120 protein-coding genes, 1 tRNA gene, 1 pseudogene and 1 riboswitch (2 of these 123 cut by a window edge) are annotated in these 115343 nt (G+C 42.4%); of the genes and pseudogenes, 85 read left to right on the forward strand and 37 right to left on the reverse strand.

Annotated features, from left to right (window positions below; all coding sequences use genetic code 11):
* From Q8G36_RS10035 to Q8G36_RS10085, 11 genes are all read left to right on the forward strand, one after another.
* On the forward strand, positions 1-349 hold the 3' end of the coding sequence (locus Q8G36_RS10035) for an IucA/IucC family protein (RefSeq protein WP_305159956.1). It extends 1454 nt beyond the left edge of the window; only the last 349 of its 1803 coding nucleotides appear in the window; the start codon falls outside the window, past its left edge; the stop codon is at positions 347-349.
* Entirely contained in the window at positions 339-923 is a 585-nt protein-coding gene (locus Q8G36_RS10040; protein ID WP_305159955.1) for a GNAT family N-acetyltransferase, read from the forward strand. The genes Q8G36_RS10035 and Q8G36_RS10040 overlap by 11 nt, the downstream gene beginning before the upstream one ends.
* Positions 898-2226, forward strand: coding sequence for a lysine N(6)-hydroxylase/L-ornithine N(5)-oxygenase family protein (locus Q8G36_RS10045; protein WP_305159954.1), 1329 nt, complete (start codon positions 898-900; stop codon positions 2224-2226). The genes Q8G36_RS10040 and Q8G36_RS10045 overlap by 26 nt, the downstream gene beginning before the upstream one ends.
* A 22-nt stretch (positions 2227-2248) precedes the next feature.
* On the forward strand, positions 2249-4060 hold the full coding sequence (locus Q8G36_RS10050; RefSeq protein ID WP_305159953.1) for an IucA/IucC family protein: 1812 nt from the start codon (positions 2249-2251) through the stop codon (positions 4058-4060).
* 453 nt (positions 4061-4513) lie between these two features.
* Positions 4514-5500 carry a LacI family DNA-binding transcriptional regulator gene (locus Q8G36_RS10055; RefSeq protein WP_305159952.1) on the forward strand — a complete coding sequence of 329 codons (987 nt, stop codon included), beginning with the start codon at positions 4514-4516 and terminating at the stop codon, positions 5498-5500.
* Positions 5497-6381, forward strand: coding sequence for a ribokinase (gene rbsK, locus Q8G36_RS10060; protein ID WP_305159951.1), 885 nt, complete (start codon positions 5497-5499; stop codon positions 6379-6381). Before Q8G36_RS10055 ends, rbsK begins: the two co-directional genes overlap by 4 nt.
* The gene (rbsD, locus tag Q8G36_RS10065) at positions 6378-6770 is read left to right on the forward strand and encodes a D-ribose pyranase (protein ID WP_305159950.1); all 393 of its coding nucleotides are present in this window, start codon (positions 6378-6380) and stop codon (positions 6768-6770) included. The genes rbsK and rbsD overlap by 4 nt, the downstream gene beginning before the upstream one ends.
* An 18-nt stretch (positions 6771-6788) precedes the next feature.
* Positions 6789-8270: a sugar ABC transporter ATP-binding protein gene (locus Q8G36_RS10070; protein ID WP_305159949.1), complete on the forward strand. Its 1482-nt coding sequence runs from the start codon at positions 6789-6791 to the stop codon at positions 8268-8270.
* A gap of 1 nt (position 8271) precedes the next feature.
* Positions 8272-9216 carry an ABC transporter permease gene (locus Q8G36_RS10075; protein ID WP_101223945.1) on the forward strand — a complete coding sequence of 315 codons (945 nt, stop codon included), beginning with the start codon at positions 8272-8274 and terminating at the stop codon, positions 9214-9216.
* 15 nt (positions 9217-9231) lie between these two features.
* Positions 9232-10152: a ribose ABC transporter substrate-binding protein RbsB gene (gene rbsB, locus Q8G36_RS10080; protein WP_305159948.1), complete on the forward strand. Its 921-nt coding sequence runs from the start codon at positions 9232-9234 to the stop codon at positions 10150-10152.
* Positions 10153-10314: 162 nt separating this feature from the next.
* Positions 10315-10485 (forward strand): hypothetical protein, encoded by a 171-nt coding sequence (locus Q8G36_RS10085; RefSeq protein ID WP_305159947.1) that lies wholly within the window; start codon positions 10315-10317, stop codon positions 10483-10485.
* 328 nt (positions 10486-10813) lie between these two features.
* Here the strand turns inward: Q8G36_RS10085 and Q8G36_RS10090 are convergent, their stop codons facing one another.
* Entirely contained in the window at positions 10814-11572 is a 759-nt protein-coding gene (locus Q8G36_RS10090; protein ID WP_305159946.1) for a hypothetical protein, read from the reverse strand.
* A 297-nt stretch (positions 11573-11869) separates the two neighbouring features.
* Between Q8G36_RS10090 and Q8G36_RS29215 the strand changes: the two genes are divergently transcribed.
* A complete protein-coding gene (locus Q8G36_RS29215) occupies positions 11870-12019 on the forward strand; it encodes a hypothetical protein (protein WP_370694038.1) in 150 nt (49 codons plus the stop codon).
* A 344-nt stretch (positions 12020-12363) separates the two neighbouring features.
* Here the strand turns inward: Q8G36_RS29215 and gdhA are convergent, their stop codons facing one another.
* Positions 12364-13746, reverse strand: a complete 1383-nt coding sequence (gdhA, locus tag Q8G36_RS10095) for an NADP-specific glutamate dehydrogenase (RefSeq protein WP_305159945.1) — start codon at positions 13744-13746, stop codon at positions 12364-12366.
* Positions 13747-13900: 154 nt separating this feature from the next.
* On the opposite strand from gdhA, the gene Q8G36_RS10100 reads away from it, so the two are divergent.
* The 3 genes from Q8G36_RS10100 (at position 13901) to Q8G36_RS10110 (ending at position 17515) form a co-directional block, all read left to right on the forward strand.
* Positions 13901-14803 (forward strand): LysR family transcriptional regulator, encoded by a 903-nt coding sequence (locus tag Q8G36_RS10100; protein WP_305159944.1) that lies wholly within the window; start codon positions 13901-13903, stop codon positions 14801-14803.
* 411 nt (positions 14804-15214) lie between these two features.
* A complete protein-coding gene (locus tag Q8G36_RS10105; protein ID WP_251427394.1) occupies positions 15215-16207 on the forward strand; it encodes a PTS transporter subunit IIC in 993 nt (330 codons plus the stop codon).
* A gap of 108 nt (positions 16208-16315) precedes the next feature.
* Entirely contained in the window at positions 16316-17515 is a 1200-nt protein-coding gene (locus tag Q8G36_RS10110; RefSeq protein WP_305159943.1) for a class I SAM-dependent rRNA methyltransferase, read from the forward strand.
* Between the two features lie 85 nt (positions 17516-17600).
* On the opposite strand, the gene Q8G36_RS10115 is transcribed toward Q8G36_RS10110, so the two are convergent.
* A complete protein-coding gene (locus Q8G36_RS10115; RefSeq protein WP_305159942.1) occupies positions 17601-18272 on the reverse strand; it encodes a lysoplasmalogenase in 672 nt (223 codons plus the stop codon).
* Positions 18273-18404: 132 nt separating this feature from the next.
* Positions 18405-19673, reverse strand: coding sequence for a dicarboxylate/amino acid:cation symporter (locus Q8G36_RS10120; RefSeq protein WP_305159941.1), 1269 nt, complete (start codon positions 19671-19673; stop codon positions 18405-18407).
* A gap of 166 nt (positions 19674-19839) precedes the next feature.
* On the opposite strand from Q8G36_RS10120, the gene Q8G36_RS10125 reads away from it, so the two are divergent.
* The 3 genes from Q8G36_RS10125 (at position 19840) to Q8G36_RS10135 (ending at position 22158) form a co-directional block, all read left to right on the forward strand.
* On the forward strand, positions 19840-20646 hold the full coding sequence (locus Q8G36_RS10125; protein ID WP_305159940.1) for an alpha/beta fold hydrolase: 807 nt from the start codon (positions 19840-19842) through the stop codon (positions 20644-20646).
* Positions 20647-20937: 291 nt separating this feature from the next.
* Positions 20938-21693 (forward strand): threonine/serine exporter family protein, encoded by a 756-nt coding sequence (locus Q8G36_RS10130; RefSeq protein ID WP_305159939.1) that lies wholly within the window; start codon positions 20938-20940, stop codon positions 21691-21693.
* 15 nt (positions 21694-21708) lie between these two features.
* A complete protein-coding gene (locus Q8G36_RS10135) occupies positions 21709-22158 on the forward strand; it encodes a threonine/serine exporter family protein (RefSeq protein WP_305159938.1) in 450 nt (149 codons plus the stop codon).
* Between the two features lie 114 nt (positions 22159-22272).
* Here the strand turns inward: Q8G36_RS10135 and Q8G36_RS10140 are convergent, their stop codons facing one another.
* Both Q8G36_RS10140 and Q8G36_RS10145 read right to left on the reverse strand, forming a co-directional pair.
* Entirely contained in the window at positions 22273-23811 is a 1539-nt protein-coding gene (locus Q8G36_RS10140) for a solute symporter family protein (RefSeq protein WP_305159937.1), read from the reverse strand.
* A 13-nt stretch (positions 23812-23824) separates the two neighbouring features.
* Complete coding sequence (locus tag Q8G36_RS10145) at positions 23825-24145, reverse strand: DUF485 domain-containing protein (protein WP_370694037.1); 321 nt, start codon at positions 24143-24145, stop codon at positions 23825-23827.
* Between the two features lie 305 nt (positions 24146-24450).
* On the opposite strand from Q8G36_RS10145, the gene Q8G36_RS10150 reads away from it, so the two are divergent.
* The 9 genes from Q8G36_RS10150 (at position 24451) to Q8G36_RS10190 (ending at position 33287) form a co-directional block, all read left to right on the forward strand.
* Complete coding sequence (locus tag Q8G36_RS10150) at positions 24451-25368, forward strand: efflux RND transporter periplasmic adaptor subunit (RefSeq protein WP_305159935.1); 918 nt, start codon at positions 24451-24453, stop codon at positions 25366-25368.
* 1 nt (position 25369) lies between these two features.
* Positions 25370-26110 (forward strand): ABC transporter ATP-binding protein, encoded by a 741-nt coding sequence (locus tag Q8G36_RS10155; protein ID WP_305159934.1) that lies wholly within the window; start codon positions 25370-25372, stop codon positions 26108-26110.
* A complete protein-coding gene (locus Q8G36_RS10160) occupies positions 26037-27227 on the forward strand; it encodes an ABC transporter permease (RefSeq protein WP_336622957.1) in 1191 nt (396 codons plus the stop codon). The genes Q8G36_RS10155 and Q8G36_RS10160 overlap by 74 nt, the downstream gene beginning before the upstream one ends.
* A 108-nt stretch (positions 27228-27335) precedes the next feature.
* Positions 27336-28007: a response regulator transcription factor gene (locus Q8G36_RS10165; RefSeq protein ID WP_305159933.1), complete on the forward strand. Its 672-nt coding sequence runs from the start codon at positions 27336-27338 to the stop codon at positions 28005-28007.
* Positions 28008-28017: 10 nt separating this feature from the next.
* Entirely contained in the window at positions 28018-29256 is a 1239-nt protein-coding gene (locus Q8G36_RS10170; protein WP_305159932.1) for a sensor histidine kinase, read from the forward strand.
* Positions 29257-29380: 124 nt separating this feature from the next.
* Positions 29381-29845 carry a hypothetical protein gene (locus Q8G36_RS10175; protein WP_305159931.1) on the forward strand — a complete coding sequence of 155 codons (465 nt, stop codon included), beginning with the start codon at positions 29381-29383 and terminating at the stop codon, positions 29843-29845.
* A gap of 266 nt (positions 29846-30111) precedes the next feature.
* Positions 30112-31296 carry a NupC/NupG family nucleoside CNT transporter gene (locus Q8G36_RS10180; RefSeq protein ID WP_305159930.1) on the forward strand — a complete coding sequence of 395 codons (1185 nt, stop codon included), beginning with the start codon at positions 30112-30114 and terminating at the stop codon, positions 31294-31296.
* A 154-nt stretch (positions 31297-31450) separates the two neighbouring features.
* A complete protein-coding gene (gene msrB / locus Q8G36_RS10185; RefSeq protein ID WP_305159929.1) occupies positions 31451-32410 on the forward strand; it encodes a peptide-methionine (R)-S-oxide reductase MsrB in 960 nt (319 codons plus the stop codon).
* A gap of 22 nt (positions 32411-32432) precedes the next feature.
* On the forward strand, positions 32433-33287 hold the full coding sequence (locus Q8G36_RS10190) for an STAS domain-containing protein (RefSeq protein ID WP_305159927.1): 855 nt from the start codon (positions 32433-32435) through the stop codon (positions 33285-33287).
* 63 nt (positions 33288-33350) lie between these two features.
* Here the strand turns inward: Q8G36_RS10190 and Q8G36_RS10195 are convergent, their stop codons facing one another.
* The 4 genes from Q8G36_RS10195 to Q8G36_RS10210 form a co-directional block, all read right to left on the reverse strand.
* On the reverse strand, positions 33351-35003 hold the full coding sequence (locus tag Q8G36_RS10195) for a glutamine--tRNA ligase/YqeY domain fusion protein (RefSeq protein WP_305159926.1): 1653 nt from the start codon (positions 35001-35003) through the stop codon (positions 33351-33353).
* Positions 35004-35348: 345 nt separating this feature from the next.
* Positions 35349-36089 (reverse strand): amino acid ABC transporter ATP-binding protein, encoded by a 741-nt coding sequence (locus Q8G36_RS10200; RefSeq protein ID WP_305159925.1) that lies wholly within the window; start codon positions 36087-36089, stop codon positions 35349-35351.
* Between the two features lie 11 nt (positions 36090-36100).
* On the reverse strand, positions 36101-36766 hold the full coding sequence (locus tag Q8G36_RS10205) for an amino acid ABC transporter permease (protein ID WP_054398512.1): 666 nt from the start codon (positions 36764-36766) through the stop codon (positions 36101-36103).
* Positions 36767-36792: 26 nt separating this feature from the next.
* Positions 36793-37572 (reverse strand): transporter substrate-binding domain-containing protein, encoded by a 780-nt coding sequence (locus Q8G36_RS10210; protein WP_305159924.1) that lies wholly within the window; start codon positions 37570-37572, stop codon positions 36793-36795.
* A 493-nt stretch (positions 37573-38065) separates the two neighbouring features.
* On the opposite strand from Q8G36_RS10210, the gene purU reads away from it, so the two are divergent.
* The gene (gene purU, locus Q8G36_RS10215; RefSeq protein WP_305159994.1) at positions 38066-38965 is read left to right on the forward strand and encodes a formyltetrahydrofolate deformylase; all 900 of its coding nucleotides are present in this window, start codon (positions 38066-38068) and stop codon (positions 38963-38965) included.
* Positions 38966-39025: 60 nt separating this feature from the next.
* Here purU and Q8G36_RS10220 read toward each other — a convergent pair whose 3' ends face one another.
* From Q8G36_RS10220 to Q8G36_RS10235, 4 genes are all read right to left on the reverse strand, one after another.
* Positions 39026-39685: an SIMPL domain-containing protein gene (locus tag Q8G36_RS10220; protein ID WP_305159923.1), complete on the reverse strand. Its 660-nt coding sequence runs from the start codon at positions 39683-39685 to the stop codon at positions 39026-39028.
* A 138-nt stretch (positions 39686-39823) separates the two neighbouring features.
* Complete coding sequence (locus tag Q8G36_RS10225) at positions 39824-40018, reverse strand: YwbE family protein (protein WP_063234246.1); 195 nt, start codon at positions 40016-40018, stop codon at positions 39824-39826.
* A 111-nt stretch (positions 40019-40129) separates the two neighbouring features.
* Entirely contained in the window at positions 40130-41650 is a 1521-nt protein-coding gene (locus tag Q8G36_RS10230) for an FAD-dependent oxidoreductase (protein ID WP_305159922.1), read from the reverse strand.
* Positions 41651-42242: 592 nt separating this feature from the next.
* Positions 42243-42482, reverse strand: a complete 240-nt coding sequence (locus tag Q8G36_RS10235; protein ID WP_305159921.1) for a hypothetical protein — start codon at positions 42480-42482, stop codon at positions 42243-42245.
* 367 nt (positions 42483-42849) lie between these two features.
* On the opposite strand from Q8G36_RS10235, the gene Q8G36_RS10240 reads away from it, so the two are divergent.
* Both Q8G36_RS10240 and Q8G36_RS10245 read left to right on the forward strand, forming a co-directional pair.
* A complete protein-coding gene (locus Q8G36_RS10240) occupies positions 42850-44043 on the forward strand; it encodes a ParM/StbA family protein (protein ID WP_251427147.1) in 1194 nt (397 codons plus the stop codon).
* Positions 44044-44051: 8 nt separating this feature from the next.
* The gene (locus Q8G36_RS10245; protein ID WP_305159920.1) at positions 44052-44591 is read left to right on the forward strand and encodes a hypothetical protein; all 540 of its coding nucleotides are present in this window, start codon (positions 44052-44054) and stop codon (positions 44589-44591) included.
* Between the two features lie 99 nt (positions 44592-44690).
* Here Q8G36_RS10245 and Q8G36_RS10250 read toward each other — a convergent pair whose 3' ends face one another.
* A complete protein-coding gene (locus tag Q8G36_RS10250) occupies positions 44691-45983 on the reverse strand; it encodes an NCS2 family permease (RefSeq protein WP_305159919.1) in 1293 nt (430 codons plus the stop codon).
* A gap of 299 nt (positions 45984-46282) precedes the next feature.
* Between Q8G36_RS10250 and Q8G36_RS10255 the strand changes: the two genes are divergently transcribed.
* From Q8G36_RS10255 to Q8G36_RS10265, 3 genes are read left to right on the forward strand one after another with little or no spacing between them, the layout of a single operon-like run.
* Positions 46283-47788, forward strand: coding sequence for a DEAD/DEAH box helicase (locus tag Q8G36_RS10255; RefSeq protein ID WP_305159918.1), 1506 nt, complete (start codon positions 46283-46285; stop codon positions 47786-47788).
* 15 nt (positions 47789-47803) lie between these two features.
* A complete protein-coding gene (locus Q8G36_RS10260) occupies positions 47804-48712 on the forward strand; it encodes a phosphotransferase (protein ID WP_305159917.1) in 909 nt (302 codons plus the stop codon).
* A gap of 33 nt (positions 48713-48745) precedes the next feature.
* On the forward strand, positions 48746-49933 hold the full coding sequence (locus Q8G36_RS10265; protein WP_305159916.1) for a class I SAM-dependent methyltransferase: 1188 nt from the start codon (positions 48746-48748) through the stop codon (positions 49931-49933).
* A gap of 104 nt (positions 49934-50037) precedes the next feature.
* Here the strand turns inward: Q8G36_RS10265 and Q8G36_RS10270 are convergent, their stop codons facing one another.
* The gene (locus Q8G36_RS10270; RefSeq protein WP_230134496.1) at positions 50038-51588 is read right to left on the reverse strand and encodes an ABC-F family ATP-binding cassette domain-containing protein; all 1551 of its coding nucleotides are present in this window, start codon (positions 51586-51588) and stop codon (positions 50038-50040) included.
* 234 nt (positions 51589-51822) lie between these two features.
* On the opposite strand from Q8G36_RS10270, the gene Q8G36_RS10275 reads away from it, so the two are divergent.
* Positions 51823-54015: a DNA topoisomerase III gene (locus tag Q8G36_RS10275; RefSeq protein WP_305159915.1), complete on the forward strand. Its 2193-nt coding sequence runs from the start codon at positions 51823-51825 to the stop codon at positions 54013-54015.
* A gap of 1017 nt (positions 54016-55032) precedes the next feature.
* A complete protein-coding gene (locus Q8G36_RS10280) occupies positions 55033-57021 on the forward strand; it encodes an acyltransferase family protein (protein WP_305159914.1) in 1989 nt (662 codons plus the stop codon).
* Positions 57022-57977: 956 nt separating this feature from the next.
* On the opposite strand, the gene Q8G36_RS10285 is transcribed toward Q8G36_RS10280, so the two are convergent.
* From Q8G36_RS10285 to Q8G36_RS10310, 6 genes and pseudogenes are all read right to left on the reverse strand, one after another.
* Positions 57978-58142, reverse strand: a complete 165-nt coding sequence (locus Q8G36_RS10285; RefSeq protein ID WP_305159913.1) for a hypothetical protein — start codon at positions 58140-58142, stop codon at positions 57978-57980.
* Between the two features lie 30 nt (positions 58143-58172).
* On the reverse strand, positions 58173-58685 hold the full coding sequence (locus tag Q8G36_RS10290; protein ID WP_305159912.1) for a restriction endonuclease: 513 nt from the start codon (positions 58683-58685) through the stop codon (positions 58173-58175).
* A gap of 71 nt (positions 58686-58756) precedes the next feature.
* On the reverse strand, positions 58757-59368 hold the full coding sequence (locus tag Q8G36_RS10295) for a DUF4352 domain-containing protein (protein ID WP_305159911.1): 612 nt from the start codon (positions 59366-59368) through the stop codon (positions 58757-58759).
* A 749-nt stretch (positions 59369-60117) separates the two neighbouring features.
* A pseudogene (locus tag Q8G36_RS10300) lies at positions 60118-60738 on the reverse strand (transposase); the annotation flags it as partial.
* 852 nt (positions 60739-61590) lie between these two features.
* Positions 61591-62052, reverse strand: coding sequence for a phage integrase SAM-like domain-containing protein (locus tag Q8G36_RS10305; RefSeq protein WP_305159910.1), 462 nt, complete (start codon positions 62050-62052; stop codon positions 61591-61593).
* Positions 62053-62228: 176 nt separating this feature from the next.
* Positions 62229-62302 (reverse strand) — tRNA-Arg (locus Q8G36_RS10310).
* 203 nt (positions 62303-62505) lie between these two features.
* Between Q8G36_RS10310 and Q8G36_RS29220 the strand changes: the two genes are divergently transcribed.
* The 16 genes from Q8G36_RS29220 to Q8G36_RS29235 all read left to right on the forward strand — a co-directional run bounded on the left by Q8G36_RS29220 (position 62506) and on the right by Q8G36_RS29235 (position 73667).
* The gene (locus Q8G36_RS29220; protein WP_305159909.1) at positions 62506-62754 is read left to right on the forward strand and encodes a hypothetical protein; all 249 of its coding nucleotides are present in this window, start codon (positions 62506-62508) and stop codon (positions 62752-62754) included.
* Entirely contained in the window at positions 62735-63049 is a 315-nt protein-coding gene (locus tag Q8G36_RS29225) for a polysaccharide deacetylase family protein (RefSeq protein ID WP_305275020.1), read from the forward strand. Before Q8G36_RS29220 ends, Q8G36_RS29225 begins: the two co-directional genes overlap by 20 nt.
* A gap of 83 nt (positions 63050-63132) precedes the next feature.
* Positions 63133-63333 carry a hypothetical protein gene (locus Q8G36_RS29230; protein ID WP_305159908.1) on the forward strand — a complete coding sequence of 67 codons (201 nt, stop codon included), beginning with the start codon at positions 63133-63135 and terminating at the stop codon, positions 63331-63333.
* An 86-nt stretch (positions 63334-63419) separates the two neighbouring features.
* A riboswitch (cobalamin riboswitch) is annotated at positions 63420-63594 on the forward strand.
* Positions 63595-63767: 173 nt separating this feature from the next.
* Positions 63768-64739 carry an ABC transporter substrate-binding protein gene (locus Q8G36_RS10330; RefSeq protein WP_370694036.1) on the forward strand — a complete coding sequence of 324 codons (972 nt, stop codon included), beginning with the start codon at positions 63768-63770 and terminating at the stop codon, positions 64737-64739.
* A complete protein-coding gene (locus Q8G36_RS10335) occupies positions 64702-65757 on the forward strand; it encodes a FecCD family ABC transporter permease (RefSeq protein ID WP_305159906.1) in 1056 nt (351 codons plus the stop codon). The genes Q8G36_RS10330 and Q8G36_RS10335 overlap by 38 nt, the downstream gene beginning before the upstream one ends.
* Before the next feature lie 6 nt (positions 65758-65763).
* Positions 65764-67236 (forward strand): heme ABC transporter ATP-binding protein, encoded by a 1473-nt coding sequence (locus Q8G36_RS10340; RefSeq protein WP_305159905.1) that lies wholly within the window; start codon positions 65764-65766, stop codon positions 67234-67236.
* On the forward strand, positions 67233-68198 hold the full coding sequence (cbiB, locus tag Q8G36_RS10345; RefSeq protein WP_305159904.1) for an adenosylcobinamide-phosphate synthase CbiB: 966 nt from the start codon (positions 67233-67235) through the stop codon (positions 68196-68198). Before Q8G36_RS10340 ends, cbiB begins: the two co-directional genes overlap by 4 nt.
* Entirely contained in the window at positions 68173-69246 is a 1074-nt protein-coding gene (gene cobD / locus Q8G36_RS10350; RefSeq protein WP_305159903.1) for a threonine-phosphate decarboxylase CobD, read from the forward strand. Before cbiB ends, cobD begins: the two co-directional genes overlap by 26 nt.
* Positions 69219-69794 (forward strand): bifunctional adenosylcobinamide kinase/adenosylcobinamide-phosphate guanylyltransferase, encoded by a 576-nt coding sequence (locus Q8G36_RS10355; protein WP_305159902.1) that lies wholly within the window; start codon positions 69219-69221, stop codon positions 69792-69794. Before cobD ends, Q8G36_RS10355 begins: the two co-directional genes overlap by 28 nt.
* Positions 69791-70582 (forward strand): adenosylcobinamide-GDP ribazoletransferase, encoded by a 792-nt coding sequence (gene cobS / locus Q8G36_RS10360; RefSeq protein WP_305159901.1) that lies wholly within the window; start codon positions 69791-69793, stop codon positions 70580-70582. The genes Q8G36_RS10355 and cobS overlap by 4 nt, the downstream gene beginning before the upstream one ends.
* Positions 70540-71157: a histidine phosphatase family protein gene (locus tag Q8G36_RS10365; RefSeq protein ID WP_305159900.1), complete on the forward strand. Its 618-nt coding sequence runs from the start codon at positions 70540-70542 to the stop codon at positions 71155-71157. Before cobS ends, Q8G36_RS10365 begins: the two co-directional genes overlap by 43 nt.
* 5 nt (positions 71158-71162) lie before the next feature.
* Positions 71163-71537 carry a bifunctional adenosylcobinamide kinase/adenosylcobinamide-phosphate guanylyltransferase gene (locus Q8G36_RS10370; protein WP_305275023.1) on the forward strand — a complete coding sequence of 125 codons (375 nt, stop codon included), beginning with the start codon at positions 71163-71165 and terminating at the stop codon, positions 71535-71537.
* Between the two features lie 14 nt (positions 71538-71551).
* Positions 71552-72136 carry a cob(I)yrinic acid a,c-diamide adenosyltransferase gene (locus Q8G36_RS10375; RefSeq protein ID WP_305159898.1) on the forward strand — a complete coding sequence of 195 codons (585 nt, stop codon included), beginning with the start codon at positions 71552-71554 and terminating at the stop codon, positions 72134-72136.
* Between the two features lie 2 nt (positions 72137-72138).
* The gene (locus tag Q8G36_RS10380) at positions 72139-72633 is read left to right on the forward strand and encodes an ECF transporter S component (RefSeq protein WP_305159897.1); all 495 of its coding nucleotides are present in this window, start codon (positions 72139-72141) and stop codon (positions 72631-72633) included.
* Positions 72630-73328 (forward strand): ATP-binding protein, encoded by a 699-nt coding sequence (locus tag Q8G36_RS10385; RefSeq protein ID WP_305159896.1) that lies wholly within the window; start codon positions 72630-72632, stop codon positions 73326-73328. The genes Q8G36_RS10380 and Q8G36_RS10385 overlap by 4 nt, the downstream gene beginning before the upstream one ends.
* Positions 73329-73490: 162 nt before the next feature.
* Positions 73491-73667 carry a hypothetical protein gene (locus Q8G36_RS29235; protein ID WP_423806847.1) on the forward strand — a complete coding sequence of 59 codons (177 nt, stop codon included), beginning with the start codon at positions 73491-73493 and terminating at the stop codon, positions 73665-73667.
* Here the strand turns inward: Q8G36_RS29235 and Q8G36_RS29240 are convergent.
* On the reverse strand, positions 73664-73807 hold the full coding sequence (locus tag Q8G36_RS29240) for a hypothetical protein (RefSeq protein ID WP_423806848.1): 144 nt from the start codon (positions 73805-73807) through the stop codon (positions 73664-73666). The two genes, Q8G36_RS29235 and Q8G36_RS29240, sit on opposite strands and share 4 nt — an antisense overlap.
* Positions 73808-73822: 15 nt before the next feature.
* On the opposite strand from Q8G36_RS29240, the gene Q8G36_RS29245 reads away from it, so the two are divergent.
* From Q8G36_RS29245 to Q8G36_RS10415, 8 genes are all read left to right on the forward strand, one after another.
* Positions 73823-73957, forward strand: a complete 135-nt coding sequence (locus Q8G36_RS29245; RefSeq protein WP_370694035.1) for a hypothetical protein — start codon at positions 73823-73825, stop codon at positions 73955-73957.
* Positions 73958-74157: 200 nt separating this feature from the next.
* Entirely contained in the window at positions 74158-74298 is a 141-nt protein-coding gene (locus Q8G36_RS29250) for a hypothetical protein (protein WP_423806849.1), read from the forward strand.
* A 49-nt stretch (positions 74299-74347) separates the two neighbouring features.
* On the forward strand, positions 74348-74632 hold the full coding sequence (locus Q8G36_RS29255; RefSeq protein WP_370694033.1) for a hypothetical protein: 285 nt from the start codon (positions 74348-74350) through the stop codon (positions 74630-74632).
* Between the two features lie 22 nt (positions 74633-74654).
* The gene (gene gntK, locus Q8G36_RS10395; RefSeq protein ID WP_305159895.1) at positions 74655-76199 is read left to right on the forward strand and encodes a gluconokinase; all 1545 of its coding nucleotides are present in this window, start codon (positions 74655-74657) and stop codon (positions 76197-76199) included.
* Between the two features lie 96 nt (positions 76200-76295).
* Positions 76296-76772 (forward strand): Cys-tRNA(Pro) deacylase, encoded by a 477-nt coding sequence (ybaK, locus tag Q8G36_RS10400; RefSeq protein ID WP_305159894.1) that lies wholly within the window; start codon positions 76296-76298, stop codon positions 76770-76772.
* A gap of 90 nt (positions 76773-76862) precedes the next feature.
* Complete coding sequence (locus Q8G36_RS10405) at positions 76863-77981, forward strand: PRK06851 family protein (protein WP_305159893.1); 1119 nt, start codon at positions 76863-76865, stop codon at positions 77979-77981.
* A gap of 166 nt (positions 77982-78147) precedes the next feature.
* A complete protein-coding gene (locus tag Q8G36_RS10410) occupies positions 78148-79014 on the forward strand; it encodes a Cof-type HAD-IIB family hydrolase (RefSeq protein ID WP_305159892.1) in 867 nt (288 codons plus the stop codon).
* A gap of 26 nt (positions 79015-79040) precedes the next feature.
* Positions 79041-80135: a PQQ-dependent sugar dehydrogenase gene (locus Q8G36_RS10415; protein WP_305159891.1), complete on the forward strand. Its 1095-nt coding sequence runs from the start codon at positions 79041-79043 to the stop codon at positions 80133-80135.
* A gap of 63 nt (positions 80136-80198) precedes the next feature.
* On the opposite strand, the gene Q8G36_RS10420 is transcribed toward Q8G36_RS10415, so the two are convergent.
* On the reverse strand, positions 80199-80429 hold the full coding sequence (locus Q8G36_RS10420; RefSeq protein ID WP_305159890.1) for a hypothetical protein: 231 nt from the start codon (positions 80427-80429) through the stop codon (positions 80199-80201).
* Positions 80426-80749, reverse strand: coding sequence for a hypothetical protein (locus tag Q8G36_RS10425; RefSeq protein ID WP_305159889.1), 324 nt, complete (start codon positions 80747-80749; stop codon positions 80426-80428). Before Q8G36_RS10425 ends, Q8G36_RS10420 begins: the two co-directional genes overlap by 4 nt.
* Positions 80750-80823: 74 nt before the next feature.
* Here Q8G36_RS10425 and Q8G36_RS10430 point away from each other — a divergent pair, with 74 nt between their 5' ends.
* Positions 80824-81243, forward strand: coding sequence for a MarR family winged helix-turn-helix transcriptional regulator (locus Q8G36_RS10430; RefSeq protein ID WP_305159888.1), 420 nt, complete (start codon positions 80824-80826; stop codon positions 81241-81243).
* An 18-nt stretch (positions 81244-81261) separates the two neighbouring features.
* A complete protein-coding gene (locus Q8G36_RS10435; RefSeq protein ID WP_305159887.1) occupies positions 81262-82467 on the forward strand; it encodes an MFS transporter in 1206 nt (401 codons plus the stop codon).
* Between the two features lie 359 nt (positions 82468-82826).
* Here Q8G36_RS10435 and bshB2 read toward each other — a convergent pair whose 3' ends face one another.
* From bshB2 to pdxK, 3 genes are all read right to left on the reverse strand, one after another.
* On the reverse strand, positions 82827-83492 hold the full coding sequence (bshB2, locus tag Q8G36_RS10440) for a bacillithiol biosynthesis deacetylase BshB2 (protein WP_214744304.1): 666 nt from the start codon (positions 83490-83492) through the stop codon (positions 82827-82829).
* A gap of 97 nt (positions 83493-83589) precedes the next feature.
* On the reverse strand, positions 83590-83937 hold the full coding sequence (locus tag Q8G36_RS10445) for a YojF family protein (RefSeq protein WP_305159886.1): 348 nt from the start codon (positions 83935-83937) through the stop codon (positions 83590-83592).
* A gap of 124 nt (positions 83938-84061) precedes the next feature.
* Positions 84062-84889 (reverse strand): pyridoxine/pyridoxal/pyridoxamine kinase, encoded by an 828-nt coding sequence (gene pdxK / locus Q8G36_RS10450; protein ID WP_305159885.1) that lies wholly within the window; start codon positions 84887-84889, stop codon positions 84062-84064.
* A 139-nt stretch (positions 84890-85028) separates the two neighbouring features.
* On the opposite strand from pdxK, the gene Q8G36_RS10455 reads away from it, so the two are divergent.
* From Q8G36_RS10455 to Q8G36_RS10475, 5 genes are read left to right on the forward strand one after another with little or no spacing between them, the layout of a single operon-like run.
* Entirely contained in the window at positions 85029-85253 is a 225-nt protein-coding gene (locus tag Q8G36_RS10455; RefSeq protein WP_305159884.1) for a hypothetical protein, read from the forward strand.
* Positions 85254-85258: 5 nt separating this feature from the next.
* The gene (mobA, locus tag Q8G36_RS10460) at positions 85259-85894 is read left to right on the forward strand and encodes a molybdenum cofactor guanylyltransferase (protein ID WP_305159883.1); all 636 of its coding nucleotides are present in this window, start codon (positions 85259-85261) and stop codon (positions 85892-85894) included.
* On the forward strand, positions 85884-86348 hold the full coding sequence (locus Q8G36_RS10465; RefSeq protein ID WP_305159882.1) for a molybdenum cofactor biosynthesis protein MoaE: 465 nt from the start codon (positions 85884-85886) through the stop codon (positions 86346-86348). The genes mobA and Q8G36_RS10465 overlap by 11 nt, the downstream gene beginning before the upstream one ends.
* Positions 86341-86574 (forward strand): molybdopterin converting factor subunit 1, encoded by a 234-nt coding sequence (moaD, locus tag Q8G36_RS10470; protein ID WP_305159881.1) that lies wholly within the window; start codon positions 86341-86343, stop codon positions 86572-86574. The genes Q8G36_RS10465 and moaD overlap by 8 nt, the downstream gene beginning before the upstream one ends.
* A 24-nt stretch (positions 86575-86598) precedes the next feature.
* Positions 86599-87618 carry a MoeB/ThiF family adenylyltransferase gene (locus tag Q8G36_RS10475; RefSeq protein WP_305159880.1) on the forward strand — a complete coding sequence of 340 codons (1020 nt, stop codon included), beginning with the start codon at positions 86599-86601 and terminating at the stop codon, positions 87616-87618.
* Between the two features lie 79 nt (positions 87619-87697).
* On the opposite strand, the gene Q8G36_RS10480 is transcribed toward Q8G36_RS10475, so the two are convergent.
* Both Q8G36_RS10480 and Q8G36_RS10485 read right to left on the reverse strand, forming a co-directional pair.
* Positions 87698-88045, reverse strand: a complete 348-nt coding sequence (locus Q8G36_RS10480; RefSeq protein WP_305159879.1) for a general stress protein — start codon at positions 88043-88045, stop codon at positions 87698-87700.
* A gap of 135 nt (positions 88046-88180) precedes the next feature.
* Positions 88181-89611 (reverse strand): phospholipase D family protein, encoded by a 1431-nt coding sequence (locus tag Q8G36_RS10485; RefSeq protein ID WP_305159878.1) that lies wholly within the window; start codon positions 89609-89611, stop codon positions 88181-88183.
* 151 nt (positions 89612-89762) lie between these two features.
* Here Q8G36_RS10485 and Q8G36_RS10490 point away from each other — a divergent pair, with 151 nt between their 5' ends.
* The 3 genes from Q8G36_RS10490 to Q8G36_RS10505 all read left to right on the forward strand — a co-directional run bounded on the left by Q8G36_RS10490 (position 89763) and on the right by Q8G36_RS10505 (position 91363).
* Entirely contained in the window at positions 89763-90443 is a 681-nt protein-coding gene (locus Q8G36_RS10490; protein WP_305159877.1) for a uracil-DNA glycosylase, read from the forward strand.
* Between the two features lie 270 nt (positions 90444-90713).
* On the forward strand, positions 90714-90971 hold the full coding sequence (locus Q8G36_RS10500) for a YwdI family protein (RefSeq protein WP_305159876.1): 258 nt from the start codon (positions 90714-90716) through the stop codon (positions 90969-90971).
* Positions 90972-90994: 23 nt separating this feature from the next.
* Complete coding sequence (locus Q8G36_RS10505; RefSeq protein WP_054398573.1) at positions 90995-91363, forward strand: DUF423 domain-containing protein; 369 nt, start codon at positions 90995-90997, stop codon at positions 91361-91363.
* 114 nt (positions 91364-91477) lie between these two features.
* On the opposite strand, the gene gerQ is transcribed toward Q8G36_RS10505, so the two are convergent.
* A complete protein-coding gene (gene gerQ / locus Q8G36_RS10510) occupies positions 91478-91999 on the reverse strand; it encodes a spore coat protein GerQ (protein ID WP_305159875.1) in 522 nt (173 codons plus the stop codon).
* A 414-nt stretch (positions 92000-92413) separates the two neighbouring features.
* Entirely contained in the window at positions 92414-93163 is a 750-nt protein-coding gene (gene hemQ, locus Q8G36_RS10515; RefSeq protein ID WP_251427029.1) for a hydrogen peroxide-dependent heme synthase, read from the reverse strand.
* 253 nt (positions 93164-93416) lie between these two features.
* Between hemQ and pta the strand changes: the two genes are divergently transcribed.
* Complete coding sequence (gene pta, locus Q8G36_RS10520) at positions 93417-94403, forward strand: phosphate acetyltransferase (protein WP_305159874.1); 987 nt, start codon at positions 93417-93419, stop codon at positions 94401-94403.
* Between the two features lie 34 nt (positions 94404-94437).
* Positions 94438-95286 (forward strand): lipoate--protein ligase family protein, encoded by an 849-nt coding sequence (locus tag Q8G36_RS10525; RefSeq protein ID WP_305159873.1) that lies wholly within the window; start codon positions 94438-94440, stop codon positions 95284-95286.
* 235 nt (positions 95287-95521) lie between these two features.
* On the opposite strand, the gene Q8G36_RS10530 is transcribed toward Q8G36_RS10525, so the two are convergent.
* Positions 95522-96268: an RsfA family transcriptional regulator gene (locus Q8G36_RS10530; RefSeq protein ID WP_305159872.1), complete on the reverse strand. Its 747-nt coding sequence runs from the start codon at positions 96266-96268 to the stop codon at positions 95522-95524.
* A gap of 291 nt (positions 96269-96559) precedes the next feature.
* On the opposite strand from Q8G36_RS10530, the gene Q8G36_RS10535 reads away from it, so the two are divergent.
* The 3 genes from Q8G36_RS10535 (at position 96560) to Q8G36_RS10545 (ending at position 98867) form a co-directional block, all read left to right on the forward strand.
* Positions 96560-96781, forward strand: coding sequence for a DUF1450 domain-containing protein (locus tag Q8G36_RS10535; RefSeq protein ID WP_048683566.1), 222 nt, complete (start codon positions 96560-96562; stop codon positions 96779-96781).
* A 236-nt stretch (positions 96782-97017) separates the two neighbouring features.
* Positions 97018-98325 carry an HD domain-containing protein gene (locus Q8G36_RS10540; protein WP_305159871.1) on the forward strand — a complete coding sequence of 436 codons (1308 nt, stop codon included), beginning with the start codon at positions 97018-97020 and terminating at the stop codon, positions 98323-98325.
* A gap of 32 nt (positions 98326-98357) precedes the next feature.
* Positions 98358-98867 carry a YwgA family protein gene (locus Q8G36_RS10545; protein WP_076368383.1) on the forward strand — a complete coding sequence of 170 codons (510 nt, stop codon included), beginning with the start codon at positions 98358-98360 and terminating at the stop codon, positions 98865-98867.
* Positions 98868-98896: 29 nt separating this feature from the next.
* On the opposite strand, the gene Q8G36_RS10550 is transcribed toward Q8G36_RS10545, so the two are convergent.
* Positions 98897-99082, reverse strand: coding sequence for a 2-hydroxymuconate tautomerase (locus tag Q8G36_RS10550; RefSeq protein WP_034315897.1), 186 nt, complete (start codon positions 99080-99082; stop codon positions 98897-98899).
* A gap of 139 nt (positions 99083-99221) precedes the next feature.
* Here Q8G36_RS10550 and Q8G36_RS10555 point away from each other — a divergent pair, with 139 nt between their 5' ends.
* Together Q8G36_RS10555 and Q8G36_RS10560 are read left to right on the forward strand one after the other, a co-directional pair.
* Positions 99222-99896, forward strand: coding sequence for a site-2 protease family protein (locus Q8G36_RS10555; RefSeq protein ID WP_370694032.1), 675 nt, complete (start codon positions 99222-99224; stop codon positions 99894-99896).
* A gap of 41 nt (positions 99897-99937) precedes the next feature.
* Entirely contained in the window at positions 99938-100447 is a 510-nt protein-coding gene (locus Q8G36_RS10560; protein WP_305159870.1) for a YwhD family protein, read from the forward strand.
* 150 nt (positions 100448-100597) lie between these two features.
* Here Q8G36_RS10560 and Q8G36_RS10565 read toward each other — a convergent pair whose 3' ends face one another.
* Positions 100598-102667: a transglycosylase domain-containing protein gene (locus Q8G36_RS10565; protein ID WP_305159869.1), complete on the reverse strand. Its 2070-nt coding sequence runs from the start codon at positions 102665-102667 to the stop codon at positions 100598-100600.
* Between the two features lie 207 nt (positions 102668-102874).
* Between Q8G36_RS10565 and speE the strand changes: the two genes are divergently transcribed.
* The 4 genes from speE to argS all read left to right on the forward strand — a co-directional run bounded on the left by speE (position 102875) and on the right by argS (position 106985).
* Positions 102875-103702, forward strand: a complete 828-nt coding sequence (speE, locus tag Q8G36_RS10570; RefSeq protein ID WP_305159868.1) for a spermidine synthase — start codon at positions 102875-102877, stop codon at positions 103700-103702.
* A gap of 14 nt (positions 103703-103716) precedes the next feature.
* Positions 103717-104595, forward strand: a complete 879-nt coding sequence (speB, locus tag Q8G36_RS10575; RefSeq protein ID WP_305159867.1) for an agmatinase — start codon at positions 103717-103719, stop codon at positions 104593-104595.
* Positions 104596-104870: 275 nt separating this feature from the next.
* Positions 104871-105311, forward strand: coding sequence for a DUF1934 domain-containing protein (locus tag Q8G36_RS10580; protein ID WP_305159866.1), 441 nt, complete (start codon positions 104871-104873; stop codon positions 105309-105311).
* Positions 105312-105314: 3 nt separating this feature from the next.
* A complete protein-coding gene (gene argS, locus Q8G36_RS10585) occupies positions 105315-106985 on the forward strand; it encodes an arginine--tRNA ligase (protein ID WP_305159865.1) in 1671 nt (556 codons plus the stop codon).
* A 50-nt stretch (positions 106986-107035) separates the two neighbouring features.
* Here argS and uvsE read toward each other — a convergent pair whose 3' ends face one another.
* Complete coding sequence (gene uvsE / locus Q8G36_RS10590; protein WP_305159864.1) at positions 107036-107989, reverse strand: UV DNA damage repair endonuclease UvsE; 954 nt, start codon at positions 107987-107989, stop codon at positions 107036-107038.
* Between the two features lie 26 nt (positions 107990-108015).
* On the reverse strand, positions 108016-109218 hold the full coding sequence (gene cls, locus Q8G36_RS10595) for a cardiolipin synthase (RefSeq protein ID WP_305159863.1): 1203 nt from the start codon (positions 109216-109218) through the stop codon (positions 108016-108018).
* Positions 109219-109480: 262 nt separating this feature from the next.
* Between cls and Q8G36_RS10600 the strand changes: the two genes are divergently transcribed.
* The 5 genes from Q8G36_RS10600 to Q8G36_RS10620 all read left to right on the forward strand — a co-directional run.
* A complete protein-coding gene (locus Q8G36_RS10600; RefSeq protein ID WP_305159990.1) occupies positions 109481-111610 on the forward strand; it encodes a heterodisulfide reductase-related iron-sulfur binding cluster in 2130 nt (709 codons plus the stop codon).
* 194 nt (positions 111611-111804) lie between these two features.
* A complete protein-coding gene (locus tag Q8G36_RS10605; protein WP_305159862.1) occupies positions 111805-112995 on the forward strand; it encodes an acetyl-CoA C-acetyltransferase in 1191 nt (396 codons plus the stop codon).
* Between the two features lie 31 nt (positions 112996-113026).
* Entirely contained in the window at positions 113027-113878 is an 852-nt protein-coding gene (locus Q8G36_RS10610; RefSeq protein ID WP_305159861.1) for a 3-hydroxybutyryl-CoA dehydrogenase, read from the forward strand.
* 35 nt (positions 113879-113913) lie between these two features.
* Positions 113914-115050, forward strand: a complete 1137-nt coding sequence (locus tag Q8G36_RS10615) for an acyl-CoA dehydrogenase (protein ID WP_305159860.1) — start codon at positions 113914-113916, stop codon at positions 115048-115050.
* A gap of 27 nt (positions 115051-115077) precedes the next feature.
* A protein-coding gene (locus tag Q8G36_RS10620; RefSeq protein WP_251426986.1) for an acyl-CoA dehydrogenase crosses the window boundary here: on the forward strand, positions 115078-115343 show its 5' end (the start). The gene runs 874 nt beyond the window's last position; only the first 266 of its 1140 coding nucleotides appear in the window; the start codon lies at positions 115078-115080; its stop codon lies beyond the right edge, outside the window.

Consider the following 115343-nt stretch of genomic DNA (forward strand, 5'->3'; position numbering starts at 1 on the left):
CACGATTTGTTCTGATGAAGTCGCTGAAGAAAGACTTCAATACTACTTCTTTTTTAATCACTTATTAGGCTTAATCAATAATTTTGGGACGGAAGGATTAGTATCGGAGAAAACCCTGTTACAGCTTGTTCAGGGACAACTGGAAACAAGCAGCAGGAAAAGCGAGGATGAAGGGTTGAATCGAGTTGTTTCAAAGTTGCTTCATGCACGGGAATTATCTTGTAAGGCTAATTTACTGACACGATTTCATGATATGGATGAGCTCGTTGGTTCACTTGAGACACAATCCGTTTATACAACGATTGATAATCCGTTCGCGCAGGGGGTTATGGCCGTCCATGAAAAATAGTTATGAAGAAATGCTGAAGGACTGTAATCAACAGCTTTCATTTGTCAAAGTTGAATTTGAGAGGGATTTAGATACACTGCATAAATGGATGCATGAAGATCATGTGATACCCTACTGGAATTTGAATTTCACAAAAGAAAAATTCGCTGTTCATTTAAAAAAGGCATTGGCTGATACACATCAAACACTCTATTTAGGCTGCCTGGACTCAATTCCCATGAGCTATTGGGAATCGTATTGGGTAAAAGGCGATATCATCGAAGATTATTATGAATCCGAAGAGGGAGATCAAGGCATTCATTTACTCATTGGTGATCCGGATTATCTAGGAAAGGGACTGGCTTTGCCGTTTTTACGTGCAATGGTTAAATTCCAACTACTGACTTCGACCACAAAAAAAGTGATGGCTGAACCGGATATTCGAAATGCGAAGATGATTTACTTATTTGAAAAGTGCGGGTTTACCCCAATTAAAGAAATTGAGCTCCCTGATAAAACAGCATTGCTTATGTCTTGTACACGGGGGAATTTCGAGAGGACGTGGAAGTATGGAGAAGCAACAATCTATCTATGACCTGATAGGGATAGGAATAGGTCCCTTTAACCTTGGACTTGCGGCCCTTTTGGAGAAAACCCCGGAGTTGAATGCCGTCTTTTTTGAGAAAAAGCGGGAATTTAATTGGCATGAAGGGATGCTGTTGGAAGGGACAACTCTGCAGGTGCCGTTCTTTGCCGATCTAGTTAGCATGGCAGATGTGACAAGCCCATATAGTTACCTGAATTATTTACAGCAGCATGATCGGCTTTATCATTTCTATTTCCTTGAAAAATTCTTGATTCCACGAAAAGAATATAACGACTATTGCCGCTGGACTGCCCATCAACTTGATAGCTGCCGTTTTGGAAAAGCGGTGGAGGCGGTTGAATATATAGGGGATCAAGGTGAACCCTTCTATCAAATCAGTGTAAGGGATGCACAAACACAAAAGATCGAAGTCTATTATAGCCGTCATGTAGTCATGGGAATTGGCAGCGCCCCGGCTGTTCCATCGGCCTTTCATCCATATATGGGAGAGAGCATCCTGCATTCGGCCGATTATTTACGGAATAAAGAAAATGTCTTAAAGAAAAAATCCGTAACGGTTGTCGGATCTGGACAGAGTGCAGCCGAGGTCTTTCTGGATCTGCTTAATGAGCAGGAGGAAAATGGCTATCAGCTAAACTGGTATACAAGATCCAAGGGATTTTTCCCTATGGAATATTCAAAACTAGGGTTGGAATACTTCACTCCAGACTACCTTGATTTCTTTTATCGGCTGCCACAGGAAAAGAAGGATGAAATCCTGCCGAAACAGGATTTATTGTATAAAGGGATCAGTGCTACGACAATTGCAGCAATTTTTGACAAGATGTACGAAAAGTCGATTGGAAATGCCGAACTTTCCATTGAACTTCGGGCCATGACGGAAGTTGCGGCGGTTACCCCGGCTGAAAATGGCTGGAGTTTGAAATGCCGACAGTGGGTAGAAGATAGCGAATTTGATGTGGACACAGAGGCGATTGTTTTTGGAACGGGCTATAAATCAACCCTTCCGGCATTCCTTGAAACCATGGAGGACCATTTAGTCCGCGATGACTTGGGGCGTCTTGCAATAACGAAAGATTATCGGGTAGGAACGGCCATCTCAACACCGAATCACCTTTTTATTCAAAATGGAGAGATGCATACACATGGTGTGGGTGCTCCGGATCTAGGCTTAGGGGCATTCCGAAATTCGATAATCATCAATCAATTGGCAGGTAAAGAAGTTTATCCATCCGAGCCAAAGGGTGCATTTCAGTCATTCCGTGTAAAAAAAACCGTCATGGCTTACTAAGAAAAGGGAAGGGGAGAATTATATGCAGTTCATAAATGAAGTGGAACAGGCGGTTTCAGAAAATAACTGGTCGATAGTAAACCAAAACCTGCTGGCCAAGATGATTTCTGAGTATATGTATGAAGATATGATCCATCCAGCTGTTCTGAACGAAAATGCAGCAGGAAACCTATATGAGTTAAAGATAAATGAGGGGAAATCTTATCGATTTTTGGCGTCGCCCCGTCTTTTTGACAGCTATGAAGTACAGGCCGAATCGATCCAGGTATGTGAAACGGAAGGTTTTACACAGGCCAATGATGCTATTCAGTTCATTTTAGACATTCAGCCGTTAATTGGGATGACTGCAGAAACAACAGGACATTTAATCAAAGAATTTCATCATACACTGCTTGCGGATCTCCAATTGTTATCCAAACCTGAACAAGATGCGGATGATTTAGTCGAACTGGATTATGCATTAATTGAAGGAGAAATGAGCGGTCACCCTTGGATTGCTTATAACAAGGGAAGAATCGGATTCGGTTATGATGATTATTTGAAGTTCGCTCCAGAAAACCAGAAGGAAGTTCAGTTATCTTGGATTGCCGTCCATAAAACGAGGGGTGAGTTCAATTCAGTCGAAACGTTATCCTATAAGCAATTGATGGAGAATGAACTGGATGGGGAAACCCAAAAATCATTTGCAAAAAGATTGACGGAAAAAGGGCTGAACGCAGAAAACTATTACTACCTCCCAGTCCATGAATGGCAGTGGAAGAATGTAATCATCCAGAACTTTACCGATGACTTGGCTAAAGGGCTGATCGTAGCTTTGGGAAATGGTCCTGATGAGTATTTGCCGCAACAATCCATTCGGACATTTGTTAATGTATCGAATAAGGATAAACATCACGTCAAGCTGCCGATGAGCATTTTAAATACGCTAGTCTACCGTGGATTACCAGCGGAGCGCACGGTCATTGCCCCAAAAATCACAACGTATATAAAGAACATTTATGAAAATGATTCATTCTTGAAAGAACAATGCAAAGTAGTGCTTCCTGGTGAAGTGGCCAGTTTAAATGTTGATCACCCGTATTATGCCAAGCTAGAGAATGTACCCTATCAATATTTAGAGATGCTGGGCGGTATTTGGAGAGAAAGCATTTACAGTTATATGGAAGAAGATGAAAAGCCCATTACGCTTGCGTCCCTTTTACATGTGGACAGCAAAGGGAAACCATATGTGGAAAGCCTTATTGAAAAATCGGGATTGACTGCAGAAGCCTGGACAGCTCAATTATTCGACGTCATTCTATCACCATTACTACATTTTATCTATCAATATGGATTGGTCTTCTCGCCGCATGGTCAAAATACCATTTTAGTTTTGAAGGATTACAGGCCTCACCGTTTGGCCATCAAGGATTTTGTAGATGATGTTAACGTCAGTGATCAGCCGCTTCCTGAATTAAGTAGCCTTCCTGATGATTTAAGGAAAGTACTAAGAAGTGAGACTCCCGAGGGGCTGGTTCAATTCATTTTCACAGGACTATTCATCTGTCATTTCCGATACTTGTCAACACTTCTGATGAAGAGGTCCCTTTTGGATGAGAATGCTTTTTGGGAAGGCGTCGCTCAAACAATCCTAACGCATCAGAAAAAATTCCCTGTGTTACAGGATCGTTTCGATACATTCAATTTCTTTGCGCCAAAATTAACAAAACTCTGCCTGAATAGAAATCGGATGCTTCAATATGGTTATAGCGATGGTGAAGACCGTCCGCATGCATCTGAATTTGGGTATGTGAATAATGCCCTTTATGAAAAGTTACCTGCAAAAACTTTATAAAGTTGAACTGGCTCAGACTTTTGAGCCAGTTTCAGACTGTAGACAAACTCGATAAGAATTGAGTTCGTCTACAGTTTTTTTGATTTTTAAAATTTGACCGTTGATTTCAGCTCCAGGCACTCGCTTTCCGCGGGCGGTCCGCCCTCGGCGGCGGGGTTTCCCTTGGACGCGTATTCCCGCAGGAGTCTCGAACACCCGCTCCAATCCACTTTGTTTTTTAACAGTTAGGCAGAACTCCTGTTGCCTACAGTAATGAGGAAGTAAACCTATATATGCGAAACCAAAGAGACGATAGAGTGCGATAATTATTAAATGTACGCATAAAAAGGATTATGTTATCCTCTTTGGTTCAAATTCCCTGAAAAATAATCTTTGGAATGGGGCTTGCCGTTCATATAAATTGGTGATAAGCTATTGTGTAAACGGTTACACAAAATTATTGAGGGTGATATATTGGCAACTATTCGGGATGTGGCAAAGGAAGCTGGGGTTTCTGTGGCAACGGTTTCCAGAGTTATGAATGGCAGTGGTTATGCACATGAGGATACAAAAAAGGTGGTCATGGCAGCTGTTGAAAAATTAAATTATAAACCGAATGAAGTGGCAAGGTCCCTCTACAAACGTAAATCCAAATTGGTTGGTTTGATCTTGCCGGACATTACGAATCCCTTCTTCCCAGAAATGGCAAGAGGTGTCGAGGATTATCTGCAGCAATTTGGATATCGGTTAATTTTTGGAAATAGTGATGAAAAGAGAGATAAAGAAATAGAATATATTGACACTTTTCTGCAAAATAATGTAGTGGGCATGATTGCTTCAACTAGTGAAGAAGCCAATGGAAATTTCGATAATCTGGATATTCCAGTTGTCCTTCTCGACCGTACAGCAGAGAAATTACCAGCTGTTTATTCCGATCAAAAGACAGGCGGTAAGCTGGCAGCACGCGTATTGCTGGATAGAGGCAGTACGAATATCGTCCTCATTAGGGGGCCAGTCGAAATAAAACCTGTATATGAACGGTACATGGCAGCATTGGAAGAATTGAAACAAGCAAAAGTGAACGTGCAAGTCATGGATTCATCCCTAACTCTTCAGGGCGGCCAAACTTGCGTGAAGCAGCTGTTCGAGCAATATCCGGAAACGGATGGAATCATTGCTTGTAATGATATTGTTGCTGCCGCAGCACTTCAAGAGATTTTAAAACGGGGAATACGGATACCGGAAGACATACAATTAATTGGCTATGATGATATCTCCTTCACAGCGTTATTGCACCCGCCGTTATCGACAATTCGGCAGCCAGCCTATGAGATGGGGGCACAAGCGGCGGAAATGCTAATTAAAAGGATCAATCAAGAAAAAATGGATGTAACACATAAAAAGCTCCCTGTTTCTTTTGTGGAGAGACAAACAACGAGAAGGAAGGCGGAGAAGACATGATTAGAATTGCAGTAGTGGGAAGTTCTTCAATGGACTTAGTGGTGACATCAGCTAAGCGGCCAATGTCGGGGGAAACGGTTTTAGGAGAGTCCTTTATCACGGTTCCTGGAGGAAAGGGAGCCAATCAGGCTGTTGCAGCGGCACGTCTTGGTGCAGAAGTGTCGATGGTTGGATGTGTAGGAGATGATGTCTATGGAGAGATCATCTTAGAAAACCTGAAAAAAAATCATGTAAACACGGAGTATGTGGAACCGGTTACAGGTTCTGCTTCCGGGACAGCGCACATTACCCTTTCGGAAGGTGATAACAGCATTATTGTGGTAAAAGGTGCGAATGATTTCATTACTCCTGAATATGTACAAAAGGCGAAAAAGGTGATAGAGGAATCGGATATCGTGATGGTCCAGCAGGAAATACCCGAGGAAACTGTGGAATATCTGGCTGAATTGTGCAACACGCTTCAAAAGAGATTACTATTGAACCCAGCTCCCGCCCGTAAGTTAAGTGAGGCAGTCATTCAACAGGCATCATTCCTTACTCCGAATGAACATGAATTCGAGATACTATTCAATGGGAGAGATAGAACAAAAGTCTTGACTGAGTATCCCAATAAATTATTCATTACCGAAGGGAAAAATGGCGTCCGTTATTTTGACGGACATGAAGAAAAGGTTATTCCAAGCTTTGAAGTGGAAGCGGTAGATACAACAGGTGCAGGGGATACATTCAATGCTGCCTTTGCGGTGGCTGTTGCAGAAGGAAAAAGTTTTGACGAATGTTTGTTATTCGCGAATCGGGCAGCCTCAATTTCCGTGACGAAGTTAGGCGCACAAGGTGGCATGCCGCAAAGGTTAGAGGTCGAGAGGGGCTTTGAAGCATGAAACGTCAAGGAATCATCAATAGTTCAATAGCCAAGGTCCTGGTTGACCTTGGTCATACCGATTATATTGTCGTAGGTGATGCCGGGCTGCCAGTGCCACCCGGGGTTTGCAAGATAGATTTAGCATTGACACCTGGAACACCATCATTTCAAGATGTCGTCCGGGCGGTTCACGAAGATATGGTTGTTGAAAAAGTTATCGCTGCCACAGAAGTGAAGGTTAAAAACCCGCAACAGCATCAATACATGGAGCAGCAATTCGGAGCAGCGATTGAATATGTTTCCCATGAGGATTTTAAAAGGCTGACAAGTAACGCGAAAGCAATAATCCGGACCGGAGAGACGACGCCATATTCAAATTGCATATTGCAGTCTGGAGTATTCTTTTAAAGAAATGAGATGATGAGCATGCAAATCGAAATGCACAATATTTATAAAGCATTTGGTCAAAACAAGGTATTGGAAGGTGTTCATTTTTCTTTAGAGGCTGGGGAAGTACATGCACTAATGGGGGAAAATGGAGCGGGGAAATCAACCTTGATGAATATTTTGACCGGGCTGCATAAACAAGATCAAGGAACGATTGAGATTAACGGTAAAGTAACCTCATTCAAGGATTCAAAGGAAGCGGAAGAGGCGGGAATGGCCTTTATCCGTCAGGAATTGAATATTTGGCCAGAAATGACCGTGCTGGAGAATCTATTTATCGGCAGGGAAATGGTGAATGCTTTCGGTGTCCTGAGGACGAAACAAATGAAAGCGCGTGCAAAAGAGATTTTTAAAACACTTAATATTTCCCTTCCTTTTGATAAGGAAGCCGGATTTTGTTCTGTCGGGGAACAGCAAATGATTGAAATTGCCAAGGCACTCATGACGGATGCCGAAGTCATCATCATGGACGAGCCCACAGCCGCTTTAACTGATAGAGAAATAGAGAAGCTCTTTGAAGTGATGAAGGGACTTACCAAAAAGGGTGTATCGCTTGTTTATATTTCTCACCGAATGGAAGAAATATTCGCCATTTGTGACAGGATCACCGTAATGCGTGACGGAAAAACAGTCGATACGAAAAGAATTCCAGATACAAATTTCGATGAAGTCGTTCAAAAAATGGTCGGGCGGGAACTGGAGGATCGTTTTCCTCATCGTGAAGCGAATGCTGGCGACATAGTCCTTGATGTAAAAGGTTTAACTAAAAAGGGACTTTTTGAAGATATCCATTTCGCTGTTCGCCAAGGTGAGATTGTCGGTGTAGCCGGATTGATGGGAGCAGGCAGAACAGAAATAATGCGCGCCCTTTTTGGTGTCGACCAAATAGACAGCGGCGAAATTACCATTGAAGGCAAGAAAGTTTCCATACGAAAACCAACGGATGCAGTTCGGCACGGCCTGGCTTTCATTACGGAAAATCGTAAGGAAGAAGGGTTGATCTTGGACTTTTCTGTAAGGGAAAATATCGGCTTGCCGAATCTAAAGAGTTTTGCTCCTAACGGAATCGTAAAAACGGAAGATGAGATGAACTTTGCCGAAATGATGATTAAGCGACTTCACGTAAAGACTTCTTCTGCTGAAACGGTCATCGGCAATCTATCCGGAGGAAATCAACAAAAGGTGGTAATAGCCAAATGGATCGGCACTTCCCCTAAAGTTTTAATTATGGATGAACCGACCCGGGGCATAGATGTTGGTGCAAAACGTGAAATTTATGAGTTGATGAATGAATTGACGGAGCGAGGCATCGCCATCATCATGGTTTCGTCAGAACTTCCGGAAATCATTGGAATGAGTGATAGAATCCTTGTGGTTCACGAAGGTGAGATTGCTGGGGAATTGTTAAAGCAGGAAGCGACGCAAGAAAAAATTATGGCATTTGCGACAGGAGGGAACTAGGATGAAACTTGAGGCTACAGGGAAAAGCGGGATTTGGCAGAAATTTGGTCCGTTACTGGCCCTGGTACTTTTATTTATCGTAATAACCGTTTTAAATCCATCATTCATGGAACCGAATAATATTTTGAATTTATTGCGTCAAACCTCCATCAATGCACTTATTGCATTTGGAATGACCTTTATCATATTGACAGGCGGCATCGACTTGTCCGTCGGTTCCATTTTAGCTCTATCCAGCGCACTTATGGCTGGTATGATGGTCTCGGGATTAGATCCGATTTTAGCAATATTAGTAGGCATTCTACTAGGTGCAATAATGGGTGTAATCAATGGGATTCTCGTTTCAAAGGGAAAAATGGCCCCTTTCATCGTGACACTGGCCACCATGACGATTTTCCGGGGATTAACGCTTGTGTATACGGATGGAAAGCCGATTACTGGAATTGGCGATTCTGTAATGTTCCAGATGCTTGGGAGAGGTTACTTCCTGGGAGTGCCAGTACCGGCTGTTGTGATGGTCATCGCTTTCTTAATCCTATGGTTCCTGCTTCATAAAACATCATTTGGCCGTAAAACATATGCCATTGGCGGAAATGAAAGGGCTTCCCGTATTTCGGGGATTAAAGTTGACCGAGTCAAGGTGGCCATATATGGTCTGGCCGGTACGATGGCAGCAATCGCTGGTGCCATTTTAACATCGCGTCTGAATTCGGCACAGCCGACGGCAGGCCAATCCTATGAAATGGATGCCATCGCAGCCGTGGTGCTAGGGGGAACAAGCCTTTCAGGCGGTAAAGGGCGGTTGTTCGGTACGCTCGTGGGTGTCCTGATCATCGGTACCTTGAATAACGGCATGAATTTACTTGGTGTATCTTCTTTCTACCAGCAAGTGGTAAAAGGTGCAGTTATATTAATTGCGGTCTTACTCGACCGTAAAAAATCATAAGAAGAGGTGTAATCAATGAAAAAAATAGTATCGATCATCATGGTTCTTTCTTTAATGGTCTTAGCTGCCTGTTCAATGGATTCTGGCCTGACAGATGATAAAAAAGAAAAGAAAGACTCCATGAAAGACGTGAAAGTCGGAGTCAGCATCTCTACTTTAAACAACCCATTCTTCGTTTCCTTAAAAGATGGTATTGAAAAAGAAGCAAAAGAAAAAGGCATGAAAGTCACAGTTGTTGACGCCCAGGATGATACGGCAAAACAAATTAGCGGAATTGAAGATCTAATCCTTCAAAAGGTTGATGTCCTTCTTGTGAATCCTACCGACTCTGCGGCAATATCTTCAGCTGTTCAATCAGCAAATGAAGCGGGCATTCCCGTTATCACGATTGACCGCTCTTCAGACGAAGGTGACATTGAAACGTTCATCGCTTCCGACAATGTGGCTGGCGGGGAAATGGCTGCAGAATATCTAGTTAAAGAGCTTGGCGAAAAAACGAAAGTAGTGGAACTTGAAGGGGTATCCGGAGCATCTGCTACTCGTGAACGCGGGAAAGGTTTCCACAATATTGCGGACAAGCAGTTAGATGTCCTGACAAGCCAAACGGCGGAATTCGACCGGACAAAAGGGCTTAACGTCATGGAAAATATCCTGCAAGGCAATAATGACGTCCAAGCGGTATTCGCCCATAATGATGAAATGGCACTTGGGGCCATTGAAGCAATCAAGGCGGCAGGAAAAGACATCATCGTGGTTGGTTTTGACGGAAATGATGATGCATTGAAAGCAGTTGAAAAAGGTGAGCTAAAAGCTACAATCGCCCAACAACCGGCACTTATCGGTGAAGAAGCGGTTAATGCGGCTGAAAAATTCTTAAAAGGCGACAAAGTGGATGACACAATATCCGTTCCATTGAAATTGGTCACCAAAGAATGATTGTCTCGCAAACAATGAGAGTGCCGGAATAGTTCCGGCACTCTTTTTTTGTAGTAAGGAAAGATTGTTTTTAATTCCATTCATGTTACCTGTTGATATTGATAACTAAATTATGGAATTTGTTAAAGGTAAACTCATGTTATTCTGGGAGGGGAATGTCATTTGAAAGGCTATCTACAGCTCGGAATGATCATGCTGGCGATGTTGGTTTTAGGAGGATGCGGAATGAATGAAAATGAAGCTCCGACTCAGGGAAACGGTGAAGCAAAACCATATGCCGTAAAGGGAATTATTGGGATGATGAGCCGATGGAAAGTTTTTTTGACCACTTAAGGATTTGGCAGAATATAAAACATGTACTAATTTAATGGATGTGAAGGGGAAGTTGAACAAGTTATGGAAGAAGATAATGTTCATCGTTATCAATGGGGGCTAATAGGTGGCCCGTACAATACCGGGACCACCTATTAGCCGAATAGGCACTTTTTTATACTATCCAAAAGGTACAGTTCAACGAGAAGGGCTTTTTTTATTTTTTTAACCTTTTAACTAATATAATTAGTAAAACTACTATTAATAATGGAACGCCATATACAACCAATTGAAATATAGTATCTCCTAGAACCATAACAGTCTCCTATTAGTTAAAGTAAAGTCTTATTTAATAATATGTATTCCCACGAGCATAAGCTGAATTTCCACCTACAATTAATGATACGCTTCTTGTTTGTGTACCATATGAGCCACCTATATAAAGGTAAGCAGAGTATCTAGCTTCTGCTTTATTAAATGCAGTCTCTTTTGAACGAATAATTCTCCTATATGGGTCTCCAATTGTTCCGTATATCAGCCAAGTACTTTGATTACCTGACCATGAAATATAATCATAACCGCCATTAACATAAGTGTAATTTGCTCTAAAACTCATTTCCCAAACACCTGGATTCGAGTAGTACACTTTTCTATTTGAACAATTCATATATCCACTTCCACCTGTACAACTTCCACCTGAAATTCCAGTACCCATTGTAGTGAATCCACCATCGTTTAATTTATCAAGTTCTTCAACACCTGTAACACTAATTGAACCATCCGAAAAAGTATGTACTTCTTCATACCCTGTTGAAGTTTCGATTTTTTTCACACTAACTGCACTATCTGTATCATATAACATAGAATCAAGAACTTCTTGATTTGCTAATTTAGTAACTAGCTTTTTAATAATTTTGTTGTCTACTCCATATTTTTGTAATTCAACTTTTACATTGTCCAATTCCGTTTGAGTTAAAAATATACCCGTATGTTGTTTTTGTTCTTGTTTTTCTGCAGCAAATGCGGTCACATTTTGGTTGGGACTTAAAGCACCTACTCCTAAAACCAGTGCTAGACCTAAAACAATAAGTAGTTTTTCTAGTTTCATAATTACTTTCTCTCCTAAAATTTAGTATGTTACTATATAATTATAGTATTAAAATGGTAATTTAGTAAATGATTACATATAACTAAAAAGGGCTAAGTAATGGGGGGGTCCTGCAATTCACACCGATTATCTTTTGGGCAGTAATAACGCTATTTAATGAGAACTTATTTGCCGTTTTACCAGAAAGCCATCCTTTGGCCTTGAAGAAGTCATTATCCTTAAATGAGCTTCAAGTAAACGTTCATTGTATATCCAAAGGGATATGTTTTAAGGGATCTCGTTATGTAAGCTTGCAAACTGCATGGCTTTGAACAGGAAGTGGCATTCGAAGGAAAGGATACAGATGCTATAAAAGGCCTGGTGGCAGCAGGTCTGGGTATAAACTTGATTCCTGAGATTTCCTTGATTGATAGCTTGTTAAATTGCCGCTGGAGGATCCATCTGTAACCAGGGCTGTAGGGGGTCATCGTTCCGACTGATAGGGAACTGATGCCAACGGAAAAATTGGTTTACCAATTTTTGAGGAACAATTTTGCAAAATTGGAAGGTTTTCAATAGAAATGAGAGGGGTATCTATTAGAAAAGTCATAAATCCACCTAGTGAGAGAATCCTTGAAATGAACTGCACTCTTTTTGTTAGTAAGATAGAAATGTTTTTAATCCCATTGATGCTATCTGTTTGTGGATATTCAGCTTGAATTGATATGAATAAGAGGGTATAAGAAGTGAAATCACTCTTTTACAAAAGTAAGGCGGCCCGTGTCGGAACCGCCTCTTAAATCAACTGATTGCTAGAGTATACCTTGAGTCAGCATAGCATCCGCCACTTTAAGGAATCCGGCAATATTGGCCCCAACAACTAAGTTGCCAGGCGCACCATATGCTTCTGCAGCCTCTACACTGTTTTTATAGATGTTTTTCATGATCTCATGCAGTTTGGCATCGACATCTTCAAAAGTCCAAGGCATTCTGGCACTGTTTTGGGCCATTTCGAGTGCAGACACGGCTACGCCGCCTGCATTGGCCGCTTTTGCTGGTCCAAAAAGGATGCCGTTATTAAGGAATACATCAATGGCCTCAAGGGTTGAAGGCATATTAGCACCCTCACCGACTGCCTTCACATTATTTTTGACCAGTAAATTTGCTGCTTCTTCATCGATTTCATTTTGCGTGGCACAAGGAAGTGCGATGTCACATGGTACAGACCAAATGCCGTAGCTTCCTTCATGGTATACAGCTTCCGGGTGCGCATCGATATACTCGCTCAATCGTTTTCGTTCCACTTCTTTTAGACGTCGTACTGTATCAAGGTTCAGACCATTTTCATCGTATATGTAGCCATTGGAGTCGCTGCATGCAACAACTTTTGCGCCTAGCTGTGTAGCTTTTTCAATGGCATAAATGGATACATTGCCAGATCCGGAGATAACGACAGTGCTGCCATGGAATTGTAATCCTTTATCTTTTAGCATTTCTTCGACAAAGTAAACTGTTCCATATCCAGTCGCTTCTGTACGGGCCAAGCTTCCGCCGTAACTTATGCCTTTACCAGTTAGAACACCAGCTTGGTAACTGCCTTGCATCTTTTTATACTGACCGAACAGGTAACCGATCTCCCTTGCACCGACTCCGATATCACCAGCCGGTACATCTGTATCAGGTCCGATATAGCGAGCAAGTTCTGCCATGAAACTTTGGCAAAAACGCATGATTTCCGCGTCCGATTTTCCTTTTGGATCGAAGTCGGATCCGCCTTTCCCCCCACCTATCGGCTGGCCTGTAAGAGAGTTTTTAAAGATTTGCTCGAAACCAAGAAACTTTATGATGCTGGAATTTACAGTGGGATGGAATCGAAGACCGCCTTTAAATGGCCCGATTGCACTGTTGAATTGTACACGGAAACCACGGTTGACTTGAACATTTCCCAGGTCATCAACCCAAGAGACACGGAAGGTGATCATTCTTTCGGGTTCAACCAGCCTTTCCAATATCCCGCTTTTCATATATTCAGGATGTTTCGCAAAAACGGGGACCAATGAAAGGAAAATCTCCTTTACGGCTTGGTGGAATTCACTTTCGTGGGGGTTACGCTCCTTTACCTGTGCGTATACTTGACTCACGAACTCTCTGGCATCTTGTAATTCCTTATGCTCGATTTCCTGTGAAGTTGTCATTGTTCTCTCTCCTTTAGATAAAGTCATAAAATATTAAATAGGGTAAGTCTATCGGTTTTATATGATACTTTCATGATATAATTTAAAAGTGAAACGAACAATCTGAATATTAGATAAATAACATGCTGTTTTGATATGAAAGAGGGAGCTTAGAGTGGAATTAAGGCAAATCGAATATTTCATTGAAGTGGCAAAGCGTGAACATATGACGGAAGCGGCAGTGGACTTGCATGTTGCCCAGTCTGCTGTCAGTCGCCAAATTTACAATTTAGAAGAAGAGCTGGGCGTGCCCTTATTTATCAGGGAAGGCCGAAAGATTAGATTGACGCCTATAGGGCATACATTTTTATCTCATATGGAACAAGCTATGGATATAATCGATCGTGCCAAGCGTGAGATGGCTGAAAGCCTGGATCCAGAAAAAGGGACAATCCGCATTGGCTTTCCCAGCAGTTTAGCATCTTATATATTGCCAAGGGTCATTTCCGACTTCAGGGAAAGTTATCCGCAGGCAAAATTCACATTGAAACAAGGTTCATATCGCTACCTCATAGATTCTGTGATAAAAGGTAACATAAACATGGCCTTGATTGGCCCACTGCCGGTGAATGAAAAGAAAATCAAAGGTGAAACGCTATTTATTGAAAACTTAGTTGCCCTTTTACCAGAAAGCCATCCTTTGTCATTGAAGAAATCATTATCCTTAAATGAGCTTCAAGGAAACCCGTTCATCGTATATCCAAAGGGATATGTTTTAAGGGATCTCGTTATGAAAGCTTGCAAACTGCATGGTTTTGAACCGGAAGTGGCATTTGAAGGGAAAGATACTGATGCCATAAAAGGCCTGGTGGCGGCAGGTCTGGGTTTAACCTTGATTCCTGAGATTTCCTTGATTGATAGCTTGCCTCGTTTTACGGTTAAATTGCCGCTGGAGGATCCATCTGTAACCAGGGCTGTAGGGGTCATCGTTCCGACTGATAGGGAACTGATGCCAACGGAGAAATTGTTTTACCAATTTTTGAGGGACACTTTTGCAAAATTGGAAGGTTTTCAATAGAAATGAGATGGGTATCTATTAGAAAAGTCATAAATCCAGCTAGTGAGAGAATCCTTGAATCGGGTTCTTTTTTTTGGCCGCAAATGTATCGAAATATCTCCATGTAGCACATTCTTAAAAGGGGTAATTTATTTTGAAATAATACAATATTAGCTTTTATTGTATTAGAATGTGTTAAACCTTATTTTTTGAAAGCGTTTTTATTTTATTAGAATAAAAATTTCCTTACATTATCAGAAAATTCATGTTATTATACGAGCAGACATTATATTATAGGTAGCGCTGCGATATACTTTATAGGCCTTTTAAATGAAGCCATTTATTTTTTTTCGATTTTTAGAAATTTGATTATTCTGATAATTAATAAGGAGTGGAGATAAAGTGAGCAGGAAAGAATACATCAGCGATCGAATGTACAAGGCATCAACAGGGATAGCAAACGCTGTTTTGGTTACATTAGGGATCGGGTTATTGTTTGAATCCATAGGGGGATATTTAGGTTGGGAGGTCTTCCTGGCAATAGGCGGTGCCGCAAAGGTCTTGCTAGCACCAGCTTTAGGAGCAGGTATCGCATATCAGCTAGGAGGAAATTCATTAATTATCTTTAGCGCCATGGCTTCAAGTGCTGTTGGAGGTGCTGCCATTCACAGAACTGCTGAGGGTGCCTTCACGATTGTTACGGGTCAGCCACTAAGTGCTGTCTTGGCAGCGGTAATTGCAACATATATAGGTAAGCGCCTAATCGGCAAAACGAAGTTGGACATCATGGCCATCCCAATGGGAGCAGTTCTTGTCGGTGGAGTTTCGGGATATGGCCTGGCTCTTGTCACCACTCCGCTCCTAACATGGATAAGCAGTCAAACCACCGCTGCGGTCGAGGGTTCTCCCTTAATCGGTTCCATGGTCATAGCCTTGGTATGGAGCATTTTATTGATGACACCGGCGTCTTCCGCTGCACTGGCTATCGCCCTGCAATTAGATCCCGTTTCCAGTGCTGCAGCTCTAATCGGATGTACCGTTCAGTTTGTGGGGTTCACTGTCATGTCTTATAAAGATAATGATATGGGCGGGTTCCTGGCACAGATGGTCGTTACGCCAAAAGTGCAATTTCCTAACTTGATCAAAAAACCATTATATGTAATTCCGCCTTTTGTGGCGGCAATCATCTGTGCGCCTATCGCTACCTTGGCATTCGATTTTCAAGTGCCGTATGAGCTTGGAGGTATGGGGTTGAGTTCAATGATTGCCCCGATTGCCATCATAACTGGTCAGGGGTTGTACACGTTCTTGGTTTATGTGGCAGTGGGTATGGTATTGCCAGCTGTGATCACACTTGCCTTACATCGGGTATTGAAGATGATGGGTAAAGTTAAGCCAGGCGATCTTCATTTGGAAGTTTCATAATCAAAGTTTTCGGAAACCAGCCTGGTTAAGGAACCGGGCTGGTTTTTATTTATAAAGGGATTAGGGTAAAATGGGGAGGAAAGCATTTGCATAGATAGGATGATATATATGGGAAAAGAAATAGATATAAAAGTGAAAGCTAAGTTCGTAAGTAAAATCGGCAAGGGTTTCCCCTTGATTGTTAAAGAATCGATAGCCAACCTTAATGACCTTAAGGAAGAGGGGGCCTTGGTGCGTTTGGTGGATGAAAACAACCGCTTTCTGGCAAAAGGATATTATGGTAAACAGAACAAGGGCTATGGCTGGGTATTGACCCGAAGAGAAAATGAAAAGATCGATCAATCCTTCTTTAACGGCAAAATCCAGGCAGCATATGAATCCCGAAAGTCTTTTTTTGAAGATGGGGAGACTACAGCTTTCCGCTTGTTTAATGGGGAAGGTGATGGAATTGGCGGTTTAATCATTGATCATTATGATGGCCACTATGTCATTAGCTGGTATAGCAAAGGGATATATTCCTTTAAAGACTACATCATTAAGGCCTTGCAGGAGTCGGTCGAGGTCAAATCGATTTATCAGAAGAAACGCTTTGATACAAAGGGGCAGTATGTGGATGAAGACGATTTTGTCATGGGTGAACAGCCGGCATTTCCGCTTCTTGTCAAGGAGAATGGAGTCCATTTCGCTGTTTATCTGAATGATGGGGCAATGGTCGGTGTCTTCCTTGATCAACGCGATGTCAGAAGGAAAATCCGGGATGAATACGCAAAAGGGAAAACGGTGTTGAATATGTTCTCCTATACGGGGGCATTCTCGGTATTTGCCGCTTTAGGCGGTGCTGTTAAAACAACGAGTGTCGACTTGGCGAATCGCAGTTTACCAAAGACGATCGAGCAGTTCAGTGTGAATGGAATAGATCCTGAAGCTCACAATATCGTAGTGATGGATGTTTTTAAGTATTTTAAATATGCAGTGAAGAAGGCTTTGAAATTTGAAATGGTCATCCTTGATCCGCCCAGCTTTGCCAAATCGAAGAAGTTTACTTTCAGTGCAGGAAAAGACTATACGAATCTATTGAAGGATACCATTTCCATTACGGAAGACAATGGGGTCATTATCGCCTCAACTAATTGCAGTACGTTCGACATGAAAAAATTCAAGAACTTCATTGATGTTGCCTTCAAGGAAATGAATGGAAAATATGAGATCGTGGAACAATTCTCATTGCCGGCTGATTTTAAAACAATTCCGGAATATAAGGAAGGGAATTATTTAAAAGTAGTCTTCATTAAGAAAATTAAAGGATAAATAAAGGCGTTCACAGTTCAAGCAGAGCTGTGAATGCCTTTTTTATAATGAAAATGTTTCATGTGAAACGATTGGACATTCAGATTCACTGGATAGGCCGTTCACTTTTCAAACCTTTCGATAAATGAAAAGAAGGTTTCATGCGAATGCTGTTAGCGATGCAAAACTGGGCTGCATAGTAGGTAAGCATGATCAGTGGACCAGAAAAGGCAACATCATCGATGAATTTGTTCCAAGATAAAATGGAGTCGGAAATCACGAACAGGACCCCGCCGATGATTGCGGCGGCATTTCCGGTCATAAATGCCGCCCAGCCCATGATGGAGATGACCGTTACATAACAGACTACAGGGGTGATGAGGTTATATTCACCTTTTTCAATTAAAGAATGTACAATTTCACGGCCAATCCAAGTGGAGTAAATGCTAATCGGAAGAATCGTCGCAAATCGAAGCCATGAAAAGGTCCAAAGTCTTAAGAATGCCGAAATATAAAAAAGGTGGCCGATCAAGAAGCCCGAAAGCCCGATGACGAACCAGATTAACAAACCATCTCCAAGCATACCAAAGAATAAACCAAGAAGTATTAAGGATTGGTAACGATCCCGTCTTCCCACATTTGTGCAGGCGTAGAGCAAAATTAATAACATGGGGATGACCTTGAATATGATTTTAATGACTAAAGGCTCTTCCGGTATAAAAAAAATATATAATAGTCCCGTGATAAGGATAGCAGCAGGTAAGCATTTCATTAACATTCAATTCCCTCCTTCAATCTTTAATTCCATGTAAGGGGAAGGAACACCTTGTCAATTAAAGAACTATTTGAAAGAAAGTCGTGAAAATGAAAAAACTGGCTCCTGTTTAACCAGGAGCCAGTCAGTTAAGAATCATACGGCTGAGTTTTCTTTAACGAAAGCTTGTTTTAACCAGTTTTTCCCCTCAACAAGCCTTGTGACAAGCATGGCACAAACCGTGTTTCCTGTTGAGTTAAGCAGTGTAGCGGGAGCATCGATGATCGTTGATATAACGGCAATGATAGGCAGGACTTCAACAGGGAAGCCGAATACACTAAGAATCAACATTTCCCCAATCATGCCGCCTCCAGGAATGGCACCCATAACAGCTCCAACCAAAAAGGCAACAGCAAGTATACTTAAAATGCTTGAAATGCTTGTCATATCCTTTCCAAATAAGCTGAATAGGAAAACGATTTTCAATATACCGCCGAATACCGAACCATCTTTATGGGTGTTGGCCCCGAGTGGGATGACAGTCTCCGCTATATCCTTAGGCACGCCCATTTTCTTGACTGATTCCAGATTGACAGGAATGGATGCGGCACTGGAACAAGTTGCGATAGCTGTAATGGATGGGGTCAGGGCATTTTTCCAAAATACTTTAACTCCATTTTTCCCGCCTGCGATAAAGGCATACAAAGTGAAGAAGCCGAAATAATAAATCAAGGCCAAGACTAGATAAAGAATGAAAGTGCGAGCATAGCCTTCTAAAATCTGCGGCCCAAGCTGCCCGATAATCGCCGCAAAATAAGCACCAAGTCCAATTGGAGCATAGTACATGACGATTTTGACGACCTTCATCATGACAGCTGTACCCGCTGTCAAAAAATCAGTAATCGGTCTTGCTTTCTCACCGACCAGTGCAGTGGAAAGTCCGATTAATACTGAGAAAACGATAAGCTGAAGCATATTGCTTCTGGAGAACAATTCTGGAAAGTCGGACACGGTTACTGTGTTGACCAGTTGACTGAAGAAAGAAACTTCTTCGATGGTCTCTTCAGAGGAACTGTTTTCCATCAGTTCTTTAATGGCTGTCGTATCTGTGCCTTCCAAGGGATTGACGATGGTTGTCCCAATAAATCCAATGACGGCGGCTAACGCGGCTGTTGTCAGGAAAACGAGAACGATACTTCCCATGATTTTTCCGAGACGCTTCATTCCGCTCATATTGGCAATCGCTGAAGCAATGCTGAAAAATACCAATGGCACGATGATCGTAAACATCAGATTTAAGAATAAGTCCCCTAGCGGCTGTATGACCGAGGTTTTCTCCCCGAAAACCACGCCAGCTATCCCACCGATAATAATGGCAGTGAGCAGTATTAAAGAGGATTGATAGTTTTTGATAAAGTTCTTCATTAAAATTCCGTCCTTTCAGGATGAAGATATCAATAAAAATATACTTCATTATCAACTCTAAAATGAGGTATGACAATATTTATTTATAGGAAGGAATGTTAGAAGAAAAAATGCAATAAATAATAATAGGGAAGGGGTTGTGAAGATATCGTGAAGGAGGGGTAGAATGGCATTTGTTGAGGTGGAAGAAGGCGTTCGGTTGTTTTATGAAGAAAAGGGCCAAGGGAGACCGATTATTTTTATCCATGGTGTGTGGATGAGCAGCCGGTTCTTTAGAAGGCAGCTTCCATACTTTTCAGAAAAATATAGAACGATCTTACTTGATTTAAGAAGCCATGGCCAGTCAAATCATGTACATTACGGAAACACGGTCTCCGTTTATGCAAAAGATCTTCATGCATTCATAGGTGAACTTGGATTAAGGGATGTCATACTTGTAGGTTGGTCGATGGGGGCATTTGTCGTCTGGGATTATCTTAAGCAATTCGGCGAGGGAAATATTCATTCAACTGTGATTGTGGATGAATTGGCCTCTGATTTTAAGTGGCCCGATTTTAATATCGGTGCATTTGATATGGACACGTTGATAGCCTTCATGACTGAAATTCAAACGAATCGTGCCCCATTTTTGGAAAGCTTCCTTGCTTCCATGTTCAACAATGAATTATCTTCAGAGGATGCAAGTTGGATGCTTGGGGAAGTGACCAAAATGCCGGAGTCCATTGCTAGCAGTATTCTATTTGACCAATCGATTGTGGACTATCGTGAATTCTTGCCAGCAATCAATATTCCGACACTTCTCTGTTTTGGAAGGCATGAAAAAGTCATTCCTGTAGCTGCAGGGGAACATTTGCATAAAAACATTCCGAATTCCCAACTAGTAATCTTTGAAGATAGTTGTCATTGTCCATTTATGGAAGAAAGCGATTTGTTTAACGAAACAGTGGATTGCTTTATTCAAAAGGGAGTATAAGTCGTACAGGATATGAAAAAGGGGATGCAGGGTTCGTACCCTCATTCCCTTTCTTTTGATGCCTCACTTATAATTGAATTTTTCTACTGACTAAACGGTTTCGGCAAGAAATAAAGGGAATACTGGTACTAAGGAAGTCAGTAGTGCAGGTAAATGGAATCGATAAATTAAATAGGTAATATTTTTATATCCTTTTCACAGGAATTGGGCTATTATGAGGTGGATTTAAATTGGTAGGATCGTTATCTGTTATTGAGAGAAACTCATGCAGAAAGTGATGGAGAGGATAAAATGGATGATCGTTTACCATACAATGAAATTATAGATGTATGTTTACTTGCGGGAAAAATCATGCTTCAGAACGGAGCGGAAACATCAAGGGTGGAAGATACGATGGGTAGAATCGCTGCAGCGTTTGGGTGCGGTGAATCACACAGTTTTTCGACCCCTACTGGAATTATTTTTTCGCTGGATGGTATGCACCCAGCTTCAAAATTAATTCGAGTTTCCCAACGATCTACAGATTTACATAAGGTGACGCTGGTTAACAGTATATCCCGAAGCATTTCCAGCAAGGAAATGACACCGGAGGAAGCATATTTACGGTTAAAACAAATCGAAAAGGCCGGGATGGGGTATCCCATGTGGGTACAGGTCTTTGCTGCCTTTATAGCGAGCGGCTGCTTTTTAATCATGTTCCAAGGACAGTGGAATGATTTCATCTGGTCCTGTATAGCTGGAGGAATGGGATTCTCTTGCCTTCTTTATTTGCACTGGTTACTGGAAGTTCGTTTTTTTGCTGAATTCATCGCCTCTTTAGTCGTAGGTTTAGTAGCTATGTTCTTTGTCCAGATTGGAGTTGGAAGTCATTTGGACACGATAATCATTGGAGCGGTGATGCCGCTTGTGCCAGGGCTGCTAATTACGAATGCTGCCAGGGATTTAATTGCTGGACATTTGGTTTCGGGTCTATCCAAGGGTGCGGATGCAGGTTTGACTGCTTTAGCCATTGGGGCAGGAATATCGGCTGCGTTTGTTTTCTTATGATTTAGGGGAGGAAGAATGATGATTGCACATCTTATTACAAGTTTCATTGCCTCAGCCGCCTTTGGAGTCATCTTCAATGTACCAAAAAATTCATTATTTCAATGTGGTTTCGTAGGGATGTTGGGGTGGATCTTATACTTTTTTCTGGTTGAAAATGAGGTAAACAGCATCATTGCAACATTAGCGGCTGCATTTATCGTAGCGGTTATCAGCCAGTATTTTGCCAAAAGGTATAAAACGCCGATCACGATTTTCAATGTATCGGGAATCATCCCCCTCGTGCCTGGAGGTTTGTCGTATGATGCGATGAAGCATTTTGTCGGAAACGATTTTTATGTCGCCGTTCAATTGGCCGCCAAGGTCTTCATGCTGGCTGGTGCCATTGCGATGGGGCTGATCTTTGCAGAAGTCATGAACCAGTTAGTAAATAAATACAATAGAAGGAAGGTAAGATTGAGAAGTTAGCGGGATTATTTTCAATCTTCCTGATATCTATGTTTCTAAATAAAGAGAAAGGAGAGCAGGCCGAACCCTGATCTCCTTTCTCTTTTTATATTTTAAAATGATAATGAATCCAGCTTATATGGGATCTTTCATTCCAGTGTTAGCAGTAACCAAAATTTCGTCGAATTTTTTGGCATCAGCTTTCTTGCTTGACAGAAGCGTTCCGACGATGGCTGCGATAAAACCAATTGGGATGGATACGATGCCTGGATTGGCAAGCGGGAATATTGGTTCCCCAACGAATATTGCCGCTCCCTCTACCGGTGACCAGACATTGGGACTTAGGAAAACAAGCAATAAAGAACTGACCAGTCCAACTATCATGCCCGTGACAGCCCCAGCTGTGTTAAAACGTTTCCAGAATACCGTGAAAACAATGATGGGCAGATTGGCACTGGCAGCAACGGCAAAGGCAAGTGAAACAAGGAAGGCAACATTCATGTTTTGGGCAAATAAGGCAAGGATGATGGAGAGGACGGATACTCCGATGGATGCCCAACGAGCTGCAACGACTTGTTCTTTGTCAGTGGCCTGACCTTTACGGATGATGTGGCCATAAAAGTCATGGGCAAAAGCAGAAGCTGCCGATAGAACGAGACCTGCTACAACGGCTAAAATGGTAGCGAAAGCAACTGCAGAGACAAAGGCGAACAGGAAGTCACCTCCAATGGCTTCTGCAAGCAGAGGAGCGGCCATATTGCCGGCAGCATTCGCGGCTATGATTTTATCGTACCCAACAAAAGCTGCCGCTCCAAATCCGAGGAAAATGGTCATTATATAAAAGATGCCAATGATCCAAGTGGCATATACAACGGACTTTCGGGCCGTGATGGCGTCTTTCACCGTAAAGAAACGGATGAGAATGTGAGGAAGTCCAGCTGTACCGAGTACAAGCGCTAAATTAAGGGATAAAGTATCCAAAGGATCCTTGAATTTGTTACCGGGGTTAAGGAAATCCCCACCCAAAGGAGTGGCTGTTTTCATCTGCTTGAACATCTCGATCACGCTAAAGTCGAATTTCGCCAATACGATGATGGAGATGATGAATGTACCTGCCATCAATAAAATGGCTTTTACGATTTGGACCCAACTGGTGGCTGTCATACCGCCGAATACGACGTAGACGGTCATTAAAATACCTACAATGATGACGGAGTATAGATAATCAATTCCAAGTAAGAGTTTTATAAGGGCACCTGCACCGACTAATTGGGCAATCATGTAAAAGGTTGAAATGGAAATGGTGTTAAGGGCAGCGACCCCGCGCACTTTCTTTTCATTAAAACGGGCAGCGATCATGTCCGCCAGTGTATACTTACCAAGGTTACGGAGCGGTTCGGCCACGATATAAAGAACGACCAGATAAGCAACCAGAAAACCTATGCTATAGAAAAAGCCATCAAATCCAGAGAGTGCGACCATGCCGGCTATCCCCAAAAAAGAGGCGGCAGACATATAATCACCCGCAATGGCCCAGCCATTCTGCCAGCCAGTCAGGCTGCTGTCCGCGGTATAAAAGTCCGCGGTCGTTTTGGTGCGCCGTGAAGCAAAATAGGTAATGACCAATGTTAACCCGACAATCATTAGAAATAATATAAAAGCAAGTATATTCATGGTAAATTCACCTTTATCCTTTCGCTTCTTTAACGATTTTTTCAACTAATTGGTCAAATTTTGCAGCTTTTTTGGAATAGAGGATGCATAAGGTCCAGGTCATGACAAATTGAGCGAAGGCAAAAACCCAGGCCCAACTGATTGCCCCGAAAGCATAGGAGTTAAGAACTTTAGAATAGGAAGTTAGTATGGGTAAGGTGAAATAAAAGACCATGAAAAAGATGGATAGTGGGACGATGAAATTGCGTTTTTTCCTTAGGAGTTCTTGAAATGATTGTGATTGGACAATCTTGGTGTAGTCCGTGGAAGCGCTTACCTTGGTTTCCTTAGCGATTGAATCGTTTGATGCCAAGTTGGTTCCCCCTTCAATACTATTAGTTTGGTTTTCATTACCAATTTTTCTGATAACAGTATCAGTATATATTTTTCAGAATATATTGTAAATTTAAAAACTTAAAATAAAACTTTTTTTGTTCGACATAGTGTTAATTATTTAAAGAGAGAGAAATGGGTGAAAAGCAAAAGTAAAGGGAGACATCAACGAACGACTATGAAATCAAAACCGACGACCATTAAGGAAAAGTTAAGCTTCTTTCACGATACTGGTTTCAACGAAGGAAATCTGAAAGGAGAAAAATGATGAAAAAGTGGATAATGATATGTATGGTTTTAGTGCTGGCCATAGGGGGAGGCATTTGTTTTTTCATGAAGGGAAATGCAGAGCCTGTTGTTGCAAAGTCAGTGACGGCTACAGTTGAAAAGGGAGATCTTGAAGTTCAAATTAGCGGTTCCGGATCGGTCGCCGCAATCAATAGTGAGGACATCACTTCTTCTGTAACGGGTGAAGTGGATGAAGTCCTTGTGGCGAAGAATGAATTGGTTGAGAAAGGTGATGAACTCATTACCTTCACGGATGGAAGTGACCCGATAACGGCCCCATTCGATGGTACAGTGACAACATTGGATGCAGAAGAAGGGGATCGTGTATCAAGCAGTGAAGTGTTGACACATGTTACGGATTATAAAAAATTGAAAACTACTATAAGTGTTGATGAATTGGATGTTCCAAGTGTTAAAAAGGGACAAACAGTCGAAATAAAAGCCAGTGCTTTTGAAGAAGAAACGTTCACGGGGGAAGTGACCAGTGTAGCAAAGGAAGGTACATATGAGAATGGGGTTTCTTCATTCGATGTCACTATCAAAATTGACAAACCCGGCGATATAAAAATTGGGATGTCGACTGAAGTGAGCATTTTGACGAATAGTGTAAAAGATGCTTTATATGTTCCGATTGAAGCCGTCCAAATGGACGGTGAAGAGAAATATGTGAATATACAACAATCCGGTTCATCTGAAGGAGCTGCCAGTACAAAGACAGCGGTTGAGACTGGGATCAGCAACGATAGGTATATTGAAATAACTTCCGGGCTTGAAGAGGGCCAGTATGTTTCCTTGCCCATAACCATCAATGAAAGCTCCACTGGCAGTGGCGGCGATGGAATGAGGGGAGGCCAAGGAGGCGAAATAAGAATGCAAAGCGGCAAGGGAGGTCAGTAAAATGGCGAAACGCATCATAAAAATCAAGAACATGTCTAAATCGTATGAATTAGGCGGTGAAAAGGTTAAGGCCCTTCAAGATGTCTGTCTTACAATCGATAAAGGCGATTTCATTTCCATCATCGGACCTTCCGGATCAGGGAAATCGACGTTCATGAATATGATTGGCTGCCTTGACAAGCCTGACATAGGTGAATATTTTCTTGATGGAAAAGAAGTGGAAAAGATGAAGGATAATGAGTTGGCCGCCATTCGTAATATTAAAATAGGATTCATCTTTCAAAATTTCAACCTGTTGGCAAAACTGACAGCGTTGGAGAATGTCGAACTCCCCCTGGTTTATAGGGGGGCAAGCGTGAAGGAAAGAAGAGAAGTGGCCAATGCGTGCCTTGATATGGTAGGCCTGAGTGACCGGAAGAATCATTTGCCGACCCAACTTTCGGGTGGACAGCAGCAAAGGGTTGCGATTGCAAGGGCACTTGCCGGTAACCCTCCCGTTTTATTGGCGGATGAGCCGACGGGGGCTCTGGATAGTAAAACGAGTAAAGAAGTGCTGCAGATGCTGAAAGAATTGAACGAAAAGGGACAAACAATCATTCTTATAACCCATGACTTGGAAGTGGCAAAAGAAGCAACTCGTGTCGTTCGGATACAGGATGGTCAGCTATTTGAATACGGAGGTGATTGGATTGAACCTGAGCGAATCAATGAAGATGGCTATACGCAGTATCAAAACCAATAAAATCAGAGCATTTTTAACCATGCTTGGGATCATAATTGGAGTTGCCTCCGTAATCGTTCTGGTTTCAATCGGGCAGGGTTCCTCACAGTCCGTTCAGGATGAGATCAATAGCCTGGGAACGAACCTGATAACGGTAAGTGTCACGGATACCGACTCCTTGGAGCTGACGGATGATATAATTGGACAGTTTAAAGAGCTGAATGGGATATCGGAAGTGGCGCCTGTGGTTACCGGACGCGTTTATGCAAAAAACGGAGAAGCTGCGGCACAGGTTTCAATGACCGGTGCAACTTCATCCTACTTATCAGTTAGGGATCTGGAGCTCAGTCAAGGCCGGTTTTTGACCGATATGGAAACAGAATTACGCTCCAAGGTTGTTGTCCTGGGGTCAGATACAGCCAACACGCTTTTTGAAAATCAAAAAGCGGTGGATCAGAACCTTCTTATCGGCGGTGTTTCCTATCGCGTGATTGGTGTCCTGAAATCAGTAGGCACCTTCATGGGATCGAGCGGGGATGATGTAATCATTGCACCAATCACCACTGCCGAAAGGGCTACAGGCAGCATGACAATCGGAACCGTCTATTTAAAAGCGGAGAACGAGAATATCATAGATAGGGCGATGTACCAGGTACAAGATACGATGACCACATCATTCCCAGAACAGAGTGATAACTATTCGGTGTCCAATCAAGAAGATCTGATGGATACAATGAGCACTGTGTCGGATACGTTCACACTCATGCTTGGCGGTATTGCCAGTATTTCGTTACTTGTAGGCGGAATTGGAATCATGAATATCATGTTGGTATCCGTCTCAGAGAGGACGAAGGAAATCGGGATCAGAAAGGCAATCGGGGCAAATCGGAAGTCGATTCTTCTTCAGTTTTTGATTGAAGCGATGGTCCTGAGCTGCTTAGGGGGATTGTTGGGAGTTGCAATTGGATTGGGAATCGCAAAAATGATTTCAGTTTTTTCAAGTTTAACGATTAGTTATTCATGGTCGGTGACACTGTTTGCCTTCTTATTCTCCATTTTAATCGGGATAATGTTTGGCGTATTTCCTGCCAATAAGGCATCCAGGTTAAATCCAATCCAAGCACTGCGTCACGAATGAACATTCAATTTGGAAGAAAGCAGGCGATTAAAAGCCCGCTTTCTTTTGCATATAAAAAAGGATAAAATCAACATATATCAGAATTGAGGCGGTTGGGAGGTACCCTGCATGAAGGTTTTGGTGGTAGAAGATAATGCTTCATTATTAGAATCGATCCGACAAATTTTGACGGATGAATATGAAGTGGATACAGCGGATAATGGGGAAGATGGGCTATTCATGGCTCAGCAAAGTATATACGATATCATCATTTTGGATGTAATGCTTCCGGGAATCGATGGATTTGAAATCGTACGGAAAATCAGGGAAGCAAAAATAGATACAAGTGTCTTGTTTTTGACGGCAAAAGATGCACTTGAGGATCGTGTCAGAGGATTGGAAATGGGCGGCGATGATTATTTAATTAAGCCGTTTCAGGCACCGGAACTTAAGGCCAGGATTCGTGCCCTGCTTCGAAGGAGCGGCATTATATCGCTTGAGCAGCATGTGAAATACCGTGATATTGAACTGTTGGAAAAAGAAAAGGATATTATGGTTGATGGAAAGGTCATTAAAATGACCTTGAAACAGTTTGAATTACTGGAATACCTCATTCAAAATAATGGGAAAATATTGACCCGTGAGCAGATTTTCGACCGCATTTGGGGGTTTGATTCCGATACGACGATTGCCATTGTGGAAGTGTTCATCCATCACCTTCGAAAGAAATTGGAACCTTTCAATTATCATAAAGATATTCAAACCGTTCGCGGTATTGGTTATATGCTAAAACAACCGTAAGGGGATCATTATGTTCCAAAAAACACGGCTTCAACTAACATTATTGAATTCTATCGTCTTTATTGTCTTAATAGCCATATTAAGCAGAACGATTTATTTCTATACGGAAAATCAGATCTATAGGGATGTCAATGATTCACTTGAACAGGATTACAGGGATTTCAATAATGGAGGCATGCGAGGCGGACGTCCGCAAGGTGAGGTTCTCTTAGGACCGGGACCGAGTGTCATCGTTTGGGGACCTGATGATACGATCATTGAGCCAAGACTGAGTGTAGACAATTTTATTAAGGTTAACGAATCGGAATTTTACCCTGAAAGATTTGATGAAATTGAAGAAATATCGGTAAATGGGCCGACGTATCGTGCCCTTTCCACCAAGGTCGATACGGAGTATGGAGAGATGACCGTACAATTCATCAGGAATGTGGATACAGAAAAGGAAATGCTCGATCGCTTGCTGCTCATATTGTTTGTTGGTGGAGGAATTGGAAGTCTAGTGGCGATAGGTGCAGGCTATCTTCTGGCAGGACGGGCCCTGATTCCAATCAAGAAATCGTGGGATCAGCAGCAGCAGTTTGTCTCGGATGCTTCGCATGAAATTCGAACGCCGCTTGCTGTCATTCAATCGCGGGCTGATTTGCTATTTCAATCACCGAACGCGACAATCGAGGAAAAAGCCGTTGATATATCCATCATTTCGAAAGAAGTCCGGCGATTGAATAAGCTGGTTAACGGACTTTTAACCTTGACCAGAACGGATTCGAATCAAATAGAGGTTAAGAAATCGAATTTTTTCCTTGATGACTTACTTATGGATATCGTGGAACAGTATACGGATATAGCTTCTTTTCAAGAGAAATCAATCATTAGCCATGCTCCCGAACAGGTGGTGTTTCATGGGGATAAAGAGAGAATTCATCAGCTATTGGTGATCTTGGTGGATAATGCCATGAAATTCACCGAGGAAGGCGGGGAGATTTCCCTATCCTGCATAAAGAATGCTTCATCCATCATTCTTACTGTAGAGGATAATGGAAAAGGCATTCCGCAGGAAGAACTCCCCTTGATTTTTAACCGTTTTTATCAAGTGGAGCAATCCCGTTCGGCAAATGAAGGATCCGGCTTAGGTCTATCCATAGCCAAATGGATTGTAAACACACATCAAGGGAACATCAAGGTTACAAGTGAACAGAATGAACGCACCCGTTTTGAAATCACTTTTCCGAGAAATCACAGGAAAAATTAATCCACCTTTAGATGCCACCCAATAGTAAAAAGACCCTTACTTTTTTTCCTTGTTGCTTAAGGAAAAATTAAGGGTCTTTTTAGATAATCATCTTATGAATACACTTATTTTCGGAGGGAAATCATTGATGAAAAGACTTGGTAAGTTACACTTTTTGGTTGGAATATTGGCTTCGGTCCTTTTAATGGCCCATGCAGTCATCGGGATCATGATGTATGTGGATGGCAGCGGCAAGGAACCCATGAATCGACAGGCGATGATGGGTCAGCCTGCCGACCGCAACACAACAGAATCGGATGATACGGAAGAATCGGCTACTGGCAGTACGGGGACCGATGATTCAACTGCGGAAATGGCAGCTAATGATACGCAGGGCAATATGGGGACAACTCCCCAAGGCGGGACCATTGGTTCTGGAACTCCAGGAGAGATGCCAAGCGGTGGCGGTTTCCAAGGCAGAGACTCTTTTGCAGGGAAATTCATGGACTTTTATCAAGGGGCAGGTGGCTTGGCTGCATCCATCATCATCTTTGTAATTGGAGGCGCTGGATTAGTGACATCGGTGATATCCAGAAAAACAGCAGCCTAAAAAGTCGATACTATTTCGAGGTAGGAGAAGGTTCCTTTTGAAGGGGAGCCTTCTTTTTTAATTCATGAAACCCATTATTGCCACTAATTGTTATTTTAAAAAGGGAAATAATAATTGCACTTAAAAAAATATTAGTTTAATATAGACTTCTGGAGAGGTACGTACATGTATTTTGGATGAAAGAGAAAACGTTTGCATAAATTTTTTGAGGGTAACCTACTATTAATGCACGATCATTAAATTCACCCTTAGTGGAGGCAGAATATATGAAATTTCTGATTGCAATTTTAGGACTGCTTATTGTTTTTGGACTAGCTTTGTTAGTTAGCAGTGACCGGAAGAAAGTTAAAATTAAACCGATCATCCTCATGGTGGTCATTCAGCTTATTTTAACTTATTTATTATTAAATACGAAGTTTGGTTTAGTGATCATCAATTCGATTGCCGATGGTTTCGGAAAACTTTTAGAATGGGCAAATGAAGGGATCACCTTTGTATTTGGCGGGATTGTAAACGAAGGAGCATCGCCCTTCTTTTTAAATGTCCTTCTTCCTATCGTCTTCATCTCAGCATTAATCGGGATTTTACAGCACTTCAAGATCCTTCCGTTCATCATGAAGTGGATTGGATTCCTTCTAAGTAAGGTGAATGGGATGGGTAAATTGGAATCTTACAATGCGGTTGCTTCAGCAATAGTGGGCCAATCCGAGGTTTTCATTACTTTGAAAAAGCAACTCGGTGCCATTCCGCCATCCCGGATGTATACGCTTTGTGCATCAGCCATGTCAACGGTATCGATGTCGATTGTCGGCGCATATATGACGATGATTGAACCAAAGTACGTTGTGACGGCAATTGTTATTAACATGTTTGGTGGATTTATCATCGCATCCATCATCAATCCTTATACCGTAACGGATGCAGAGGATATTCTCCCTGTTGAAGAAGGGGCAGAGAAGCAGTCTTTCTTCGAAATGCTTGGGGAATATATCATGGATGGATTTAAGGTTGCTATCACTGTTGCAGCGATGTTAATTGGTTTTGTTGCATTAATTGCAGGAATCAACAGCGTATTTGACATGATCTTCGGAATCAGCTTCCAAGACATCATGGGGTATATCTTTGCACCGTTTGCCTTTATCATGGGTATACCGATTTCAGAAACCGTGACTGCTGGCGGAATCATGGCGACGAAACTGGTAACCAATGAATTCGTTGCCATGCTGAGCTTAGGGGACGCATCAGCAGCCTTGAGCGAAAGGACGATAGGGATCGTTTCGGTTTTCTTGGTTTCATTCGCTAATTTCTCATCTATTGGAATCATTGCCGGTGCAGTCAAAGGACTTCATGAAAAGCAGGGAAATGTTGTAGCCCGTTTCGGCTTGAAGCTGTTGTACGGTGCGACTCTTGTCAGCATCCTATCAGCGATCATTGTAAGTGTGATACTTTAATTAGCGGATCTAACACAAAAGGGCACTTGGGTTTATTCCTAAGTGCCTCTTTTATATTTACACAGCAAATATAGAAAACAAGTTTTGAATTTGAAGGTGTTTGGCTTGCTGGTATATAATACATAAAATGACAGACGTGAAAGGGAGTTTTAGGATGACGATGGATGGAAAAGAAACGGCTATCTTTGCAGGAGGCTGCTTTTGGTGCATGGTTGCTCCCTTTGATGAAATGGATGGTATTATTTCAGTGACATCAGGTTATACAGGCGGGAAATTTGCCGCGCCTAGTTATAAACAAGTGATTACCGGTTCGACTGATCATGTTGAGGCGGTTCAAGTGGTATTCGATCCATCAATCATTTCCTATAAAACGTTGTTAGAGATATTCTGGCGCCAAATCGATCCTACGGATAACGATGGACAGTTCTCGGATAGGGGAAAGCAATACAAGGCAGCCATTTTCTATCTTAATGAACGTCAGAAACAGGAGGCAGAACAATCGAAGGAAGATTTAATGATGAGCGGGCGGTTTAAGAAACCTATTGTTACGGGTATTCTACCCTCGGGGAAATTTTACGAGGCTGAGGAATATCATCAAGAATTCTATCGAAAAAATCAATTTCGCTATGCATTGTATCGTAAAGGCTCAGGACGGGATGCTTTCATTAAAGAAAATTGGCCTAAGGATAATGCACACCTTAGAAAGACCTTAACGGATAGTCAGTTTCATGTAACCCAGGAAAATGGCACGGAGCCGCCTTTCGATAATGCTTATTGGGATCACTTTGAAGAAGGCATCTATGTGGATGTCGTTTCTGGGGAGCCCCTATTCAGTTCGCGGGATAAGTATGATAGCGGTTGTGGGTGGCCAAGTTTCACGAAGCCCATCATGTCGGCAAGTGTCAATGAAAAAATGGATCTCAGCCACCGAATGACCCGGACCGAGGTGCGCAGCAGGGACGCCGATTCACACCTTGGACATGTTTTTCCTGATGGCCCAAGTCCTAAAGGCACGAGATATTGCATAAACTCTTCTGCCCTTCGATTCATTCCTAGAAATGAAATGGAGAAAGAGGGATATGGAGACTTATTATTACTTTTTAAAATGAAATAACTAGTGAGATAGGGGAACACAAATGGATAAAATAGATGAAAAGTTATATGGATATATCCTTGATAATTCATCCAAGATTACGGAAAACTGGCTGGCTTTAAGGGAAAAGCAGTCTGGATCCATTTATTCAATGGACTCTAATGAGAAAATCGAAAAGCTTCTTAGAGAACAGAATACATTGACCATCAAGACAGTGACAAGTGCTTTACTTGAAGATAAAACTGCTTTTATTGACACGATGGAGCAATGGGCCACACTTGTCGCGAAAAGCCGGGTTGAATCGGACACCCCCATTTACGAAGTGTTGGAAGCGCTTAATAAGGTTCGGGAAACATATTGGGCCTTTATCACTGATTATATGCTCAAGGATACGGGAATAACGAAGGAGACAATCATCCGGTGGAGCCGGCTTATTAATGGTGCCTTCGATCAATTGAACCGTGAGTTCACTGAGCAGTATTACCTTTTGACAAAAGAACGTTTACTAGCTCAACAGGACCTGATTAATGAACTGGGCGCACCTGTCATTCCCATTGTTGATGCCATTGCTGTATTGCCGATAATCGGTGAAATCGATACCTATCGGGCAAAGGAAATTTTGAATGCGACTCCAAGCAAATGCATTAGCAAAAATGTCACTCACTTATTCATCGATTTATCGGGAGTCTCCCTTTTAGATACGATGGTTGCCCAACAGATCTATCAATTGATAGGTACCCTGAACCTGTTAGGCATTCAATCGACCATTTCCGGGATTCGTCCTGAAGTGGCCCAGACATCGATTCAGTTAGGTCTTGATTTTAGTCAGGTTTCGACACATAGTACTCTTAAACAGGCCCTTTTCAAGCAAGGGATCAAACTTTACGAGAAAAAGTGATATAAGGGTGCAGAGAATGAAAAAGAACCAGATCCGCTAGGAATCTGGTTCTTTTCCGTGATTCTATAACTTGAATGAACTTTTCAACCCAACGATTTGGTTGAAAACCAAGTGATCGGCCGCAGTAAGTTTTGAATCAACATTATAATAGCCATGCCTGAAGAATTGGAATTTATCCTGAGACTTAACATCTTTCATGTTAGGCTCGACAAATCCTTGTAAAACTTCTACAGAATCAGGGTTTACCCGGTCCAAGAATGATTTTTCTTCCTCTTCATCATTTTCCTTATCCAAGATTAAAGGCTGGTAGTTGCGGAATTCTGCTGAAACGGCTTGTGAAGCTTCGACCCAGTGCAATGTACCTTTTACTTTACGGCCAGTGAAGCCCGATCCGCTTTTCGTTTCAATGTCGTATGTGCAGCGAAGTTCAATGACATTACCGGCTTCGTCTTTTATCACTTCTTCACATTTAATGAAATAAGCATGTTTCAAACGGACTTCATTGCCCGGGAAAAGTCGGAAATACTTTTTCGGCGGGTTTTCCATGAAATCGTCCTGTTCGATATATATTTCACGTGAAAACGGGATTTGGCGTGTGCCCATTTCCGGAACTTCTGGATTGACCTCAGCATCCAGCCATTCTATCTCGCCTTCCGGATAGTTGGTGATGACCACTTTAAGCGGGTTTAGGATAGCCATAGTCCTTGGAGCCTTCAGCTTTAAGTCTTCCCGTACGAAATGATCAAGCATTTGAGAGTCTACGACACCGCTTGTTTTTGCAACACCTATCTCTTGGCAGAATGCACGAATCGCTTCGGGTGTATACCCGCGTCTCCGCAAGCCTGAAACAGTAGGCATCCTTGGGTCGTCCCAGCCGTCCACGAAGCCCTCATCGACAAGCTGCTTCAGTTTTCGCTTGCTCATTACTGTATTGGTCAGGTTAAGACGGCCAAATTCATATTGTTTTGGCTTGCTTTCCATTTCACAATTTTCAACGATCCAGTCATAAAGAGGGCGTTGATCTTCGAACTCAAGCGTACAAATGGAGTGTGTGACTCCCTCGATGGCATCTTCAATTGGGTGGGCAAAGGCATACATTGGGTAGATGCACCATTTGTTGCCGGTATTATGGTGTTCAGTATGGGAGATACGGTATATGACGGGATCACGCAAATTAATGTTAGGTGAGCTCATATCGATTTTTGCACGCAATACTTTTGCACCGTTTCCGAATTCGCCGCTGCGCATCTTTTCAAATAGTTCAAGATTTTCCTCGACGGTCCTATTGCGGTAGGGGCTATCTTTCCCCGGCTCAGTCAGCGTTCCGCGATATTCACGGATTTGGTCGGCATTAAGGTCGTCCACATATGCCAGTCCTTTATTGATGAGCAGCACAGCTCTTTTATACATTTCATCAAAATAGTCGGAAGCGAAGAAAAGATTATCCCAGTCGTAACCGAGCCATTTTACATCTTCCTTAATGGAGTTGACAAACTCAATATCCTCTTTCAATGGATTCGTATCATCGAAACGAAGGTTAGTTTTCCCATTGAAATCATCAGCCACCCCAAAATTCAAAATGATGGATTTGGCATGCCCGATATGTAAATATCCGTTTGGCTCAGGAGGGAAGCGGGTGATGATATGATCATGTTTTCCGGACTCTAGATCATCTTTTATAATATTTTTAATAAAATTCGAAGAGTTATTTTCCAACTGAATTCGACCTCTTTCATTTATATACTTCTTTTAATTTTACCTGTATATATACCATAAATACAGATATTTTTCCATGTTCGAGCCGGAATCAGGGTTTATCTGAAACAATTCATCAAGTATTTAGTTTGTACAATCAGGGCGAAAATATCCCTGAAACTTTGATCAAGTAATTTAGGGACTACCTAACTGAAGGTTAAAGAAACCAATAAATCGTATTACATGCAAAAAGCAATACAGGAATTCACGCCTGTATTGCTTATAATGATGATATAGGCTCTAGGCCGGAATATCTGCGTTAACGGACGATTTATTCACGAGATTAGACAGATTTTAGTACTCAAATCAAAAGACTGTCGTTTGCAAAAATTCTTTTGTCCGCTCTTCTTTTGGAGTGGTGAAGAATTCTTTTGGCGGGCCGCTTTCGACAACCCTCCCATTATGCATGAAGACAATCCAATCTCCAACTTCACGTGCAAAGCTCATTTCATGTGTAACGACTACCATTGTCATCCCTTCCAAGGCAAGTTCCTTCATCGTGGCAAGAACCTCCCCGACAAGTTCGGGATCCAGAGCCGAGGTAGGCTCATCAAAGAGTAGGATATCAGGCTTCATGGCAAGGGCGCGGGCTATGGCGACACGCTGTTTCTGGCCACCTGAGAGCTTGCTTGGATAGACATCCGCTTTATCTGATAAGCCGACTTTGGCAAGCAATGCTTTTGCTTCTTCAATCGCCTGTGCCTTAGGGACCTTTTTGACGTGAGTCGGTGCTTCGATGACATTTTCAAGCACGGTCATATGCGGAAAGAGGTAGAAATGCTGAAAAACCATTCCGACTTTCTCACGGATTTTATTAATATCATGGGTACTTGGATTGATTTCCGTTCCTTCAATGAGGATTTGCCCGCTGTCTTTCTTCTCTAAATAATTCAAACAGCGGAGCAGGGTGCTTTTTCCGGAACCGCTTGGTCCGATCAGGCAGACTACGTCGCTATCCAATACTTTCATATCAATATCTTTAAGTACATGCAGGTTTCCATACGATTTATTTAAATTCCTTATGCGAATCATTTCTTTTTGTTCCATTTCAATTCCCCCTATCGATCACTAATGGACAGTTTCTTTTCGAATAAATTGACGATAATGGTCAGGAAAGCCACTAGAATCAAGTAGTAGACCGCTACAATCAATAAATAAGTCATTTCATCGAAATTATTCGAGCCTAACGTAGTAGCCACATTAAACAGCTCATTCATGGATATGAAGGCGGCCAGTGATGAATCCTTCAGTCCGATGATGAATTGGTTGCCAAGCGGCGGCAATGCGCGGCGGAAGGCTTGAGGTAAGATGATTCTCCTTAAGGTGAGCGAATTGCTCATGCCAAGGGAGCGTCCGGCCTCCATTTGGCCTTTGTCGATGGATTGAATCGTACCTCGTAAAATTTCTGAGATATAAGCTCCATTATGGAAGGCTAGGGCAAGTGACGCCGCCCAGAAGTCTGGCAGTAAGAAGAGATTGCTGATACCGAAATAGAGTATGAATATCTGTACGATTAAAGGGGTTCCCCGTACGAGGAATACATATGTATCTGAAATCCATGTGAGAATTTTTATATTGGAAATTTTTAAAAGTGCAAATAGCAACCCGATGACGATACCTACCAATATGGAGACTACCGTCAGTTCCAATGTGAGGAGCATGGCTCGGATGAATACATCCGAGGAGCTAAATAATGTATCAAAAAAATGTGAAAAACTTGGCAATGTAATGACTCCCTTTCTATCAATCTTTATTCAGGCTTGGTTGTGATATCCTCACCAAAGTACTTTTTGCTGATTTCCGCAAGTGTTCCATCTTCCCGGAGGTTTTCAAGTGCTTCGTTGATGCGTGCAAGCAGCTGAGGGTTGTCGTTAGGCAGGACGATGGCCTGCTCGCTTCGTTCGATCAATTGTCGTCCTTCGATGTCGAAACCTTCCTTGGTCGCTTCCTTGCCGGTTACAAAGTCGGTGATGACGGCATCATGACGTCCTCCGCTCAATGCTTTTAGGGCGGTGATATCACTATCATAGGTTTTTACATTGGATGTATATTTTTCTGCTGTGGTTGCGTATGTAGAGCCTTTAGAAGCCGCAACTTCCTTTCCCTTTAAATCTTCCACCGTTTTAATATCACTATCTGTGCGGACGAAAATTTGAGGACCTGAGTAGTAATAAGGGGTAGAGAAGGCAACATGTTTACTTCGTTGATCATTAATTGTATGACTGGCAACCGCGGCGTCTGCCCGACCGGTCTTGACACCTTCCACGATACCTTTGAATTTTATCCGTTTAGGTACTGGCTCCAGGTCGAGTTCCTTTGCAATTGCATCGCCAACCTCAATATCGAATCCGGTTACGGTCATGTCATCATTAACATAACTGAATGGCTTGAATTCGCCTGAGGCAGCGAATACAAACTGGTCCTTATTGATCAGCTTACTCCCATCCTCTAGCTGGTCCTTTTCAGCACAGCCGGATAGAAGACCAAGAACAGCCAGAATGGATAGAATGAATGTAACTGATGATTTCATGATAATTTCATTTCCCCCTTTGAAAAAAACTAATAGAATGGTCTATACCCTTTTGAGGCAGTGAATAACCTCATTAACTAGAGAAAATAAAACTGAAATAAAAAAGGGTGTCCAGATCATGCCGACCTTTCATTAAAGAATCCCCTTCACTATGCATTTCATAAAAGGTTCTCTGCCTGTGCCTTCATTTCCTCCAAATTACCGGTAATTTCCTGAAATAATGACAATAATTATTTAATTGAGTAAGAAATTTCGGCAAGATTCAACTCTAGAGATGAATTTGAAACACTTCAGGGTGATGATTTAGATTCTATCGAAAGAGAAAAACGGATGAAAACCTTATCTAATGGACGGGATGGAATAAAACTATGGAGGTTTCAAAAAAGGACCATGGTGGCTGTCAACAAAATCCCGAATTGATTGACTGCCTTTAATTTTGCCTATGAATTGAAGTATAATATAGCAAAATAGAAGAAGGGCAGTTGGGAAAATGGTGAGCAACTTTGTGCAAGAACAGTTACAGGAGTTTCGCGAAAAGAATCAAGATAGGGGCCGTTTAATTATAAAATGTCCGGACCAGCCCGGAATTGTTTCGACAGTTACAGCCTTTCTTAAAGAGTATGATGCAAATATTGTTGAATTGAGTCAGTATTCGATGAATCCTGAGGGCGGTACCTTTTTCACCAGGATCGAATTCGATTGCCCAGGATTGAAGGATAAGGCAACGGGTATGCAACTGGCTTTCCAGGAAGTTTCGACAGCATTCTCGATGCAATGGACATTTAACCATGTGAGTGATCTGAAGAGGACGGCGATCTTCGTTTCCAAGGAACCGCATTGCCTTCTGGAATTGCTATGGGAGTGGCAAAGCGGGGATTTATTAGCTGATATTGCGCTAGTCATCAGTAATCATGAAGATACCAGGCAAATTGTCGAATCGATGGGCATCCCGTTTTATTACATTCCTGCAAATAAGGATATACGTAAGGAAGTGGAGACTAAACAGCTTGGACTTCTGGAAGAATTCAAAGTGGACCTTATTGTATTAGCCAGGTATATGCAAATATTGACGCCGGACTTCGTAGCGGCCCATCCAAACAAAATCATAAATATACATCATTCATTTTTACCTGCCTTCATTGGGGCCCGGCCTTATGAACGAGCTTATGACAGAGGTGTTAAGCTGATTGGGGCGACTTCCCATTATGTGACGAATGATTTGGATGAAGGTCCAATCATCGAGCAGGATATTGAACGTGTGGACCATCGTGATTCTGCTGGGGATATGAAGAAAATCGGTCGTTCAGCTGAACGCAGGGTGCTGGCACGTGCCGTTAAATGGCATTTGGAGGACCGCGTTCTTGTTCATGAAAATAAAACGGTAGTCTTTTAAAGTGAAAAACCCCCCTTTGGGTTGCCAAGGGGGGGTTTTTAGGATGGAATTTAGTGAGTGCTAGTACGTGTACTCCACTCTTACTGAGGCAGTGATGTTCAATTCACCAGGCTGAATCGGGGTAGTCGCCATTTTTGAAAAGGTACTGGTTTGATAAAGCATTGGAGTTGCCGTTTCAGATAGCTCTTCAACCTTATTAGGGACTGGGTTCAATGAAACTCCTAGCGTTCGAGCCATGGAGAGTGCTTTTTCGTATGCATTTTTTAAAGCGAGAGAAAGTGCCTGGTTATAGTAAGCATCTGGATTGGATAAGGAGAAGCGGATGTTGGTGATTGAATTGGCGCCGCTTCTGACGGCCGTGTCGATTATGCTGCCTATTTTCTCGATGTCGGTCGTTTGGGCCTGGATGATGTGCTGGACTTTGTAGTTCTTGAACAATTCCTTTCCGTCAATATAATCATATTGTGGATCGATTCTGTAATCACTCGTTTTCAATTGTTCTTCGGGTATGCCTGCGGATTTAAGTGATGCGATGACATTTGCGATTGCTAGGGAATTGGCTTGCTGGGCCTTTTGCGGATCCTTATCCTCTGTTATGACTCCAAGGGTGATTGTGGCTTGATCCGGAGCAGCCTGAAGCGTCTCTGAGCCGGAAACTTTCAATGTATGTTCATCGTTGCGGTAATAATCCTTATCGGGGGCATTGTATTCTTGATTCATTTTGACACCAGCCTTTTTAAAGAGATAATCTCACCCCTATTGTACGAATTATGAATGGGAAACATGATTGAAATATCCCCATTGTCATTAATTCGTCGAACAATCACAAAAAAACACTCGGCCTGGACCGAGTGCACATTACTTATGAATGACTTGAACCCTGCCAACCTGGCCATCAGTCAATCTTACTTTAATTCCATGAGGGTGAGTGCTGGAGTTGGTTAAAATATCCTTTACAGTGCCGCTTGTCAGTTTTCCGCTGCGTTGATCTGCTTTAAGTACAATGTCCACAGAGGTACCTGGGGTAATATCTTTCCGATTTTTACCGTTCATGTTCGATTCAATCCTTTTAGAGTTATTTGCAACCATTCAATCATGCAGTAACTTCAGTATAAGGAAAACAACGGACCCAGTCGACTATTAGATAAAATCACAAATTGACCATTAGCGAATTTTTTTCAATGGTTCGACAGCAGGGCCATTTATAACTTCACCAGCGATAGAGTAGCGGGAGCCATGGCATGGGCAATCCCAAGTACGGTCACCGCTGTTCCAGGCAACCTCACACCCCATGTGGGTACATGTGGAATCGACAATATGCAGCAGGCCATCATGATCACGGTAACACCCAGCCTTGTCTCCATTCACCTTCACGATTGCTCCTTCATCAATTCCTAAGTCTTCCGGCGTTTTATGAATGACAGCCAATTTGCCTTTGATCAGATGTTTTGCTACATCAGCGTTATCTTGGACTATATTCTTCATGCCTTTTAAACGGGCAGGGTCATACAAATCTGCATACCGGTTATCTCTTTGCAAAACACTGTCAGTTAGAATCTTGGCTGCAATCGATCCATTCGTCATTCCCCATTTTGCATAGCCGGTAGCTATCAGGACATTTGGGTGATTGGGCGTCACTGGTCCGACAAAGGGAATATTATCCGGTGTCACAATATCCTGTGCCGACCAGCGGTAGGGAATTTCCTTCACATCGAAATATTGGGAACTGAAGTCCTTCAGTGCTTCATAATGCTCGATCATCGGGATTCCCTGGCCTGTTTTATGGCCATCTCCGCTGACTAGTATAAGTTTTTCCCCATTGTCCAACTCCGTATAGCGAAGGGAGCGGGTAGGGCTGTCTGCACTGTAATACATCCCGCCTGGATATTCCTGTTCAGTCTTGATACCAAGTACATAGGACCTCTGTACATGAACACGGGCAAAGTATAAGCCCATTTCATCATTAAAAGGGAAGTGCGAGGCAACGATTACCTGATTGCTTTTGATTGTATGCCCAGTATCCGTCAGAACGGTCGGTGGATCGCCGTCTTCAATCTTCATTGCCGTTGTCCGTTCATAAATTGTGCCTCCACTTTCGAGAATTGTCGAAATGAGGGCAGTTAAGTATTTTAACGGGTGAAACTGTGCTTGATCTTTCATTATCACAGCAGCTTTACAAGGAATGGAGAAAGGGATACTCTCTGCATAATCCCCCCGAATGCCGAGTTTTTGATAGGCTTTCAGTTCTTTTTGAATTTTGCTTTTATATTCATCCGTCTTTGCGTAGACATAAGCATCCTGTGCAGTCAAATTACATTCAATGGAATGTTCTTTTACCAAGTCTTTGACTAGCTTCATTCCATCTGCATTGGCTTCATAATAAAGTTTGGCCTTCTCTTCACCATGGTCAGTGATCAACTGGTCGTAAATCAAGCCATGCTGAGCCGTGATTTTTGCTGTAGTGTGTCCTGTCGTACCAGTAAGGATTTCGCCTGCCTCGATCAGTGTGACTTTAACACCTTGTTTAGCTAGCAGATAAGCTGAAGTGATGCCAGTAATTCCGCCGCCAACTATTAAGACATCAGCGGTTATATCTGTATCTAGTTTAGAAAAAGAAGGGAAAGTTAACGCACTGCGCCAATAGGGTTCCGGAAATCGGGGAAGGTCTGTATTTTTTTCAGTCATTTAAATACCTCCATACAGTTCTTTAGTGAATAGTCCATTTATTACCATACCCAAATCCGCTATTTATACGCTTATTTTTGTAAGAAGAAAGGTTTAAAAAAATACATTATTTGGTTTGTTTACAATTACGTATACATGTAAACAAAAATAGACATGTTGTACACAAATATGTATACATGTTTACAAACACGTACACATGGCTATATATAAGGTGTATACATATTTGTTCCTGTTGTAAACAATTCGAAAATTATATCTACTGTTAATGAAGTATTGACTATCGTGGAAACTTTTTCAGCTTCCAGAATTGTGGAGGGAAGGCCGTTAAATATTTTAAAGGGGTGAAACTGTGCTTGGATCATGGAATATTTACAAGGAAAGGAGAAAGGGATTCTTATGCATAATCCCCGCGAATGGATAGTTTCGATAGGCGTTTAGTTCTTTTGAAATTTCACTTTTATTTTCTTCTTTTATATTCTTCAGTATTCGCGTGAATATAGGTATCCATTGCAGTCAAATTTCATTCAATGGAATGTTCTCTACCAAGTCTTTGATAACTGCATTGGCTACATAATATAGTTTGGCTTTCTCTTCACCATGTTTTAAGTGAACAAACAAATCGCAAATCAGGCCATGCTGTGGTGTGTCCCGTTGTTCCGTTAAGGATTGCGCCAGCTTCTATCGGTGTAACTTTAATACCTTGTTTAGCTGAGTAATCCCTGTAATTCCGAATGGTTATATCTGTATCTAGTTTAGAAAACGAAGGGGAATTTAACGGACTGCGCCAATAGGGTTCACGAATTTGGGGAGTTACTTTATTTTTCTCAGTCATTTGAATACCTCTTTACAGTCCATTTGTGAATCGCCCATTTATTACCATAACCAAATTCGCTATTTATACGCTTATTTTTGCAGGGGGAAAGATCAATTAAAAATACAATATATGGTTTGTGTACAAATACGTATACGTGTAAACAAAAAAAAGATACAACGTGCACAATTACGTATACATGTGTACAAATACGTACACATAGCTATATATAAGGTGTATACATATTTGTTCCTATTGTAAACAATTTGAAAACAATTCGACAAATATAGCTATTACTAATGAAGCATTGACTATCGTGGGAACTTTTTCTATCCTTAAAGGGAATGCTTCACTAATTTTTTTTCTATAAAAAAGGGGATGTTTTTAGATGAGTTCTAGAATCGCAGCAGTAGACGTAGGAAATGATGCTATCAAGGCTATTTTTGGAAAGCTAGAGTCTGAACTTTATATACCGAACGTCATTGCAAAAGACATAGAGGACCGTCCGGTCATTGGGATTGAGGAACTTAATGAAAAAAACCCATTGGAAGGGATTCATATTAGGGTCCATTCACCGGCCCTTCAAGACAATAATGCGATTTATCGCGTTGGGAACTTGGCGACAAAAAGTGATAATCCTACAGAACTGGATTTAGGAAGCAGTAAATCGGAAGAAGATCAAACATTAGTCATGCTTTTTGCGGCTCTTGCATTAGACGCTGCCAAGTTGGGGGACAACGATACATTCAAAAAAGTGAATAACGTTGTGGAAGCCAACTATACGCTTGGAACAGGGTTGCCACTTCGGGAGGTTAAAGAAGGGAAAGATGTCGGGTACCGCTCGAAATTACTTGGTTCAGTCCACCAGGTCGAATTTTTAATTACTCCTAAATACCAAGGCATGAAGGTTAATATCAAATTCGATGAAGTGAAAGTCTATCCAGAGGGCTTCGCTGCATACATAAATTTGGTCATGGATAAAGATTTGAATATCATTAACCGTGAATTAATAGATAGAAGAATACTCATTCAGGATATCGGTGGATTATCGACGGACATCGCGGTCATTAAAAATCGTAAAGTTGACGATGACAAAGCGCAAGGATTCAACTTGGGAGTAGCTGAAGCCCTTGAATCGATTCGTGAAGAAATCAGGAAGAAACATGGTGTCGAGCTGGATAGCAGGCGTGACGTCGTTGAAATCATCACGAAGAAAAATGATCGCAATCATATTATGGTTCGCGGAAGCAGGACAAGCGTCCATGATATCGTCGACCGCATTTTAGGTGAACTGGCTAAAAAGCAATATCGTCACCTGCGCAACGTATGGCAAAAAAATTCCCAAACGGAAATCTGCTATTTTGTAGGCGGGGGATCGATTGTCCTGAAAGATTACTTGAAAACATTGAATCAAAATTTCGATGGCTACAATATAGACTTTTTCGAAGATGAACGAGAAAGCGTTTGGATGATGGCAAACGCCTATTATAAATTGATTTCGGATTTTAATCGCCGGAATTCAAAGGAACAGAATCAGTCCCAGCAAAAGAAGAAAGAACAAAGAACGGGTTCTATTAAATAGGTGAGAGAATGAAAAAAACAGCTTCTTCTGAAATTAAAAGAGGGCAAGCCATCACTTTTCGTATCCCTTCGGATGTATCAGATTATACGTTAAGACAGCTGCAGAAATTGAAGGACACGGAAAGAAGGAATTTTTCCAGTAAAATTGCCGAATTTGTTCTCGATGGAGTCGGGCAATCCACCCATCAGGATCGGGAAATGATTGCCCTGCCCATGCCGAACAAGCTAAGCAAATCTCAGCGTGATTGGCTCAAGCATTCCCACTCAGAAGCTATGCTTGGAACGATTATGTACAACCTTTTATCCGATCCTTTACGCGCTACCGCCTTGCTTGCCTCTTTGAACAGTAATGGATCGAATGAGGAATATATGCAGGTTGAGCTTGAAGAAAAGGAAGTGGAGAAGGTCAAGGAAGACTTACCTAAGAAAGATCTGGATGACTTTGATTGGAATTTGGATGAACCCTCACAACAAGAGGAAGAAACCGAACCGGAAGAGGAAAATCTTGACGATCTCCTGGGTGATTTTCTCGATCAAATGAACCAGTGAACATATAGGAGGATATCTGACGACAAGTTGGATATCCTCCTTTTTCTTTTTTCGGGGCTATAAAAAAAGAGGAACCACAAGGGGTCCCTCTTAAAATGATCAAGCTAGGAAAATCAGTTGATAAAGAAATAGAACAGCAAACATGTACACGAACGGATGCACTTCACGGAATTTGCCTCTTGCCATTTTTAAAATGGGATAGGCGATGAATCCGAGTGCTATCCCGTTGGCGATGCTTGATGTTAACGGCATGGCGACAATGACTAAAAAGGCTGGGAATGATTCATCAAAGTGTGTCCAGTCAATTTCATTCATGCTTTTGATCATCATACTTCCCACGATGATCAAGCTAGGTGCCGTGATTGCCGCGACATTTGAGACAGCTCCAATCAGTGGGCTGAAGAAGGCGGTTATTAAGAAAAGGATGGCCACTACCAACGCGGTTAAACCTGTCTTGCCGCCCGCTCCTACACCAGCTGATGATTCAACTGAGGCAGCGGTAGGGCTTGTACCGAACATGGCGCCAACTGTAGTGCCGATGGAATCTGCAAAGAAGGCACTGCCGGATTTTTCAAGCTTATTATCCTTCAGCAATCCAGCTTGCCGGACTATGCCTAATAAAGCACCGGTCGTATCGAAAAGCATTACAAGCAAAATGGAGAAGACGACGCCATAAAGCCCGTAGTTAATGACATCGGCGATAGATGTGATTGGATTGGCGACTATTATCCCTTCAGGTAATGAAGGAGTGGAAACCAGACCGTTAATTTCCAATTGGCCTGTAAAGAAAGCGATTATGGCAGTCACGATCATTCCGATGAATATCGCTCCTTGCACATTGCGAACGATCAGCACGATCGTTATGACCAAACCAACCAAAGTAAGCGCCACACTGGGATCCTTGAAGCTTCCAAGGGTTACCAGGTTGGATTCATGCTGTGTTACGACACCTGACAAACGAAGTCCGATAAAAGTGATGAAAAGCCCGATTCCTGCACTGATTGCATGCTTCAAGTTATTTGGGATGGCCTCGATCAATTTTGAGCGGAAAGAGGTTAGGGATAAAAGGATAAAGATGATACCGGTAACAAAGACTGCAGAGAAGGCAACTGTGTATGAAATATCATGGGTTCCCAGTACCGAATATGCAAAATAAGCATTCAATCCCATTGCCGGGGCTATGACAATTGGGTAATTGGCTAAAAGGGCCATGCATAGGGTACCGACTATTATTGCGATTATGGTTGCTGTGAATGCCTGGGCGAATGGAACACCCGCATCAGAAAGGATCATTGGGTTTACAACGATGATATAAGCCAGTGTTAAAAAGGTTGTAAGTCCCGCAAGTACTTCCGTCTTAATATTTGAATTCCGTTCTTTTAATTTAAACATGCGGTCACTCCTTTTTTATATACAAAAAATCCTTGCAAAAATCTACAAGGAGGAGATGCTTACCCTTTTTCAAGTAAGTAGCTCGATATATGGATAATAAATCTTATAAATTATATTAGAAAAATAACTAAAGTACAATAGCATGAAAAATTTTGAGGTACAGGTTTTCTCGAAAATAGATAATGATATACTAACAAATAGCTTAGACTAAGGAAAAGGACTTTAAGTAAGGAAGCTGTTACCATTAAAGTGGATTTATCAATCAATTAAATGAAGAAATTCAGAAAGTAGGCCCATACATGACAGAATTCATCGACCTTGGCGTCAGCCCGGCGATTAACATGATATTAAAGCAAATAGGAATATCCGCCCCTACCCCGATTCAGGAGAAATCGATACCAGATATCCTTGCTGGAAGGGATGTCATCGCGAAGGCGCAGACGGGGACAGGGAAGACTTTGGCCTTTTTGCTGCCAATCCTGGAAAAAGTCGATCCAGCCGCATCCCACATACAATCACTGATCGTCACGCCAACCAGGGAATTGGCATTGCAAATCACTGCTGAATTGAAAAAATTCGCTAATGAAATCGAAGGACTTCAAGTGCTTGCAGTTTATGGCGGACAGGATGTCGAGCAGCAAATGAAAAAGCTGACAAGAAACATCTCCGTGGTGGTCGCCACGCCAGGCAGGTTATTAGATCACTTACGAAGAGGCACCATCGATCTATCACAAACTCAAACACTCGTGCTTGATGAAGCTGATCAAATGCTTCATATTGGATTTTTACCAGAAGTGGAAGAGATCATGGGACAGCTTCCAGAGGAGAGCCAAACGTTGCTCTTTTCAGCGACGATGCCTGAACAGGTGCATCAATTGGCTAAACGCTACATGACAAAACCATTAACTGCCGCTGTGAAGGCTGAGCAAGTAACGGTCGAGAAAATCAGGCAGCTTGTCATCGAGACGACCGATCGTGCCAAACAGTCTTCATTAATCAACATGATCAAAGAAGAACAGCCCTACCTTGCGATCATATTTTGCCGTACAAAACGTCGCGTTTCGGTTTTGAATGATGCCCTGAAGGCAGCTGGATTCAATTCTGAAGAGCTTCATGGTGACCTTTCACAGGCAAAGCGGGAACGTGTCATGAAAAACTTCAGAGACGCAAAGCTTCAATATTTAGTGGCAACGGACGTTGCTGCACGAGGGCTCGATGTAGAAGGTGTAACCCATGTGTTTAATTATGATGTTCCCGAGGATGCAGAAAGTTACATCCACCGAATTGGCCGGACGGGCCGAGCGGGTGAGAATGGCTTGGCTGTAACCTTCATAGCAACGAAGGACCTTCAGCTTTTAAGCGATATTGAAAAAGGGATCTCCATGAAAATAGAAAGAAAGACGATTGAAGGAGTGAAAATGTTCCAACCCGATGAGGTGAGGCAAAAAAGGAAGCGTCATGAAGACTCTTCCGATGAGGGTACCCGCCGACCGCGTTCGGGAGGTGGAAGGAAACATCGGGAACGGATAGATACGAGAGGACCGAATCGAGGCAGTCACCGTTCTGTAAATCAAGCGGACAATCGTGAAGTCGAGAGGGAAAAACCACGGGGAGGCCGGATGGAAAACAGCCGCGGACCCAAACGTGACGAATCAAGGGGAAGCCGTCCCGAAAACAGCCGTGGACCAAAGCGTGACAATCCACGAGGAGATCAAAGAGATAGCCGTAGATCTACTAGTCCACAAGGGCCAAGTAATCGTAGGGGTGGATCTGGCAGCAGCCCCAATAGAGGGAGAAACCGGTAAAAGGGGGAGACGGGAGTGGAAAAGCCTTGGTTGGCAGAATATCCAGTTTCGCTGGAGCTAGCAAGGAAATTGATCATGGTGCAGTTTCCGGAAATTGAGTTGAAAGAGATCAAGCAACTTGGGGAGGGTTTCGATAACACGGTCATACAAATCAATGGGCAATTTGTATTCCGTTTCCCCCGTCGCCCTATTGCGGTTACGTTGATTCAGGTGGAAAATCAGCTTTTGCCTTCCATTGCAGGCACTTTTCCGCTTGCTATCCCTGAACCGGTCTTTTTCGGGAAGCCAAGTACACTGTATCCTTATCCTTTTACTGGTTATAAAATGGTAAAGGGACACTTGCCTGTAGAAGGATCAATGGCAAATAAGGTCGAATCGGCAAAAAGGTTTGCCCATTTTTTGAAGGTACTTCACAGTTTCCCTGTGGAAAGGGCTATGCGTTTAGGTGTGCTGCCTGATGGGATGATGAGGCTTGATGTATCCTATCGAAAGAAATCGCTAATGGAAAATGTCTCAAATCTATTAAAGCTGGGATACTTTGAACAGGCGCATGCGGTTAAGGATTTTGTTGATACCTTAGGCGAATTGAAGGTTCAGCATCCGATTTCACTCGTTCACGGAGACATTCATATCCGGAATGTTTTACTTGATGACGAAGGCGTACTCGCAGGTATCATTGATTGGGGAGATGTTCATGTCGGGAATCCAGCCATTGATTTCTCCTTTTTATACAGTTATTTCCCAAAAGAGGTACGCAGAGTTTTTTTTGAAATCTATGGTGAAATAGAAAAGGAAACAGAGGGCTTAGCCCGGTTCAGGGCAATATATATGCTTGTTACATTACTCGTTTATGGCATAGACCGCCATGATGAAGAGCTCATTGCCATTACGAGTACCGGTTTGAAATATGCTATAGAAGAATAATTGTCATGTTCTTTTGATGTTTAGGAGGTTCATATGAAGGCAAGTTTTTATCATTCAATCACATTAATGACGAACATGTTGGATCAAGCTGGTATTCCTTACCAATATACAGGTCGATCTGCTCTGTTCGTACAAGGAGTGGATATCGATGAGTATAAGAACATCGATATTGATATACAATGGGATGTCTTTAATGAGGCTTTAAACCTTTTTTCTGAATACTCCCCAACAAAGCCTGAAAGAAATCCTGAGACTGCCTTCTTTCTAATGGATGTCGAGGGGGTTTCTGCTACTGTGCGCTGCCGGTTTAACACGACCATTAAAACGGACCCTTATCGTTTGTCTATAAAGATGGGGGATATGGAGGTTTGGTGCAGGTCGTTATACAGTTATCTATACGACGAAGAAATGAGAAAGTACAGTGCCGAGATCCATGCTTACTTATCTGCCGAGCAGCAGGGGTTCACAGCGGAAAATGAACAGGCGTGGAACCAGAATAATTATTTAGCGCTGGTCAATCGTTATGGAGATCCCATGGAATTGGCATCAAAAATCAAGCAAAATCCAAAATGGAGACTGCACCCTTTTTATAAATATATGGGAGAAATATCCGGTAAAAAAATCACTCATTTGATGGGGTCGAACGGTGTTAAAGCAGTTGCCCTCGCCATATTGGGAGCTGAAGTGAAAGTTGTTGATTTTTCCCAGGAAAACGCAATGTTTGCAAATGAGCTGGCCAGTGGGGCCAATGTCTCCATCGAGTATATCGTTTCGGATGTCCTTTCGCTATCATCCGAGCATGAATCAGGGAATCAAGATTTGGTTTTAATGGAGCTCGGTGTGCTTCATTACTTAATAGATCTGCAGCCGTTATTTGAAAAAATTAAAAAGATGTTGAAACCTGGAGGCCGATTCGTACTGCATGAATTTCACCCGATTTCAACAAAGCTCATTACTTCAAATGGTAAAAAACATAAAATAACAGGCAACTATTTCGCTCCGGCAATCGAAAACAATGAGGTCGCTTTTTCGAAGCATATGCCGGATGAGGAAAAAGGGAGCCTTTCAAGAGTTGTACAGCGTAAATGGACAATCGGGGAACTTATAACGTCATTAGGTCAATCAGGGCTTGTTATTAAAGTACTCGAGGAAGAACCGAATCATAAAATCCATGATATTGGGCTTCCAAAAACATATACCTTGGTGGCGGAACGAGTTTAAGCTGCATGTAGAGGAAATGAAAGCTGACTGAAGGAGTCTTTTCAGTCAGCTTTTTATATTTCATAATAAAGGGGATGCCGCGTTATGCGACATCCCCTGAAAAATTAATTTTGGGCCGACCATTCCTCTACATCCCATACTTTGGTTACCCAATCTTCATAGAAATCAGGTTCATGGCATACGAGGACAATCGTTCCTTTATACTCTTTCAATGCACGTTTCAGTTCTTCTTTTGCAACTACATCCAAATGGTTGGTCGGTTCATCGAATAACAGCCAATTGCTTTCGGTAAGCATGAGTTTACACAGGCGCACTTTTGCTTGTTCTCCACCGCTTAAATGGCTCATCGGACGTGTAATGTGCTCGTTTTTCAAACCGACACGGGCAAGAATCGCACGTACCTGCGGCTGGTCCAGATGCGGAAATGCATTCCATACTTCATCGATTGGCGTCGTATTGCCTGCTTTCACTTCCTGTTCAAAATAAGAAGAAAAAAGGAAGTCCCCAAGTGATCTTTTACCGCCTAGAGGATCAATTTTACCCAAAATCGTTTTTAAAAGAGTGGATTTACCAACTCCATTACAGCCGACCACGGCAATTTTTTCTCCTCGTTCGATTGTCATGGATAACTTCGGAAGCAATGGGCGGTCATATCCGATTTCCAGATCTTCACCTTCAAAGACATAACGGCTGCTCGCACGTGATTCTTTAAAGTCGAATGTAGGTTTCATTGCAGTTTCTGGACGATCAATACGTTCCATGCGGTTCAATTGCTTTTGACGGCTCTTTGCCCGGCCGGTCGTTGAATAACGGGCTTTATTTTTTGCAATGAAATCTTCCTGCTTTTTAATGAATTCGCGCTGTTTTTCATATGCGTTAATATGTTGGTTTTTATTCAATTCAGCCAGCTCAAGGAATTTTTCATAAGTTGCCGTGTAACGGGTCAGTTTAGAAAATTCAAGATGGAAGATGACGTCGACGACGCCGTTCATGAACTCGGTGTCATGTGAAATTAATAAGAATGCATTAGGATATTCCTTTAAGTAGCTGCTCAGCCAGCGGATATGCTCCACATCCAAGTAGTTCGTCGGTTCATCAAGGAGCAGTACTTCAGGCTGTTCCAAAAGTAACTTGGCTAGTAAAACTTTTGTCCGTTGTCCACCGCTTAGGGCAGAAACGTCACGGTCCAATCCGATTGCATCCAATCCTAAGCCGCGTGCCGCTTCTTCAATTTTAATATCCAGGTTGTAAAAACCGCCGGCTTCCAGCTTGTCCTGGATTTCGCCCATTTGTTCCAAGAGTTCTTCAAGTTCCTCCGGAGTGGCCGTACCCATTTTCTCTGTAACTTCATTCAATGCTTTTTCCTGCTCGAATAAAGGTAAGTATGCATCCCTTAAAACGTCGCGAATCGATTTACCTTTAGAAAGTATCGTATGTTGATCAAGATAGCCATATTCGACACCAGGTGTCCATTCCACCCGTCCATCATCATGGATGAGTTGTCCTGTAATGATATTCATCATCGTTGACTTCCCGACACCATTCGCCCCGACCAGACCAACATGTTCGCCGGCCATCAGGCGGAAGGAAACATCCTTGAATAAGGTACGGTCGCCAAAGCTGTGTGCTAATTTATCTATAGAAAGTAAGCTCATTTTATATTGAACCTCCCAATTAATTTGAAAAAATCCCTACGTTTCATCATACTAAAATCTGCACGGGATTGCTATCTAATCTATTAATTTACATATATGTGGGTACGGGGAGCCCCTCGAAGTAAAGTCCTTAATGTGAACCCCATGGATCCAATGCCATGCTGTGCATTATCGCCCTGTCATAAATTATATGAGATAATAGAGGAACCAGTTTAAAAGCGAAAGGATGTTATTATGAGTAAAACAGTCGTACTGGCCGAGAAACCTTCGGTCGGCAGAGATATAGCAAAAGTCTTGAATTGCGGAAAAAAGGGTAATGGCTTTTTTGAAGGCGAACAGTATATCGTCACTTGGGCACTAGGTCATTTGGTCACCCATGCAGATCCGGAATCTTATGATGAAAAATATAAAACTTGGCGCCTTGAGGACCTGCCCATGTTGCCGTCTACATTGAAATTGGTCGTGATCAAGCAATCAGGCAAACAATTTCAATCGGTTAAAACACAATTGAACCGCAATGATGTCAAGGATGTCATCATTGCAACGGATGCAGGCCGTGAAGGGGAACTTGTTGCACGCTGGATTCTCGAAAAAGCGAATGTGAAGAAGCCGGTCAAACGGCTTTGGATTTCCTCTGTAACGGATAAAGCGATCAAAGATGGATTTAAAAATCTGAAGGATGGCAAGGAGTATGAAAACCTATTTGCCTCTGCTGTGGCAAGGGCGGAAGCGGACTGGATCGTTGGGATGAACGCGACACGTGCCCTAACGACCAAGCACAATGCCCAGTTATCCTGCGGGAGGGTCCAAACGCCGACACTCGCGATGATTGCAAAAAAAGAAGAAGAAATAAAACAATTCCAGCCTAGGAAATATTATGGAGTTTCGGCAATTGCAGAATCCAATTTGCGCCTGATCTGGCAAGATGCCCAAACAAAAGATATCCGCACATTTGATAAAAACAAGGCAGAAAAGGTTCTTGCAGCCGTTAAGGGGAAAAGTGCAGAAGTGGTTGAAGTGAACAAGTCCCATAAGAAAAGTTTTGCCCCTTCTTTATATGATTTAACAGAACTTCAACGGGACGCCAATAAGAAATTCGGCTATTCGGCGAAAGAGACGTTATCGATCATGCAGCGTTTATATGAAAGCCATAAAGTCTTGACTTATCCAAGGACGGATTCACGCTTTTTATCAACGGATTTGGTCGATACGCTAAAAGAAAGATTACAGGCTGTAAGCATTAAACCATATGCACAGTATGCATCGAGGATCCTGCGCAGCCCGATTAAGGCCAATAAATCGTTCGTGGATGATAGCAAGGTTTCTGATCACCATGCAATCATCCCCACTGAGCAAACACCGCTGCCGGGAAAACTGAGCGACAAAGAATCGAAAATCTATGATTTGGTCGTTAAAAGGTTCCTTGCTGTAATGATGCCGCCTTTTGAATATGAGCAAACGACCATCACCGCACAAATGGGGCAGGAGACGTTCATGGCAAAAGGGAAGGTCGTCCTGAAGTCAGGATGGAAGGAAGTTTATGATCACCAATTCGATGAGGAAGAGGCTAAAGATGGCCTTGTGGAGCAACTGCTTCCGAACGTTCAAAAAGGTGACAATTTAACCATATCGACTGTGAAACAAACAGAGGGTGAAACGAAACCGCCGGAACCATTCAATGAAGGGTCACTTCTTTCGGCAATGGAGAATCCTGCTCGTTTCATGGCAGGGGAAAGCAAAGAGCTCATCAAGACTTTGGGTGAAACTGGCGGGATTGGAACTGTTGCAACGCGTGCTGACGTTATTGAAAAACTGTTCAATAGCTTCCTGATCGAGAAGAGGGGAAAGGGCCTTCATGTTACCTCGAAAGGAAAACAACTTCTTCAATTGGCGCCTGAAGACTTGCGATCTCCAGCTTTGACAGCTCAATGGGAGCAAAAGTTAACGGCGATTGCAAAAGGAAAGCTGCCAAAACAGGCTTTCATCGGCGATATGCGCGACTATGCCAAAAATATCGTCCATGAAATCAAAAATAGTGACCAAAAATTCAAGCATGATAACGTGTCAGGAACGAAATGTCCTGATTGCGGCAAGCTGATGCTTGAAGTGAATAGTAAAAAGGGGAAAATGCTTGTCTGCCAAGATCGTGAATGTGGCCACAAAAAAAGTGTTTCACGTGTAACAAATGCCAGATGCCCACAATGTCATAAAAAGATGGAAATGCGCGGTCAAGGAGAAGCACAGACATTCACCTGTAAATGCGGTTTTCACGAAAAACTTTCCTCTTACAATAAACGAAGAGGGCAAAATAAAAATCAAAAAGTATCCAAAAATGAAGTCTCCAATTATATGAAAAAGCAAAATAAAGAAGAGCCGATCAATACTGCATTCGCGGATGCCTTGGCAAAACTGAAATTCGATAAATAAAAGAAAAGAGTCCTTCACCTTTAGCCCCATGGTGAAAGGGCTCTTTTTTCGGGGTCAAATTTCCTTGTCGGCGGGCCCATCTTTCCAGACAACAGGGCTGCCGCTTGATGAAGGTAAAAGTCATATTAAAGAAAAAGACGGCAGAAAGGGATGGAGCGAGCGCTCCATCCCTTTCCCTGTATATCGATGTTTCTGTTAAATTTCATTCAGTACGGTGCATGTAATTCATATTCAAGTGTTTTGTCAGTGTGTGTGTTTATCCGAATCTACTCGTGTGAGCGTACTGAATGGCTTCTGATCACCCGGACTGAAAATTGCTTCATCATTCTCTGGATTCCATAGGCTGTAAATACTCATGATCAGTATCCTCCTCCTTTGGGTGAGAAGACTAATAATTCCCATTTTGGTTATCATCTGACGCTTCAATTGACTCTAACGCTGATCACCGGGACTAAACACCGCTGCGTCATTCTCTTTGTTCCATTGGCTTCTGATTGTACTCATCATGCACATCATCTCCTTTGGTGAGAATGTCTTACAGTATTTGTATACCCGGATGGGACAGGTTAAAACATATATTTTAAAAAAAGCATGATTATATCCAAAAACCCATTATTTTTCTGCAGATAAATATCGAAAAACGTATTAAACCAGACTTCTTTTTACTATCAAACAGTTTGAATTGTATTGTTCGTTTTTGTACGGGAATGTTCTTATGGTTGTTTCATCGCAATTAGGACATTCCGATTTAACTAACTCGGACAGTTGGAGCATGCCATGTTTGCGTCCCCTAGCAGACTGACGTTTTTTCATAAAGTAACGTTCCACTGCAACTTTTTTAAGTGGCTTCGTACCCAGGCAACGTACATTTTCTGTAAGGGGCCTTGGTTGAAAAGTTGGAAAAAAATCCATACTTGTGAAAATTAAAGAACCTTTTCTACTATGTTGACAAATCATTATTGTAAAGTGATATAATTTTAAATTGTATGCATGACAAAAGGTAGGAGATAGAATCAAATGAATCAAAAATTAATTAATACTGAGAGTAAGTTCAGACCCGAAATCGAAGGGTTACGCGTTGTTGCCGCACTGCTGGTGGCGGTTTATCATATATGGCTTAATCGTGTTTCTGGCGGGGTTGATGTATTCTTTGTAATTTCAGGTTTTCTTATTACCACTTCAATTGTTTCCACAATTAATCGAACAGGGGAATTTCGGTTTCGGCCATATGTCACAAAATTAATGAAAAGATTACTTCCATCTGTATTTTTTATTCTTGCAATTGTTCTGGTTTTAAGTTGGTTTTTATTACCTAAATCAATTTTAGGTAAAACTATACATGAAGTATTTGCCTCTATGTTTTTCTATCAAAACTGGCAACTGGCTTTTTCGAGCACGGATTATTTAGATTCCAGTCAAATGAAAACACCTGTTGAACACTTTTGGGCTTTGTCTATACAAGGACAATTTTATATAATTTGGTTTTTATTATTCACTTTGATTTTATTTTTAATAAAAAAATATAAATTAACTAAAGTTAAAACATTAATCAATACGATTTTAGGAATATTATTTGTTTTTTCTTTTATATACTCCATATATTTAACCTCTGTCAATCAGCCATGGGCTTATTTCATAACGATGACACGTGTTTGGGAATTTGCTTTAGGCAGTTTGCTCTGTATCAATTTATCATCAATTAAGGTAAATAAATATATAGCAACAGTGATAGGGTGGCTTGGATTAATCGGTTTAATTTTAACGGGAATAGTTTTCAATGTATCTGAAATGTTTCCGGGGTATATTGCCTTATGGCCAATGACCTGCGCATTATTCATTGTTTTGTCTGGTACACGCGATGCAAAATATGGTGTCAAACGCTTTTTAGGTTCACCCGTAATGGTGAAGCTAGGTGGAATCGCTTTTGGAATCTACTTGTGGCATTGGGTATTATTGGAGTTCTATCGTTATAATGTCCAAGAAACTCCAGGATTCATCGTCGGAACTCTTATTATCATTTCATCAATTGCCCTTTCTTTTTTAATGACTCGATATATAGAAGAACCAATTCGAAGCTCAAAGGACAATAAATTTTCATTCAAGAGACTCGGAATAATGGGCAGTGTGAATGTACTCTTGATTGCCTCTCTTTTGATTGGAGTATATATAGATCATAATAAGCTGGAAAATAATATAAACGATAAAAATTATCCAGGAGCGTTAGCTGTAAAAAACCCTGACGATATACCTGATCAAGAACCAATACCATCATATTCCGAAGTCTTTGATGATTTACCAAAAGCGCATTTGGACGGCAGTAACCAAGGGTTAAAGGAAAGTGACTTGAAAATTGGGGAATATGGCGAAACTGAAAATTACGATGCCACAATTGCTCTGATTGGCAGTTCCCACTCAGAACATTGGTTAGGTGCCATATTAAAAGCAACAAAAGATGATAATTATCGTGTATTGAATATGACTCGTTCAGGTACACGGTTTTCAACAGGTTATTCGGATGATGATTTGAAAGGTATCTGGGTCAATAATGTTCTGGATTATCTAAAGGATGAAGATGTAGATCTTGTCATATCTCACGCTACAGCTTCTGATACGCCTAATAATAAAATACAGCAACAAATGGTTGATCAGCTGCAGTATGTTAAAGATGAATATGGTATTGAAGTGTTAGCGGTACGTGATGATCCAAGATATAGTTTTAATGTATTGGAATCATTAGAAACAGATGGACTAGAAGAAACTACAAAAAAAATGAATTCAGCAGATAATCAGAAAGACGAAAGCTTTTGGAGACAATTTGAAAAAGAGAATAAATCATTGCATAAAATAGACTTAACAGATTACTTCAAGGTAAACGGTAAATTTCAGCCCATTATTGGCAATGTTATAATTTACCGGGACAATAGACATTTAACGAATACTTATTCTGAAAGTTTCGGACCTATTTTTGAAGAAAAAATCAACGAGATAGGCTTGATTGAGAAGTAAGTATAGCTAAAGGGAAATTTGTAAGCATAAATATTGGTTATCTTGCGATATAAAAAACCTGGGTTCTGTGTTTTACAGGGCTCAGGTTTTTTGATATCTATATGGCTTGATGAAGTAGTGGTCACTTTGTCTAATTTAGCTTTGAGACCTGCATTTTCCTCCATCCCATAAATCACTTGTGCTTATACCAACAGAAAAAACCCTGTTACTCCGCGGAAGAACCGCGTTGTAACAGGGTTTTTTAATTAGCGTCCCAGATAGGAATCGAACCTACGACCTACAGCTTAGGAGGCACTGCTTATTACAGCTTCCTTAACAGTGGGTATAGACTGTTTATAAATGCTATTATAATGGCAATTTCCATGCTTTTACCGTATACCATGCGTAAATACTAAATAAAAGTGTCTGACGTTCCCGAAACAATGTTTCCGGCTTCTATTTTGTATACTAGAGGCCTAGAGGATCGCTAGAGAGGGGAAATACCCGGCCCCTATCCTAAAACTATTGTAATTATTGGCAATGATAAGTAATACAGGGGTGGCCAGGAGGCCGTAAACCATAACCCACATCCAAAACATATAAGTTCCTCTTATTTAGCTTCTTCGATTTTTTCTACTTTATTTTCAAGAAGCGTACTTATAAGGGCAAATACAAATTGCATAACGAACAGCACAATGACGGCTACGCTATATCCGTTAAAGATGGGGTAAGCTTAAATATCCAAACTAGTTGAGATACGCCAGGAAAGAAGAACGATATAATGGCCCAAAAGAATCCTTCATACACGAAGGTTATGTATATAGTGTATATGTGTACCATTGCGCTCATTATCCAAAACCCTATAGTTTGCAAATGTACTTAGATATAAGAAAAATTTCAATATTGCTTCCACATTAACCACTCCTTTTTATTTAGCGATGTCACATGTCATATGCAACGTACAGAATTTAAAATTTTTAGTCCTTCCAAAACCATTTGCGGAACCATCTGGAAGGAAGAGTAGCCAATACACAAATTACAAGAAGTATGAATACAATATCCAGCCTTCCTAAATCAATCAGTATGCCACTTACTACAGCTACACAGAAGAACATAATACCTACAGCAAAACGTTCATTCATAATATTCTCCTTAACTATCCACTACTTTTTTTATTTAGCTATTCCTTCTTCTTCTTTTTCTTCAAGCATCCATTCAATCAATTCGTCACGATCAATTAAAAGCACTTCATTGGAGTTTCCTAGCTTCATAGCCGGAGCCGTGAAGTAGTTATTTGTAATGACCCAACATTCATCGGCCTTGTAATAGCTCTTTGCTGATACAATTTCTTGGACGGCCTTCAGGCCCACCTTTTTACTATAGCGTTTCGCCTGGACTACTATAGTCTTCCCTGGACTCCTTAGAACCAGGTCGGCACCATAATCACCGGAGGTTTTCGTTACCTGGGCCTGGTACCCGTGGGATTCTAAAAGGAATTTCAGGAACACTTCGAATTCTGAGCCCTTCATCCGGTCCACTTCATAAATCCCTGAGTGTCTTATTTTTCGCTCCCATTCTTTCCTACGTTTCTTTGCATTTAGTTCCTCTTTTATAATCCAAATTGTGCCTAGCACCATCACTATACCAATGATGAAAAAAGAAAATATCATGTCCTCTAAATACACTCTGGAAAACACTCCTTATAATGGAAATATAATTATGTAAAAAAATAGGAAGGCCGAAGCCTCCCTGGGTGTTACTTCAATTTGATTTGCTCGTATTCTCCACCGGACCAGCCAGCACCGGAAGATACTTCAATGTTGTATGCTTTAGCTTCAGTAGGAAGTTCGAATACTACTTTACCTGTTTTCGAGATATTTGGATTCATAGTTTCTAAGAAGAAACCAATGCCTCCTTCATTCACGTACATGTCTAGTTCAGCATCAGCACCATATTCAGCGCCATCAGCTTTTATCTTGAACATGTTGGAATCGGCCATACGTTCCTTTTTATCAAGGTTCTTGATTGCCATTTCCACTATTACGAATTTACCTTCAGTTGTTTTGTCTCCAAGAACGTTACTGATCTTTTGCGTTTCTTCCACGCCTTTAACTGTATATTCAAGTTTGCCTACCTTTACAACGTCACCTACTTGGTGCTGTTTAGGAGCTTCTTTTTTGGGCTCTTCTTTCTTCTCTTCCGGCTTGGCTGTAGTTTCAGTAGCCTTAGTATCTGACTTCGTTTCAGTAGAAGTCTCTTCTTCATCCCCGCCACTTGCTATGTTGGCAATCACAATAATGGCTAGAACCCATACCCACCACTTCTTATAAAATGGCTTCTTTACCTTGATTTTCTTTCCCTTACTCAATTTAACTCATTCCCCTTTACTATGACTATATAACTATACTATACCATCCCATCCCTGTATTGAATAGTAAGGTAATTACTTTTTTATCGAACATTAGTCCACCTCAGCGACACCCTATCTAGTAAATACCTCACAATTAGCCCGGCAGCGGTTTATGGTTATATAAAAATACCATTATTTGTAAGTTTACTTTCGCAAACCGTGGTGTATATTTTCCAACCAACAGCGGGGTCGGATGGAGGTACCTACGTCCCCCTATGGTAGCCTTCCGATATTTCACCCTTTCCTACTGTCAATATCTATGTGGTGATAGGTACACCGATTGGTGTATGGGAGATACCTTATAACTACCCCCTGGTGCATACCTCTATGATAGTATGTGTGCCGTATGCCGTTACGAAGTATAGTTGTACAGGCCATAGGGAAGGCCGTATGAAGGTGCTGGAGTTAGGAGTTATGGACTGATCCTAGGGCGATTTTGTTACTATTTTTTCAAACCTCTTACTTATGGAACCAACGCATGCTTTAGTTGAATAAGAATAACTAAAAAAGTCGATTCCTTGAGAAGGAAATCGGCTTTTTTAATAGGTGACATTCCCTTAGCGTTGTAAATTCGCATTTTCCTGATGCTACCCCATGCCCATCAAGCTAACAACATAAATTACTAGCACAAAATGATATTGTTCCAAAACTACCCAGTTCTTGAAAACCAGGCATGCCAAAGAAGCCTATCAAATATGCGCTTTTTTCTAGGCAGCTTGTCTATCCTTCACCGTCGATTGATACACAACCCCAAGAATATCAAAGACAGTCATCTTCTTATACCGATGACATTTACGACCGTTCTTTTTGAGTAGATGATAAAGGCGATGCAAAATTTTCAAAAGTTCTTCTGTGCCAACTGACATCGCTTGAAACAGTAACGGGAAGTAATCCTTAATCATATAAATCGCTTTGTATTCACTTAATTCCTTCTTTTTCTTTTTAAGAAGTAACTGTCGCATTTGAAACATGGTAGAAGAACAGAGGAGAATGCCGATAAGTTGGCCATATAAGTGGCACTCAAGGCGTTCTTTTTTGATTGTTTTACATTCATCGATTTCAAAGAATGACTTCCATGTTTTAAATAAAATCTCAATCTGCCACCGCAGGGAATAGAGGGAATGGACATAATCAGTGGGGACTTCTTCTGGAGATGTGTTCGTAATATAGACGTTCATGCCCATCAAGTGCTTACTTTTCTCCTTCATGACAATGCCTTTCTTCTTTTCTCGAATCGCTTGGTTTTTTAGGCGTGTTTGCGTTTGATCATCAGTTAAACGATGGATAATGACACGTGCTGGGAGCTTCTGATTTTGTCCAATGTATGCTTAGCACCGCAAGGTGACTTTTAAATTGGGGGTTAGGTGAATGTTGGTATTACAATTGGTTTTGGAAGTTTCTATGCACGTACAATGGGAGTCTGTGGTTGCTTTTACAATTCCGGTTGCATGGGCATTAGGGACGAAGAAAGGTTCTCAGAAATGAGGGCTTTTTTTTTATGAATTTCTTTAGTCTCTTCCTTTGAGGAAATGACTAGCCCTACCTACTTAACAGCACCCATCCAGCAGTACCAGTGGGGTTGACCAATGTCCTTAACTCAACAGCAATGCCAATACAGTGGACTAATGAAGGGCTACCCATACACATAGAGGCAAGGTAACACACGATAGCGTCATCAAATATCAACACAAATGACAACAGCAAGCAAGTAACGCAGGAACAAGGCTTCAAGCTGTCTCAAATGTGATTATCAAGATAGAATGATAGAAAGCACGGAATGTCCCTGCTATCCTGCCCTGACCTTTCCCGGCTGCACGCAGATCCGTTAACGTCCCAATAGGATGAAGGGGTATCCCCCCGGACGCTATGCTGTGTATGGGGCATTCTCCTGCTTAAACTGGATACGGCATGTCTAAGAAGTCTCAATGGGAATAAATGGGTGCTTCGAGGGCGATTCTACGATATAATCATGAAATAACTGTAATTGTTAAGAAGGGAAGTCTATATGAGATTAATAGAAAAAGTCATGAAGTATTTTTTTATCATCTTGGCAGTTGTGGTTACAATCTTCTTAATTTCTTTGGTAGCTGCCACATTTGGATACCACATATTACAATAAAACATTCAAAGAACTTATATATGGGGTAGCCCCATGATGCTACCCTCTTTAAGAAAAATAGTCAGTCCAATATCAGCCCACTTGAGAAATTCTTGATATTCTTCATTGGATTATCAGGTGTAATAGCTTCTTCAACGCAGAATTTACACATGGTTCGCAATGTTCGTAACCTGATATTGATTGTATTTACTGATAAAGTAGTGGTTTTCTCACGCTGTTCATCGCCTGCATAAGCCTTCTTATTTTTTGAAAAAGTGATATATTCTCTTATTAAAGAAGGGGATAGCTCGCTAACGTAATTAAAAGACGGATGATAAACAGATAAGTATTCCGTTAAATACCTAATGTGTCGAACATATTCGCCTAATGTTCGCTGTCGGACACCTTCAGCAACTTTTGCACGGAGAAAAATATCTAAGGCTTCTTGCAGTGTGTATTCAATCGTGAAACTTTCCGTAGCCTTACTGTTCAATTTCCGTTCCTTTAACGCAGTTCCACGCTGTTTAATAACGTGTTTCTTCATGAAAAAAAGCACCTCCAGACATAGAAAAATAATAGTGAAATGGAATATCACTGTTTCCTACGTACAGAAATGCTTTTATCCTACATGCAATTTACGGCTTTTACGGTTATACCAACAGAAAAAAACCCTGCTACAACACGGAGAAACCGCATTATAACAGGGCTTATAAACATTAGCGTCCCAGATAGGAATCGAACCTACGACCTACAGCTTAGGAGGCTGTCGCTCTATCCTGCTGAGCTACTGGGACATATATAAAAGTCGACGACTTATTTATTATATTTCTTATAGGCAAACTTTTCAAGCTAATAGCACATACTTATGAAAAAAATTCTCATAAATGCTTAACAGGTCACTAAGCTCTTGCATTTCCCTTTTTATCATTAAATGGAATACTTTATTAACTACTAGGTTCCTGGTACTATTATGCTAGAAAAAATCAGGAGAATGATAGTGGGAAAATATAGAGTTTTATGGATGGCGGCATTACTGGGGATTTTGATTTTACCTGGATGTTCACAAGGGATTTTAGAGGGTATAGGCACAAAGACGGCTGCACCGATTGCGGAAGATGACATTGAAGTGGTCGAAGCAGCTGAGAATGGGACAGGGCAGGATTTGGAGGGCCAAATCGATATGGGAGACTGGATAACGGCCGAGTCCGCGATCCAGCTTCCGATAGATGTATCACAGCATTTCTGAAGGTGATGGCCTTCGGGTTCCAAGTGAGGAATTCCGATCCCCAGATGAAACATTCCTCGTTTTAACCGAAAGTCGGATGCCAAGTGAGAAGTGCGTCTGGCTTACTTTTGATGATGGCTATACAGGCAGCTACACGGAGGCTTTCCCGATATTGAAAGAAAATGATGCGAAAGCAACTGTCTTCATGATCGGGAAGTCCATTGATAAAGGTCATCACCTGACTGAAAATCAAATGTTGGAGATGAGCAGGAATGGGATTTCGATCGAAAGCCATACTATCAACCTTTTGAGCTGAACCGCAAGACGGCAGAGGAGCAAGAAGCGGAAATGGTTCAGTCGAAGGGGCTATTCGACCGTATCCTCGACTAGGACACGACAGTGCTTTCCTATCCGGTTGACCGGTATAACGAAGAGAGTCTCAGGCTGTCAGAAGAAGCTGGATACAAGATGGCAGTCACTACCGAACCTGGGGGAGCTTCAAGGGACCAAGGGATGTATGCCCTGCATCGAGTTAGGATACCACTCGGGTTATCAGTCGATGGGTTTGCGTCACTGATTGAAAATTCTTCAAATCATTGAAGGGGGACGGGGCATTTCGAACTTGTTCAGAAAAATCATATAATAATCGATTCTTACATGGTGTATAATGAAGGCAGTGAAAACTATATACATATGAACGATTTGGTGTCTTAATGACTTAAAAGGGAAGTTGGTGAAATGCCAGCGCGGTCCCGCCACTGTAAATGGGAGCTGACGGCTGTGTACCACTGTATAAGATATGGGAAGGTGCCGTTGACGATGACCATGAGCCAGGAGACCTGCCAGAGTTCGTACACCTGTAACCTACGCGGATGGGAAGGTGTGTGGCAGACCCTTAGAAAGAGTCCGTAATGATATTGTTGCCATACAAGCACCTTCCGTTTAACGGGAGGTGCTTTTTGTTTTGGGGGCATCTGCCAGGAATGCGTTTTCTTTATTAGGTGGGAAGAAATTAAATAAAAAGATTGTGGGGAATGAAAATGAAGAAAATTTTTGGTCTGATACTGTTGATGTTGCTTACAGCAGGCATGATGGTTGGCTGCAGTGACGCTACTGATGAAGGAAAAGAAAAGCAGCAAACGAATCATGCTCAACACGAAGCTTTCCCGATTACGATTAAGGATGCAACAGGGGAAAAAGTAACGATAGAACAAAAACCGAAGAAAATCGTTTCGTTGATACCAAGTAATACGGAAGTGGTGTTTGCACTTGGTTTGGGTAAAAAGGTCATTGGTGTTTCCGACAATGATAATTACCCGGAAGAAACGAAAGAAATTGAAAAAGTTGGCGGAATGGAAATGAACACGGAGCTGATTGTCTCCATGAAACCTGACCTTGTTCTTGCACATGCATCAAGTGCCCATAATTCAAATGAGGGTTTACAGCAGCTTAAGGATGCTGGAATAGATGTCCTTGTAGTCAATGATGCACAAAGCTTTGACCAAGTCTATGAGTCTATTGAAATGATTGGACAGGCAACGGGAGAACATGATAAGGCAAAAGAAATCGTTGCGGATATGAAAACGAAGCTCAAGGATATCCAGGAAAAAGCCAAATCCGTGAAGGAAGAGGATAGGAAGACCGTTTTAGTGGAAGTTTCGCCATCACCGGAAATATACACACCTGGAAAAAATACTTTCATGAATGAAATGCTTAATATTATTTCAGCGGATAATGCTGCTGCTGAATTGGACGGTTGGGCAAAAATTGATGAAGAGTCGATGATTGCTGAAAATCCGGATGTCATCATTACAACGTATGGTTATTATACGAAGGATTCAGAAAGTGAAGTGACGGGTCGAAAAGGATGGCAAGACGTAAATGCTGTTAAGAATGACCAAGTCTTTGATGTTCATTCTGACCTGGTGACCCGTTCCGGTCCACGCTTAATAGAGGGAGTAGAGGAACTTGCCAAAGCAGTCTATCCGAACCAATTTGAAAACTAAATGGACGCTTGCCTATTTGATTGCGTTGTTATTTTTGTTATTCGCAATGACGATAGGCATTTCCTTTGGTTCGGTGCCAGTACCGATTCCCGTACTTATGCAAATAATCGGCAAGGAGACTTTCCATTTGCCGATTTCTGCTGATCCGGATGTGATGCTTACGAATATCGTGATGAACATCCGCTTGCCGCGTGTGCTGCTTGCGGGTTTGGTTGGGGCATCACTTGCGATTGCGGGTGCGGCTTTTCAGGGACTGCTCCGGAACCCGCTCGCTGATCCTTACACATTAGGTATTTCATCAGGAGCATCGGTCGGCGCCGTATTGACAATATTCTTGAATATATCAATGCCGTTCATCGGTTTATATACTCTTCCGGCATTGAGCATCTTATGCTCAGTGCTCACGATGCTCTGTGTACTGACATTTGCAAAAAAAATGGATCGATCGATGAAAGTGGAAACGATCATACTAACGGGAATCATTTTCAGCTCGTTTTTAAGTGCCTTCATTTCATTGATGATTGCGCTGACGGGTGATGAATTAAGACAAATCATCGGCTGGCTGATGGGAAGCGTTTCAATGCGCGGATGGAATTATATTGCGATCATTTTGCCGTTTTTTCTTATTGGTTCGTTGGCCTTGATCATGAATGCAAGCGAATTGAATGCGATGACTTTCGGGGAAGACCGGGCCAAACACTTAGGTGTGAATGTTAAGCGGCGGAAAATGTGGATCTTGGTAGCTGGTTCGACATTGACAGGGGCAGCCGTTGCCGTTTCAGGGGCGATTGGCTTTGTAGGATTGGTCATTCCTCATTTTGTCCGAAAGATTTGGGGACCTGACCATAAACATTTACTTCCGTTGTCATTGCTGATAGGAAGCGGATTCTTAATATTGGCGGATTTTGCAGCACGGACGGTCATTGCCCCATCGGAACTGCCGATCGGGGTGATCACCTCACTTATCGGGGCACCTGCATTTGCGCTGATTTTATTAAAGAGACGGAGAGAAGGGTAAAAACGGATGCTTGAAGTAAAAGGGTTAACAGGTGGATATCACAACAAAGCTGTTTTGGACTCTGTCTCTTTTGATGTACATAAAGGGGAGTTATTCGGGATTCTTGGTCCTAATGGCAGCGGAAAAACGACGCTTTTAAGTATGCTTAGCGGGGTGCTCGATTATAAAGGCGGAAGCGTACGGTTAAGAGGTAGGGATTTGAAGGATTATTCGTCAAAACAACTTGCACAGGTCATTGCTGTGCTCCCCCAACATTCCTCATTAGCTTTCTCCTATACAGTAAAAGAGACGGTCTCCCTTGGACGATATGCCCATCAATCAGGTTGGTTCCATAGTTGGTCCGCAGAAGATGAATCGATTGTCCAACGGGTTATGGAACAAACGGGAGTAGCTGATTTTCAGGATCTTCATTTTGAACGATTATCAGGAGGGGAGAGACAAAGGGTCCTGCTGGCACAGGCTCTTGCTCAAGAGCCTGAAATCCTTTTTTTGGATGAACCTACGAACCACTTGGATCTTTCCTATCAAAAAGATCTTCTTGATCTAATGAGGAAGATGGCAAAAGAGCAGAAGTTGACCGTCATTTCAATTTTTCATGATTTGAATTTGGCTGGATTATATTGTGATCGGCTCATGTTGCTTGAGAAAGGGCAGATTCAGGTTGTTGATGTGCCGAATGAAGTGCTCCAACAGGAACGGATTCAGGGTGTATATCATACGACAATCGAAAAACATCCACATCCCGCCCTTCCGAAACCGCAGATGTTCATCGTTCCGGAAAAGCATGGCCATGATACTGCCCCATTGGAAATTGATGATTCGTATTTGACAATCGGACCTGAGATGATTCAATTGGATTCTCCAATCCCGCTTAGAACGATGTCTTCTGGAGTGACTGGTTCGGGGACGGGCTGGCATAAATATTTTGTGAATAGGCACGTCCATCATGGCTATGATTGCGAGGATCATCATGTTGAAATGGCCGACTATTTAAAAACTCATGGTTTTGAACCTCAGGAAACGGTGGGGATGATGACAGCTGTCTTTCTCGATACGGTTGCTTTCAAGCTATTAAGAGCTGAAGATTTCTCGGTTTTTATTATCGTGACGGCTGGTGTGGGGAATGCCATCGACGCTTCTTTAGCTGATCGGCATTCTTGGAGTTCCACTCCAGGAACGATAAATACATGGATATTCGTAAATGGGCATTTGGCAGAAGAGGCTTTCATCCACAGTATAGTTACTGCAACCGAGGCAAAAGTGAAAGCGCTTCATGATCTGCATGTCTTGGATAAGGTGACAAATACATGTGCAACAGGAACATCGACAGACAGCATTTTGATTGCGGCAACTCAAAGAGGGGCAAAGCTTCAATACGCAGGCACCATCACTCCGTTAGGGAAGCTGATCAGCCGGGGTGTATATGATTGTACAGTGGAAGCATTAAAGAATAATCGGAAACGGATTGAGGATCTATGATTTACTATCATCTTTTGGCAGTTACGCTGGCGTTTTTCCTTGATCTATTAATTGGTGACCCGCCAAATTGGCCGCATCCAGTCAAATGGATAGGAACGATGATTAGCAAGTTGGATCTGGCATTCAATAGAGGGGCATATAAGAAACGGAATGGACTCTTCATGTTGATCATCGTCTTATCGGTGGTGTTATTGATTACTGGTCTCACCGTCTATTTAGCTTATCGAATCCATCCGCTTGCAGGTATCTTTTGGGAAGCTGTTGTCATTTCTACCACGATAGCTCAGAAGGGCTTGAAGCAAGCTGGGATGGACGTTTGCCTTCCGCTGAATGAAAGGGATTTTCCTGAAGCGAGGCTAAAGCTTTCCTATATCGTGGGCCGTGATACTGCTGATCTTGATGAATCCGAAATAGTCAGGGGCACCGTGGAAACCGTAGCGGAGAATACCAGTGATGGGATTACAGCCCCAATGTTTTGGGCAGCCATTGGCGGTGCGCCGCTCGCGATGGTATACAGGGCGATTAATACCTGCGATTCCATGGTAGGATACAAAAATGATAAATATGGGCAATTCGGCTGGGCTTCAGCCAAGCTCGATGATATCGTCAACTGGATTCCCAGCCGCCTCACCGGGTTCCTGATGTTGCTGAGCTCGAAATCCGGCTATCATGGATTTGGTACCAGATGGAAGATATTATTCAATGACGCAAAAAAACATCCAAGCCCGAATAGCGGGTGGTGTGAAGCAGGCGTTGCTGCCATTTTGGGAATACAGCTTGGAGGCCGGAATATGTACAAAGGAATTGTTTCCGACCGTGCGAGGATGGGAGTTCCGCTTGTTCGATTGGAAGCAAAACATATACCACAAACGATTACCATCATGCATCGGTCATCTTTTCTATTTCTACTGATGCTATGGCTAGGGGGACTTATTCTTGACATTACCTTCTCATGGCTCTAATCCTCATTATCTTTACAAAGCGCTGGAAATCGAAATGCCTGAATCGGTTCTCGACTTCAGTGCCAACATCAACCCATTGGGTCCGCCTTTACGCATAAAGGAACAGTGGTCGGGTTTTTTTGAAGGAATCCTTCAATACCCAGATCCGCATGCCATTGACCTGACAAAATCAATTGCAAAAAAAGAAGCTCTTCCTGAGCAATCCGTTTTGATGGGGAACGGTGGTGCTGAAATAATCATGTTGGTAGCGAACGGATTAGCCAATCAAAGGGTGCTAATCATTCAGCCGGCATTTGCGGAATATGCTGAAGCTTGTTTGGCAGCGGGATGTAAGGTCGATTTTCACCAGCTGGATGCTCCTGAGTGGCAATTGGACTTGGATCGATTGATTCCCCGATTACCCGAATATGATGCAATTTTCTTATGTACGCCTAATAATCCGACGGGTGTTTCTTTTAAGCGCGATACAGTCAGGGAATTGATCATTGAATGCCAAAAAGCGGATTGCCTGGTTGTCCTGGATGAGGCTTTTTATGACTTTACGGAAGATGCCTTTAGTTATGCTTCTTTAATCAATGTATTTCCACATTTACTCATTCTAAGATCAATGACTAAAATCTTTGCAATTCCGGGTTTGAGACTAGGCTATTTGCTTGCGGCACCTGACATCATCAAACGGGTAAGAAATTACAAACCGCATTGGAGCGTCAACCATGTGGCACTTGAAGTAGGGGGAATCTGTCTTGCAGAAGAAGCCTATATGAGAAAAACAAGAGACTATATTGCATTGGAAAAGCAAAAACTATTCCGGTTTTATAAGGAGCAAGGGTTGATTGTCTCCGATAGCACAGTTAATTTTTATTTGGTTAAAGATGAATCCCTATCCCTTTTCCCCTTTTTGCTGAAAAAAGGAATCGTACCGCGCCATACCTATAATTTCCCTGGTTTGGATGGAAGATGGCTTCGATTTGCAGTGAAGAGTGAACATGATAACCAAGCACTGATGGAGGGGGTAAGACAGTGGAGAAAGCAAGGCTCTGTTTTATAACCGGGGGTGTCCGTTCCGGAAAAAGCAGCTTCGCAGAAAGAAAAGCCCTGGAGTATGCACTCCAAATGGATGGGAACTTGCATTACCTTGCCTGTGGCCGTGTGAGTGATGATGAAATGGGTGAACGCATCCTTAGGCACCGGAAAGATAGAGAAAGCAGCCCGATTGCTTGGAAAACTTCCGAATACGCAACGGATATTACAAGAATAGGGGCGGACATTGATCAGGATTCTATTATTCTGCTCGATTGTCTGACAACCCTGCTTGATAACGAACTATTTGGCCCTGGTATTCCGCTTGAAGAAGAATTTTTAGATAGCATTTTTTCAAAAATAATAACCGGGATCAATGAGATAAGAAAACAATCCAGCTGTTTAATAGTCGTGAGCAATGAGTTGGTGCAGGAACCGATTTTCCAGGATGATTTCCTCCATATATACGGAAAAACACTGGGCCAGCTTCATCAAACGATCGTCGGGCAGGCCGATGAAGCCTATCTTGTAGAAGCGGGAATTCCATTGCGGAAGAAAGGGTGCATGCAGGAATGATCGGAGTGATCGGATTTTTAATTAACCTGCAGTTCTTTACGGTTTTTCCAATAAAGAAGCAGCTTCCGATGGAGAAGAAATATATTCACCGTGCCATTCAAACCTTTCCATTAGTAGGTCTTTTGCTAGGCTTGATATTGGGCGGTGTTTTGTATGCACTAGTGGAATGGACCCCATTGTCATCGCTTTCGATTGCCTTTTTCCTTTGGTTTTTGACGATGGCATTAACGGGAGGTTTGCATCTCGATGGCTGGATCGATGCAAGTGATGCTTTTTTTTCCTATCAGGATAAAGAGCGGCGATTGGAAATCATGAAGGATTCCAGGACAGGTGCATTCGGTGTCATCTCCGTCATAGTCCTATTGGCTGCCCGGTTCATATTTATCTATGAAATTGTCGAAAGGGTAAATGAATGGACATACTTCTTGATCATTGCCCTTCCACTCTTAAGCAAATGTGTGATGGGTTATCTACTCATCCGGATGCCGCTGGCTAAAAAAGAGGGGCTCGGTGCTTTTTTTCAAAGTGCAGTAATGAAAAGCAGTTTGCCCATTTATTGGCTGTACCTCCTTGTAAGTCTGGCGATTGCCTGGATCATCGATTTTAAGCTTGTCACCTTATTTTTCATCATGTGTCTGGCTGCGGTGTTTTTCCTGGTTTATATAAAATGTAAAATCGTCAGTTGGTTCGGTGGGATAACGGGGGATGTACTGGGGGCATCCGTGGAAGGGGTTGAGCTTTGGTTATGGCTGATATTGTGGCTATTACACTACTTCGCCATGGGCTGACAGTAGAAAATGAGCGAAAGGCCTATTTAGGCTGGACCGATTCTCCATTAAGTACGGAAGGAGAAAAGGAAATACTGGACTTAAGGGGCTCGTACCCACAGTATGAAAAAATTCACAGCAGTGATTTACCCCGCTGTGTGGAAACTGCACGACTGTTGTTTCCAAATATGGTTCCGGTCAAAAACCCTTTGTTCCGTGAGATGAACTTCGGCAGTTGGGAAGGGCGGACGTATCATGATTTGAAGACAGACGGAGATTATCTTAATTGGCTGGAACGTCCCATGGAGGCACTGGTACCTGGGGGTGAAAGCTATCCGGCTTTTTCCGAGCGTGTTAATAATGGATGGAACCAATTGATTGCCTGTAAGGAGAACCGATTTGCCCTAATGACGCATGGAGGGGTAATTCGTGATTTATTGGTACGCTATGCCCCGAAGGAAAAGTCTTTTTTTGATTGGGGGATTTCCCATGGCAGGGGATATGAGCTGATATGGGAAGACCGGAACAGCTTAAGGAGGGGAGAACGCTGCACTTTGTTACAGGAGGCGCCTATAATGGGAAAACTAAATGGGTAAAGCAATTGTATGGTTTGGAAAATGATGTCCTTTGGCTATCCGGTTATCGAAAAGAACAGCCGGAATTGATTGATTTTCAAGGCAAGACTGTTGTATTGCAAGGGTTGGATGCATGGGTTCAACAAGATGCAGAAATGATGGATTCAGATTCGATTCGAAAAAGATGGAAGGAAATCATGGCTGATTGGCGAATATGGGAGAAAGAAAGGGATGAACACAACTGCATTGTGATCGGTTCTGATATTTCCAAGGGCATTGTCCCGATGGAAGCAAGAGATCGCAGATGGCGCGATGCCTGCGGATGGGTCTTTCAAGATGTAGCATCCATATCAAGGCGCGTTGATATCATCTGGTATGGAATGAACCAGCGAATAAAGTAGAGGAGGTAATTGGGATGAAAATTTATACACGTACAGGGGATAAGGGACAAACAAGCGTAATCGGAGGTCGGCTTGACAAGGATGACGTCCGTGTTGAATCTTATGGAACGGTGGATGAAGTGAATAGCTATATCGGTCTTGCGGTGACAGAATTGGATTCAGCGATATTTACGGATGTACTGGCTGATCTAGAGAAAATCCAGCATGAGTTGTTTGACTGCGGCGGTGATTTGGCAACCGTTTCCGAGAAGGCCCCACAAAAGCTGACGGATGAGGCCATTACCTATTTGGAAGAACGAATAGATGCCTTCATACTTGAAGCGCCGGAACTGGAAAAGTTTATCTTGCCTGGCGGCTCAAAAGCGGCTGCAACCATTCACATTGCCCGAACCGTTACAAGAAGGGCGGAACGATTGGTCGTTTCATTGATCAAGTCGGGTGCGGCCGTTTCACCATTATCACTTCAATATTTAAATCGTTTGTCGGATTACTTCTTTGCTGTTGCACGTGTGATCAATTTCCGTCTTGGTGTGAAAGATGTGGAATATATCCGTAGCGCAAATGTGTTCCGTGGAGGGAAAAGAAAGGAAAAAGAGTAAACATGGATGTAAGAAAAATTAGTGCAATTGCTATATTCATTGCCTTATCCGCAGTAGGGGCAATGATTAAAATCCCTTCCCCGATCGGGAGTATTGCTTTGGATAGTTTTCCGGCCCTTTTGGCGGCCATCATACTTGGCCCGGTACCGGGGGCTATTGTAGCTGGGCTTGGTCATATCATTTCAGCGTTCATCGGCGGCATGACACTTGGGCCATTCCACTTTTTGATCATGGTCGAAATGGCAGTCCTCGCATGGATGTTCGGCATTATATATATAAACGGGAAAAAAGTAGGCGCATTTTTCCTCTTCTTTATCGGTAATGCCTTCATTCTAGCCCTGCCTTTCGCATTTCTGGTCAGCCCTGGTTTTTACACGTTTCTGGTTCCGGGATTAACGGCCGCGACGGCGGTAAATGTAGTATTGGCAGCTCTTTTACTGCCACGCTTGGAGCCTGTTTTGAAAAAAATGATTTTTAAAAATGGACTCGTAGAATGAGTGATTCATTGATTTTACCATTTTCCAAATCAGAATCATTGATTGTTTCAAGTGATAATAGCGGCGGAATCGGCCTGAAGGACAAAGATCTTGTCCATGTCCCTTATGAGGTCGTTGGCTACTATTCCTTTCGGGTTGCAGTCATGGAATGTTTGGGTGTTGGCGGAAGTCCAGTATCCGTCGTTCTAAATAATTTCTGCGGTGATGAAGCCTGGGAGGACTTGACCAGGGGTGTCAGGAAGGGGCTGAATGAATTGGGAATGGAGGACCTTCCCATTACTGGCAGCACAGAAAGTAACATGCCGCTTCTTCAATCAGCACTTGGTCTTATGGTGATTGGTAAACGAGAGAATGAATGCGTTAAAAAGCAGCATCCTTTACGGAAAATCGCTTTGATCGGCAGGCCGCTCGTTGGAGAAGAAGTAATGGAACAGCAAGATTGGGTCGCGCCATTATCTTTATATAAAAGCCTATGTGAAATGGAAGACGTTCAGGCACTTCCAGTCGGCTCAAAAGGGATAGCATATGAATGGGAGCATCTGGATCAAAGTGGTGAAGGTGTTTCTGTGCACATAAGTAATAATGTCGATATTGAAAAATCATCAGGACCATCCACCTGCTTCCTCATTGCTTATCCTGAACAACTGGAGGAAGAAATCAAGCATCGATCCGGTCCTCTTTTTATTGGTGAATAATCATTTCTTGACTGAATCAGGTATCGAGTTTAGTTCACAATGGACTGGTTCGATGCTTTTTTCATTGAGATCTTACCTTTATGGATTCCTTATCCTTATTCAGAGTGAATGATTGAATGAGATGTTTGTTTATTTGGATAGAGCTAGAGCCATAACAATAGTTTGTTGATTTATGCGCTTGTTTCCATCATTTTCCTAGTCATTATCATAGCCAAAGCAAAATGGCACCCATTTATTGCGTTACTTATCGCTTCCGTCATTTTAGGGATTATCGCAGGTATGGATATTCCGGATGTTGCAGATGCTGTTCAGACAGGGGTAGGTAATACTTTTGGTTAGATAGCACTCATTGTCGGTTTAGGTACCGTGCTTGGAAAGATGATGGTCGAGTCGGGCGGTGCAGAGAGGGTTGCGAATCCCCTTTTGGATAAGTTCAGTGAATAGAAAGTCCATTGGGCGATGATGATCGTTGCCTTCAAGGCAGGGATGCCCGTATGCTTCGAAGTTGGGTCGTTTTACTGATTCCAATTGTTTATACGATTGCAAAAAGAACGGGTTCATTCCTTGTGAAAATCGGGATTCCCCTGTTAGTTGTCCGGTTATTGGTTCCTGCATATCTAAAAGAATGATGTACAAGCACCCGAGGGGCTAGCGGAACAATTATCCAATAAACATAACCGCGTGCTCCCAGGTTTCGGCATTACCTTGATCACGACTTTAATGCCGGTCTTTTGAATGTTGATCGGAGCTTGCGGTGCTGTGTTTGGTGAAGATTCAATATTGAATGATTGGATTGACTTGATTGGAAAACCAATCATCGCCCTCATGGTTGGTTTCATTCTTTACATTAGGTTGCGCTAGAGGTTTTAATAAAGAAGAACTAAACCAATTCATGTCCGCCTGCCTTGCCCCAACTGCATCCTTCATCTTGATTATAGGAGCGGGGGGGGTGAGGCCATTGCAAGTCTAGCGACAACTCTAATATTTCACCGATTTTGTTTGGCTGGCTCGTTGCAGCCATGATCCGTGTTGCCACAGGTTCATCAACTGTCGCGATGACAGCTGAGGTAGGTATTGTGATGCCGATTATATCTTCTATACCAGGTGTTATATTAAATTGCTGGTCTTTGCAATCGGTTCCAGGTTCATTAATTCTATCACACGTGAATGGTGCAGGATTTTGGATGATCAAAGAGTTCTTTAATTTAACAGTCGCACAAACGTTAAAGTCTTGGACGGTTATGGAAACGATTATATCAGTCGTTTCATTTATCCTGATCTTACTATTGAATTCAATTGTTTAAGAGAAAGGAGCATGATGTAAATATGGGACATTCAGGTTATATGATGGGGATCGATATTGGCACGACGAGTACGAAGGTCGTTCTTTTTTCAAAAGGGGGGGAGGTTGTCCAATCTTGTTCGAGGGGATATCCTCTTCACAGTCCAACTCCTTCCGTTGCGGAACAAGATCCCGAAGAAATTTATAAGGCGGTCATCATTGCAATAGGCGAGGTTATGATTGCAAGCGGAATAGAAAAGCAAGAATTGGGCTTCATATCGTTCAGTTCGGCGATGCATAGCTTGATCGCAATGGGTAAAGACGGCAACCCTCTGACGAATAGCATTACATGGGCGGATAATCGAAGTGCTGCCTATGCGGAGAAATTGAAGGCTTCGGAACAGGGGATGCAATTGTATCACAGGACGGGAACACCCATTCACCCAATGTCCCCCATCACGAAAGTAATGTGGTTAAGAAATGAGCATCCCGGGATCTTTAACGAAACGGACAAATTTATAGGAATTAAAGAATACATCGTCTATAAGTTTTTCAATGAGTATGTGATGGATTATTCGCTAGCTTCTGCAACGGGCATGTTCAACCTGAATGGCCTGAAGTGGGATGAAGAGGCACTCACCATTGCTGGAATTGGGGCTGACAAGCTGCCGACGCTTGTCCCTACAACGCATATCCTCTCAGGCTTAAGTGAGGAATTAGCTGCAAAAATGAACATTCTTGCTGGTACCCCGTTTGTGATTGGCGCGAGTGATGGCGTGCTTGCCAACTTAGGGCAAAACGCAATCAAGCCAGGCGTTCTGGCAGTGACAATCGGAACGAGCGGTGCAGTAAGAACCGTCAATGACCGGCCGCTTACCGATCCCAAAGGCAGGACATTCTGCTATGCCCTTACCGAGAATCATTGGGTAATCGGCGGACCGGTCAACAATGGGGGAATCACCTTCCGATGGGCACGCGATCAATTGGGCCGTATGGAAATCGAAAAAGCGAAGGCTTCGGGACAGGACTCCTATGAGATTCTGACGGATATGGCTTCTAATATTGCACCTGGTTCTGATGGATTGATATTCCACCCGTATATGGCAGGGGAACGGGCGCCATTATGGAGTGCCGATGCAAGGGGCTCCTTCTTTGGACTGGCGCTTCATCACACTCGTGACCATATGGTCCGGGCGGTGCTGGAGGGTGTGATGTATAACTTGTACAGTGTCCTTATTGCTGTAAAGGAATTGACTGGTGCTCCCGAGAAGATTCATGCAAGCGGCGGATTTGTCCGCTCGAAGCTCTGGCGCCAAATCATGGCTGATATATTCAATCAAAACGTGACAATTCCTGAAAGCTTTGAGAGTTCGAGCTTAGGTGCCGCCGTTCTTGGATTATATGCTTTAGGCGAAATCGAAAGCCTTGATGAGGTTGAGGGTATGGTTGGTGAAACGAATGAACTTGTCCCGATCGAAGAGAACGTTGAAGTGTATGAAGAATTAATGTCGATTTATTTATCCGTGAGCAGACAATTGGAAGGCGACTACAAGAGGATCGCTGATTTCCAAAGACGTCATTTAGAATAATTTTTAGGGAAGCACAGATGCATAAGCGCTGTGCTTTTCTTTTTGCCTGGTATTTAAAATGGTAAAATGGTAGAAAACGATAAGGGGAATTTTCTTATGGGAGCCAGTAAAACGAATGCAATGCGAATTCTTGATAACAAACGTATAGAGTATGGCATGATGAGTTATGATGCCAGCGATGGAAAGATCGACGGGATCACTGTTGCGGACAAGATTGGAAAAGCGCCAGAATCCGTTTTTAAAACGCTGGTTACCCATAACGGACCGCAGCAGCTTTACGTTTTTGTCATTCCTGTAGCCACCGAACTTGACTTAAAAAAAGCAGCGAAGGCCGCAGGTGCAAAAAAAATTGAAATGCTTGCGGTTAAAGATCTGCAAAAATACACAGGGTATATTCGGGGAGGCTGTTCCCCGATCGGAATGAAAAAGCAATACCCGACCTTTATCGATGAAAGTGCAACAAACCTGCCTGAAATCATCGTAAGTGGAGGGAAAATCGGTACACAGATCGTTTTAAAACCGTCAGAATTCCTGGAAGTCACACAAGCGGAATCTGTAGCCCTAATAAAATAAACTGTTTACCTTTAGGTATTCACCTATTGGGTCTTTTCTTCATACGCTGTCTTGAAGATCACCATCTTTATTGTGAGGGAGAGTGTAAAAGTGACAGGAAAAGTGATGAATTATTTCGCTGGAGGCAATACGGCTAAAGGTTTTTATAGTTTATATGATTCCAACTTAACAGGTCTGGAAAGATTATTCATATTGAAAGGCGGACCTGGTTCCGGTAAATCGACCATTATGAAAAAAATCGGCCAAGAATGGCTGGATAAAGACTATGACATCGAGTATTTACATTGTTCATCCGATAATGATTCCATTGATGGAGTAATCATACCGGCTTTGAAAATCGGAATCGTGGATGGGACCGCGCCGCATGTGATTGAGCCGAAGGCGCCAGGGGCCATTGAGGAATATGTCAATCTAGGGTCTGCCTGGAATTCCCAGCAGCTGGCTTCTGAGAGAGCGGCCATCATAAGATTGACGAATGCGAGAAGCAAGAGTTTCGAGAAGGCATATACCCTATTCGCTGATGCATTGAGGATACATGATGAATGGGAAGACATTTATAAGGCAAATATTGATTTTGCTAAATTGAATGGGTTGACCAATAAATTGATAGAAGGCTTTTATAGAGATATCATTCTTAATAAGAAGTCGGATGTTCGTCACCGATTCTTAGGTGCAGCTACACCAAAGGGTGCAGTTGATTTCATCCCCAATATTACTGAGGGGTTACAAAAACGGTACTTTTTAAAGGGACGTCCAGGTTCCGGTAAATCAACGATGCTGAAGAAGATTGCAAAGGCTGCGGAGCAAAGAGGCTTTGATGTGGAAGTATATCATTGTGGTTTCGATCCGCATAGCTTGGACATGGTAATCGTCCGGGAGGCAGGGATCGCCATTTTTGACAGCACATCCCCGCATGAATATTTCCCGAGTTGTGGAGGGGATGAAATCATTGATATATATAAAACGGCCATCCTGCCAGGAACAGATGAAATATATGCCGATCAGTTAAAGGATGTTTCCACCAGGTACCGGACGAAAATGAATGAAGCGACAGCAAATCTGGCTAAGGCAAAAGAGCTGCATGACGAACTCGAAAAGATTTATGTAAAAGCAATGGATTTTACAGCCATCGATGACATTCAAAGAGACATCCACCAACAGATTATTGAACGGGCACAAGATGTCGATAGAAAAACGATTCTGCATTAAGAAAACAAACTGCACCTATCATATTAGGTGCAGTTTGTTTATATACATAATAGGATTTTTTAATGACGGAAGTCACACCAAGAATATATACGGGTTTGTTAAACGTGTTTATCCACCCTCTTTCGGTTAAAATAGGGATTATTATGAAAAAAAGGGGCCGATTGAATTGATAAAGACGATTGCGATTGATATGGACGGAACATTGCTAAACAAAATGCAAAAGGTCAGTGAGGCAAATAAACATGCAATCCAGAGGGCGCAAAGCGAGGGAGTGGAAGTGATCATTGCTACTGGAAGATCTTATGTGGAAGCAAGGTTCGCGTTAGATGAAGCAGGCATCGTTTGCCCTGTCATCAGTGTAAATGGTGCTGCCCTCTTCACGGAGGAAGGAAAAATTGCCGCTTCCAATCCAATGTCAGCTGCCACTGCTAAAATGGTCGCTGGATTCCTCGAAGAACAAGGGATTTATTTCGAAATATATACGAGTCAGGGAATTTATTCTAAAGACTATGAAAACGCAATATCTGTTTTGGTTGATGTATTCGTTACAGCCAATCCGGACATTGACCCTAAGAGCATGAGGAAATATGCGGAGGAGCGTTTACAGCTTGGACAGGTAACTTCCATTTCCGATTATTCCGAGTTATTCAGCCGTTCGAATGAGGAATATTATAAAATTCTCAGCTTTTCAAAGGATTTAACTTTATTAAATCAAATTGCTTCGAAATTGAAAGGACAGGGAGTTACAGTCACTTCATCGGGACGTGAAAATGTGGAAATTATGAGTGAAACAGCTCAAAAAGGAACGGCACTTGAAGCATATGTGAATGGAAAATCCGGCTCGATGCAGGAAACGATGGCTATTGGGGATAATTATAATGATGTATCCATGTTTGAACGGGTGGGGTTGTCTGTCGCAATGGGAAATGCCCCGCTCGAAATTAAAAAACTGTGTGATGAAGTAACAGGCAAGAATGATGAATCCGGTGTAGCGGAGGCCATTTTAAAGGTACTTAAACAGTCAGCCTATTAAACTCATGAATCGAGGGAGGAAAGACTTTGAAAAAATCGCTCTTATTTTTCCTTATGGTTACATTGATTTTAACTGGTTGTAACATGAATGATGACGACAGCAAAACCCAGCCGAATCCTGACAAAGAAGTGACGGGCACTTTAGGGGAAGATCCGGATGTGCTGGTAACAAACCTGCAGGCCCCATGGTCGATTCAGAAGAATGGGGACACAATGTATGTGTCCGAGCGGACAGGAACCATCGTTGAATGGGACAAGGATAAGATGACACAGCAAAAGGTCAACCTTAAAAAGACATTGTCAGCTAAAGCGGAAGCTGGGTTGCTTGGATTTTTGCTAGCTCCTGATTTCTCTAAGAGCGGACAAGCTTTCGCCTATTATACCTATGAAGAAGGCGGCGATTCCATCAATCGAATCGTCATTTTAGAAAAAAAGGATGATAAATGGCAGGAGATGGAGACCTTAATCGACGGACTACCAAGCGGGGACTACCACCATGGCGGCAGGATCAAGGTTGGTCCGGATGATAAGCTATACGCAACAACAGGTGATGCAAGAAAGCCTGAGATCGCACAGGACATAGATTCTTTAGGCGGGAAAATTCTGCGCATGAACCTGGATGGCACCATTCCGAAAGATAATCCTTTCGGGAATTCATACGTCTATTCGTACGGTCACCGCAATCCACAAGGTCTGGCCTGGGATGAAGCAGGACAGTTGTATGAAAGTGAGCACGGAGATTCGGCTCACGATGAATTAAATAAAATTGATCCGGGTAAGAACTATGGCTGGCCAGAGATAGAGGGCGATGAGCAAAAAACTGATATGGTAAAACCATTGATTCATTCCAGTGAAAATACATGGGCTCCTTCTGGCATGGCCTATTTTGACGGAAAGCTTTATTTTGCAGCCTTAAGGGGCGAAGCGCTTAAGAGTTATGATGTAAAAAGCGGAAAACTGACTAATATCAATACGGGCTCAGGAAGAATACGTGATGTATTCGTTGATGAAGAGTTCCTTTATTTCATAAGCAACAATACGGACGGCCGAGGAAACCCTGATGAAAAAGATGATAAACTTTATCGTTTGCCACTATCTCGGTTAAAAGGAAATATGCCTTGAAATTATCAATGAGAAGTTCGGAGATGAGGTTATTTGTGTGATCAAAATAGTTTTCAAATGAAATCATTCCGGAACGCAAAGATCGAATATTGGAAGCCTCGCTTTAAATAGCGGGGTTTTCTTTTTGTGTATGGCCCCGATTTGACCCATACCATTTCGCCCAAACTCACGAGTATTTGCTCGAAACTCACGAGTAAAAGCGTGAAACTCACGAGTATTTGCTCCAAATTCACGAGTAAAAGCGTGAAATTCACGAGTAACGCTCAAATTCACGAGTAAAAGCGTGAAACTCACGAGTAACGCTCAAACTCACGAGTAAAAGCGTGAAATTCACGAGTATTTGCTTCAAACTCACGAGTAAAAGCTTGAAATTCACGAGTATTTGCTCCAAACTCACGAGTAAAAGCGTGAAACTCACGAGTATTTGCTCCAAATTCACGAGTAAAAGCGTGAAATTCACGAGTATTTGCTTCAAACTCACGAGTAAAAGCGTGAAACTCACGAGTATTTGCTCGAAACTCCCATGTAAAAGCCCGAATCTCCTGAAAAGGGTATTTTTTTGTCTCGGAAGCAATGGAGAAGCCGAGGAAACAGTGTGCATACGGTATTTTCATTCATCCGAAGGCTAGACATTTCTAATGAACAGGTGTATAGTTACCTAGGTAACTACTTTACAGGAGGAATACCTTTGTCCTTTCAAAATGGTTTTTTTCATCATAACTTACAATTTTCAAGGTCATTTACCAAAAAGTTAAATGAACAATTGGCCAAGGTTGATCTTTTTCATTCCCAATGGTCGATTGTATATTATCTGAAGCAGTTTGGCTGTTCTACGCTTGTTGAAATAAGCACTTATCTAGATGTGGAGAAACCGACGGTAACCAGGACGGTAAACCGATTGGAAGAACTTGATTTGATTGAACAAATCCCAGGAAAAGATAAGCGGGAACGGAGAATACAGTTAACGGAGTCAGGTTTAAGGACTTATCAAGAGGCCAAAAAGGTAGTTGAAGAGTTTGAACTTCAATTAATGAGCGGTTTGGCTGAAGAGGATCGAGAGGCAACGTTACGAACGTTGATTTTCCTGAAGGAAAAATTAAAACAATAGTAAGGAAGAAGGATTGAAATGAATCACAAACCGAAATTGTGGACGAAAGACTTTCTGATTGTTTCGTCTGCGAACTTTTTTCTATTTTTAACTTTTTATGTCTTGATGGTGACATTGACCATTTACACGATGGATAACTTTCATGCGTCGCAAGCACAAGCAGGGCTTGCTTCAAGTATTTTTGTTCTCGGGGCTGTGCTTGTCAGACCGATTGCAGGGAAAAAAATTGATAAGATCGGCCGCAGAAAGATGTTGCTTGGCTCGTTGGTTCTATTCCTGATCGCATCCATTGGCTATTTCCTGGTGAATAGTTTATCCCTCTTATTGATCGATCGGCTTATTCACGGTTTTGCTTTTGGCCTTGCCACTACGGCAACTGGAACGATTGCTGCAGATATCATTCCCAATGAAAGACGCGGGGAAGGTACAGGTTACTTTGCCATGAGTACAAACTTGGCCATGGCATTCGGTCCGTTTATTGGATTGCTGATAACACAGCATTTCAGTTATTCCATCATTTTCTATGCAGCCTCCTTATTTGCCGCATTTTCTTTAGTTGCATCATTATTCATGAATGTGCCTGAAGGGGAAAAGGGTGGAGCTTCACCGCAAAAAGGATTTAAGATCAGTGATTACTTTGAAAAAAGGGCACTGCCCATTTCCATTTTTATCGGATTTGCCGGATTTACCTATTCGAGCATCTTGTCCTATTTAACGTCTTTTGCAAAGGAAATGGATTTAATGGATGCGGCGAGCTTTTTCTTTGTCGTATTTGCTGTATTCCTTTTGGCGTCCCGTCCATTTACAGGGCGGATGTTTGATGTGAAGGGGGAAAATGCAGTTATTTACCCATCGCTCTTCCTATTTGCCGTCGGTATGGTTATCCTCAGCCAATCCCATCATGGTATCACGCTTCTGATTGCCGGCGTCTTTATCGGAGTGGGGTATGGTACGTTTCAATCAAGCTGTCAAGCGATTTCCATCAAGGAAGCCCCATCAAATCGGATGGGATTAGCCACATCCACGTTTTTTACAATGTATGATTTCGGTATTGGTGTTGGCCCATTCCTATTGGGATTCCTTATTCCATATACAGGGTTCAAAGGGTTATTCATAGGAATGTCGATCTTTGCATTCATACTTATTGGAATTTATTTCTTGGCACATGGAAAAAAAGCCTCGGCAAGAATGAAAATGCAGCATGAGGAACGCTTATCTGCCTAATTTTTTTAATAGGATTGTATAAAATGAAGAATTTTGGGGATGCTTATATTATGATTGATTTTCCAAAGTATCCCCCTTTTCTCCGCCTGTAATCCACAGGCGTTTTTTTTATGCCATAAACAAAGAAAACCGCCTTATTGGCGGTTTCAGACTATAGGCAATCGTGTTTGCCGAAATGTTATTTTCCACTACAGGCACTCGCTTTCCGCGGGCGGTCCTGGAGCCCTGCGCCTTGTGGGGTCTTCCTTGGACGTGCTTTTCCCGCAGGAGTCTCGCACACCCGTTCCAATAAACTTTACTTTAAATTTAGCTGGAACTCCTTTTGTCTACAAACTCAAACCTCTTTATTGGCGGTTTCTTTAAAATTTATAGGTCCATAATCGTTCTTTGCGGATCCAGTCTAGAAAATCTGCATCCTGATTTTCGAATTTCTCTTTCCAATCGATCACCATTGCCTGCGTTTGCGAACGGTGGGCAGTGAATGTAGCTACCTTTTTTTCTTCGACGGCAGAGATATCATGGATGATGTCAGGCTGCCCCAATTCGTCAATGCAGTTATTCGAGAAGGCGACACAATGAAGTTTAGGTCTCTCTTTCTCTTCCATTCTTTCGACGGCCCGAACCACAGCCCGTGCTGTCGCTTCATGGTCTGGATGGACACTGTATCCTGGGTAAAACGTAATGATCAATGAAGGATTCAATTCATTGATGGCATCGGTAAATAATGAAGTCAGCTTTTCATCATCTTCGAATTCAATTGTCTTATCACGTAATCCAAGCATGCGTAAATCTTGGATGCCAATCGCGTTTGCTGCATCGATTAATTCCTTTTTACGAATTTTGGGGAGCGATTCCCTTGTTGCAAATGGAGGGTTTCCTAAATTACGTCCCATTTCTCCTAAAGTTAAGCATAAATAGGTGACAGGAGTGCCCGCTTCTCTATGAAGGGCAAGCGTTCCGGAGACCGAGAAGGCTTCATCATCGGGATGTGGGAATATAACTAATACATGGCGTTCTTTTTCCAAGGTATATTTCTCCTTCCGTTCTACTTACAGTGAGTATGGTTATCGGTGAATGGGAGTTTTCATCGGAATTATATGTTTTTTATCCAGCGGGTTGTCATCATTCAAAGGGAGTGGGACTGAGCTGCATGGAGACAGCAAGCTTTCCGGAAAAATCAAGGCCTGCCAATAGCAATCTCCCCTGTTCATCCACTTCAAAGTGGTTAACACCTTCTGCATATACCCAGCCAATATTGAGCTTCAAGCCGATGCGGTAGGGTCCATCCCCAACTATCTTCCCATGTTCATACTGAATAAGAGCATTACGAATATAAGCACCTGCCGAAAAGAAAGCTTCATCTACATGAGTGGCATAGGCACCATTTGTCGTTTCAAGGTGAAGATATACATCTTGTCCGGCGAAAGAATCAATGGCATTTTGCACCTCTGTACGGTCTATAGGTTTCATTCTATAATTTCCTCCTTAACTGGGCGGCTAGATAAGCTTTTCCTTCTTTCTATTTTACTAAATAAAAACAAAAAAAGCGAAAAAGGCCGCTCGATGAATTTGAGCGGCCTTTAAACTTGCTATTTTATTTTTGTGTTTTTTCCGCAATTCCATATTTATGGTATGCACCATGATTGACTGGTCCGACATAGTCATTCATCTTCCAAGAATGGCGAACCGCCTCGGTGATGAAGTCTTTAGCAATGAGGATAGCCTCATGCGGGCTTTTCCCTTCAGCCAATTGAGCTGCAATGGCAGCTGAAGATGAACAGCCGGCACCATGTGTATTGGTCGTTTCGATTTTTTCTGATTCAAGGATTTCAAATTCTTTTCCATCATATAAAAGGTCAATGGCTTTATCAAGATCCAGCTTATTACCGCCTTTGATCAAGACATATTTTGCTCCAAGTGCATGAATCTTTTCAGCTGCAGCCCTCATATCATCAATTGTCTTGATAGGCGCAGTTCCCGCTAACTGAGCGGCCTCGAACAGGTTTGGCGTGACTACGGTTGCACGTGGAACAAGCAGTTCGCGCAGAGCTACAGCCGTTTCAGGGTGCAATACTTCATCTTCACCTTTACATACCATAACTGGATCGATTACGACCTTGTCCAGCTTCAACTCGTCTATTTTACGGGCGACAAGTTCAATGATTTCCACTGATCCAAGCATTCCCGTTTTCATGGCATCAATGCCGATTGACAGGATCGTTTCGATTTGGGCTTCCAAAACTTCGACCGGCGTAGGGAATACATTATGGGACCAGCCATTCTTCGGATCCATCGTCACGATTGTCGTTAAAGCGGACATGCCGTAAACGCCGAATTCTTGGAATGTCTTTAGATCAGCTTGTAGACCCGCGCCGCCGCTCGAATCCGATCCGGCAACTGTCATAGCTCTTTTCATAGTCATTATGTGACCTCCTCAGGAGAATTAGATATCGATATTATCAGCATACCAGATAATATGCTATTTTTAGAATATACCAAAATTTCTTTTATGTAAAACTTAGTTTTCACCCTAATATGAGTGCATTAGAGAAGGTAATGGAATGGCCTCGCATAAGTCATTCTTCGGACCTGGAATTCAGGAAATGGGATGGATGGGTGTCCTGCTTTTTAGCTTTGCATCCTATTTTCCAGCTTTTGATATACAAAGCAAAGTTTGTGAATGTGTCATTATTTTCAAAGTTGATTTAAAATATTTAAATATAGTGGACACATTTAGTATAGCTTTACCGTTCGATGCTGGATTAAACCCAAAAAAGGGAGGTTGATTTCTATGGAATGGACAATGTTGCTTTTAGCTGGTGGGAAATCAAGCCGTATGGGAGTGAATAAGGCCCTGTTGACCATAGGTGGCGTCGTGAACATTTCAAGAGTGGCATCCGAGTTGAAAAAGGTGTCAGAAAACATTATGGTCATTACGAATACATTTGAAGAATATCATTTCCTGCAACTTCCGCTAATTCCGGATTTACATAAAGATCAAGGACCTCTTGGCGGATTGCATGCAGGGTTGACCTCATCGAAAACGGAGCTTCAGTTCCTTGCAGCCTGTGATATGCCGTTTGTGAGTGCAGATGCCATTAAGGATATCATTTCCCATTACGAACCTGAATTCGATGCAGTCATTCCAGAAATAAATGGCAGGCTCCAGCCGCTTTTTGCTGTTTACCATAAAAGGTGTCTTCCTGTACTGACGGAGTGTTTATTAAAATCTGAATTAAAAATGAGTCTATTTTTGGAAAAGATTTCGGTGAAAATCATGAAAGAAACCGACTTTACGTTATATCGCGGGAATCCTGAAAATTTTCATTACCTTTTTTTCAATATGAATACGAGGGAAGATTATCAAGAGGCAGGTTATATTGATCAAACTGAATTATATATAAAGGATGGTAGACATGAATTATAATATTTCAAAAGAGCCGATTGTCACCCAGGAAGTGATTGATAAAGTAGTCAAGCGAAATGCAGGTGCCGTCACGACCTTTATTGGTACAGTGAGGGAAATGACGAAAGGAAAAAAGACTCTCTTCTTAATTTACGAAGCGTATGAACCGATGGCCATCAAGAAATTGGAGCAAATCGGATCTGAGATCAAGGAACGTTGGCCTGATGCAGAAACGGCGATCACCCATCGTGTAGGTAAACTTGAAATCACGGATATCGCAGTGGTTATTGCCGTTAGTACGCCACATCGAAATGATGCATATGAGGCGAACAGGTATGCGATTGAAAGAATTAAAGAAATCGTCCCGATCTGGAAAAAAGAACACTGGGAAGATGGGGAGACATGGGTAGGAAACCAGTTGGAAACCGTTCCATATCCATCGGGGAAACCGGAAGAGGGGGATATTGATGATTAAAGTACTTTTATTTGCCCAATTGAAAGATGAGCTAGGCAAAGAGACTCTTTCTATAGAAGGAAATGGAATGAGTGTGGCCCAGCTAAAAGGAAAAATGAAGGTGGATTTTCAATTGGAAGGTCTTGAAACCGTGATGACAGCGGTCAATGAAGAATTTGCCGATGATGACACGATTCTATCTGATGGAGATACAGTTGCTTTCATTCCTCCAGTAAGTGGAGGCTAAAACTTTCGGAAGGGAGGGTTCACGGTGATAGAGCGATATTCAAGGCAGACTTTATTCGCCCCCATTGGTGAAGGGGGCCAATTGAAAATTATGAAGAAGCATGTCTTACTTCTTGGTGCAGGGGCTTTGGGATCTGCTAATGCCGAGGCCCTTACTCGTGCAGGAGTAGGGAAGCTCACCATTGTCGACAGGGATTATGTCGAGACCAGTAATTTACAGCGCCAACAAATGTATACGGAACGGGATGTCGAGGAGAAGCTGCCAAAAGCAGAAGCGGCAAAGCGTCATTTATTTGATATCAATCATGAAGTTGAAGTGAATGCCATCATCATGGACGCAACTGCCCAGAACCTCGAACAGCTGCTTGGTGATGTTGATTTGATATTGGATGCAACCGATAATTTTGAGACACGGATGATTATTAATGATTTTTCACAAAAGCTTCATATACCGTGGATTTATGGGGCATGTGTGGGGAGTGTGGGTATGACTTTGACGATCCTTCCCGGACAGACTCCATGTTTGCACTGTTTGCTTAAAGCAATCCCCATTCAAGGAATGACCTGTGACACAGGAGGAATCATATCACCAGCTGTAACGATGGTAGTGGCACACCAAACTGCCGAAGCTTTGAAAATCCTTGTTGAAGATTGGGAATCGGTACGACCTGCACTTGTTTCTTTTGATCTATGGAGAAATCAATACCAAACCGTTAAATTGACAAAAGCGAAAAAGAAAGATTGTCTTTCATGCGGGGAGCGGAGGACATACCCCTTTTTAACAATGGAAAATGCAACAAAAACGGCTGTTCTTTGCGGGAGGGATACTGTACAGGTAAGACCGCCAAAACCTTTGGAACTGCAACTCGAGAAATTAGCCAAAGATCTGGACGGCAGCGGCTATTTGGTGAAATTCAATCCATTTCTTCTCTCTTGTGAAAAAGCTGGGGAACGTATCGTCATTTTCAAGGATGGCCGGGCTTTGATTCACGGTACGAAGGACATGGTCCATGCTAAGGCCACGTACCAAAGCATCCTGGGATAATGATTATAAAAAAACGAGGCTGCCGGTTAAGGAGCCTCATTTTTTTTATGAATCCATATAGGGTAATGGTTATCGGGTATTAGTGTGTAACCCCGTCTTTGTTATCTTGTTTGGAAGCAACGATGACTACTTTTCCTTCGTCAAGAACTTCCTCGTAACGTTCTGCCTCCATATCACTAAGGCCAAGGTTGCTCATTCGACTACGAAGTTCATCTCCGCGTGATTTAAAGAGATTTCCGACGGTATCAAGGAAACCTTGTTCCTTCATGCCTACACCTTCTGTATTTGTATTCTCGGTAAGGTGTTTTGAGCGGGTTTTATCATGGGCAAACAAATATACATCGTCTTTCGTATAACCTGATGTAACTAGTTCATCGATTTTTTCCTTTGCTTGTAAACCGTTTTCTACTACATGTACTTGATACATATAAACTCCTCCTTGAATTTTAGTGAGATTCTCCTGAATATAGGTAAATGGAATCTTGCTTATTACAGTTGCTGATTGGCTATAGTATTATATAACCTTGTTTGGGCACTGATAAACATTTATATCGAAGAATATTTAGTAAGTGGTGAAGCGGAATACCTTCTGTATGCGGTAGGTCAAGTATTTGAAGACAGGCAGTTTCTTTTGGTATTCACTGTAATCCACCGTGTATGTTCCGTTTCGATTTGTCCAGAGTCTTTGAAAATAGCTATCGACATCCTTGGAAACGTCAGCATCATTTGGAGCATGGATTTCAACATTTGCTTCAAGGTTATAGTCATCTAGATTGCGTGAGGTGTAATTAGCAGATCCTCCAAGAATAACCGTCTCACTAGCCTTTTGGATCATCATCAACTTTGTATGGAACTGCTCTTTATGTGTTTTGTACCAGCGGATCGAAATGTTTTCTTCCCCCAGTTTTTCGAATTCGGCGGCAACCGGAAGATTGGGAAGCCCGATTTTTTCACTTCCGAAAGCGTTTTGATTCGGATCCAATATCATTTGAATCTTCACACCCCGTTTAGCAGCATCGGTTAATGCCTCGACAACCTCGCGATCGGCAATGTAGAACATGGCAAGATGGATCTTGTCACCATTTTCAGCATCCTTAATTGCCTTTAGGACATGTTTATTGATTTTTCCTTCCGTTAGCAGTCGTACCGATATCGGTCCTTTATCTGCTGATGTCTCTTTGAACTCAGGAAATGACTTTGGTCCTCCCGAGAATTTCGAAGCGGCTTCTTCGGCTTTAACAAAATCGCCGATGATATTCCCATCCATCTGGAACGCAATATTGGAATGGAATCCACTTGCGTCATGAGGATTGGCAGATGAGATGATGGCCGTTTTTTCAGTAGCGACCACTTTTCTATGATTGGCTTTGATATTCATCAGTCTAAGATAAGAACGCAAGGTGACCTTTGGTGCGCTTTTAGCCATTGGATTGACAATCCAGCCTTTCCCGCTTTCACCGAACCATTGGAAAAAGGTCCGATACACACCTGAATAGAGAGGATTCGGATCCCGGAGGCGGTCTAAGTTGGTAACAATGACATCAATTCCATTTTTCTTCATCGTTTCCAATGCCTCTAACTGGTAGGCATTATAGGAAGTATTCACTTCATCTGTAATGAATATAACCTGGAGGTCAGGTTTCTTTTTCTTCTGTTCAACCAGATTATCCTTCAGAGTCTCGGTTAACTTCGGGAAGTTTATCTTTTCATCATAAAAAGCATTAAACAAAAACATATCGATTACGATATAAGAATCAGCCTCTTCTATGGCTTGATTTATGGTTTGGAAAATTCGCTGCTCATGTTGCAGATTCCCTTGTTCATCGTGATAGGAAAGGTCATAGATGAAATCGATATCCTCGACATGATGAATCTTCCCTTCATAAGAAATGCCATCGGGGAGAGGCTTGTAGCTGTTATAGACGATTACGGTTGCAATGACGATCAAAATGCTGACAAGCAGATATCTTTTTCTTTTGTACCATTTTTTCATAGGGAATCCTCCAACATGGTTAAATTGCTTGCTAACTTTCTATTTTCCCACTTTTGGGGTATATAGAAACATAAATCGTAATCTATTGAAAAAGGCAAGGCGATTAGTTTGCTATAATATAGTTTCAAAAAGCGGAAAGGGGCTGTGGCACATGGCAAAGCAGTTTTTAACAAATGATTGGTGGCCTCTATTGAAAGAGGAATTCAAAAAAGAATATTACCAGGAGCTATGGGAATTTATAAAGCAAGAGTACAGTCAGCAAGTCATTCATCCGGATCAGGACGATATTTTCAATGCGCTTCACTATACTCCTTATGAAGACGTAAAGGTTGTCATCCTTGGACAGGATCCTTACCATGGCCAGGGTCAAGCGCATGGCCTTAGTTTTTCAGTTAAGCCGGAAATTCGCATCCCACCTTCTTTAAGAAATATCTTTAAAGAGTTACACACCGATCTTGGCTATGAGGTTCCGAATAATGGTTACCTACTCGAATGGGCAAAACAGGGAGTGCTTCTATTGAATACCGTCTTGACTGTTCGTGAGGGAGAGGCACACTCACACCGCGGAAAAGGATGGGAAATCTTTACGAATCAAATTATTCGCCGATTGAATGACCGTCCGAAACCGGTTGTATTCATCCTGTGGGGGAAACCTGCTCAAACCAAAATCCCTTTGATTGATGAAACCCGCCATAAAATCATTAAGTCCGTACATCCGAGTCCGCTGTCGGCTTCCCGTGGTTTCTTTGGCACCAAACCTTTTTCCAAAACAAATCAATTGCTGATGGAAATGGGGGAATCCCCAGTTGATTGGAGAATCTCGAATCGATGATATGGGCAAGAAAATGAAACGGGTGAATTGTATGGCGTGCCGTCATTTCTATATAACTTGGGATCACAGTTTTCCAAAGGGCTGCCGTGCTTTTCAATTCAAAACATCAAATCAGCCTTCTCTTGATGTCTTTCATTCTTCAGGACAGCCATGCTTGAAATTTCAAGCCAAGCCAAATAAAAGGTAGGAAATATGCAAGGTGTTTTCTTCTCTGATTTTTGCTATGCTAGTTATGATAGTTTTGACCTGTATATAGACGAGGTGGTAAAGTTGGATATTTCATCAAGACAAATGTTAGATAAAATCGAAGAGCTTGTATTGAAAGCTAAACAGGCAAATTCAGAGGATAAGGTGCAGGGGTATGTAATTGCCATTAAGTCCCTTTGTGAAGTAATGGTTGATGAAAAAGCTGCGAACATCAGCATGCCGAAGCCAATCACATTGACCCAGCCCGTTTTGTCGGCAACACCGAATGTAGAACCGGTTAAAATGGATGAGGCCAATGGGGAGTCCTTGTTCGATTTTTAAATTAGGGAAGGGGAGCGAAATAATTGAAACTGTTCATCATTTTAGGTGCATTGAATGGGTTTATTGCTGTGGCACTAGGTGCATTCGGTGCACACGGGCTGGAAGGGAAAATTCCTGATAAATATTTAGAAACCTGGCAAACCGCTGTTCAATATCAAATGTTCCATGCTGTGGGTTTATTGGTACTCGGTTTATTGGCTGGGAAAATTTCAAGTCCGCTGATCAACTGGTCAGGCTGGCTTATGTTAATAGGAATTATCCTGTTTTCCGGAAGTCTATTCGTTCTAAGCGTTACGCAAATCAAAGTCCTTGGGGCCATCACACCGCTTGGCGGAGTTTCTTTCTTGGTTGCTTGGGTCTTAATGATCATTGCTGCATATAAATACTTGTAATGAAGGTAGCTGATCTTCTTTGGTCAGCTTTTTTTTTGGAAAAAAGTCATCCCAATAAAGAAAAGAGCCTCAAAATCAAATAGATTCTGAGGCTCTTTTCTTTATTGGATTTTTTCACCTTGGCGAATAGGTGGTAAGCCCAGCGCCTCCAAATGGATAGTCATATTCGATTTCTTCATCAAACGTTATATAATCTAAGTATACCATCGGGATTAAGTATCGTTTTCCCGTTTGAGGATCGCTTATGATTAAATGATCGCGTCCTGCAGCCTCGATGATTCCTTTGAAGATCATGGCATTCCATTCCTGGTTGTTTTCAAACGTTGTATAAACAGTGGCTAATTTCCCTTTATTCAAACGCAATATGTTCTCGATGTACGACGCTTCGACCGGAAGCATGCCAGGTATCTGTGGTCCGGAAGGGGGTTGACCCATCGTCATCGGCACTTGTTGTGGCGTGCCTGCCATAGTGGGCTGTTGTGGCTGGTATGATGGCTGTTGTGGCTGGTATGATGGCTGTTGGTATCCTTGCTGCGGGTTAGGATTCTGCTGCCTTAGTTCAGGCTCGTTATTCTCATAGGGATAATAGGGGCTTCCTCCGTACGGGTAATTACCATAAGGATTATTTTGTGACATTGCATTCCCTCCTAAATTCAAGGTTTAGTTGATACTGTGGAATTTGGACAATCCGAGAGTGTGGACTGGAAGAAACAGTGCGATTTATAGCGACCGGTAGTATTGTGTATGTTTTCTGGACAATCCCCGGGTGGCTTAAAAAACCACAATGAATGTTAAGCGATACATAACGGCTGCCGTTCATGATATAAGCCATATCCTCTTGCCGGCTAATGAATAGAAGTAACGTTCCTTCACCTCGCTGGAGTCAGGAATTGCCTTGATCAATTTTCCTGAAGCTGAATGGGACTGTGAAAAAATAAATTCATCACTATTGAAAATGTATGGGATGTGGATTGGATTTATTCCACAGCCGGAGAAAAATAAAAAGGAGGGGACGCAAAAAAAGCTTCCGGAAACCGGAAGCTCATCGTCTTATACGTATAGGAATGAAGGTACGTTTTCTTCCGGCAGGATATTGCCTACAAAGAAAGAACCAAATGCAGCGTAACGTGCACTCACTTCATCAAAACGCATTTCATAGATTAATTTTTTAAATTGAAGGACATCATCTGCGAATAGTGTTACGCCCCATTCATAATCGTCAAAACCGACAGAACCCGAAATGATTTGTTTTACTTTACCGGCATAACTGCGGCCAATCAAGCCGTGGGAACGCATTAAGCCTTTACGCTCTTCCATGGAAAGCATATACCAGTTATCATCACCATCACGACGCTTGTCCATTGGATAGAAGCATACATGTTTCGCTTTTGGAAGTATCGGATAAAGTCTGGAACGAACATGAGGGTTCTGGTAAGGGTCCTCACCATCTCCACCAGCTAAGTAATTGCTTAATTCCACGACGGAAACGTATGAATAAGCGGGAATTGTATATTCGGCAAGCTTCGTTTTGTTGAATTCGTTTTCAATGGCATTCAATTCTTCCATGGTTGGGCGGGCAAACATTAGCATGAAGTCCGCTTTCTGACCAACGATGGAATATAGGGCATGGCTGCCTTCATTGTCGCTTTGTGTCATATTCCACTTATCCAGTAAACCTTGGAATTCTGAGATGGCCAATTGGCGCTCGTCACTTGATAACGTTTTCCAAGAAGCCCAGTCGATCAGACGGAAATCATGTAAACAATACCAGCCGTCCAGTGTTTGTGCTGCTTCACTCATTACGATCACTCCTAAGTCTTATTATAACTTTAATATAACATAGTTTCAGTATAAGGAAATTTATATCAACCCGCAAACACCATCACTGTTTTTCGGTGTTTCTGCAATTTTCAAATTTGCGGATTGGCAGGCCAAAGTGGCTGGAATTTACCTGGCTGCTAGAGTATTCTTAAAAGAAGACGGCAACGGATTTTACCGAATGGTTAAGTATAGAAATAATAGGGGAAACGTATCTAAAAAGGAGGAAGGGCCAATGAGTGATTTATTTGAAATATTGGAATCGAAAATTATGGGGCATAATTTAAAGATCGTTTTTCCAGAAGGGTTGGATGAACGGATTTTGGGAGCGGCAGGCAGGCTTGCCAAAGCTAAACTGGTGACGCCGGTATTGATCGGGGATATCGGGTTGATTCAAGAGAAGGCAAAAGATTTAAAAATCTCCCTTGATGCAATCGAAATATATGATCCGAAGAATTATATCATGATGGATGAAATGGTTGAAGCGTTCGTGAAGGTCCGTGATGGTAAAGCGACCGATGTACAAGCACGTGAAATCTTAATGGATGAGAACTATTTTGGCACCATGCTCGTCCATATGAAACTGGCACATGGAATGGTGAGTGGCGCAACGCATTCGACTGCCGATACGGTTCGTCCCGCCTTAAGGATCATTAAAACAAAGCCAGGCGTCCAAAAAACATCGGGAGTATTCATCATGGTCCGGGATGAAGAAAAATATGTATTCGCGGATTGTGCGATCAATATAAACCCTAATTCCCAGGACCTGGCTGAAATTGCTATAGAAAGTGCGAAGACTGCACTAATGTTCGATATCGAACCGCGTGTGGCGATGCTGAGCTTTTCGACAAAGGGATCGGCAACATCCCCCGAAACCTTAAAAGTGGTTGATGCTGTCAATTTGGCAAAAGAAATGGCCCCTGAAGTCATTCTTGATGGGGAATTTCAGTTTGACGCGGCCTTCGTTCCTTCGGTAGCAAGAAAAAAAGCACCGGATTCCCTTATTCAGGGGGATGCGAATGTTTTTATTTTCCCAAGTCTCGAAGCAGGGAACATTAGCTATAAGATGGTACAGCGCTTGGGTGGCTTCGAAGCGGTCGGTCCAATCCTTCAGGGGCTGAATCGTCCGGTGAATGACCTTTCGAGGGGATGCAGTGAAGAGGATGTATATAAACTGGCTGTCATTACAGCGGCACAGGGGTTTGTGGCGCAGTATCAATAGACAGCTTGAGGATTAAATGTAGAGGGAGATTCGTATGGGTGAGACAGATTCATTATTAATGCAGCAAGAGTGGAGGATAATTGATCAATCTTCCGTTGGACCTCAGTTTCCTGCTCTGGAGTCCTTTGCGATGGATGATACATTTTGTGCTTCCGTAGGGTCAGGTAAATCAGCGGCAGTAGCCAGGGCGTGGGTACACCATCGAACCATCGTCATGGGTATACAGGATACGAAGTTGCCTTTTCTTAGAAAGGGTTTGGAACATTTAGAAGAACATGGTTTTCAGGCCATCGTGAGGAATTCCGGAGGGCTGGCAGTCGTTCTGGATGAGGGGGTTCTTAATCTTTCGCTCATTTTTCCTGAAAACGAGCAGAAAATTGAAATCAATCGTGGATATGATGCGATGTGGGAGCTTGTCCAATTGATGTTTTCCGATTTCCCAGTCACGATGGAGGCAAGGGAGATCGTCGGTTCCTATTGTCCTGGTAGTTATGATTTAAGTATAAATGGACAAAAGTTTGCCGGTATATCCCAACGCAGGATCCGCAATGGCGTAGCGGTGCAAATCTATTTGTGTGTCAATGGAAGCGGGGCTGAACGTGCCAGTCTCGTAAAGGGCTTTTATGATGCAGCTAAAGGAAATGCAGAAACCAAATTCGCTTATCCTGATATCGTCCCTTCGGTAATGGCGTCCCTAACAGAATTGTTGGGTGTGCAATTGAGTGTTCAGGACGTGATGCTCAGATTCCTACATGTATTGAAGGAACATAGCGAAAGGATATTCTCTGACACTCTTTCCGCTCAGGAATGGCCGATGTATGAGGCATACTTGACAAGAGTGGTGGAACGCAATGATAAAGTATTCGATGCATTAAAGGATTGATATGAAAGAAGCCGTTCCAGTAATTCAGGAACGGCTTTTTTCATTTAATACGACTTTAGCATTCACTGAAACTGTAAAAGGCCTGTATGATAGGCAGCGCATCCTAGGAGATATTTCTCCTTATTTCTTGAAACAATGAAAAAAAGAGCCTTGTTGGCTCCTTTTTCGGATAAACATGGGTGAAACGGCCTTTGGCATGTGGTTGATCTATATAACTGAACCCCACATTATTTTATTACTCGGCCATTTTTTCCAAATTGCCATTCCGGTCCATCTTGAACTTAGTTGCCGGACGTTCCTCTTCCTCTAACAAGACCAGCTTTCTTGCTCGATTCATGATATTCATCAAAGTTTCATAATCTTCCTGCATCAAGCCGCTGTTTTGTTCTAGGTGGCTGACTTTATTCTCCAATTCTTCGTTTCGCTTTTTCAGCCCTTTAATTTCAAGCTTCAATCTTTCATTTTCGGTTTTTAATACTTCGGCTTGAAGCATGCGGCCGTTCATAGATTCCAAATAGGCGATGATGGTATCGAGGCTCATGGCCGTTTCCACAGCTACTGGTGTGTGCTGTGTCTTAGGAGCGAGGGCTTCAGCCACAACGAATTCCTCTGCTGCTTCATAATTGGCAGTATCGACTTCGGATTTCAACTCTAGTTCCTCTTCTTGTACATGGGGAACCATTATGTCGGAAATCGTTGGGGACGGCGGTGTATAAAGAAGCCGTTTTTTCCCTCCTTGATCTTTTCCAAGGATCCTTTGCCGCTGCTTACGCTGTTTCTTGGCAAGGGAAAGCGCTTTATCATAATTATGGCGGACAACTGCATTCCAGCGGAATCCGCATGCTGCAGAGGTGCGATTCAACTTATCTCCTACCTCTTCAAAAGCATTAAGCTGAGTGCTGCCTTCCCGCACATGGCGCAATACCGTTTCTGCCAAAAGCAAATCATCTTCTTCTGTCCAGGCGTCTTGACGAACCTTCATTTCTACATACTCCCTTTCTGGTAACTTTTAAAATAAATAACTATATAAAATATCGTGTGGCAGTGATTTATGGAGTGTTCTACTAGCATTTTGGACAAATTCTGGATTTTTTATACAAAAAGGTTAAAAGGATACTAGTTTTTTGGTTGATTACATCCTTTTCCAGCGGCTGCCCTTTCCATTTCACATCATCCAGCCCTCTTGATATTCATAAGTAGAAACGGTAAAATACCCTTTAGTCATATAAATGGATGAAAAATAGTTTGTCATGGAAAGGATGGTGACCGGAGGATGTCCAATGAATTCAGAGTGTGCGATGACTGCTTGGCGGTGAACATTAAAACATTGATCCCGCGTCTTGAAAAGCTTGATCCCGACGCGAAAATTGAAGTGGGCTGTCAATCCTATTGCGGTCCTGGCAGAAAGAAGTCTTTTGCCTTTGTCAATAACCGTCCAGTTGCTGCACCGACAGAAGACGAGTTACTAGATAAAATCAATAAAAAACTAAAGTAGGATCCATGATATATAGTTAGAGTGGATTGTTTGCTTATGATAAATGGAACAAGTAATCATCACCCAGATTCGACACACTGCGGTGATTTTTTATTTCCTTATTTTCGAGACAAAACCAGACTGGAACTTCCGTTTTCTTACAAAATGCCCCCTCTTACTAGCAAGGCGGAAGTTAGGGTTTTTTGTCAAAACACGCTATAATGAGTGCATCGAGATTATGAAAAAGAGGGTAGTTCATGGAATATTCCGGCGAAAAATTACAAGAAGAAAAAGTATTCAAGGACCCGGTACACCGATATATACATGTTCGTGACCGGGTTATATGGGATTTAATAGGGACGAAGGAATTCCAGCGGCTTCGAAGGATCAAACAGCTAGGAACGACTTATTTAACCTTTCATGGTGCGGAACATAGTCGTCTTAGCCATTCGCTTGGAGTATATGAGATTGTCCGGAGAATCGTGGATGATGTTTTCGAGGGCAGACCGGAATGGAAACCTGAGGAACGGTTACTATCCTTGTGCGCAGCCCTCCTGCATGATTTGGGTCATGGACCTTTCTCTCATTCTTTTGAAAAAGTGTTTGACCTGGATCATGAGCAATTCACACAGCAGATAATCCTCGGCGATACGGAAGTGAATAAGACCCTCCTTAGAGTTGGACGTGATTTCCCTAAAAAAGTGGCAGAAGTCATTGCGAAAACCTATAAAGGCAAATTAGTAGTCAGCCTGATTTCAAGTCAGATCGATGCTGATAGAATGGACTATTTACAGCGTGATGCTTACTTCACTGGCGTTAGTTATGGACATTTCGATATGGAAAGGCTTTTGCGTGTAATGAGGCCAAGGGAAGAACATGCCGTCATAAAACAAAGCGGGATGCATGCGGTTGAGGACTATATCATGAGTCGCTACCAAATGTATTGGCAGGTTTATTTCCATCCAGTTACGAGAAGTGCGGAGGTCATACTTACCAAGATTCTACATAGAGCGAAACATTTATATGAATCCGGCTATGAGTTTGCCCAAGAACCGCACCATTTTTATTCCTTGTTCAAGGGAGAAGTGACTTTAAGGGACTATTTGAAAATGGATGAAGCGGTGATGCTCTATTATTTCGAAGCATGGGAAGAGGAAAACGATGCGATTTTAAAAGATTTATGCACTCGCTTCGTTAACCGCAAACTATTTAAATATGTGGAATTCCATCCATCGAACAGTCAAATGAACAGATTGATGGAATTAAGGACGCTATTCAAGAAGGCAGGCATCGATCCGGATTATTATCTCGTCGTCGATTCTTCATCAGATCTGCCGTATGATTTTTACCGGCCAGGTGAGGAAGAGGAGAGACTGCCGATTCACTTGCTGAAAAATAATGGCGAAATTCGTGAATTATCGCGTGAATCCGAAATTGTCGATGCAATTTCAGGGAAAAGAAGAACGGATCATAAGTTGTATTATCCAGCGGATTTATTGCGGGATGAATCTACGAAGAAAAATATAAAAAAACAGATTCGTAAGCTTTTGGAGCTATCGGATTAAAGTGGTACATTTTTGGTGAGGAGTGACGAGCCTTGTTTAAGGATCATGCAAACATTATCAATGCAATTTCTACTGCCGGTGAAATATCGGGTCGGAAAAAATTACAGAAAATCGTTTATATCGCGAAGAAGCTGTCCTTCCCATTTCATGAAAAGTTTCAGTTTCACTTTTATGGACCGTATTCGGAGGAGTTGACCTTACGGATTGAAGAGCTCTGCGAAATGGGTTACTTGAATGAAGTAAGGGAAAAAAAAGCGGGCTATTATCAATATTGTTATTCGATAACGGATGCCGGCCAGGATTTCCTATCCATACAGGAAGTGGAGATGCCGGCACTTGAGGCATGCTTACTGGATATGAACGAACAGAATGCCCGGTTTTTGGAGCTGGTTTCAACGGTGTTATACTTCGACACGCTTGAAAAAGAGGAAGTCACCGAGAAAATTTTCACGCTGAAAAGCAAACAAAAATATACGCTTGAAGAAATTGATGAGGCATATGAATATATTGAGCAGTTAAAAACAAAAGCTAAGCCGAATTGATGGCTTAGCTTTTCCCCATTATGTAAACCTTATAAATCGCTTTTACGGACACCGGCTACTGCTAAATGATTTTTTGACATTTCTTCAATGAAAATCGTCACGGCTTCAGCTGGTGCTCCAGTTGTTTCGGTAACGGCTGCAGTCACCTTTTCGACTAAGGCCTTTTTTTGTTCGTCTGTACGGCCTTCAAGCATTTTGACTGTTACATATGGCATCTCTTTTCCCCCCTTCCTCTCTTATCTTGTAGTGTTTCACAATGGAAAAAGAATTGCAAGACACGGAAGTCAGAGTTTTTTCACTTCTTGAACTTTTGATGTATACTAACGGTAATAAACAATGGGGGAGAAGCTATCGATGCAATTTTTTGATCAAATAGAACGGTTTTTGGCTTATAGGTTGGAAGAACTTCCATATGTCATTGTGTCACTGTTAATCGCTTTTACGGTTCATGAATTTTCCCATGCTTATGTGGCCTATAAGTTCGGTGATCCGACTGCAAAGAATGAAGGAAGAGTCACATTGAATCCGATTTCGCATTTGGATCCGATCGGAACATTGTTAATATTAATAGCCGGATTTGGTTGGGCGCGACCTGTACCGGTTAATCGTTTTCATTTCAAGAATCCAAAATTGGCAGGAGTGCTCGTCTCTTTTGCCGGTCCGTTCAGTAATTTGATTGTTGCAATTTTGGGATTTTTAATTTTTTACGGGTTGCTTGCGGCAGGCGTTGGACCTGAGTTACCTTTTTTCGTCGAGCCCTTCTTAAATATACTCATAAATTTAAATGTCCTTTTATTTGTATTTAATCTGATACCATTGCCGCCGCTCGATGGTTATAGGATCGTTCAGGATCTTGTTTCAGCAGACTTGCGGGCAAAAATGACCCAGTATGAACAATACGGCTCCCTTATTTTTTTGATTCTGATCATCACACCGCTGAGTCAATATACAATTAGACCGATTTTGGATACTGGTATTAAATTTGTAGGAGGCATCTTGAGTCAATTTTTTTCACTTTTGTTTTTTTAACCAATAATAAGGAATGACAAACGATAAAGGGGGATATAAACATGGAAGAACAACCAAAGAAAAAGGTAGGCTTCAATATTATAAAAAACGACCCAACAGAAGGGCATGGCGGATATGGAGCAGGGGTCTTGACGCTTGATAATATTTCTCCGGTCATCATCGATGTGGATGCAGGTGCAGCAGAGGTCGATATCGGCGCGATGCATGCAAGAAGCGTGGTGGAAAAAGGGATCAAGTTTTTAAAGACTAAAGAAGAGGTACCGAATGCCAAACCTTACTGGCTTGTTTGGGTGACCATTGAAGCCACTCAAAATGGTCCGCACTATGCAGGTGTGACGGCATGTGAAATGATGGTCGACAGGTCAATTAGACGTGGGTACAAATCGCTTCCGGAGCATGTTAACCGGATGGATAAATCGCTGAAACGACATATCATCGTCGAGGACATGGACGATAAATCAAAACGTGTGCTTGCAGACTTCCTGAAAAGCCATGATGCAGGAATGTGGGAGCGCTCTTCAGCTCAGCTGAAGGAGTCATTGACGGTTTGAATCTCGTTTAATGGATGAAATGTTAAGTTTAGTGAAAAATGCACTTGTAGGAAAGCGATAAAATCAGTAAACTTAAAGACAGCAGTTTAGTCACTGTGGAACTAGGACAGAAAAACCCCCGAAGCCGCTGCCGGCTTCGGGGGTTTTTCGTTATCCCCAAGGTTTTAATACTTTTTTGTACCACGGGGCCTTTTTATGTTCTTCTTCTTTTGGGGAATGTTTCGGATTCTCACCCTTAAAGTGCTCGGCACAGTATTCGACAGGTTCGGTTCCTTTAACATAATAAGTCAATCTTGAGACAGGACAATCCTTTGTAGCCAATTTTCCGCTTCCGGGATTCACGTTTACCCCGATTACGTTTTCGGTTTCTTTAAACGATTTTGCCGGTTTCCCTTGTAGACCCTTTTCCATATAGGAAGCCCAGATTTTCTTTGCATAGCCTTTTTCAGCAGGGATCTCGATCTTTTTGCCTTGATCATATCCAGTCCATACTCCTGCTACAAGCTCCGGTGTGTAACCAATCATCCAGCTATCCGTCGGGGTGGAGCCTGATTTGCCGGCATATGGGCGGGTCAGCTGGGAACTGATGGTGCTGCCGGTCACTTTCGTATAGCCATTTAAGGTTTCATCAAAAACACCTGTAAGCATCTGGGTCATGACAAATGCCTTGTCCTTATCCAAAACCTGTTCCGGTTTCTCATTTTCATCAAAAATCACTTCACCTTTTTGATTTTCGACTTTTTTGATAAACACGGGTTCAACCTTCTTGCCGCCGTTAGCCAGAATGCTGTATGCGTTCACCATTTCAATCGCCCTTACACCTGACGTACCGAGTGCCAGGGAAGGAACCGCATCCATCTTTGCCGTGATTCCGAAACGATGCGCCGTATCGACCAATGTCTGTTCCCCAAGGAACAAGTGCGTTTTTACGGCGAAGATATTATCGGAAAGAGCAACGGCCTGGGCCATCGTGATTTCGCCTTCAGCGTATTGATGGTTGTAATTATGCGGTGTGTAAGATGAGTGACCATCGTCGAAAGAAAATGTAGTTGTCTCGCTTTTTAAGGTGGTGGATGGTGTGAAACCATTCTCCAGCGCTGAATAGTATAGCAATGGCTTCATGGTTGAACCAGGCTGGCGAACCGCCTGTGTAGCTCGATTGAATGGCGACTCGGAATAATCTTTACCGCCGACCAGCGCACGGACCTCCCCGGTATCCGGATCCATTGCCACTATCGAGGCTTGAATGCCTGAAGACTTGGGTATGGTATTGGAAAGAACCTCTTCGGCAGCATCCTGCTGGGTTTCATCCAGTGTGGTATAGACTTTAAGCCCGCCGAGCTCGATCGTCCGGTCATCCAAATGAAGCTGAGATTTTAAAGCTTGTTTGACGGCATCCTGGAAATAGGGAGCGGTCTTATTGGTGACCGTTCCATGCTCTCCTTTTAATGTAAGGGATGTTCGCAATGCTTCCGCGATATTTTTTCCTGAAATGTAGTTTTTGTTTTTCATGGCTTGCAGGACAACTCTCTGCCTTGATTTCGCTTTTTCAAAGTTATCCAATGGAGAATAGTTTGACGGCCCTTTTGGTATTCCGGCCAGCATGCTCGCTTCAGGAAGAGTCAAATCCTTGGCATCCTTGCCAAAGTAATATTGACTTGCAGCTTGGGCTCCATATGCGCCATGGCCATAGTAAATCGTATTTAAATAGCCTTCTAGAATTTCCTTTTTGGAGTAGTTCATTTCTAAACGTATCGTATAAAAGGCCTCATTAAGTTTACGCGACCACGTTTTGTCATGCCCAAGAAACAAGTTCCTGGCATACTGCTGGGTAATGGTGCTTGCACCCTGGACTTTGGACATTGCCTTAATATCAGCAAGGATGGCACCGCCGATCCGCTTTATATCAAATCCTTTATGAGTGTAAAATTGACGGTCCTCAACGGCGACAGTCGCTTTGATGAGCTGTGGTGAAATCGACTCCATTCCGGCCCAATAACGTTTCTGGCCATTATCCGTTTCACCGATCACATTTCCATCATCACTATAATAGAGAGTGGACTGCGGCACGACCAAAGGGGGCGGACCTAATATTTTTGCATAAATCAGTAAAGAGAGAAGCAATACAAAGAGTATTGTGAGCCCGATTGTGGCAAGGATAATGAAGGCCCGTACATATTTAGTTGTCCTTTTAAATCGTTCGCTTGGAATCAATTCCATTGCTTTCACCTCTCTTATCAAGTAAGAATCTATCATCTATTACTATTATGGAAAAAAAAGAAAATTTTAAACATAAGAACTGCATTTAAGAAATTTATCTTGCAATTCTGCTAGATTCGTCTATAATTTTTCTAGCTAATGACTATACCGATTTTGGGGAACCTATAAGGTGACTGACAATATGAAATGGAAAAGGAGCGTTAATAAATGAGCATTTGGTTTACTGAAAAACAAACAGAGAACTTTGGTATTACGATGAAAGTGAATCGTACTTTACATACGGAGCAAACTGAGTTTCAAAAGCTTGATATGATTGAAACGGAAGAGTGGGGCAATATGCTATTGCTGGATGACATGGTAATGACTTCACAGCGCGATGAATTCGTTTACCATGAAATGGTAGCCCATGTTCCTTTATTTACCCATCCTAATCCAGAAAACGTTTTGGTTGTAGGAGGAGGGGACGGAGGAGTTATCCGTGAAATCCTAAAACACCCAAGCGTGAAAAAAGCCACTTTGGTGGATATCGATGGGAAAGTTATCGAATACTCAAAGCAATTCCTGCCTGAAATTGCAGGCATGCTTGAAGATCCGCGTGTAGACGTACAAGTTGGGGATGGCTTCATGCACATCGCCAAAAGTGAAAATGAATATGACGTGATCATGGTTGACTCAACTGAACCTGTCGGACCTGCTGTCAATTTATTCACAAAAGGTTTTTATGCCGGGATTTCCAAAGCTTTGAAAGAAGACGGGATTTTTGTGGCACAATCCGACAATCCTTGGTTTAAAGCGGACTTAATTCGCGATGTACAACGTGATGTAAAAGAAATATTCCCAATCACCAGCCTGTATTTAGCGAATATCCCGACGTATCCAAGCGGCCTTTGGGCGTTCACGATCGGATCGAAAAAATATAATCCATTAGAAGTGACTGAAGATCGTTTCCATGAAATGGAAACGAAATATTATACAAAAGAACTTCATAAAGCAGCTTTCGTTCTGCCTAAATTCGTTCAAGATTTAGTGAAATAAGGGAGGCGTGGACCATGAAATTCGATGAAGCCTATTCAGGCAATGTATTCATTAAAAGCCACCCTGTTTTTGAGGAATCAGAAGCTGTGCTATACGGCATGCCGATGGACTGGACGGTAAGTTTCCGTCCGGGTTCCCGCTTCGGCCCTACCCGGATTCGTGAAGTTTCGATTGGTTTGGAAGAGTACAGCCCGTATTTAGATCGTGAATTAGAGGAAGTTAAATTCTTTGATGCCGGGGATATTCCATTACCATTCGGCAATCCGCAGCGCAGTATCGATATGATTGAAAAATTTGTCGACAGCTTGTTGGATGCAGGTAAGTTCCCAATGGGTATGGGAGGGGAACATCTTGTCACATGGCCTGTCATTAAAGCCATGTTCAAAAAGTATCCCGACATGGCCATCATCCATATGGATGCACATACAGATTTACGTGAGGATTATGAGGGGGAGCCGCTTTCCCATGCGTCCATCATCCGTAAATCCGCAGAACTTATCGGCCCGAAAAATGTATACTCTTTCGGCATTCGTTCCGGTTTGAAGGAAGAATTCCAATGGGCAAAGGAAAATGGCATGCACATCTCTAAATTTGAAGTTCTTGAACCTCTGAAAGACGTACTGCCGCAGTTAGCCGGTCGTCCTGTATATGTGACGATCGACATCGATGTTCTTGATCCTGCGCACGCGCCGGGAACGGGCACCGTAGATTGTGGAGGCATCACTTCCAAAGAGCTTTTAGCTTCGATTCATGAGATAGCACGGTCTGAAATTAATGTAGTCGGCTGCGATTTAGTGGAAGTGGCACCGATTTATGATCCATCCGAGCAAACTGCGAACACGGCGAGCAAGCTGATTCGCGAAATGATTCTAGGTTGGGTTCAAAAAGGTTAATGTTGGAAAATTTGACTGTTCCTGTTTTTTTAGCGGGAATGGTCTTTTTTTATCCATTCAGGAAAAGAATTTTACATCTGAAGGACTCTTTTTGAATAATTCCGCCCCAATGAGTCATTATTGCGTTAGAATCAAATGAATTGCAACAACATGATTTCGACAGTTTATCCTCACATTTTTGGATTTACACTTTATTTTTCGCTCCAAGTTGAAACTTCCTTGAAGAATATTTATACTTATAAAGTTAAGAACGACATGATGAAGGAAGTGTAGCTTTGACTCTTCATGATATAGATAAGCATGCCATTAAAGTGACTTTACAGACAAAAATCAAGCACGGCTCAGAAACGGAAACGTATGAGCTGGTCACATTTGGTACAAAAATGTATAAAGGTACAGATTTATATTTGCAATATAAAGAGGAAAATGAAGTCGGTCAAACACAAACGACCATCAAGCACAAACCGGATGAAACGATCCTGCTTAGAAATGGTGCCATTAAAATGAGGCAGCTTTTCCGCCTGCAGGAAGCGACAAATGGACATTATGAAAGTATATATGGCAGGTTAGGATTACGGACGACCGCGAAGAAGATACATCATCAATGGGATGAGCAGACCAAACAAGGGAAACTTGTCCTTAAATATACGTTACATATGCAGGGAAGCGAACCCGGTCAATATGAGATGACGATTTCCTATAAGGAGGAAGCATAGCGCATGAATATAGTAAAAGAGGTACAGGAAAAACTGAAAGAAGAGATTAAAGCGGCAGTCATTAAAGCTGGTTTGGCAACGGAAGAGCAGATTCCAAATGTTGTATTGGAACTGCCAAGAGATAAGACACACGGAGATTATTCCACGAATATGGCCATGCAATTAACGAAGATTGCAAAGAAAGCGCCAAAGATGATAGCAGAAGCAATCATCGAAAACTTTGACAAATCAAAAGCATCCATCGAAAAAATTGAAATTGCAGGACCTGGTTTCATCAACTTCTACATGAATAATTCCTATTTGACAGAATTGGTTCCTGTCATTTTGAAAGTGGATGAAGCATATGGGGAAAGTGACTTTGGTAAAGGCGAAAAAATCCAAGTGGAGTTCGTTTCCGCGAACCCGACCGGTGATCTCCATCTTGGACATGCCCGTGGTGCAGCAGTAGGTGATACGTTATGTAATATCCTCTCTAAAGCAGGTTATGATGTTTCACGTGAATATTATATCAATGATGCAGGAAACCAAATTAATAATTTGGCCATTTCCATAGAAGCCCGCTATTTCCAGGCACTTGGCCTCGAAAAGGATATGCCGGAGGGCGGTTATCATGGCGAAGATATCATTGGCATCGGGAAGACGCTTGCCAGTGAATATGGGGATAAATATGTAAATGCCGATGAAAAGGAACGTTTTGAATTTTTCCGTGAGTACGGCTTGAAATATGAAATGGAAAAACTGAAAACGGATTTGGGTAATTTCCGTGTCGGATTCGATGTATGGTACTCCGAAACATCTCTATATCAAGACGGTAAAATTGATGAAGCACTCAAAGTGTTGAGGGAAAGGGGCCATGTTTACGAGGAAGATGGGGCTACATGGTTCCGTTCTACGGAATTAGGCGATGATAAGGACCGGGTGCTTATTAAGCAGGATGGGTCTTACACATATCTGACACCGGATATTGCCTATCACCGTAATAAATTGGAGCGCGGCTTTGAAACGCTGATCAATATCTGGGGTGCAGACCACCACGGCTATATACCGCGTATGAAAGCAGCGATCGAAGCATTAGGGTACAAACGCGAGCAGCTTGAAGTGGAAATCATCCAGCTTGTTCACCTGTACAAGGATGGCGAGAAAATGAAGATGAGTAAGCGTACCGGTAAGGCAGTTACGATGCGTGACCTCATTGATGAAGTAGGTTTGGATGCAACACGTTATTTCTTTGCGATGAGAAGTGCGGATACTCATATGGACTTCGATTTGGATCTTGCAGTATCACAGTCCAATGAAAACCCGGTTTATTATGCACAGTATGCCCACGCCCGTATTTCCAGCATTCTACGCCAAGGTGTGGAACAAGGGATCAGCTATGAAGGAGTCACTGATTTCTCAGCCCTATCTACTGAAAAAGAAGTGGAGCTTTTGAAGAAATTAGGAGAATTCCCGCAGGCGATAGCGGAAGCAGCCGAAAAACGGATGCCTCACCGCATGACGAATTATATATTCGACCTGGCTTCTACATTCCACAGTTTCTACAATGCAGATAAAGTTTTGGATGTTGAAGAGATGGAAAGAAGTAAGGCGCGTTTAGGACTGGTCAAATCCGTCCAAATTACTTTAAAGAATGCATTAGCTTTAATCGGGGTTTCTGCACCGGAAAAAATGTAATGGAAAAAGCGGCTGTTTCTAGCGAAACAGCCGCTTTTTTTTTAGGTTAATTAGCACTCGACGGCACCGCCGCCCACCCTTTTTACACCACGAACCTTAGCTATATCTTCAATCAGCTGCAACATTGCCCGGTCCTTCATCTTGGCCTCGATCATGAAGTCCACGTCTTGTCCAAGATCCTTAAGCACTTTAAAAAGGGGCATGATGAAGTCCAAATCGATATAATCTGCATGCGAACGAAATTCACCTGCCGATTTTGGGGATGAAATATGAATCTTTGGTACTGCCCCTGCTTGACTCCAAGTGGTGAACACCTCGGTGAGCAGCTCGTTAAGCGGCTCATCTGAAAGGTTTGCGAGATGATGGTGGTAATCGAATACAAGTGGGATGCCTTCCCTCTTACATACGCTCAAGGTTTCAGTTGCTGTATAGGTTTTATCATCATTCTCCAGAGTCATTCTTTCCTTGACGTGCATAGGCAGCGATTTAAGGTTGTCATGAACCCTTACAAGGGCGGACTCTTTATCACCATAGGCCCCACCGACATGGATATTGATGAAAGAGGTGTCCGCAATGCCCATTGCATCAAGCATTTTATAATGGAACTCCATATCCTTTACCGCATTTTTTGTAATCTCGGGCTTAGGGCTGGTAAACAGCGTAAATTGATTGGGATGAAAGCTGATCCTCATCTTGTGTGCAGTGGCCCAATCGCCAAGCTGTTTCCACTCTTTTTTAAAAGGAGTGACGAAATCCCATTCTATTTCGGGATGTGTGGCTAAAGGAACAATGGAACTGGACATCCGGTATATTTCTATTTGGTGTGCCGTGTTATATTGCAGGACCCTTAAGGTATTTTCAATGTTCTGCCTTGTCACATCCAGGAGTTTTTCCATTCCTTTTTCTGGGCCAAGTGTACTATATCGCTTGAAAGTAAGTGTCTTAGCCGGAGAAGCCTCCCATAAACAGGTGGCATTGGATACGAATCCAAATCTTATTTTCATAATATTTCTCCTTGAGCAACGGGATGTCAAAGAAAAGGAGAAAGGATGGTAGCCAGCGATTCTTTTGCTGAACGGACTACATTCATGTTGGAAAGCGCGTCCTCGTTTAGCGGCTTGGATTCGGCTAGGTCCACTGCCAATTCCTTTTCTACATCTTCTATAAATGTCCGGTCAAATACGATGCAGTTCATTTCACTATTTAAAAAACAACTGCGTTTATCGAAATTAGCCGTACCGATATCACACATTATATCATCAATCAAGATCACTTTAGAATGGTAGAACCCTCTTTGAAATTGCATGATTTCAGCCCCGTCTTTCAATAGTACCCGAAAGTAAGGAAAAGAAGCTTCCTTGACAAGGGCATGGTCTGAAATTTCAGGTACGATGACCGTAACGGAAACATTGCGTGCAAGGGCATCCCTTAATTCTTGAAATAAAGTTTCACTGGGAATGAAGTAAGGAGTCCCGATAATGATTTTCTTAGTGGCTTGCCGAATCATGTGTGTCAGTGTCTGTTCAAGATCATTGCCATTCGTGACCACAAACTGATGTGCCTGCGTCCCGGGAGTCAATGTCGGGAAATAAGCAGGTGTTCCCCTGTAATCCTCGTTTGTATCATAGAACCAATCCGAGAGGAAGACTTCCTGAAGGTCCTTTACACCTTCCCCGGTCATTTTTAAATGGTAATCTCTCCATGGGTTCAGCTTCTCCCCTTGGTTTATATACTCCTTACCGATATTAAAGCCGCCAAGATAGCCGATTTTTCCATCTATCACCGTGATCTTGCGGTGATTTCTTTTTTGTATTGTATAGAAAAGGAAGGGGAGTTTCGGTTTAAAGCTGAAAGAAAAATGAACGCCGCTTTTAGTTAGCTCCTGAATGGTTTGATGGGACATCTTTTTACTTCCTACCCAGTCGACTAAAAGCCGCACTTCCACGCCCGCTTCCGCTTTTGACTGCAGTAACTTCAAAAAGTCCTTGCTGAATTTATCATTTTTTACAATATAAAAAAGGATATGGATGGAATCCTGAGCTTGCTTGACTTCCTTAATATAATCTTCAAACAGGATTTTCCCTGATGTGAATACAGTCATTTCGCTGTTCCGAGGCGGATATTTAATGTTGGTTGCGTGCTTCAAATAACGCTTATGCCCTACCTTAAGATCAACCCAGCACCAAGAGAAGATCAATAAAAATATAGAGGCAATCGTAGTGATTATCTTCAAAAAAAATCCCCCCTAAATGATTATATTTAGTTTGGCTCTAATTCCCTGTTAGTAACCATTAAAAAGGGGGAAAGGGTCCTCATTTTTTTAAAATGCAGAAGGGTAATACACGTAATTGTCGAATTATATAATTAAGGTGCAGAAAAATTAATTAGTTTTAGAAAGAAAAAAGTTGACTGAATGCTCATTCATTATATAATGGAATTAATCAAATTTCAGAAAAATGCCAATTTTACAATTGAGGGGGAAAGACTGCATGGAAATGAATGGTTTACTGTGGATCAACTTAGTTGCGTTCCTGCTTGTAACCGCTTACGCCGCCGGTTTGTTTGTCTATTTGATAAAGACTCGTATAGCTTATATAAAACTTGGCAAAAAAGTGGAATTCGATAACCGTGTGAAAGATCGTCTTGTAAAAATAGGGGTTTATGTATTTGGACAGAAGAAGCTCTTTAAAGATAAAAAGAGCGGGATCATTCATGCCATGTTATTTTATGGTTTCATCTTAGTGCAATTTGGAGCACTTGACTTTTTCGTTAAAGGCTTAAGACCGGGGTGGCATTTACCGTTTGGCCCAGTTTATCCGGCCTTTACTTTCTTCCAGGAAATTGTGACGCTTACCGTTCTTGTTGCCATCCTATGGGCGGCATACCGTCGTTATGTCGAAAAGCTCGTTCGCTTGAAAAGGGATTTCAAAGCAGGTTTGGTTGTCATCTTCATTACAGGTATCATGATTACCGTATTGCTGGGTAATGGAATGGGAATGATCTGGCATGGACACGATGCAACTTGGTCAGAGCCAGTCGCATCAAGCATCGCTTTCCTATTCGGCTGGATGGGGACAACGGCGGCAACCGTCGTTTTTTATGTAGCTTGGTGGCTGCATTTACTTATCATATTATCTTTCCTTGTTTATATCCCGCAATCTAAGCATGCCCACTTGATTGCCGGTCCGATAAATGTATTCCTGAATCGCCTGGACAATCCAGGGAAATTGAAACCGGTTGATTTGGAAGAAGAGGTTTTCGACAAAGAAGGCAATCAATATTACGGTGCCAAATATATCGAAGACTTGACGCAGTATCAAATGGTGGACCTCTATGCCTGTGTGGAGTGCGGGCGCTGTACGAATATGTGCCCGGCTACAGGTACCGGTAAAATGCTGTCACCGATGGATATCATCATCAAGATGCGTGACCATTTAACAAATACAGGCGCTGCCGTTACAACGAAGCAGCCATGGGTGCCGTCTTTTGTTTTTGGGAATACGAAGGGAAATAAGATAGCTTTGGCTGGTGCCGCGCAGGGGGCGCAGGAATCAGCTGCAGCAACCGAAGCTTACAGTCCGAGCCTGATTGGCGAAGTCATTACGGAAGAAGAACTTTGGGCTTGTACCACATGCCGGAACTGTGAAGATCAATGCCCGGTAATGAATGAACATGTCGACAAAATCATCGATATGCGCCGTTATCTAGTGTTGACAGAGGGCAGACTTGATCCTGATGCGCAACGTGCCATGACGAATATTGAGCGTCAAGGAAATCCGTGGGGACTGAACCGTAAAGAGAGAGAAGATTGGCGAAGCCTTCGGGAAGATGTCAGCGTCCCTACCGTGAAGGAATTAAAAAAGGCAGACGAAGAATTCGAGTATTTATTCTGGGTAGGTTCAATGGGATCATACGATAACAGAAGCCAGAAGATTGCCCTTTCCTTTGCTAAATTATTGAATGAAGCGGGCGTCAAATTCGCAATTCTCGGAAATAAGGAGAAAAACTCAGGGGATACACCCCGTCGATTGGGTAATGAGTTTGTTTTTCAGGAGCTTGCAATGAAAAATATAGAAGAATTCCAGAAGAATGAAATAAAGAAAATCGTTACGATCGATCCGCATGCATACAATATCTTCAAGAATGAGTATCCGGATTTTGGCTTGGAAGCGGAAGTGTATCACCATACTGAATTGTTAGCCAAACTTGTCAGTGAAGGCAGGTTGGTCCCTCAGTTTCCTGTGAATGAGACGATAACATTCCACGATTCCTGTTACTTGGGAAGGTACAATGAAGTTTACAGCCCGCCGCGTGAAATCTTGCAATCCATTGATGGCGTGAAACTTATTGAGATGGAGCGTAACCGCGAGAAGGGTATGTGCTGTGGAGCTGGAGGCGGTTTGATGTGGATGGAAGAGGAAACGGGAAACCGCATTAATGTGGCCCGTACCGAACAAGCGCTGGCCGTAAGTCCAACGGTGATCAGTTCCGGATGTCCTTATTGCCTGACCATGCTATCCGATGGTACGAAAGCAAAAGAAGTTGAGGAAAATGTGAAAACGTATGATGTGGCAGAACTACTCGAAAAAGCGGTAATAGGTGAAAATAAACCGGTAGCCTCTTAATTTAAATGCAATTGCCTGCTTCTTTTATATGGGATGAAACAAATGGGAGTAGGCAATTTTTTCAATATTTATAAACTAAATATTTTCATTTTTGAGAAAAATGTGTAATATAATATAAAGCGCTTACAACACTATTTTTTTAACTCCAAATTGAGCGAGCGTTCAATCAATGTTACTTATAGGGGGAAATAATGATGGCGAAAACAGTGATTATTAGCGGTGTGAGAACACCTTTTGGTAAATTTGGCGGCGGTCTTAGCAGTTTGACGGCATCACAACTTGGTGGAATAGCAATTAATGAGTCACTTGTTCGGGCGGGGATTGAAGGCAGCCAAGTAGACGAGGTCATCATGGGGAATGTGCTTCAAGCAGGCCAAGGCCAAATACCGTCCCGCCAGGCAGCGCGTCATGCTGGATTGCCATGGGAAGTGAAAACGGAAACCATTAATAAAGTATGCGCTTCAGGACTTCGCAGTGTCACATTGGCTGATCAGATCATTCGCTTAGGTGAAGAAGAAATCATTGTTGCCGGCGGAATGGAATCGATGAGCAATGCGCCTTATATCCTTCCTAAAGCAAGGTGGGGCCTAAGGATGGGTGATGGAGAACTGAAGGATACCATGATTTCGGATGGACTTAGCTGCAGTTTTACGGGTGTTCATATGGGGACTTATGGAAACAGTACTGCCGAGGATCTTGAAATCACCCGTGAGGAACAAGATAGCTGGGCTTACGAGAGTCATCAAAAAGCGATAAAAGCAATCGATGGCGGTATTCTTGCAGAAGAAATCATTTCCGTACAGGTGCCGGTACGAAAAGGTGAACCAATTATCATCGAACATGATGAAGCCCCAAGAAAAGATACATCTGCCGGGAAGTTGGCTAAATTAGGTCCAGCTTTCAATAATCAGGGGACGATTACTGCAGGTAACGCACCAGGTGTCAATGATGGGGCAGGTGCACTCGTATTGATGAGTGAGGAACGTGCGGAAAAAGAAGGGAAAACACCTTTCGCCTATATTTTAGCTCATGCAGAAGTGGCGGTGGAAGCAAAGGACTTCCCTAAAACGCCTGGTTTGGTCATAAATGAACTCCTGAAGAAGACAGGTAAATCGATAGAGGAAATTGACTTGTTTGAAGTGAACGAAGCATTTGCAGCGGTTGCACTGGCCAGTGGGAAAATTGCGAACATCGAGCCGGGAAAAGTGAATGTAAACGGAGGGGCTGTAGCATTAGGTCACCCAATCGGGGCGAGTGGTGCCCGAATCATCATTACGCTGATGCATGAACTGAAACGCCGTGGAGGGGGATTGGGCATCGCAGCGATCTGCAGTGGCGGCGGTCAGGGAGATGCCATTTTAATTGAAGTGCCAAAGCAAGATTAATAGTTTCATAGATGAATGAGGAGGGATTTTCATGGGCATTCAAAAAGTGATGGTCATTGGCGCGGGACAGATGGGCTCTGGCATTGCCCAGGTTTGCGCAATGAGCGGTTATGAGGTTCTTTTACATGATTTAAAAGATGAATACGTAGAAAAAGGGTTAGGGACAATTACAAAGAACTTATCCCGGCAAGTTGAAAAAGGGAAAATGGAATCCGAGGAGAAGGATGCAATCCTTTCCCGGTTGACTTCCTCGACTGATTTGAAAAATGCGGCTGCGGTGGATTTAGTGATTGAAGCTGCAGTGGAAAATATGGAGATAAAAACAAAAATTTTCGCAGAGTTGGATGAAATCACGCCACAACATGTCATTCTAGCATCCAATACTTCTTCACTTCCAATTACCGAGATAGCCGCTGCCACGAAAAGGCCGGAAAAGGTAATTGGCATGCACTTCATGAACCCCGTTCCAGTCATGAAGCTGGTTGAGATCATCCGAGGCCTTGCTACATCGGATGAAGTTTATAAGGAAGTTGAAAAGATGGCTGAATCCTTGAACAAGGTACCGGTGGAAGTCAATGATTTTCCAGGTTTTGTAGCTAATCGGATTTTAATGCCGATGATCAATGAGGCCATCTATACACTTTATGAGGGCGTCGCCACTAAAGAGGCGATCGATGATGTGATGAAACTGGGAATGAACCATCCGATGGGCCCGCTTACGCTAGCTGACTTCATTGGGCTCGACACATGCTTGTACATAATGGAAACCCTTCACCAAGGGCTCGGAGACGATAAATACCGACCGTGTCCGCTGTTAAGGAAATATGTAAAAGCTGGGTGGCTAGGCAAGAAGTCAGGACGGGGATTTTACGAATATAACTAATCATTGAAAGATGTGCAGCTGGGGAGGAATGAAGGATGGATTTAAAGTTTACAGAAGAACAGGAAATGATGCGGAAAATGGTAAGCACTTTTGCGGAGAATGAGATTACCCCTCATATCGAGGCAATGGAAACAGGCGTGTTTCCAAAAACGATTCTGCAAAAAATGGGAGAGCTTGGTTTGATGGGAATCCCGATTTCAGAAGAATACGGTGGCGCGGGTATGGACTTCATGTCTTATATCATCGCCATCAATGAGATTTCCAAAGTTAGTCCGACTCTCGGTGTCATACTGTCCGTTCATACTTCTGTTGGAACAAATCCAATCGTTTATTTTGGAACGGAAGAGCAGAAGCGAAAGTATGTGCCTAAGTTAGCCGCTGGTAAATATTTAGGCGCATTTTGCTTGACTGAGCAAAGCTCAGGTTCCGATGCTGCGAGTTTGAAATCGAAGGCAGTGGCAGTAAAGGAAGACGGAGAATATCGAATAAATGGGTCCAAGGTTTTTATCACCAATGGCGGGGAAGCGGATGTATTCATTGTTTTTGCTTCAACCGACCCTCAGAAGGGAAGCAAGGGAATCTCTGCTTTTATCGTGGAAAAAGGGACGCCAGGCTTAATCATCGGTAAAGATGAACGTAAAATGGGCCTTCATGGATCGAGCACCGTACAGGTGACGTTCGAGGATATGAAAGTGCCTGCTGCCAATCTCTTAGGCAAAGAAGGTGAAGGCTTTAAGATCGCAATGGCCAACTTGGATGCCGGAAGGATAGGCATTGCTGCTCAAGCTCTGGGAATTGCAGAAGGCGCCATGGAACATGCTGTCCAATATGCAAAAGACAGAGTTCAATTTGGCAAACCTATTGCAGCACAACAGGGGATTGGTTTCAAGCTTGCTGAAATGGCAACGAGTATAGAAGCTTCAAGGCTACTCGTCTATCGAGCGGCTAATTTACGCTCGCAGGGATTGAAGTGCGGTAAAGAGGCGGCAATGGCTAAGCTATTCGCTTCGAGGACGGCTGTCGAGGTGGCGATTGAAGCAGTCCAAGTGTTCGGCGGCTATGGATATTCAATGGAATATCCGGTCGAACGCTATTTCAGGGATGCAAAGGTAACTGAAATTTATGAGGGTACAAGCGAAATACAGAGAATGGTCATCAGTAAGAGCCTATAATTATGAAAAAATTGGAGGGGCATAGTCATGCAATTTAAACTAACGGAAGAACATGAAATGATCAGGAAAATGGTGCGCGATTTTGCCCAGAATGAAGTGGCTCCGACAGCTGCCGAGAGGGATGAAGAAGAACGATTTGACCGTGAGATCTTCGATAAAATGGCTGAACTTGGATTGACTGGGATTCCGTGGCCTGAGGAATACGGCGGAATTGGAAGTGATTATTTAGCGTATTGCATAGCGATTGAGGAACTTTCCCGGGTTTGTGCTTCCACTGGGGTGACGTTATCAGC

This window comes from Peribacillus frigoritolerans (assembly GCF_030676415.1).
Taxonomy (GTDB): Bacteria; Bacillota; Bacilli; order Bacillales; family DSM-1321; genus Peribacillus; species Peribacillus frigoritolerans_A.

Coding starts and splice junctions, on each gene's coding strand:
- Q8G36_RS10040 (WP_305159955.1), top strand. CDS start 339: ATGAAAAATAGTTATGAAGAAATGCTGAAGGACTGTAATCAACAGCTT.
- Q8G36_RS10045 (WP_305159954.1), top strand. CDS start 898: ATGGAGAAGCAACAATCTATCTATGACCTGATAGGGATAGGAATAGGT.
- Q8G36_RS10050 (WP_305159953.1), top strand. CDS start 2,249: ATGCAGTTCATAAATGAAGTGGAACAGGCGGTTTCAGAAAATAACTGG.
- rbsK (WP_305159951.1), top strand. CDS start 5,497: ATGATTAGAATTGCAGTAGTGGGAAGTTCTTCAATGGACTTAGTGGTG.
- rbsD (WP_305159950.1), top strand. CDS start 6,378: ATGAAACGTCAAGGAATCATCAATAGTTCAATAGCCAAGGTCCTGGTT.
- Q8G36_RS10070 (WP_305159949.1), top strand. CDS start 6,789: ATGCAAATCGAAATGCACAATATTTATAAAGCATTTGGTCAAAACAAG.
- Q8G36_RS10075 (WP_101223945.1), top strand. CDS start 8,272: ATGAAACTTGAGGCTACAGGGAAAAGCGGGATTTGGCAGAAATTTGGT.
- rbsB (WP_305159948.1), top strand. CDS start 9,232: ATGAAAAAAATAGTATCGATCATCATGGTTCTTTCTTTAATGGTCTTA.
- Q8G36_RS10090 (WP_305159946.1), bottom strand. CDS start 11,572: ATGAAACTAGAAAAACTACTTATTGTTTTAGGTCTAGCACTGGTTTTA.
- gdhA (WP_305159945.1), bottom strand. CDS start 13,746: ATGACAACTTCACAGGAAATCGAGCATAAGGAATTACAAGATGCCAGA.
- Q8G36_RS10105 (WP_251427394.1), top strand. CDS start 15,215: ATGTACAAGGCATCAACAGGGATAGCAAACGCTGTTTTGGTTACATTA.
- Q8G36_RS10110 (WP_305159943.1), top strand. CDS start 16,316: ATGGGAAAAGAAATAGATATAAAAGTGAAAGCTAAGTTCGTAAGTAAA.
- Q8G36_RS10115 (WP_305159942.1), bottom strand. CDS start 18,272: ATGTTAATGAAATGCTTACCTGCTGCTATCCTTATCACGGGACTATTA.
- Q8G36_RS10120 (WP_305159941.1), bottom strand. CDS start 19,673: ATGAAGAACTTTATCAAAAACTATCAATCCTCTTTAATACTGCTCACT.
- Q8G36_RS10125 (WP_305159940.1), top strand. CDS start 19,840: ATGGCATTTGTTGAGGTGGAAGAAGGCGTTCGGTTGTTTTATGAAGAA.
- Q8G36_RS10130 (WP_305159939.1), top strand. CDS start 20,938: ATGGATGATCGTTTACCATACAATGAAATTATAGATGTATGTTTACTT.
- Q8G36_RS10135 (WP_305159938.1), top strand. CDS start 21,709: ATGATGATTGCACATCTTATTACAAGTTTCATTGCCTCAGCCGCCTTT.
- Q8G36_RS10140 (WP_305159937.1), bottom strand. CDS start 23,811: ATGAATATACTTGCTTTTATATTATTTCTAATGATTGTCGGGTTAACA.
- Q8G36_RS10150 (WP_305159935.1), top strand. CDS start 24,451: ATGAAAAAGTGGATAATGATATGTATGGTTTTAGTGCTGGCCATAGGG.
- Q8G36_RS10155 (WP_305159934.1), top strand. CDS start 25,370: ATGGCGAAACGCATCATAAAAATCAAGAACATGTCTAAATCGTATGAA.
- Q8G36_RS10165 (WP_305159933.1), top strand. CDS start 27,336: ATGAAGGTTTTGGTGGTAGAAGATAATGCTTCATTATTAGAATCGATC.
- Q8G36_RS10170 (WP_305159932.1), top strand. CDS start 28,018: ATGTTCCAAAAAACACGGCTTCAACTAACATTATTGAATTCTATCGTC.
- Q8G36_RS10180 (WP_305159930.1), top strand. CDS start 30,112: ATGAAATTTCTGATTGCAATTTTAGGACTGCTTATTGTTTTTGGACTA.
- msrB (WP_305159929.1), top strand. CDS start 31,451: ATGACGATGGATGGAAAAGAAACGGCTATCTTTGCAGGAGGCTGCTTT.
- Q8G36_RS10190 (WP_305159927.1), top strand. CDS start 32,433: ATGGATAAAATAGATGAAAAGTTATATGGATATATCCTTGATAATTCA.
- Q8G36_RS10200 (WP_305159925.1), bottom strand. CDS start 36,089: ATGGAACAAAAAGAAATGATTCGCATAAGGAATTTAAATAAATCGTAT.
- Q8G36_RS10210 (WP_305159924.1), bottom strand. CDS start 37,572: ATGAAATCATCAGTTACATTCATTCTATCCATTCTGGCTGTTCTTGGT.
- Q8G36_RS10220 (WP_305159923.1), bottom strand. CDS start 39,685: ATGAATCAAGAATACAATGCCCCCGATAAGGATTATTACCGCAACGAT.
- Q8G36_RS10225 (WP_063234246.1), bottom strand. CDS start 40,018: ATGAACGGTAAAAATCGGAAAGATATTACCCCAGGTACCTCTGTGGAC.
- Q8G36_RS10230 (WP_305159922.1), bottom strand. CDS start 41,650: ATGACTGAAAAAAATACAGACCTTCCCCGATTTCCGGAACCCTATTGG.
- Q8G36_RS10235 (WP_305159921.1), bottom strand. CDS start 42,482: ATGACTGAGAAAAATAAAGTAACTCCCCAAATTCGTGAACCCTATTGG.
- Q8G36_RS10240 (WP_251427147.1), top strand. CDS start 42,850: ATGAGTTCTAGAATCGCAGCAGTAGACGTAGGAAATGATGCTATCAAG.
- Q8G36_RS10245 (WP_305159920.1), top strand. CDS start 44,052: ATGAAAAAAACAGCTTCTTCTGAAATTAAAAGAGGGCAAGCCATCACT.
- Q8G36_RS10250 (WP_305159919.1), bottom strand. CDS start 45,983: ATGTTTAAATTAAAAGAACGGAATTCAAATATTAAGACGGAAGTACTT.
- Q8G36_RS10255 (WP_305159918.1), top strand. CDS start 46,283: ATGACAGAATTCATCGACCTTGGCGTCAGCCCGGCGATTAACATGATA.
- Q8G36_RS10265 (WP_305159916.1), top strand. CDS start 48,746: ATGAAGGCAAGTTTTTATCATTCAATCACATTAATGACGAACATGTTG.
- Q8G36_RS10270 (WP_230134496.1), bottom strand. CDS start 51,588: ATGAGCTTACTTTCTATAGATAAATTAGCACACAGCTTTGGCGACCGT.
- Q8G36_RS10275 (WP_305159915.1), top strand. CDS start 51,823: ATGAGTAAAACAGTCGTACTGGCCGAGAAACCTTCGGTCGGCAGAGAT.
- Q8G36_RS10280 (WP_305159914.1), top strand. CDS start 55,033: ATGAATCAAAAATTAATTAATACTGAGAGTAAGTTCAGACCCGAAATC.
- Q8G36_RS10285 (WP_305159913.1), bottom strand. CDS start 58,142: ATGAATGAACGTTTTGCTGTAGGTATTATGTTCTTCTGTGTAGCTGTA.
- Q8G36_RS10305 (WP_305159910.1), bottom strand. CDS start 62,052: ATGAAGAAACACGTTATTAAACAGCGTGGAACTGCGTTAAAGGAACGG.
- Q8G36_RS29225 (WP_305275020.1), top strand. CDS start 62,735: ATGTATCACAGCATTTCTGAAGGTGATGGCCTTCGGGTTCCAAGTGAG.
- Q8G36_RS10330 (WP_370694036.1), top strand. CDS start 63,768: ATGAAAATGAAGAAAATTTTTGGTCTGATACTGTTGATGTTGCTTACA.
- Q8G36_RS10340 (WP_305159905.1), top strand. CDS start 65,764: ATGCTTGAAGTAAAAGGGTTAACAGGTGGATATCACAACAAAGCTGTT.
- cbiB (WP_305159904.1), top strand. CDS start 67,233: ATGATTTACTATCATCTTTTGGCAGTTACGCTGGCGTTTTTCCTTGAT.
- cobS (WP_305159901.1), top strand. CDS start 69,791: ATGATCGGAGTGATCGGATTTTTAATTAACCTGCAGTTCTTTACGGTT.
- Q8G36_RS10365 (WP_305159900.1), top strand. CDS start 70,540: ATGGCTGATATTGTGGCTATTACACTACTTCGCCATGGGCTGACAGTA.
- Q8G36_RS10375 (WP_305159898.1), top strand. CDS start 71,552: ATGAAAATTTATACACGTACAGGGGATAAGGGACAAACAAGCGTAATC.
- Q8G36_RS10380 (WP_305159897.1), top strand. CDS start 72,139: ATGGATGTAAGAAAAATTAGTGCAATTGCTATATTCATTGCCTTATCC.
- Q8G36_RS10385 (WP_305159896.1), top strand. CDS start 72,630: ATGAGTGATTCATTGATTTTACCATTTTCCAAATCAGAATCATTGATT.
- Q8G36_RS29245 (WP_370694035.1), top strand. CDS start 73,823: ATGCTTCGAAGTTGGGTCGTTTTACTGATTCCAATTGTTTATACGATT.
- Q8G36_RS29255 (WP_370694033.1), top strand. CDS start 74,348: ATGATCCGTGTTGCCACAGGTTCATCAACTGTCGCGATGACAGCTGAG.
- gntK (WP_305159895.1), top strand. CDS start 74,655: ATGGGACATTCAGGTTATATGATGGGGATCGATATTGGCACGACGAGT.
- ybaK (WP_305159894.1), top strand. CDS start 76,296: ATGGGAGCCAGTAAAACGAATGCAATGCGAATTCTTGATAACAAACGT.
- Q8G36_RS10425 (WP_305159889.1), bottom strand. CDS start 80,749: ATGAAAATACCGTATGCACACTGTTTCCTCGGCTTCTCCATTGCTTCC.
- Q8G36_RS10435 (WP_305159887.1), top strand. CDS start 81,262: ATGAATCACAAACCGAAATTGTGGACGAAAGACTTTCTGATTGTTTCG.
- Q8G36_RS10445 (WP_305159886.1), bottom strand. CDS start 83,937: ATGAAACCTATAGACCGTACAGAGGTGCAAAATGCCATTGATTCTTTC.
- pdxK (WP_305159885.1), bottom strand. CDS start 84,889: ATGACTATGAAAAGAGCTATGACAGTTGCCGGATCGGATTCGAGCGGC.
- Q8G36_RS10455 (WP_305159884.1), top strand. CDS start 85,029: ATGGCCTCGCATAAGTCATTCTTCGGACCTGGAATTCAGGAAATGGGA.
- mobA (WP_305159883.1), top strand. CDS start 85,259: ATGGAATGGACAATGTTGCTTTTAGCTGGTGGGAAATCAAGCCGTATG.
- Q8G36_RS10465 (WP_305159882.1), top strand. CDS start 85,884: ATGAATTATAATATTTCAAAAGAGCCGATTGTCACCCAGGAAGTGATT.
- moaD (WP_305159881.1), top strand. CDS start 86,341: ATGATTAAAGTACTTTTATTTGCCCAATTGAAAGATGAGCTAGGCAAA.
- Q8G36_RS10480 (WP_305159879.1), bottom strand. CDS start 88,045: ATGTATCAAGTACATGTAGTAGAAAACGGTTTACAAGCAAAGGAAAAA.
- Q8G36_RS10485 (WP_305159878.1), bottom strand. CDS start 89,611: ATGAAAAAATGGTACAAAAGAAAAAGATATCTGCTTGTCAGCATTTTG.
- Q8G36_RS10490 (WP_305159877.1), top strand. CDS start 89,763: ATGGCAAAGCAGTTTTTAACAAATGATTGGTGGCCTCTATTGAAAGAG.
- gerQ (WP_305159875.1), bottom strand. CDS start 91,999: ATGTCACAAAATAATCCTTATGGTAATTACCCGTACGGAGGAAGCCCC.
- hemQ (WP_251427029.1), bottom strand. CDS start 93,163: ATGAGTGAAGCAGCACAAACACTGGACGGCTGGTATTGTTTACATGAT.
- pta (WP_305159874.1), top strand. CDS start 93,417: ATGAGTGATTTATTTGAAATATTGGAATCGAAAATTATGGGGCATAAT.
- Q8G36_RS10525 (WP_305159873.1), top strand. CDS start 94,438: ATGGGTGAGACAGATTCATTATTAATGCAGCAAGAGTGGAGGATAATT.
- Q8G36_RS10530 (WP_305159872.1), bottom strand. CDS start 96,268: ATGAAGGTTCGTCAAGACGCCTGGACAGAAGAAGATGATTTGCTTTTG.
- Q8G36_RS10535 (WP_048683566.1), top strand. CDS start 96,560: ATGTCCAATGAATTCAGAGTGTGCGATGACTGCTTGGCGGTGAACATT.
- Q8G36_RS10540 (WP_305159871.1), top strand. CDS start 97,018: ATGGAATATTCCGGCGAAAAATTACAAGAAGAAAAAGTATTCAAGGAC.
- Q8G36_RS10550 (WP_034315897.1), bottom strand. CDS start 99,082: ATGCCATATGTAACAGTCAAAATGCTTGAAGGCCGTACAGACGAACAA.
- Q8G36_RS10555 (WP_370694032.1), top strand. CDS start 99,222: ATGCAATTTTTTGATCAAATAGAACGGTTTTTGGCTTATAGGTTGGAA.
- Q8G36_RS10560 (WP_305159870.1), top strand. CDS start 99,938: ATGGAAGAACAACCAAAGAAAAAGGTAGGCTTCAATATTATAAAAAAC.
- Q8G36_RS10565 (WP_305159869.1), bottom strand. CDS start 102,667: ATGGAATTGATTCCAAGCGAACGATTTAAAAGGACAACTAAATATGTA.
- speE (WP_305159868.1), top strand. CDS start 102,875: ATGAGCATTTGGTTTACTGAAAAACAAACAGAGAACTTTGGTATTACG.
- speB (WP_305159867.1), top strand. CDS start 103,717: ATGAAATTCGATGAAGCCTATTCAGGCAATGTATTCATTAAAAGCCAC.
- argS (WP_305159865.1), top strand. CDS start 105,315: ATGAATATAGTAAAAGAGGTACAGGAAAAACTGAAAGAAGAGATTAAA.
- uvsE (WP_305159864.1), bottom strand. CDS start 107,989: ATGAAAATAAGATTTGGATTCGTATCCAATGCCACCTGTTTATGGGAG.
- Q8G36_RS10600 (WP_305159990.1), top strand. CDS start 109,481: ATGAATGGTTTACTGTGGATCAACTTAGTTGCGTTCCTGCTTGTAACC.
- Q8G36_RS10605 (WP_305159862.1), top strand. CDS start 111,805: ATGGCGAAAACAGTGATTATTAGCGGTGTGAGAACACCTTTTGGTAAA.
- Q8G36_RS10610 (WP_305159861.1), top strand. CDS start 113,027: ATGGGCATTCAAAAAGTGATGGTCATTGGCGCGGGACAGATGGGCTCT.
- Q8G36_RS10615 (WP_305159860.1), top strand. CDS start 113,914: ATGGATTTAAAGTTTACAGAAGAACAGGAAATGATGCGGAAAATGGTA.